This is a genomic window from Flavobacterium panacagri (genome assembly GCF_030378165.1).
GTDB classification, from domain to species: Bacteria; Bacteroidota; Bacteroidia; order Flavobacteriales; family Flavobacteriaceae; genus Flavobacterium; species Flavobacterium panacagri.
Genome location: NZ_CP119766.1, coordinates 3,806,320 through 3,921,662 on the forward strand (window position 1 = coordinate 3,806,320; position 115,343 = coordinate 3,921,662).

Sequence of the window (115,343 nt, forward strand, 5' to 3'; positions counted from 1 at the left end):
TTAGAGACTACGATGTATATGTAAACAAAATGATGGAATTCAAAGTGGTAAAAATTAACCACGAATTCAAAAACGTAGTTGTATCTCATAAAGCGCTTATCGAGGCTGATATTGAAGTACAGAAAAAAGAAATCATCGGTCAATTACAAAAAGGACAAGTATTAGAAGGTGTTGTTAAAAACATTACTTCTTATGGTGTGTTCATTGACTTAGGTGGTGTTGACGGATTAATTCACATTACTGACCTTTCTTGGAGTAGAATCAACCACCCAAGTGAAGTTCTTGAATTAGACCAAAAATTAAACGTTGTAATCCTTGATTTCGATGATGAGAAAACAAGAATTCAATTAGGATTGAAACAATTAAACGCTCACCCATGGGATGCTTTAGATGCTAACTTAACTGTTGGTGACAAAGTAAAAGGTAAAGTAGTTGTAATCGCTGATTACGGTGCATTTATCGAAGTTGCTGAAGGTGTTGAAGGTTTAATCCACGTTTCTGAAATGTCATGGTCAACTCACTTACGTTCTGCTCAGGACTTCGTGAAAGTTGGAGATGTTGTTGAAGCAGTTATCTTAACTCTTGACAGAGAAGATCGTAAGATGTCATTAGGTATCAAACAATTGACTCAAGATCCATGGACTGACATTACTTCTAAATACCCAGTAGGTTCTAAACATACAGGTATCGTTAGAAACTTCACAAACTTTGGTATTTTCGTAGAATTAGAAGAAGGAATTGATGGATTAATCTACATTTCTGACCTTTCTTGGACTAAGAAAATCAAACACCCATCTGAGTTTGTAAACGTTGGTGAAAAACTTGATGTTGTAGTATTAGAATTAGATGTTGAAGGACGTAAATTATCTTTAGGTCACAAACAAACTACTGCTAATCCTTGGGATCAATACGAAGATTCTTTCGCTGTAGGAACTATCCACAACGGTGAGATTTCTGAAATCGTTGACAAAGGAGCTACTGTAGAATTCGGAGATGATATCGTTGCTTTCATTCCTACTCGTCACCTTGAAAAAGAAGACGGAAAGAAATTGAAAAAAGGTGATACAGCTGATTTCAAAGTAATTGAATTCAACAAAGAATTCAAAAGAGTAGTTGCTTCTCACACTGCTATCTTCAGAGAAGAAGAAGAGAAAAACGTGAAAGCTGCTGCTGAAACTACTGCATCTGCATCTACAAACGCACCAGCTGCGACTTTAGGTGACAACAATGATGTATTAGCTGCTTTAAAAGCTAAAATGGAAAAAACTGAGAAAAAATAATTCTTAGCTTTTTTATAAATAGAAAGCCCTACAGTAATGTAGGGCTTTTTTTATGCTTTTTTGTTTCAGGTTTTCTTGGTTTCAAGTTTCAAGTTTGTCAGTTCGAGCGGAACCTATTTGAAGAAAAGGATTTCCTTTATTTTAAAGCAAGTAATTTATTTTCTTCTGGAGTAAATTCTGGTACTATAGCATAAGTATCAATTTTAACAATAGCCATTTCGTCGAGAATATCAACTAAATTTTTAAAATTAGAATTTTTACTTGGTTTAATAATTACAATTGGACCATTTTTTGGTTTACCCATCGATGTGGAATATTCTAAAATTACTCTTTTTTTGACGAATAATTCTTTTCGAATTCCATTCTGACCATAAATAATTTCTTTTGGATTGACTGAAGAATCTTCAAGTAAGCCTGAATAAGTAACTATTCTGTCTTTATCATCTAAAAGTATTGTGTAAATTCTATTAGGATCAACACAAGCAATTGGCCCACATATAATATCACCATTGTCAGGTAAACTTAAATCTATAACTTTTGGTTTCGATAATTCACCAACAACCATAAAAAATATAATCAACAAAAAAGAAACGCTGACCATAGCAGTTAAATCAACTCTTGAACTTAGTTTTTTACTTCTGACTTTTTGAGGTAGATTTTTCATAAGGTTTAGTTATTAATTTGACGCTAATAATTTTGATTCTTCTGGAGTAAATTCGGGAACAATCACGTAAGAATCTATATTTGTAATTTCCATTTCATCCAAAATATCTACTAAATTACCATAATTTGATTTTTTACTTGGCTTAATAATAACTGTAATTCCACGTCCTGGTTTTCCTCTTTGAGCAGAATATTGCAAGACTTTTTTATTTCTTTCTAATAATTCTTTCCTAATTCCGCTTTTCCCATATTGCACTTTTTTTGGACCTTCAATTGGATAAAATAATAACCCTGAATAAGTGATTATTTGGTTGTCATTATCAAGTAAAAGTGTTAGAGTACGATTTTCATCATGAAGCACGCAACCCATAAAGCGCTCTTCATTGTCATAATTAGGTAGACTAAAATCCATAGTTTTTGGCTTCGACAATTCCCCAACAACCATAAAGAATATAATCAGCAGAAAAGAAACGCTGACCATTGCGGTTAAATCGACTCGTGAACTAAGTTTTTTACTTCTTACTTTTTGTGGGAGGTTTTTCATAAACAAGTTAATTTATTAATTAGAAGCTAATAATTGTGTCTCTTCTGGAGTAAATTCATTTACAATTGTATAAGTATCAATTTTTCCAATAGCCATTTCATCTAAAATATCGACTAAGTTCTTAAAATTGCTTTTTTTGCTTGGTTTTATAATTACGATGGGACCATATTTTGGTCTTCCCATTGCTGCTGAATATTCTCGAATTAAATTACTTCTTTCAAATAATATTTTACGAATTCCATTATTGCCATAACCTACTTTTGTTGGTTCTTTTATAGGACTAAAGAAAAGACCTGAATACGTAATTATTTTATTATTATCGTCTAGTAAAACAGTTACAATCCGATTTGGATCAATATGACCGCATGTGATAACATCCCTCCATATTTCATCATCATATTTTTGAGGTAAACTCAAATCGATAATTTTGGGTTTAGCCAACTCTCCAACAACCATAAAAAATATTATCAGTAAAAAAGAAACGCTGACCATTGCTGTTAAATCGACTTTTGAACTAAGTTTTTTGCTTCGTACTTTTTGAGGTAGGTTTTTCATGATGTTAGGTTTTAGGTTAGAAGTTGATAATAAAAATAATAATTTTTTTAAGTGTTTTTATAATTTTAATAAAAAATATTATAATCTTTTAAAGCTTGAATTTACTGGTGATTTAAGAATTTTGAAGTCATTTTTAATTTTAAATTTCTGTTTGCTTAAAACCAAAACAAGTATAAGAGCGTAAATGACTTTATAACTTAAAAAATTAATTATGAAAACTACAAAAATTTTAGCTACAGTAATTTTAGCTTTAGCATTCGGATTTGCATCATTCGCTCAAAAAACAGTAATGGTGGGTGGAGCAGCCATGTATCCAAACAAAAATATTATTGAAAATGCAGTTAACTCAAAAGATCATACAACATTAGTAGCGGCAGTAAAAGCAGCGGATTTAGTGGAAACGTTAAAAGGAAAAGGCCCTTTTACAGTTTTTGCTCCAACAAACGAAGCTTTTGATAAATTACCGAAAGGAACAGTTGAAACACTGCTAAAACCTGAAAACAAAAAAATGCTTCAGAATATTTTAACTTATCACGTAGTTGCTGGTAAATGGAGCGCAGCGGATATTGCAAAAGCTATAAAAGCTGGAAAAGGTAAAACAACTATAAAAGCTGTAAATGGCGGTACTTTAACAGCTTGGATGGAAGGCAAGAATTTGTATATCACAGATGAAAAAGGTGGAAAATCAAAAGTAACAATTGCCGATGTAAATCAGTCAAATGGTGTCATTCATGTAGTAGATGCTGTGTTATTGCCTAAGAAATAAATTATATCAAAAACAAAGCTAACATTTGTAAAAGCTCAGAAAAAATTCTGAGCTTTTATCTTTTAGCCGTCAAAGTACTTCCTGTAGATGCAATTACTACACAAACTACAGCCAAAATCTCGTAAATATTTAGTTTTTCTTGTAGAAATATAAAAGCACAAATAGAAGCAGCAGCAGGTTCTAAGCTCATCAAAATACTAAAAGTTCGTGGAGGAAGCTGTCCTAAAGCTTTCATTTCTAAAGTAAATGGAATTGCACTGGATAAAAGTGCCAAAGCGATTCCCATTCCGAAAAACTTAGGAGTTAGATTCGCCAATCCGTTTTCGAGAAAGCCAAATGGCAGAATTAATATTGCAGCAAACAGCATTCCAGTTGAAACCGCTTGACCTCCGTTCATAATTTTTGATATTTTACCTCCTAAAACTATATACGCTGTCCAAAAGCCTCCAGCTAAAAGCGCAAACAAAATCCCTATAGAATCTAGGCGGTCATTTGTCCAGGGAGCAATCAATAATATTCCAATCGCGGCAAGAAGTACCCAGCAATAATCAATTAAGCGTTTGGAACCTGTGATTGCCAACAATAAAGGCCCAACAAATTCGAGTGTAACGGCCAATCCAATTGGAATTCTTTCGATGGCAAAATAAAATATCAAGTTCATTGCACCTAATGACAAACCATATGGAATCACAATTTTCCATTGTGCAGGAGTAATAGTTTTTAAATTTGGTCTATAAGCTAATAATAAAATTAAAGCTGAAATGCCAATACGAAGGGATGCTGTGCCCGCAGCTCCAATAGCTGGAAATAATGTTTTAGCAATTGCTGCACCACATTGAACACTAATAATTGCAAGTAATACTGCAGGAACGGGAGGGAGGTTTATTTCTCTATTTTTCATAAATCACTGGCAGGAAAGAAACGATTCCTGCTTAATAAACTAAAAGTATCTGTAATTAATTGCCTAACGCACGTTTGGTAACATAAGCGCGATATCCAATAATTGCCATCTGCCATTTTTTTGCTTTAGCAATGTCTAATCCTTGTTTGGTAAAACTAGGCAATAGTATTTTATTGAGCTTGGCTAAGAATTTATACATAGTAGATTTGTTTGGGCAAAGATATAAAAAAAGACTGTGTGTTTGAAACAAAGTCTTTTGAGGTATAAATGAGTGAAAATTTTAGATCTTAAGAATTAGGTTTTGATCACCTTCTGTTTCTCTATTAATAACATTTTTAGGAGCTTCCATCCAGCCGGTTTTGTTAATGACAAATTTGAAGAAATGCGTTTTGTCTTTTGCAAATTTTGATTTTGGAATTGTTAATTCAAAAGTATTTTTGTTTTTTCGAATCATTTGAAAATTTTCATCATTTGGATTCCAATTATCAAATGAACCTGCAACAGAAACGCTTTTGACTAAATCCGAATTCAATGTTTTGTCATGCACATAAGTAAAAACAACATTATCATCGATTATTTTATAACCATATATGCCAGATTGTTTTTTATTTTTACTTAATAAATCACTTGATAATCTGATAACGGCTTCTCCTAAAGCATTGGCTGTATTTTCATCACTTATATTTACTATAATAGAAAAGCCTAATTGTCTTTCAGGATAAACGACAAACATATTTTGTGTGCCAAAAGCACCTCCATGTTTCCAGCAGTTTTTTCCATTTTCATCAACCTGAATGTAATCCCAAAAATACCCATTCCATGTTGTTGGGCTGTTTAAAAGATTTTGCTGTGATTCTTGAACGATTTTATTTTTTGTATTCAATTCATAAGTAATAAATTTAGTAAGATCACTTAAATTAGATTTTAATCTTCCTGCTGCGCCCCAAAGACGGTCTGAAATGGAAGGCATTAAAACACCTTTTATATTATAACCATTTGCAACATTAATTTCTGGATTTAGATTTATTCCAGTTGATTTCATATCTAATTTGGAAAATATGTTTTCTTTTAAAAGTACTTCATAACTTTTCTGATATACATTTTCTAAAATGTGAGCTGTCAAATTAAGACTTCCGTTGCTGTATTTGAATTTTGTTCCAGGCAGGGTATCCAATTTCATTGTTTTAAGATCTTCAAAGAAATTTTCGCGCGTATATGATTCATCGATTTTTTTGAAAGCCAAGTAACTGCTGTCGTTTCTGTTTTTTCTTAATTCAGCAGTATCTGGAAGATCTTTTTCAAAACCTGTTCTAAAGGATACTAAATCTTTAATGGTTATTGGTATTCCTTTATATTCTAGATTAGGATAAGAACCTGTAATGTATTTTCTAATATCGTCATCTGGATTTAATTTTCCTTCCAATACGGCTTGAGCTGTAAGCAATCCTGTAAATAGTTTGGTAATTGAAGCTACTTCGAAGACAGTATTGTTTGTTGCTGGATTTTCTTTTCCCTTATCTATTTCGCCATAGTGGCGAGTGTAAGTTTTTCCATTTTTTACTACACCAATTGAAATAGAATTTGCCTTTGATTTATTCATTAAAAGCGAAGCTGTTTTGTCCATTGAAATGAAAATGTCTTTTGCAGCTTTATTTTGCTGTGCTAAAATTAAAAAGGTAAAAAATAGAAAAAGGATTGAAAGTTTTATTTTCATTTTCTACTATTTAGAGATTAAAAAAAAGTTTTTATATAGAAAAACCAGTGTTTAATAGCACTGGTTCTTATCAATTGTGAGTTAAGGATACTAAGCTTTTTTGTTTTCTTTTTCCCAAGCTTTCATGTCTTTTTCATGCTGTTTCATATCTTTTGCATGTTGTTTCATGTCTTTCTCGTGCTGCTTCATATCTTTTTCATGCTGTTTCATGTCAAGTTCATATTGTTTCATGTCTTGCTCATATTGCTTCATGTTATTTTGGTATTGCTGAGAATCATCTGTAAAGTTAAATTTGAAATTGTAATTGAATTTCTCCATTTTTTCATTGAATTTTTCCATTGCAATCTCATATTTTTCCATTTCTTTTTCGAAAATTGCTTCACGTTTAGACATAATATCACTAACAGCATCACCGTAAGCAGACATCGCATCTATGTTTGGCTGAAACTTTTCCATTTTCTTTCCAAATTCTTCCATTTCTTTTTCAAACTTCTGCATTGCTACTTTATCCATAGGGTTTTTTGGAGCAACAGGAGGCTTAGGCATTTTAGACATATCTACTGCTGGTGCTGCAGGCAGTGCTCCAGAAGGAAAAACTGGTGGCGTAGGCGGAGTAGGAGGTGTAACGTCTGAATCGCCAAAATTACGAACAATAACTCTTTCGTTTCTGATCATCATAGGCGCTTTGAAATTTTTATCAGTATTAATTACAATAGCTTTTGTTCCGTTTTCATCGGTTCCAATTGCAAGCTCACAGTCTTTAATAGCTTTGTTGCCATCAATTTTAATAGTTTGTTTTTTTCCAGAATCAGATTTTGTCTGGATTTGAATAGCAGTTAATTCTTTTTCAGAATTTCTTTTTATATCAGATACTTCAACATCAAGATTATGATCTGATTTTAATTTTGTTTTTAACGCTTGTAATTCCTGATCAGTAGTGTTTTTTGTAATTTTAATTACCTCTAGCGCGTCTTTAACGGTGTCTTTTTGAACAACAGCTAAATCTTGTTTTTTCTCTTGTGCAATCGTTTTTATCTGAAATAAAAGAATAAAGGCGCCAAGAGCAGGAACTACGGCATAATATTTCCAGTAATTCATTTTCTTTGATTGATTTTTGTTTAACATAACAATTCGTTTTTTGATTAATGATTGATAAAAATGATTGGTGATTGCAACACATGTTTCATGCGTTGTGATTTTTAAAAGGGTGTATTGATAGGCTTTTTTGTCCGATATTTTTTTGGAAGCTTCACTGTCAGCAATAAATTCTAGATTCTGTAGAATTGCTTTTTTATAAAGCCACACAATTGGATTAAACCAAAATAGGATACAGAAGATTCTCGAAATTAAAACATCTACAGTATGCTTTTGATCGCTATGTACTTTTTCGTGTTCCAAAATATTTTCTAATTCCGCCGAAGTGTAAAGTGATGAGTTGTACACTATATAATCGAAATAAGAAAACGGCGCTATGTTTTCATTTACATCTATAAATTTAAAATCTTCCTGCTGTTTGATTTTTTTTCCTTTTAAAACAGAGTTTAAGCTGTAAAAATCAAGTAGAAATTTTAGCATAAAAGCACTAAAACCAATACCATAAACAGCGATTAAAACCAAATTCCAATTGACTTCGAAACCTTTTTCTTCTTCCATTATAGTAGAAATAGATTGAGGTTCGTATGAAGTTACATCATGAGTACTAACAGGAATATTAACCGGAGTAGATTCAACAGCTGTTTTTGCAAAAACTGGCTCAGGAACAACTGGTGCTGGCTGAATCCAGACTACTTTTGTATAAACCACAAAAGGCAATACAATAGAAGTAATCAAACCAGCAATTAGAAACCATCGACTGCTGTTAAAAAAAGTTTCTTTGCGTAATAAAATGATGTAAGCGAAGTAAAACATTGTTAATAACCCGCTTGATTTTAGTATAAAAATGAAAAGTGCTTCCATAATATATTGATTATTTGCCTTCTTTTGGATTTTCGATCATATCTAAGATTTCGCGTAATTCGTCTGCAGAAATTTTCTCTTCTTTAGCAAAAAAAGAAACCATGCTTTTGTAAGAACTATTAAAATAGTTGTCAATTGCTGTACTCATGAAACCTTTTCGGTAATCTTCAATACTTACCGCTGGATAATATTGATGTGTGTTTCCAAAAGCATTGTGCGCAACATAACCTTTCTCTTCCAGATTACGAACTATGGTAGACAAAGTATTGTAATGCGGCTGGTCTTCTAGAATCTCTGCTTGAATTTCTTTTACAAAAGCTTTTTTAAGCTTCCATAAAATGTGCATGATTTCTTCTTCTTTATTGGTTAGTTTTTGCATTTTCAAGGTTTTAATATTAAAAAGGTTTATCTTTTACTTTCGATTTCTATAACTCCATTAGAACCTTTCTCTCCGTATCTGCTAATGGCGTTTTCTCCTTTATAAACATTAATTGTTTCAATATTTTTCGGATCGATTCCTTTTAGGTCATAATTAGCAGGCATTTCTTCTCCATCAATAATTACAAGTGGGGATCCTTCAGCTTTATTTTTTTTTGCAGAGTTTGAAAACGCAATATTACTTTTTTCTCCAACAATAGTTATTTTAGTACCTGTTTTATTGTCTGAATCTGTAGTTACAACAGTGCTAATATTTGTATTAGTATCAGTGTCAGTTTTTGTACTAGTAAAAGAATTAATGTTAACATTGGTATTGGTTTTAGAGTTTGGATTGTTAGTAATGATAATTTGTGAATCTGAAGATGATAAATTAGCATCATTTTTTTTATCAGCATTTACATTCACAGATGTGATGCCTTTACTTACGGCAACTTTTGATTCTTTATTATTTGAATCATTTATTGTTTGAATTCCGATTTTTTTATCTCCATTTTTATAAGTGATAACAAGAACTCCAAATTCATTTATAGCTTTATCTGAAGATTGTACCGATTTTGCGCGCTGTTTTCCTTTTTTAACATCCACTACAATTGACGTTAATTCATCAGAAGAATTTCTCCTAACATCAGAAGCTTCAAATTTTATATTATGATTCTTTTGTAAATTATTTTTGATTTCGTTCAATTCTGCATCTGTTGAGTTTTTACGAATTTTATAAACATCGACAGATTTGATGTTTGATTCATTTTCATTTACAATTTGTGGTCTCTCTTTAGCTATTACTTCGATTTGAAATAATAAAACAAAAGCAGCAAGTGCTGGAATTACAACATAATACTTCCATGAATTCCTCTTTTTTGATTGATTTTTGTTTAACATGACGATTCGTTTTTTGATTAATGATTGATAAAAATGATTGGTGATGGCAACACAATTTTCATGTGTTGTTATTTTTAAAAGTGTGTATTGATACACTTTTTTGTCTGCTAATTTTTTAGAAGCTTCTCTATCTGCTATAAATTCTAGATTTTGAGTAATTGCTTTTTTGAAAAGCCAAACAATAGGATTAAACCAAAAGATAATACTGAAAAACCTTGAAATTAATACATCTACAGTATGATTTTGATCGCTATGAACTTTTTCATGTTCAATAATATTCTCTAATTCAGTGGGTGTGTACAATGATGAGTTGTAAACAATATATTCGAAGTAGGAGAAAGGCGCAATGTTTTCTGCAGTATCTATGAATTTAAAATCTGCCTGCTGTTTTACTTTTTTTCCTTTTATGATAGAGTTTAAACTGTAAAAGTCAACTGCCAATTTTAAAAGAAAAATAAGAAAGCCAATTACGTATAGTCCTAAAATTATAAAACTCCAATTAATGTCTGAACTTTGCTTTTCCGGAGCTGATAGTAATGCTGATTGGATATTAGTATTTAAGTCAGGAATAGCCTCAATCCATATAACCTTTGTGTAACTCAATAATGGTAAAATTGATGAGATAATCAAACCAGACAGCAAGAACCATCTGTTGCTGTTAAAAAAAGTTTCTCTGCGCAACAGGAAAAAATAAACGCAATAAAACAAAAGCATTAAAACAGCTGATTTGGCGATATAAATGAAAACTGCTTCCATAGAAAATTATTTTTCTTTGTCCTTATTTTCGATCATTGATAAAATTTCACGCAATTCGTCGGCAGAAATTTTTTCTTCTTTAGCAAAAAATGAAACCATACTTTTATACGAGCTGTTAAAGTAATTATCAATTGCTGTTTTCATAAATCCTTTTCTGTAGTCTTCTATTTTTACAACAGGAAAGTATTGATGTGTATTTCCAAAGGCATTATGCGATACATATCCTTTTTCTTCCAAATTACGCACAATAGTAGATAATGTGTTGTAATGTGGCTGGTCTTCCGTTATCTCTGCTTGAATTTCTTTTACAAAAGCTTTTTTAAGCTTCCATAAAATCATCATAATTTCTTCTTCTTTGTTGGTTAACTTCTGCATCTTCTCTAATTTTAATTCAAACCTACAACTATTTTTTTAGTTACGCAACTACAAAAATAGTTATTTAACTAAAAATTAAGTTAAGGTTGAATTTAAGACGCTACAAATTGATTCAAATTTAAATGTAATAAATTGAATTCTAGTAGTTTAAAAAGTTAAAAATTGCTAAGAAGTTTTTTGGGTAATTAAAGTGTTCTTAATCCAAATACAACATCCAGTTGCTATGACACCAATGCAAGCCATAAATAACCAGTTGATTTGATAACCAAAACGAGTAATAATTTCAAAGCCTAATTTAGAACTAATAATATGAGCCAGACTGAAACTCATAGTATAAAGCGCCATATATCGGCCTTCTTGTCCGCGTGGCGCACGGCTGAGAGCAAAAGCATTCGAAAAGGGAAAGGTTAAAACTTCGCCAATAGAAATACAAACCATGCTCACAACTAATATTCCCGCCCAGAAATTAATTAATAATAAAAAGAAACTCAGTGCCATGATAAAAGAGCCCACAATAATAATTCTGATTTTCGGATAAGCTTTTCTTTCTAAAAAACCGACTGTAGGCATTTCTAGACTAAAAATTAAAAGACCGTTGAGCGTCATTAATAAACCTGTTTGGAATTCGCTTAAACCAAATTTCTCATTATGATACAAAGGTAAAGTGGTAAATAATTGAAAGAAAATCATAGCTGTTATGAAACTTACAAATAAGAAAACCCAAAAAATCTTGTCATGAAAAACCGATTTTATTTCAACTGCGCTTTCGATTTTATCGCCATGATCTGCTTTTTTCTTTTCCTTTACTAATAAAGCAAAGATGGATATGGAGATGATGCAAGAAGCTCCATCAACCCAAAAAAGACCAGAATACCCCATTCCCATAATAATCAAGCCTCCTAAAGCGGGTCCTGCGGCAAAACCTAAATTTACTGCAAGACGCACAAGTGTCAAAGCACGAGTTCTATTTTCTGGTTTGGCATAAGCACCTAAAGAAACGAACATGGCCGGCCTAAACATGTCTGCAATTGTCATCAAGACAAACATCGCAGCACATAATGCCCAGAATGTGGTAATATATTGAACAAAGAAAAGTGAAACCCCACTAGTAAAAAGGCTAAAAATCATGATTTTATAAAATCCAATTTTATCTGAAAGTTTACCGCCAAGCCAAGAACCCAGCATAGATCCAAATCCAAATGCAACCATAATCCATCCAACCTGATTGTATGTAAAATGAAGATCTTCTTTTAAATATTTGGATAAAAAAGGAAGTACCATTGTTCCTGCACGGTTGATGAATGTAATGGTAGCCAGAATCCAAACTTCTCTTGTAAATCCTCTAAAGTTGTTGATGTAATTGGTAAAAATGTTTTTAAGCATTGTGTGTGATAGATTATCGTCACAAAGTTAGTAAACTTTGTCTCGTTAAGTGGTTGTTGTTTTGTTACTTTTGAACTATTTTTGCATAAAATTTCTAAGATGAAAACTGTAAACGCCCTGCTTTTATTGTTGGTTTTTAATATTGGCTTTAGCCAACAAAAGTTCAGTAAAAGTGAAGCCGAAAAATTCCAGAAGAAACTAAATTCAGAATATGCTGATCCTAAGACTAGTCCGTTAATGGATGAAGATTTGAAAACTTTTAAGAGTTTGGATTTTTTTCCTATTTCTGCCACTTATTTTGTAAATGCCACTTTAGTAAAAGCAAAAGGCGGAAAAGTTTTTGAAATGAAGACTTCCGGAACTCGTACTCCAAAATATATAAAATACGGAACTCTAAATTTTAAAATAAACGGAAAATCTTTTCAGCTTGCCGTTTACCAAAGTTTGGATCTTATTGTACAGGAAAAATATAAAAATCATCTTTTTTTACCTTTTTCTGATTTAACGACTGGGAAACAAAGTTATATTGGCGGTCGTTATATTGATTTAGAAATTCCTAAAGGAAATACAATAGCTATCGACTTTAATCAGGCTTATAATCCGTATTGTGCTTACAATTATAAATATTCTTGTCCGCTTGTGCCTTTAGAAAATGATTTAAAAATCGAAATTAAAGCAGGCGTAAAGACATTTCATTAATGGAATACTTCAACTTTCATACGCATCAGTTTACCAATCAGCCTAATGTTTTAGAATTGGTGAATCAATATCCAAAAGATTTTGATGCTTCAATTCCATTTTATTCCATCGGAATTCATCCGTGGTATATTGATGAAAGCCGAATAAATGAAGATTTAAAAATTATCGAAGAAAAACTCCAAACTGAAAATTGTCTGGCAATAGGAGAATGCGGTTTAGATAAAAGAATTGAAGTATCGCTAGATTTGCAGATTTCTGTTTTCGAAAAGCAATTAGTTTTAGCTGAAAAATTCAAGAAACCTGTTGTTGTACATTGTGTAGCCGCTTTTCAAGAAGTGATTGAAATTAAGAAAAGATTGAAAATCTCAGTTCCCATGGTTATTCATGGTTATTCAAAGAATAAACAAGTCGCGTCGCAATTAATTACAGCTGGATTTTATATTTCTTTTGGAAAATATTTATTGAAGAATCCAGATCTAAAAACGGTTTTTCAAAGTATTCCAAACGAGCGATTCTTCTTAGAAACGGATACAATGGAAGAAACAATTCAACAGGTTTATGAGATTGCTTCACAATACAAAAAAATAAACAATAAAGAATTAGAAAGAATCATTTCAAATAATTATAAAAGTGTTTTTTAAGTTCATCAACCTGAAACTTGAAACCATTTTAAAACAAATTTAAAAAAAAAACAAAACAATACTATATGGCAGAATGGACAGAAAGAGCTGAGCTTTTATTTACAAAAGAAGGATTAGAAAAGTTGCAAAAATCTAATGTTTTGGTAGTAGGATTAGGCGGAGTTGGATCTTTTGCAGCAGAATTTTTAGCAAGAGCAGGAGTAGGAAATATGACAATTGTAGATGGAGACGTTGTAGATATCACTAATATCAACAGGCAATTACCTGCTTTACATTCAACAGTTGGACAGCCAAAAATTAAAATTGTCGGAGATCGTTTAATGGATATTAATCCAGAATTGAATCTAACAAGAGTTCAAGAATTTCTTTCACCAGAACGTGCTTTCGAAATTGTTTCTCCAGAATTTGATTATGTTTTAGACTGTATCGACAGTATCACGCCCAAATTAAATTTAATTATTGCTGCTAAACGCAAAAGAGTAAAAATTATCAGCAGTATGGGAGCTGGTGGAAAAATGCTGGCTTCAAAAGTAAAAGTAACGGACATTTCGAAAACAATCAACTGTTATTTTTCTAAAACAATCCGCAAGCGTTTAAAAGAAGCCAAAATCAATAAACTAAAAGTGGTTTTTTCTTCTGAAATCCAAGATGAAAAAAGCTTAAAATTAACCGACGGAAAAAACTTTAAAAAATCTTTCTACGGAACAAACAGTTATATGCCAGGGTTATTTGGCTTACACGCCGCAGAAACAGTGATTAGACATTTGCTTGCTAAATAAAGGCGCTAAGAGACTTAGTTTCTAAGAGTTTTACTTAGTATTTAGAATAACTTTTAAAAAGTCAAAGGAAAAAGAACTTAGAATCTTAGTATCTCAGAATCTCAGAAACTTAAAAAAAAATGATTAAAACAGTAATTTTTGATATGGATGGTGTTATTGTTGACACAGAACCCGTTCATCGTTATGCTTATTATTTACAATTTTCAGAATTAAATATAGAAGTACCTGAAGAAATGTACACTTCTTTTACTGGATTTTCTACCAGAAATACATTTCAGGCATTAAAAGACTATTTTCCTTCTGTAGAACAAGAAGTTGAAGATTTGATCCAAAGAAAACGAAGCATTTTCAATGACGCTTTTGACACCAAAGAAGATTTATATCTTTTGGATGGAGTAGAAGATCTGATAAAAGATTTATACCACAACGGAATACAACTAATTTTGGCCTCTTCAGCTTCAAAAGTAACTATCGATCGTGTTTTTACCAGATTTAATCTGCATCAATATTTTACGGATATTGTAAGCGGTGAAGATTTCCCTCAGTCAAAACCAAATCCAGCAATATTTAATCATGCAGCATCGTTATCTATTGCGCCAAAAGAAAATTGTATTATAATCGAAGACAGTACAAATGGAATAAAAGCAGCAAAAGCTGCTGGAATTTATTGTGTAGGTTACAGAAGCCAACATTCGAATCTACAAGATTACAGTGAAGCTGACTTAGTTATAGATCATTTTAATGAATTAAATGCGCAAAAAATATCACAGATCCAAGCCTGAATTATGTAAAATTTAACATTTGTTCGGTAATTGAATTTGTAAATTTGAATAAAATAAAAAACGTAAAAAGAATGAAAAAACTACTTATTGCTTTCGCACTGATCTTAGCGCCTTTTGCATCAGAAGCACAGGTAAAAACGCCGCAAGCGAGTCCAAAAGGATATATTAAACAAACTGTTGGTTTAACTGATGTTGAAGTTACCTATTCAAGACCAGGAGCAAGAGGAAGAGCTGTTTTTGGAAATTTAGTTCCTTTTGGAAAATTATGGAGAACAGGAGCTAATGAAAATACAATCATCAATTTTAGTGACGATGTTGTAATCGATGGAAAAACATTAAAGAAAGGAAAATACTCTATTTATACTGTGCCAAGAATTGAAAGCTGGGACGTTATTTTCTATCTTTCTACAGATAACTGGGGATTACCAGAAAACTGGAATGAAAATTATGTGATTTTAAAAACTACTGTAAAAGAAGATGCTTTGCCAACTCCAGTTGAGACATTTACAATAGGAATTAATGGTTTAGATCCAAATTTTGGTTATTTAGAAATGGCTTGGGAAAACTCTCATGTTGCTTTGAAATTTGAAGTTCCAACTGCAAAAATTGCTACAGCAAGTATTGATAAAGCTTTAGCTGGTCCAACTTGGAATGACTATTTTGCTGCATCACAATATTTATTTCAGGCTAACGGAAATATTGAAACAGCAAGAACTTATGTAGATAAAGCGCTTGATATGAGTTCAGATAAACCATATTATGTTTCTAGATTAAAATCTTTGATTCAAGCAAAACAAGGAGATAAAAAAGGAGCAATCGAAACTGCAAAAGCATCTTTGGCAGCAGCCGAAGCAGCAAACAATGCAGATTATGTAAAATTGAATAAAGACAGTATCGCTGAGTGGAGCAGATAATTGTTTTTAAATTTTCAATTGTAAAATTAAAAATTCCAAAGCTTTCGGGTTTTGGAATTTTTTTTGTTTTATCGCGAAGCTCGCAAAGGTTTTACGCAATAAGCTAAGATTTTCATTAAGAATGCTAAGAGCACAAAGCTTTGTGCAGATAAAGCTTTGTGAAGATTTCATTTTAATGAATCTCAAAAAAAAAAACAACCTTAGCGTACTTTGCGTAAAACCTTTGCGAGCTTTGCGTTAGAAAAAAAACTTTGTAACCTTAGTGTGCTTTGCGATAAGAAAAACACAAAGCATAAAACTTGAAACCTGAAACCTGAAACCTGAAACAAAAATCAGCCAAATAAAAAACCGCAACTCTTTATGGGAATTGCGGTTTCTAGGTATAAAAAATGGTTGGTTAATAGCGATATCTTTTTTTTACAATGATATATCTTTTATTTAAAACTAAAAAATATCCCTGTAACAGAAAGAAACTTTAATGTTAACTATTTAACATTACAGGCATTACTAACATAGTAACAGTTTCTCCTTCTTCTAAACCATCAACTGGCGTTAAAATACCAGCTCTGTTTGGCAATGACATTTCAAGCATAATCATGTCAGATTGTAAGTTTGTCAACATTTCAGTTAAGAAACGAGAGTTAAAACCAATTTGAAGATCATCTCCTTGATAATCACAAGTCAATCTTTCTTCTGCTTTGTTTGAGTAATCAATATCTTCTGCAGAAACGTTTAATTCAGCTCCGGCAATTTTCAAACGAATTTGGTGTGTAGTTTTATTAGAGAAAATCGCAACACGTTTAACAGAACTTAAAAATAAAGAACGGTCAATCATTAATTTGTTTGGATTTTCTTTTGGAATTACCGCTTCGTAATTTGGGTATTTTCCGTCGATTAAACGACACATTAAGATATAATTATCAAATGAGAAAGTCGCATTTGAATCGTTGTATTCAATTTTTACTTCAGCATCAGAAGAACCTAAAATACTTTTTAAAATATTTAAAGGTTTTTTAGGCATGATAAAATCAGCAACCTGAGAAGCTTTTACGTCTGTGCGTGAATATTTTACCAATTTATGAGCATCTGTAGCAACAAAAATTAATCCTTCTGGTGAGAACTGGAAGAAAACTCCAGACATTACCGGACGTAAATCGTCGTTACCTGCGGCAAAAATAGTTTTACTTACCGCTGTTGCTAAAACTTCAGCAGGAACTAAAGTTACAGATGGATCTTCAAGACTTACTGCTTTTGGAAATTCTTCCCCAGCTGCGTAAGCTAATGCGTATTTACCTGAGTTAGAGCTAATTTCTACGGTGTTGTTATCTTCAACAGTAAAAGTTAATGGCTGTTCAGGGAAAGTTTTTAAAATTTCAAGCAAAAGTTTCGCTGGTACAGCAACACTTCCTTTACTTGTAGAATCGATTGATAATGTAGCCGACATAGTCGTTTCAAGATCTGAAGCCGAAACTGTTAACTCATTATTGTTTAGTTCAAATAAAAAGTTGTCTAAAATTGGTAACGTATTGTTACTGTTAATTACACTACCTAAAACTTGTAATTGTTTTAATAAGTACGAACTCGATACTATAAATTTCATCTGTTTTATTTTATTTTTTGATGGATGCTTTAGCAAATAAAGGGCTAAATATACGGATTACAAATATATCTTAAACTATCCAAAGTATTACATTTTTTTATTAACATCTACTTGCTGTATCTTCTTTTTCTCAAAAAGGTAAAAACAAGTCCGAAAACCAATAAAATTAGAATTGGAACTCCGATAGTTATGAATTGGGTTATGCTGTAACTTTCATAAACTTTTTCTTTGTCTAATAAAGGCAGTTCGACATCTTTACTTCTAATGTTAATAAGTCCAGTGTCATCCAAGAGGTAATTAATACAATTCATAATAAAGTCCTTATTGTCATAAAGATTTCCTGTTCGTTGATCGTAACCTAATTCTACGGGCATTCTGTTTTTGTCCAATTGGTTTCTCGCAATATCCCCATCGGCAACAACAATCATTTTATTTGGTTTTCCTTTTGCGGTAAATGAATTGTCTTTAAAAGGTAAAACTCTATTCTCAAAAGCAGAGTGGAAGTTTCCTTCTAATAAAACAGCCAAATTCTGATTTCCTTTATTTAAATAATCCTGCGGTGTTGTTTTCTCCGTTACCATATTAAGGCTGATTTCAGCCGGAGAACCAATAGTTTTGGAATATTGAGAAGACTGTAATAAAACCGTTTTTTTGATTCCGTTTTTCAGCGTATCAATCGGATTGGCAAAATCAAATTTGATTCCGCCCAGATTTTTTACAATTGGATGCTGACTTGTTGGAAAAACCTGTGGCGCAAATTTCCATACAAAATCCTGATATTGTGTTGCACTTCCTTGTTCGCCGGTTGCCAGCTTTATTGGTGTTCCTTGTTCATCTTTTATCAAATCAGGATTAATTCTAAATCCGTATTTGAAGAACATATCATTTAGATTTAAATCTCTCGGATAAGCTAAAGTTGCGCCCGCATCATTGTACAAACTATCCATATCGGCAGCAACCTGATCAATTAACCAAAGTGTTTTTCCACCATTCATAATAAACTGATCCAGAACTTCTTTTTCTTCGTCTGAGAATTTTTCAGTTGGTTTTGCAACAATGGCTAAATCGTATTTCTTCAATTCACTTAAAGTAGCATTCGGATTTTTAGCAACGGAGTCTAATGTGAAAGGGCCAATTAGGTAACTTTCATGAATCTGTTTCAGCATTTGCGCAATGTGTCTTTCTCTTAGTTCGCCATTTCCTTTTATGATCGCAACCTTTTTCTGTTTGGTTTTAGTCACTTTGTTGATAGCATCTGCAATAGAATATTCTAAATGCTGAATAGAACCAATTACTTTTTGCGTAGTCGAAGCTCCCATTATATTTTTTAATAACGGAATATTCACTTCTTTGCCATTATAAACTGCAATTGCCCAAGGAAAAACCATTGCTTGTGATTGTTTTCCTTTGTCATCAACCGTAATGTTTACAGGAGTTAAGCCTTTTTGAAAAAGCGATTTTGTCAGTTCGTCGCTTTCTTCTTCGTTTTCTAAAGGATCAACAAATTCGAAAACTATATTTTTATTATAAGCCTGAAATTCTTCCAGTAATTGTTTGGTTTCCTGCTGTAAACGTCTAAAATCGGGAGGAAGTTCGCCAGCCATATAAATCTTGATAGATAACGGATTCTGAACTTGTTTGATAATTCCTAACGAAGTTGGAGATAATGTATAACGTTTGTCTTTCGTTAAATCAAAACGCTGAAAAAATAAAGTTCCAAGTACATTTAAAACCACTAAAATAAGTATAGTGATGCCTAATGTTTTTAAATTTTGCTTAGTAGATGCTTTCATTACGCTTTAAAAGATTTTAATTGATAAACAGTAAAAGATAGAAAAGCGATAGTAATGCTTAAAAAATAAATTACATCTCGTGTGTCAATAACACCACGGCTCATACTTTTAAAGTGATTTTGCATTCCTAAAATAGAGATCAAACTGTTTGAGTCAGAAAATAATGAAGCCAAACCTTCAAAGCCAAAATAAAGAAAGAAACACAAGAAAACAGCAAGGATAAAAGCTACAATCTGGTTTTCTGAAAGGGTAGAAGTAAAGATTCCGATTGCAGAGTACGAAGCAATTAAAAACAATAATCCGAAATAAGAGCCAATTGTGCTTCCCATATCGATATTTCCTTCTGGCGAACCTAAATCTGAAATTACTTTAACATAAATTAAAGTTGGAATAATCGCTAAAATAATCAGTAAAAATGAACCGAAGAATTTACCGTTTACAATTTCCCAGATTGACAAAGGTTTAGTTAGTAATAACTCTAAAGTTCCTTGTTTTTTTTCGTCAGAGAAACTTCTCATCGTTACGGCTGGAATCAAGAATATTAAAATCCAGGGTGCTAAAGTGAAAAATGGAGTTAAATCGGCGTAACCTGAGTTTAGTATGTTGTAATCTCCTTCAAATACCCATAAAAATAGTCCGTTGCTGATTAAGAAAATAGCAATGACCAAATAGCCGATTGGAGAACCAAAAAAGGATTTTATTTCTCGTAAAATGATTGATTTCATTTGTGTTTTTGTTTTTTTATTGTTTCAGGTTTCAAGTTTCATGTTCTTGAAATGACTTAAATAATTATTTACCGTGCGTGATTTTTATGATTTGTGAATTTCTAGCATCAATAATTATTAGAAACGTTCCGCCTAAATAATTTTCAGGTAAAGTTCCAGATATAACCCAATAATTTTCTAAGAGATAAATTTCATATGGTCTTTGTTTTTCTATATTTTCTTTTCCGTAAATATCATATAAAATTGGTTCTGCGATTTTGGTAGCAGTATTACTGTCTTTTATAATTATTTCTTTATTATTAATAACATTATGCTGTGTTTTTTTAGATAAAGCAATTTTTAATTCTTCTTTTGCATATTCCATTCCTAAAATTAAACGTTTATTTTGTGCACAACTGCTAAGAGTAACTAATAAAAGTGTTAAGAAAAAATACTTCATAAATTATTCTATTTTGTTTCAAGTTTTTTCTAACCGCAAAGAACGCAAAGTTTTGCGCAATGTTCGCAAAGTTTTTTTCCAAAGCTTTGCGAACTTAGCGTTTTTATAAAACTTCTTCGAAAAAAACTTGCGTTCTTTGCGGTTAAATCGGTTTAATTTAAGGTCACCAGTTTATCCACACTCCAAGCTTCTGGTTTAGCATTGAATAATTTCTTTGTAAAATCCCAAACAGTATTAAAAAGCTCAGAATTTCTGTAATTTTCCAAATCTTCTTCGGTTTCCCAATAACTGTAAGTAAAAAAGATGCATTTATCATTTTTATCCTGATACAATTCTAAAAAACGATTTCCTGCTGTATTTCGTATTTTATCTTTTACAGATTTAAAATTCTCTAGAAAATCAGGGATTTTTTCTTCGTGAAAACTCATTTTTACTATTCGGACAAACATCTTATTATTTTAGATTTTAGACTGTTGATTTTAGATTTTTTGATTGTCTAAAGTCTTACAGGTTCGCAAAAATACCAAATTTGATTGTTGTTTTAAGCAAAAAATGAAATATTATAAATGCCTATCTTTAAATTCCATTTTCACAATATTTTCAAATATAGCCCGTGGTTGAAACCACGGGCTATATTTACGATGAAAAAAATATAAATCTGCTTAATCGGCGAAATCTGCGAGCTAAAAATCTAAAATCTAAGAATTAGTTTAGGAGAATTTAATCGTTATAACATCACGATAATTCAGTCCAAGTAAACTATTCGCAGAACCTACTTTAGAAGGATTACTTCTAAAAATGGCAATTTCCAAAAAACCAGCTTCATTAAAAATAGCCAGTTTTTCTCCTTCATAAGTCTTAATCGGATATTTGTCTGAAGTTGCAATAGCCGAATAATTGGGCAAAATTGTCTTGATGCTTTTTGGTTTCATGACAATTTCATACGGACGACCGCGTGAAATTTCTAAGAATTGTTTTTTAGAAATATTAGTGACAACATTTCCAAAATGGTCGATGTAAATGATATTGCCTTTTACAGAATTTCCGTCATCTGCTACAACAGGTTGTAGTTCTGTAGCTTCTTTTATTGAAGTAATTTCCTTTCCAATGACATTCAATAATCCGCCTTTGGATAAATGAGAAGCAACCTGAATAAAAATATCCAAATCTGTAGACTCGATTGGAAAACGATCGTGAATATTGATAGCCACAATTTTTTGCGGAACGATTTTCTGCGTCAGCATACTTAAAATCCCATTATCAGCACAAATAAAATAGTGATCGTTCCATTGCATGGCGATATGCTGGTTTTCTTTATTGCGTTCAATATCGACACCAATAAGATGTACAGTTCCTTTTGGAAAGCTTAAATAAGAAGCTCCAATAATATAACTTGCCTCAGCAGTATTAAAGGGGTCAATGTCATGAGAAATGTCAATGATTTGAACCTCTGGATTTTCAGAAAGTATTTTACCCTTCAGCGACCCCACAAAGTGATCTTTTAAGCCGTAGTCTGTAGTTAGGGTAATTATTGACATATTTTTGTTTATAACTATTGATAGTATTTAAATCTTATTTTCATTAAATTTGAGAAATGCAAAGCTAATAATAGTAAACACAAATTGAAAGAAAGAAAAGACAAATTGTGTTTTAAAAATTAAGTTGCTGTAACACAAGTATAAGTTTTTCGTTTGGTTAAAACTGGAAACTATTACTTGTAAAAAAAGAACCCGACAACTCTTAAAAATAATAACTGAATTATTTAATTTAAAAAGAACTTCATTTGAACGAAAGAATAATCGAGCTAGTAGATATTGCTCCAAAAGAGTTTTGGGGTGCGCAGGACAGCCATTTAGAAATCATTAAAAAGTATTACCCAAAGCTTAAAATCGTAGCGCGAGGGACAACTTTAAAAGCATTTGGCGAAAAAGAAGTTTTAGACGAATTCGAAAAAAGATTTCAGAGATTAATGCTTCATTTTACTCGTTATAATAATATCGACGACAATGTAATTGAACGTGTTATTATGAGTGATGGCCAAGAAGAGAAAAGAACATACGATCATGACAAAATCTTAGTTCATGGTGTTGGCGGTAAGATTATCAAAGCGATGACGCCAAATCAGCAATTGCTTGTTGATACCATTAAGAAAAATGATATGGTCTTTGCGATTGGTCCTGCTGGAACCGGAAAAACATATACCGGTGTCGCTATGGCGGTTAAAATGTTAAAAGATAAAGAAGTAAAAAGGATCATCCTGACACGTCCTGCTGTTGAAGCTGGAGAAAACCTTGGATTTCTTCCTGGGGACATGAAGGAAAAATTGGATCCTTACATGCAGCCACTTTACGATGCGCTGCGTGACATGCTTCCAAACGAAAAACTCGAAGATTACATCTTAAAAGGAATTATTCAAATTGCTCCTCTGGCGTTTATGCGTGGACGAACGCTTGATAACGCCTTCGTAATCCTTGATGAAGCACAAAACACCACCCATTCACAAATGAAAATGTTTTTAACTCGTATGGGAAAAAACGCCAAATTTATGATTACGGGTGATCCTGGACAGGTCGATTTACCAAGAAGAACTATTTCTGGTCTTAAAGAAGCTATTTTGGTACTGAAAGACATTGAAGGCATCGGAATTATTTATCTGGATGATAAAGATATCGTCCGCCACAGATTGGTTAAAAAGGTAATTGACGCTTATAAACAAATTGAGAATCACGATTAATTATAAAATTTTAATGAAATGTTAAATGTAAATCGTGAATTGTGTTTTAACATTTAGTAATATTCGTTTTGTATGTTTTCTTTTGAAAAGTGCGAAACGAATATTTTTTTTATTATAATTGAAGAAATAATTAGTCGATTTAAGAATGGAAAGTAAAATGATATTTGTAATAGGTTTTCTGTTTTTCTTTGCTTTTAGGATTTATGCTCAAAAAAATGAAAAGGGAAAATCAGATAATTACATAAAGAAATTATCAGGAAAAGAAATTGTTTCGAAACTAAATAGATTAAATTTTTTCAATCTCACAGACAAAAAAGATTTAAAAATTTCAAAAGAAGATTTTGAGAAATCTTATAATGAATTAAGCTTTTTTGAAGGTTATATGAGAGACGATTTAAGTTTTACTGATAATAGGTTTTATGTTATTGATTCAGAAACTTTGTTTGAAGGTGGAGGATTGACAGAATATTTAGAAATTGTAAAAAAATCATTTGATAAATTAAATTTGAAACTTTTGATTTCTGATGAATTTGAATCTCAATCGGATAAACATTTACTTCATAAGATAAAATTAAACGGAAAAGAATATATTGCTTTCGATAATGATTTTGGAAATTATGATTGGACGATAGCGTATTTGAATTTCATTGAAATGCTCAATGATCAGCTTAAAATACAAGGAAGTGATGAGCAATTTTATCCGATTAGTTCAGGAAATGACGGCAAGATTGTATTATTGACTAAAGAACAATTTGAATTTGTAAAAGAGAATTACCCAAATGATTACAATCATCCAAAAGAAATTGTTGATTGGAAGGATGGGTTTGATTTTAAAAATTAGATTTTAACGAAATAGTTAAATAAATAATAAACTTCCCTCAATTTCAGCTTTCAAGGCCGCTAAACTTTGTCTAACCCAGCTTAAAACCTTAAATTTGCCTATCATCGAATTTGATAATTAAATATGACAAAACTTAAAAATATAAAAGTTGTAGTAAGTGACCTTGACGGAACTTTACTCAACCCACAACACAGAATTTCAGATTATACTAAATCAATTTTTCAAGAGCTTCATAATCAAGGTTATTTGATTGTTGTAGCTACAGGGCGTCATCATCTTGATGCAATGGCCATTATCGAAACACTTGAAGTGCCAGTTTATTTGGTAAGTTCTAACGGAGGAAGAATTCATTCGCCAAACAAAGAAGAACTTTTTGCTTTTAATTTAGACAGCGATGTGGTTAAAGCGGCTTTGAATATTGAAATCGATCCAGATGTTACGGTTGTCTTATTTAAAGAAAATGTTTGGCAGACGAATAAATGGAACGAAAGATTAAATTCGTTTCAAGCTGAATTAAAATACCGTCCAGAATTAGTAGATTATAAAACTATTGAAGACTTCAAGGCAATTAAAATCTTCTTTTCATGCGATAATCACGAAAAATTGTTGAAAGTGAGAGATGCAGTTTTAGCCAATTCTTCAGAGCATTTGCATCATGCTTTTAGCTTACCAACTTGCTTGGAATTTATGGATAAGTCTGTGGATAAAGCAGTAGCAATTGCAAAAGTTTTAGAAAAAGAAGGATTCAGCATGGATCAAGCAGTTTCGTTTGGAGATGGTTTTAATGATTTACAAATGTTGTCAGCAACTGGGAGAGGATTAATTATGGGCAATGCTCCTTCAATCTTAAAAGATGCTTTGCCTGATTTAGAAGTAATTAAAACTAATGCTGAAGATGGTGTAGCAAGATATATTGCATCTAAAATTTTAGATAAAGAACTAGCACCTAACTAACATTAAATCAAAAAAAGTTAGAGATTTAAGAACTCTCTCAATATTTGATTTTCTACAAAAAATAGAATCCTTGGAGATATTTCTTCAAGGATTTTTTGTTCAATATGTATTTATGTAAACATTTTCTCAGAGAAAATGCCAAAACATTTTTTTAGAAGTTTTCAGAGTGTATTTTTGTTTTCTCAAAAAAACATTCAGTATGACAAAGAACATTTTTACCGCCGTCTTTTTATTTCTTTCAGTTTTAGGAAATGCACAAGAATTGAAGTTAGAAGAAATAATGAAAGGGGAATCTTTTATTGGAAATCAACCCACAAACGGACGCTGGTCTTTAGATGGTAAAAAGGTCTATTTTGAATGGAACCCAAAAGATGAACTAGGCTCAAGTACCTATTTCTGGCAAAAAGGAATGTCAAAACCAGAAATTGTATCTCCAAAAGAAGCTGTTTTTTCGCAGCAGGATTTTAAAACAAAACCAGGGTCAGATTTGGTTTATTATTTGGACAACGGAAGTTTATTTTCGTATTCGATCCAATCTAAAACAGCAAAAAAGTTAATTCAGCAATCTTCGGGAATATCTAATTTACAGTTAGGTACTCAAGCTGGAGTATTGTTTTATGAGCAAAATGATAATATTTTTAAATACGATACCAAAGCAGGTACAATTTTACAAATTACTAATTTCAGTAAAGGAATTAAAAAGGATGTAAAACCAGATGCTGAATCTTTTTTAGCTGTACAGCAAAAAGAATTATTCCAGTTTATAAGAGATAAAGAAGCAAAAAAACAATGGAATCTTGATAAAAGTAAAGCTGTCAAATCTGATTTTGCAAAGCAGTATTTTTATGGAAATGATCAGTTTGCAGGAGTTCAGGTAAATCCAAATGGAAATTATGCTACTTTTATTTTGGTTGAAGAACCAGAAATTAAGAGGGAAAAAATGGAAGTTTTTATAACGGCAGATGGTTATAATCAGAGCCCAGAAACAAAAGAAAAAGTTTCGATAAAGAATTTCGTAAAGACTAAATTCGGGATCTATTCTGTAGCTAAAGATTCTGTTTATTATGTGAATTTTTCAACTTTAAGTCATATTCAGGATACTCCTAAATATTTTGAATTATATGATAATTTAAAAAATAAAGCCAAAGAAGATAAGTTAGTAATTCCTCAAGCACCGATTTATAATGAGAATGGAACGCTGGCAATAGTAGAGATCAGAAGTCAAGATAATAAAGACAGATGGCTGGTAAATTTAAATTTAGATAAAGGTACTTTTGAAGAAATCGAATATCAGCATGATGATGCTTGGATTGGTGGCCCAGGAATTCCTTCTTATTCGTTTTCTTCTGGAAATTTAGGTTTTTTAGCTGATAATGAAACTATTTATTTTCAGTCAGAGGAGACAGGTTATTCACATTTGTACACTTTAAATCTAAAAACTAAAAAGAAAACACAGCTCACTAAAGGAAATTGGGAAGTTCGTGATTTGATTTTAGCAAAAGCTAAAAATACATTTTACTTAACAACAAATACTACTCATCCTGGAAATAGAGAGTTTTATAAGCTTGCATTGGCTGATGGAATTTTACAGCCAATTTTAACTAAAAATGGGGCACATGAAGTAGTTTTGTCGCCTGATGAGAAATCACTTTTAGTCCGTTATTCCTATAAAAATATTCCTTGGGATTTTTATGTTTCAGACAATAAAAAGGACGCAGTTTTACAGCAGATTTCTTCTTCAGTTTCAGAAGATTTCAAAAAATACAAATGGAGAGAACCAGAAGTCATTACATTTAAAGCACAGGATGGAACTCCTGTAAATGCAAGATTGTACGCGCCAAAGTCTGAAAATGCCAATAAAGCGGCAGTAATTTTTGTGCATGGTGCTGGTTATCTTCAAAACGCACATAATTTCTGGAGCAATTACTACAGAGAATACATGTTTCATAATTTGCTGACCGATTTAGGATATACAGTTTTAGACATTGATTATAGAGGAAGCGATGGTTATGGACGTGATTTTAGAACGGGAATTTATCGTTTTATGGGAGGAAAAGATTTATCTGATCATCTTGATGGTAAAAAATATTTGGTAGAAAAATATGGAATTGATGCCAATAGAATAGGAATTTATGGAGGATCATATGGAGGTTTTATTACTTTGATGGGAATGCTGACAACTCCAGGCGAATTTAAGTCGGGTGCAGCTTTGCGTTCGGTAACAGATTGGGCACATTATAATCATGGATATACAGGAAACATTTTAAATTTCCCTGAAACTGATCCCGAAGCATACAAAAAAAGTTCGCCTATTTATTTTGCTGATAATTTAAAAGGAAACCTTGTAATGCTGCACGGAATGGTTGACGACAATGTTGAATATAAAGATATTGTGCGTTTGTCACAGCGTTTTATCGAGCTGCAAAAAAAGAATTGGACTTTGGCATCGTTTCCGGTTGAATCTCATGGTTTCAAAGAAACATACTCTTGGATAGATGAATACAGCAGAATTTTAAATTTATTTAATTCGACGCTTTTGAAATAATATTCTGAATAGAACTTTGTCAAAGTTTTAAACTTTGACAAAGTTTTTTTGTTTTAGGAAAACTACAATTTAAAACTATAAATTAAAATTTCATTTTCGTGACAAATAATCTAAATTTGCATTCATTAAAAACAACACAACAAAATAATGAGTAATACAATCACAACTACAAATTTTAATTTTCCGAATCAGAAATCGGTTTACCGCGGAAAAGTTAGAGAAGTTTATAATATCAACGACGAACTTTTGGTAATGGTAGCAACCGACAGACTTTCTGCTTTTGATGTAGTTTTACCAAAAGGAATTCCATATAAAGGACAAATCTTAAATCAGATTGCGACTAAATTTATGGAATTGACTCAGGATATTGTTCCGAATTGGTTGATTGCAACTCCAGATCCAAACGTTGCGGTTGGACACTTATGTGAGCCTTTTAAAGTAGAAATGGTAATTCGTGGTTATTTGTCAGGACATGCAGCACGTGAATATGCTGCAGGAAGAAAACAAATCTGCGGTGTTGCTATGGCTGAAGGTTTAAAAGAAAATGATAAATTTCCAGAACCAATTATTACGCCAACTACAAAGGCTGATAACGGTTCTCATGATGAAGATATTTCTCGTGAAGACATTTTAGCTAAAGGAATTGTTTCTGAAGAAGATTATTTAGTTTTAGAAAAATATACTCGTGCTTTATTTCAAAGAGGAACTGAAATTGCGGCTGAAAGAGGTTTAATTTTAGTGGATACGAAATATGAATTCGGAAAAACAAAAGATGGTGTTATTGTTTTAATTGACGAAATTCACACACCAGATTCTTCTCGTTATTTTTATGCGGAAGGATATGCTGAAAGACAAGAAAAAGGAGAAGAGCAAAAACAATTATCAAAGGAGTTTGTTCGCCGCTGGTTGATCGAAAATGGTTTCCAAGGACAAGAGGGACAACAAATTCCTAATATGACAGACGAATATATTGAGTCTGTTTCTGAAAGATATATCGAATTATATGAGAATATTTTAGGAGAAAAATTTGTAAAAGCAGATATAGACAATATTGATCAACGTATTGAAAAAAATGTATTAGATTATCTGAAAAGTATCTAATGATGCTTACTAAGAAAAAAGGTTGCATCATTATTCTTGTCGCATTTATTTTGTTTTTTGTAATGATGTGTTCGACAGGTATTGCCATGTTTAAGTTTGCCTTAAAAGAAGGTGGAGAACAAAATAAAAGGGATTCAATAAGAAAAGTTGAAGAAGTTAGATTTGAAAACCTACCCGTCATAAAGGCTGTAATCCTAGATACAAATAATGTTGAAACGCCTTTTTCCAAAAAAAATGTTGGAGTTTGTTTTGTGAATTTTGGGATTACAACTTTGCATTATAGAAGCAGAAGAGGTAAACGTGATATTTCTGATAGAAGATATTATACTACAGAATATGCGACAAAAAGTACTTTATATAGCAGACAGAAAGTACGATTGTTAATAAACGGAAAAGAATACGTTCTTAATTCAAAAAAAATTATTTTAACTGATCTCAACTACGATAAAGAAAAAAAGGGGGTAGGTTTTTTTGGGGAGGATTTCTCAAATAATAATGATTTAGATAAACTTATTTTTCTGAAAGGACATGAGCATTATAGAGAAGAGAAAAAAATAACAAAAAAACAAGAGAAAGAATATTTAGAAAATCTGAAAGTATTTTGTTCATTTAGAGATGAATATGATATGATTAATTGTTTTTATTTTTCAAGATTTGATCCAAATAATACACCAAAAAATTGTGATCTTTATATTGAAAATTATCATCTAAGGGAAATTCTTTTTAATAAGGGAGACACCATTTCATTTAAAGGCAAGATTTTAAACAATGAAGTAGTTCCAATTTATTGATATTTTTTTTTGACAATATCAATCAACGTATTGATAAAAACGTATTAGATTACCTTTCTTCTAAATAGTAATTTTCGGGTTTAAATCTAACTATTTAAACCATGAAATTTATAACGAATAAAAATGCCCTTCTATTTGTATGTCTTACAGCAGGGCATTTTCTTTTTGCCCAGCTTGATAAAAAGGCAACAAAAGAAACTAAAAACCTTTATCGAAATTTAAAAACAATTTCCAAAAAACATATCCTTTTTGGGCATCAGCATGCTTTGGAGTATGGACATGGATGGAGTAACGAACCAAATCGTTCTGATGTAAAATCGGTGACGGGATCACATCCTGCAGTTGTTGGAATCGATTTCAGTGATTTTTCAGGACGTTCTGATGAGCAATTTCAAAAGACAAAGGAAATATTAAGAAAAAATGTAATCAACACTTATGAAAGAGGAGGAGTAACTACAGTTTCATGGCATTTTAATAATCCAGCTTCTGAGGGCGGTTTTTACTGGAAAGATGGAATTTCAACTGCCTCTATGGCTTTGATAAAACCAGGTGGCTCTCATCACGAAAAGTACAAAGAAATTTTAAAAAGAATCGCTGATTTTGCACATTCTGTCAAAGCAAAAAATGGAACGCTTGCTCCAATGATTTTCAGGCCTTATCATGAGTTTGATGGTGACTGGTTTTGGTGGGGAAAATCACATACTTCTAAAGAAGATTTTATTGCAGTCTGGCAGTTTACGGTTTCGTATTTGAGAGATATTTTGGGAGTACATAATTTTATTTATGCTTTCTCTCCAGATAATCAATTTAATTCAGAATCAGAATATTTGGAACGTTATCCAGGTGATAATTATGTTGATATGCTTGGTATGGATGACTATGGAGATTTTGGACGTGATGGTAAATATGATTTAGAAGCAGGTTTGAAAAAGCTCAAGATTTTCTCCGATTTAGCTATTAAAAAGAAAAAGTTAGCTGCTTTTACAGAAACAGGCTTAGAGTCTATTCCGAATGAAAAATGGTGGACAGAAGTTTTGTTGAAAACATTAAAATCAGACAATCTTCAATTGGCTTACGTTTTAGTATGGAGAAATGACATAACAAGTCCAACACATTATTATGCCCCTTTTCCTGGACAGGTTAGTGAAAAAGATTTTGTAAAATTCTATGAAGATCCTTTCACTTTATTTGAAAAAGATTTGAAAAATCTATATACTAAAAAGCTTAGTTTGAAATAATATGAGTTTAATTAAGATAACAAGCGCGCTTCAATTATTTGAATCGCGCTTTTTTATTGATTATTGATTATTAGTGATTTAGTTAATTTTTGTTTTTTTTTTCATTTTAATGCAACGTTTTATCGATTACATACGTCTTATAATAAATCATCACAATCATCAATCAATTAAAAAAACAATCAATCATGAAAAAAACGGTAATTATTTTAGGAACGGCTTTGGTCGTATTTACAAATTTTGCAATGGCTTCTAATCAAAAGCCAGCAATTAAAAATCAAATCGAAACTTCTAGCAATTCATCATCTGCTTTACACAAAGCTGTATGTAAAGGAGATCTCGAAGGTGTAAAAAAAATTATTGAATATGGAACAAATGTCAATAAAATTATAAGAAACATGACGCCTTTAATGCTGGCAGCTCGCTACAATCATGTCGAAATCGTAAAAGTTTTATTGGCTAATGGAGCAAATCCTTACATCGAAAATGATCACGGATTTAGAGCTTTGGATTATGCGAAATACGCAAATGCGGAAGGCTCTGCAGCTATTTTAAAAGATTTGAAGTAAATTCGTTTTGTATTTATAGAAAAGCATCATTTTCAATCAAATGGTGCTTTTCTTTTTTAATTATTTAAAATTTATTCCATTTTATCTTTTAAGTTTTCAAGACCTCTCTGTAAATCATTACCAATCATTTGATCCATTTTTAACATAGGAAGCATAATGTTTGTGGGATATGGAATTACACCGCTGATTCCCCATTTAACTTTTGTCTGATTTCCTGACGCAGGTTCAGTAGACATGAATGCAACAGCAGTATCTTCCATTGGTTTTTTAAATCGGAGAGCAAAATCGATACGCCTGTTTTTGGTTATTTTAGTGATTTCCTGCTCGCCAACACCTACTTCTTTTACATTACTTTGCCAAGAAGATATTGAACCAACGGAGCCATCAACTCCTTTATAACTTACTTTCATTTTGGGATCCATATTAGCCCAAACACTAAATTGATTTTGATTCTTAAGTGATTTTACATAATTGAAAACGCTGTCTGTAGGTTTGTTTATTACAATTTCTCGTTCTACAGCATATTCTTTCGGCATAAAATGAGCTGTAATTAATACAATTGAAATAATCAAAATTAATATGATAAGTATTCTTTTGATAATAATCATGGTCGATTTTTTTAAGGTTGATTCTGCTTATTTTCAGTTAGTTAATTGTAAAGTTAAATAATTCTGATATGTATTTTACATTCAGTTTTAGATGGCTTTAAAAATAATTTCACTTTTTTCTGTCATTTATTGTAACATTTTATATTTTCCTGCGTCTATTATATTGAAATCATGAAAATGGTAACGTTCTAGTCTCTAAATTGTGTATTTATTAAGTAGATGTTAAGAATTAGTTAAAACATAGTACTTTGTTATGCATAATACAAATTAATAAGTTACTTTTACATAGAAATTAAAAATCATCATCAATCAATTTAACAAACAATTAATCATTATGAAAAAATCAGTTATTTATTTAGGACTTGCCTTAGTTACATTTGGAAATGTTGCAATGGCTTCAAATGGAGTTTCAACTTTGAAAAATCCAATCGAACGTACAGGTTACACATCAAATCCTTTAAACGTTGCTATTAGTAAAGGGGATTTGGAAACTGTTAAGAAATTTATCGAGTATGGAGCAGATGTAAATCTAATCTCTGAAGATTTAACTCCTTTAATGACAGCCGCCCGTTACAACAAACATGAAATTATCAAAGTTTTATTAGCAAATGGTGCACGTCCTGAAAGAAAAAATGATAAAGGTTATACTGCATTAAAATATGCTGAATTATCAAATGCTTCAGAAGCAATAGCTCTTTTGAAAGATTTAAAATAAATAGAATAACAGTACAATAAGTTTTGAGTTAAGTAGATAAAATGACCTTTCTGAGCAAAAGGTCATTTTTTTTTGTTTTTATTTTTAAAACAAAAAAAGCACCATTACAATGAATGATGCTTTTCTCTTTTTAAATCCAACAAATTGATTTAAACTAAAAACTATTAAAAATTATTATTCAATTGGTACATGTTTTTTTCTGTTAAATACCCAGAACAAAATAGGGAATACCAATAAGGTCAAAACGGTTGCCGTCATAAGTCCGCCGATAATTACAATTGCTAGAGGTTTTTGGGATTCAGAACCAATTCCTGTCGAAATTGCAGCTGGCAATAATCCTATTGAAGCCATCAATGCAGTCATGACTACTGCTCTTGTTCGAGCTTTAACTCCCATAAAAATAGACTCTTCGAGTGTGAATTTTGCTTTTAAATTATGATGAAACTCTGATATTAGGATTACTCCATTCTGAATACAAATTCCTAAAAGAGCAATAAACCCAACTCCAGCTGAGATTCCAAAATTCATTCCTGTAATATGGAGTGCAATAATTCCTCCTATAATTGCGAAAGGTACATTTGCTAAAACAAGTAGAGAATCTTTGAAGTTTCCAAACAAGATAAATAACAGTACAAAAATTCCAATTAAACTGATTGGCACAACTTGAGCCAAACGAGCACTCGCACGAACTTGATTTTCGAATTCTCCTGTCCATCCTGTAGTATAACCTGCAGGAAGTTTTAATTTATTCACTTTTGACTGTGCTTCTGCAATTGTACTTCCCAAATCTCGATCGCGTACAGAGAATTTTACACCAATGAAACGTTTGGTATTATCTCTGTAAATAAATGCCGGACCAGTAATGGTTTTAATGTCGCAGATTTCTTTTAGAGGAATTTTGATGCCGCTTATTGTCGGAACTTTAATTTCTTCTAAATCTTTTTCATCTTTTCTATATTCTTTTGAAAAACGAACACGAACATCAAATTTCTTTTCGTCTTCATATTTTTCAGTAGCAGTTTTTCCTCCAAATGCTAATTCTAAAACAGCTTGTGCATCACTTAATGTTACTCCATAAGCCGCCATTTTTTCTCGGTCAAGGATTACACTAATTTCTGGCTGTCCAACATTTCTTAGAATTCCAGCATCTTTAATTCCAGGAATATCCTTAATTTGAGCTAGAACTTCGTTAGCAAGCTGATCTAGTTTGTTTAAATCATCTCCATAAATTTTTACTGCATTAGAAGCCTTAAATCCAGCAACAGACTCAGCAACGTTGTCAATTACAGGCTGCGAATAATTATAGGTAATTCCTTGATGAACTTTTAATTTATTATCCATTTCATTAATCAGATCATCCATAGAAATTTTACGTTTCCAGTCGGCTTTTGGTTTTAAATCAACTTGAAGCTGGATAAACCCAAATCCATTTGGATCCGTTCCGTCATTGCTTCGCCCAGTTTGTGATAAAACATTTTTAACTTCTGGAAAACTTTCAAGGTCTTTTCTAATCATTGCCGCCGTTTTAACACTTTCAGGCAATGAAGTACTCATTGGCAATTCTGCTGTAACCCATAAGGCACCTTCATTTAATTGTGGTAAAAATTCAGTTCCTAAGAAACCAGCAGAAAAGAAAACCGCTGCCAATAATCCAATTGATGCAATTAAGGTTTGTACTTTGTGTTTAAATGTCCAGGCAAAACCTTTAGAAACAATTCTGTCCCAAAAGTTCACAAACGGGTTATGTTTTTCTTTTACATTTTTGTTTAATAATATATGCGACAGAACAGGAACCAAAGTCAGAGTGAAAATTAATGCTCCTAATAAGGCAAAACCTAATGTAAAGGCAAGGGGAGAGAACATTTTTCCTTCTACTTTCTGAAACGAGAAAATTGGAAGTAAAGCTGTAATGATAATCAATTTTGAAAAGAAAATAGCTTTACCCATTTCTGTTCCCGTTTTCTTGATTAAGCTTCCTTTTGCAATTTTATTGAACTTATCCATTCCTAACTGATGCGCTCGATGATCGAGAACTACAAATAATCCTTCGACCATTACCACAGCACCATCAATAATAATCCCGAAATCGACCGCACCTAAACTTAATAAGTTGGCGCTCATTCCCATCATTTTCAAACATAAGAATGCAAATAAAAGCGAGAGCGGAATTACAATAGAAACGGTAAAAGTAGTTCGCCAGTCGGCCATGAAAAGGAATACGACAACAGTAACCAGAATAATACCTTCAAATAAGTTATGCATTACGGTTTCGGTTGTGAAATTCATTAAATTATCACGATCATAAAAAGTCTCTATTTTAATGTCTTTAGGAAGAACATTATCATTTAGGTCTTTGATTTTTGCTTTTATCAAGGCAAGTGTTTCCTGTGGATTCTCGCCTTTTCGCATTACTACAATTCCTTCTACAGCATCGTCATTATTTCCAATACCAGTTTGTCCCACTCTTGGCATCGAACTTTCGTAAACGTCAGCCAGATTTTTGACTAAAATAGGGTTTCCTGCTGCGTCATCAACAATAATATTTCCGATGTCTTCTTTTGATTTTAATAATCCAACACCACGAACTACAAAAGCTTGTCCATTTTTCTCGATTACATCACCACCAACGTTTAAGTTTCCTGCATTAACAGCATTGTAAACTTGTAAAGGCGTAATGTTATATTTGGCCAATTTGATTGGATCAACACCAACTTCATACGTTTTGGTTTGACCTCCAAAAACATTTAAGTCGGCTACTCCAGGAAGAGAACGAAGCTGTTTATCAATTACCCAGTTTTGGTAAGTCAATAATTCACGACTATCTCTGCTGTCGCTTTTTACAATATATCTGAAGATTTCACCCGTTGGGCCATAAGGCGGTTGAACGTCTGGTTCTACATCATCAGGAAGCGAAACATTTTTTAGTAAATTATTGACTTGGAAACGAGCAAAAGTATCGTCTACACCATCATCAAAAATGATTTTGATAACCGATAATCCAAACATGGTAATACTTCGAACACTTGTTTTTTTCTGAACGGAGTTCATTGAGATTTCAATAGGTGACGTTACAAAACGTTCTACTTCCTCAGCACTTTTTCCATTCCACTGCGTAATAATTATAATCTGTGTATTGGTAACATCAGGGAAAGCATCGATAGGCATGTTTTTGAAAGAGATAAATCCAGCAACAGCCAATAATCCAACCCAAAAGAAGGTAAATGCTTTATTCTTTAAAGAAAAAGCAATAATATTTTTTATGAATTTGTTCATGTCTTAGTTGTTTAAAGCACCATAAATAAATAGCTGATTGTTTGTGATTACTTTTTCATTTTCTTTCAAACCACTTGAAAGATAAGTAGTATCTCCAACAACTCTGTACACTTCAACTTGTCTTGTTTCTATATTATTACGGTCTTTAAATACCACGACAAAGTTTTTGCTTTTATCAAATACAATCGCTTTACTAGGTACAGCTATCATAGATTGATTTTCATTGAAAGACAATTTGATATTAGCATTCATATCTGGTTTAAGCATATAGTCAGGATTGTTTAATTTGATTCTGGCCTGCATTGCTTTAGTTTCGGGATCAATAACATTGTAGATCTTGTCTACTTTTCCGTGAAACGTTTTATCCGGATAACTTAAGGTTGTAACAGAAGCACTTGTTCCTAATTTTACTTTATTAATATCTATTTCATTGATATTTGCCATTGCCCATACCTCGCTGATTTCTGCAATATCAAAAATATTTTCAGAACGGTCGTTACGCAAAAGCATATCCTGATTAATACTTTTTTGAATGATAAAACCGCTGATTGGAGCAGTTACTTCATAAATAGACCCTGCTTTAATATTGTAGATCTTATAAGTCTCCTGAATTTTGCTTAATTGTGACTGTGCTTTATTGACTTCAGATTTTGCTTGAAGCACATCACTTTCAGAATTCAATTTTCCATCAAACAATTCTTGAGCTACTTTTAAATTGTTTTTGGCAACTAATAAATCACTTTTAGCATCAATTGACTGCTTTTCAAAATCCGCTACATCGGTACTTTTTATAGTAGCGAGAACTTGTCCTTTCTTAACGTAATCGCCAAGTTCTACGTTTACTTTCATCACATTTCCTCCAACTAAAGGATAAACGTCAATCATTTTATTATTATCAGCAGTAATTTTTCCGTAAAAACTAAGCTCATTTTTTAACGGTTGTGTCTGAGCATCGGCTGTAGTTGTAGTTTTTAGCATAGCATCACTTAAAACAAAAGAAGTATTTGTTTCTGGATTTTCTATTTCTTTTTTGCAGCTTGCTAGAGATAGACTTATAATTGCGATTCCTATGAATAATGTATGTTTCATTTTTATGTCTTTTTAAAATAAATCTTTGTTGATGGTACTATTTAATTCTTCACCTGCTATTACAACTTTTTTCTTCAATTCGTTTAACTGAATTATTGCTTGATTGTAGCTTTCCATAAAGTCAGTAAATTCTAAAAGACTTACATTTCGTTTCTGAAAATTGGTAAGCATACCATTGTAAACAGCTTCAAAGTCTGCATTTACAGTTGGTTTAATAACAACATAATTTTGACGAGATTCATCCCATTTCGTCCAAGCCGAAGTGATTTCTGTTTTTAGCTGTAGTTCAAAGTTTTGTTTCTCAATTTTAGATTGCTCCAAAACTGTTTTTGCATACTTAATGTTTCCTTTATTCTGATTCCAAAGTGGTAAAGGAATACCAACAGTCAGATTCGCTTCATTATTAAAAGCACCGCTTCGCTGGTCATAATTTGCACCAAGAGTAATATCTGGAATTGAAAGTGATTTTTGCAGTTTTACATTCAACTCATTAGCATCAATTTCTTTTTGTTTCGCTAAATAATCTGGACGATTTGCAATAGCCTGCTCTTCAAAGCTTTTAAGATCAAAGTCAATTACTTTTAAATATTTATTAGAATCGTCTTTGCTTACAACAGGAATTACATTTTCAGTTTCATTTAAAAGCAATTTTAAATTCGCTTGCTCCTCTATGTTGTTGTTGATTACTTCTAATCTTTCATTTTTGAAATTCAGATATAATGATTGTAAACGAACAACATCTTTTAAAGGAATATTTCCTTTTTGAGCCTGAATAGAATAAGAATTAATTAAGTTTTCAATATGAACTAATTGCTTATCTGTATTTTCAAGATTCTTAGTGTTGTAGTATACAGTGTAAAAGCTTTTGCGCAATTGCAATTTTAAGGTACGTAGTAAATCATTAAACTGAAGTTCAGCCAGTTTTTCATTGGTTTGCGCCAATTTTACTTCGTTACGTTTTTTACCTCCCAGATAAATAAGTTGCTCAATGGCAAAAACTTTCTGACCTTCTTTTCCGATATCAAAAAATTTATCTCGTTCGGGGTTATACGCATTCAATTCAGCTGAAAGAGTTGGATTATCCCAAATTCGAGCCTGAATAGTCAGTGCTTTTGATGCATCTATATTATATTGAGATGCCAGTAAAAAAAGATTCTTTTTTAAGAATTGACTTTCACAGTCCTGAAGTGTGACTGATTTCTGAGCTATTGCAGCTTGATTGAGAAGTGCAAATAACAGCAATGCAAATAACTTTTTCATTGTATCATTTTTAATTATACAAATATGCTATCAACAGGCTTTAAGAGACCTTAAAATCTACCTTAAAAATAGCTTAAAATTATTTATAAATTAAAAAACAACTGAAATAAATTCGTATTAATTTCTGGCGTTGAGTAAGTTATGTTTGCCTTATGTAATGTTGAAATTCTTTGAACGATTCTTAAACCAAGTCCAAAACCTGAGGTTCCTTTAGCATTTTTGCCACGCATAAAGGGTTGAAAAAGATTTTTTTGTTCTTCTTCGCTTAATGTATCTCCGGTATTCGAAACGGATACTATAAGATGATAATGATCTGTACTTATTTTTACTTTAGCTTGCTTATTATCAGAGTAAACACAGGCGTTTTTTAGAATATTGCCTAGAGCTATTTCTAAAAGATTTTTGTTTCCTTTAATTTCTAAGGCAGTATCTAGATCATCGCTTTCCTCCATTTCAAAAAGAATGACAAAGTCTGGAAAAGACTTATTTATTTTTTCAATCGAAGAAAATAAGATTTCATCTATTCGCTGTACTTCATTATGTTCAGTTTCTTTATTGTCAATTTTGGAAAGTATTAATAAAGAATTAATTAATTCGCCTAAATGATTTACATCAGTTAATATAGCGTTTAAAAAAGATTTATTCTTAGGTTTTGCATCAGGATCAGTAATAGCATTTTCGATCTGAGAAGTCATTCTTGAAAGTGGAGTCCTTAATTCGTGAGAAGCATGTGCAGTAAACTCTTTTTGTCTTTGATACGAAAGCTCAATTCGATCCATCATAAAATTAAACTCATGTGCAATTAAGTCAATTTCATCCTTACTGCTTTTAGATTCAATTCTGGTATCAAGATTATTCTCGTTGATTTTTTTTATTTTCTGATGAAAGGCATTAAGAGGATTCATTGCTTTTTTTATAGTAAAAGAAGTAATGACCCAACACAAACAACTAAAGAAAATATAGGATATAATTAAAGTATAACGTAAAAACAGTAATTTCTTTTTACCATAATCATCTGTTGCAGAAATCAATGCATAGAAATCTTTGTCGTTGGTGTCATAAAAAACGCCATAAACCTCATAATCTCCCTGTTGTTTAAAAAAGGTTTTATTCTTTTTCAGATACTTTAAATCATCAATAGACCAATTAATTTTCGCATCGTCAATACTACTGTAAATCAATTTAAAATTAGAATCGAAAACCAATGTTTTTTCATCATATAATTTATTAATTGAGTTTTGATCAATAATTTTTAAAAGCTGATTATCAATTTGTTTAACGTTAACTAAAAGTTTTATATTAGATAAAGCCTTAATTTCTAATCGATCGCGAAATTCTTCTTTTCGATAATTAGAATACAAAATGAATATCACTGTAGAAGCCAATCCAAAAAGGATAGTAAACAGTAAACTGACTAACAATGATATTCGATTTTTTAATGTCATTCCTGATCGCTTAGATAATAGCCGTAACCAACTTTTGTGCGGATTAATTTAGTGTCATGATCTTTATCAATTTTTTTTCTTAGAAAATTAATATAAACTTCAATTGTATTTTGATTGGTTTCGATATGATAATCCCAAAGTTTCTCGGCAATAAATTGTTTAGACAAAACTTTTCCTTTTGCATGGGCTAAGATTAAAATCAGTTTAAACTCTTTTGGAGTAAGTTTAATTTCTTCTCCAGATCTGAAAACCTGCATTTCATCTTCAAGAATTTCCAGATTATTGATGATGATTTTATTTTCGACTACTTGAGGAACATCTTTTCTTCTTAATAGAGATTGCACTCTGGCATATAATTCGTCAAAATGAAAAGGTTTTACCAAATAATCATCTGCACCGCTGTCAAAAGAAGATAATTTATCTTCTATTTCGCTAAAAGCAGTCAGCATAATTATAGGTGTTTTTTTATCGCTTCCCCTAATACCTTTGCAAACTTCAATTCCGTTTATTCCCGGAACATTAATATCAAGAACAATTAAATCATATTCGTATGGAAAGTATTTTTTAAGCAATAAAGAACCATCATAATATGGAATACACTCGAAACCCTTTGATGTAAAGAATGTTGAAATTTCTTTAGATAAAGTAAAATCGTCTTCGAGCAGTAATATTTTCATTTCGGTGTGTAATTAGTAAATCTGACTGAAAAATTCTATTCAGTCAGATTTACATTAAAGATAGGATTTATTTGAAATAAGAGAAAGTCTCGTTATTTTCAATCTTTAGCAAAGATTCATAAATTAAATTGATAACGTTTTCTACATCATCTCTATGAACCATTTCAACAGTTGTATGCATATAACGCAGAGGAAGCGAAATCAAAGCAGACGGAACACCACCATTGCTGTAAGCAAAAGCATCTGTATCTGTTCCGGTAGCACGTGAAGTTGCGTGTCTTTGAAAAGGAATATTCTTCTCAGCAGCAGTATCAACAATTAAATCACGTAGTTTATTCTGGATGGCAGGAGAGTAACCAATAACAGGACCTTTACCCATTTTAAGATCACCTTCTACTTTTTTGTCTATCATTGGAGTAGTAGTGTCATGACAGACATCTGTTACAATAGCGACATTTGGTTTTATTCTGTGCGCAATCATTTCTGCGCCACGAAGACCAATTTCTTCCTGAACAGAGTTTACAATATATAAACCAAAAGGAAGTTTCTTTTTATTTTCATGTAACAAACGAGCAACTTCAGCAATCATAAAACCGCCCATTCTATTATCAATAGCACGACAAACAAATTTGTTTTCGTTTAGAATCATGAATTCATCAGGATAAGTAATCACACATCCAACATGAACACCTAAAGCCTCAACTTGTTCCTTGTTTTCACAACCTAAATCAATAAAAATATTACTTAATTTAGGAATTTCTTCTTTATCGCGCAAGCGAGTATGAATTGCCGGCCATCCAAAAACCCCTTTAACAATGCCGTTTTTTGTGTGAATATTGACTCTTTTAGATGGAGCAATTTGGTGATCTGAACCACCGTTTCTAATTACATATATAAGACCGTCTTCGGTGATATAGTTCACATACCATGAAATCTCATCAGCATGTCCTTCAATAACGACTTTATAAGGAGCATCAGGATTGATTACACCTACAGCAGTTCCGTAAGTATCCGTTATAAAGGTATCAACATAAGGTTTTAAATAATTCATCCAAAGTTTTTGCCCTTCACTTTCGTATCCAGTAGGAGAGGCGTTATTTAGGTAGCTTTCCAGGAATGCTATTGAAGTATCTTTTAAGATAGATTTTGTACTCATAAAAATATTTTTTTGCTAAAATAGAAATTTGGTATCAGAGTTGTGTATAAATATATAATTTTACATTTAAATTATGATTCAATGAGATTAACCACCTTTATTTTATTTATACTATTAGTTTCCTTTTCATGTCAGGCTCAAGTTGCTCCAAAGGAGAATCAGCAAATGGGTTATATATTAACAGAACAAGACTCTATTTTAAATGATACTATTCAATTGCCAGAGATAATTATTTCAAAAGGTGAGAAGATGAATCCTGAAGAAATGAAGCAATTTCAAATTCTTCAAAATAGAGTATATAAAGTTTACCCTTATGCGAGATTAGCTTCGGATAGATTGACCGCATTAAATAATGGAATGGCGCGTTTGAAAACAAGTCGTGAAAAGAAAAAGTATTTCAAAATTGTAGAAGATTACTTAAATAACGAATTTGAAGAAAGGCTTAAAAAGCTTTCTAGAAAACAAGGTCAGATACTAGTAAAATTGATTCATCGTCAAACAGGTATTACGACTTATGAATTAATAAAAACATTAAAAAGTGGATTCAAGGCTTTTGTCTCAAATACAACAGCCAATTTATTTGATATAAGTTTGAAAACAGAGTACAAGCCCTATGATGTAAATGAAGACTATTTAATAGAAACTATTTTAGTTCGTGCATTCGAATCAGGAAGATTATCAAATCAAAAACCGGCTAACCCAGTAGATTATGATGACTTATCGACTAAATGGCAGGAAAGAGCAAAAGAGTTAAATAAAAAATAGTTAATGTTATAGTTATATATATAAGACTACCCAACCCGACAGGTTTACAAAACCTGTCGGGTTTGTTTTTTTGTACATATATAATAGTATGATTTAGGTATTATGATTTTTTCAGGAGCTTAATCCCGCTATCCGTTCCAATCTTTTGTGCCGAACCCCGGCACAAAAGGATTTCCACTTCTATCGGGGCTATGACACCTGTTTTTAGAAGAAAAAATTGGCATCTCATTGTCTTTGTGAGATTAAAATTGTCAGAAAGGAAAACTTCAGACTTTGATTTCTCTTCAGGAAACTGCCTTTAAGGCTGAAAACTCCTCAAAAACATATAGACAAACAGGCTGAAAATGGATAAAAACGAAAGGAAAGCAGAAAAAACTTATAGATCGTCAAAAAACTTTTCCATGTAAATCAGCTGTTATGAGTGAGTTAAGAAAAAGATTGTAAAAAGAACAAAAAAAGGCGGATAAAAAGCTTGCAGAAGCGGAAAAAGGTTCTACTTTTGCACCCGCAGAAGCGAAGACGTTCACAGCAATACCGGCAGGAGACTGATCAGAAAGAGAAAAGAGATTTTCGAAAAAAAAGATTAAAAAAGTCTTGCAGGATTGGGAAAAGCGTTTTACATTTGCACCCCGCAAATACGGGAAGTTCACTGAAAGATTGGAAGGGAATGCTGAAGAAATGAAACGAAAAAAAAGTTTCAAAAATTTTCAAATTTTCCTTGCAGGAAACAAAAAGAATTTTTAGTTTTGCACCCGCTTTGAGATACAGGCGGAGATAGAAAGAAATACACGTTCGTAGACATATTGAATTGACAGCCGTTCTGAAAGAGATTTCAGAACAGAAAAGAATAAGAGTAATAGAATCGTAAGATTCGGAAAGAACCGGTAGATAAGGCATCGCATAAATAATATAAAAATATACGATGAAGAGTTTGATCCTGGCTCAGGATGAACGCTAGCGGCAGGCTTAACACATGCAAGTCGAGGGGTATGCATCTTCGGGTGCAGAGACCGGCGCACGGGTGCGTAACGCGTATGCAATCTGCCTTTCACAGAGGGATAGCCCAGAGAAATTTGGATTAATACCTCATAGTATAGTGAGTTGGCATCAACACACTATTAAAGTCACAACGGTGAAAGATGAGCATGCGTCCCATTAGCTAGTTGGTAAGGTAACGGCTTACCAAGGCAACGATGGGTAGGGGTCCTGAGAGGGAGATCCCCCACACTGGTACTGAGACACGGACCAGACTCCTACGGGAGGCAGCAGTGAGGAATATTGGTCAATGGGCGCAAGCCTGAACCAGCCATGCCGCGTGCAGGATGACGGTCCTATGGATTGTAAACTGCTTTTGTACGAGAAGAAACACCTCTACGTGTAGAGGCTTGACGGTATCGTAAGAATAAGGATCGGCTAACTCCGTGCCAGCAGCCGCGGTAATACGGAGGATCCAAGCGTTATCCGGAATCATTGGGTTTAAAGGGTCCGTAGGCGGTCCTGTAAGTCAGTGGTGAAAGCCCATCGCTCAACGATGGAACGGCCATTGATACTGCAGGACTTGAATTATCAGGAAGTAACTAGAATATGTAGTGTAGCGGTGAAATGCTTAGAGATTACATGGAATACCAATTGCGAAGGCAGGTTACTACTGATGGATTGACGCTGATGGACGAAAGCGTGGGTAGCGAACAGGATTAGATACCCTGGTAGTCCACGCCGTAAACGATGGATACTAGCTGTTGGGGGCAACTTCAGTGGCTAAGCGAAAGTGATAAGTATCCCACCTGGGGAGTACGAACGCAAGTTTGAAACTCAAAGGAATTGACGGGGGCCCGCACAAGCGGTGGAGCATGTGGTTTAATTCGATGATACGCGAGGAACCTTACCAAGGCTTAAATGCAGACTGACCGTTTTGGAAACAGAACTTTCGCAAGACAGTCTACAAGGTGCTGCATGGTTGTCGTCAGCTCGTGCCGTGAGGTGTCAGGTTAAGTCCTATAACGAGCGCAACCCCTGTTGTTAGTTGCCAGCGAGTCAAGTCGGGAACTCTAACAAGACTGCCAGTGCAAACTGTGAGGAAGGTGGGGATGACGTCAAATCATCACGGCCCTTACGCCTTGGGCTACACACGTGCTACAATGGCCGGTACAGAGAGCAGCCACTGGGCGACCAGGAGCGAATCTATAAAGCCGGTCACAGTTCGGATCGGAGTCTGCAACTCGACTCCGTGAAGCTGGAATCGCTAGTAATCGGATATCAGCCATGATCCGGTGAATACGTTCCCGGGCCTTGTACACACCGCCCGTCAAGCCATGGAAGCTGGGGGTGCCTGAAGTCGGTGACCGCAAGGAGCTGCCTAGGGTAAAACTGGTAACTAGGGCTAAGTCGTAACAAGGTAGCCGTACCGGAAGGTGCGGCTGGAACACCTCCTTTCTAGAGCCCTGACCGTTAGCATTGATGCACGTCAGGGAAATAAGATGCCTTAAATAAGGTTTTGGATTTAAGATTGTATTACTCTTGCTGTTAATTTAAAAAAATGATAAAACTTAAGTAAAACAGAGTCTCGTAGCTCAGCTGGTTAGAGTACTACACTGATAATGTAGGGGTCGGCAGTTCGAGTCTGCCCGGGACTACTATTTGGCTTAGGAAAAGGAAATTTTAGAGGTTGAGTTGCACTTTTAGTGAACCGTTTTGAACTGTTAACTGAAAACTGTTAACTGCATACTGAAAAAACGGGGGATTAGCTCAGCTGGCTAGAGCGCCTGCCTTGCACGCAGGAGGCCAACGGTTCGACTCCGTTATTCTCCACGAATTTACTCAGAGAAGTAAATAAAAGTTCATTGACATATTGAGATAAGAAAATAATAAGAAAGTAGAAAGCGTTTTTATTAGCAATAATAAAAACAAAAAAAACGGTCCTGTTTTAATTAACAGGATTGGTACAATAAGCAAAATAAGGGCGCATGGGGGATGCCTAGGCTCTCAGAGGCGATGAAGGACGTGATAAGCTGCGAAAAGCTGCGGGGACTGGCACACACAGACTGATCCGCAGATATCCGAATGGGGCAACCCGCTATATTGAAGATATAGCACACCGATAGGTGGGCAAACCCGCTGAACTGAAACATCTAAGTAGGCGGAGGAGAAGAAAACAAAAGTGATTCCGTAAGTAGTGGCGAGCGAACGCGGATTAGCCCAAACCATCCATGTTACGGCATGGGTGGGGTTGTAGGACTGCGCTACTTCATGCACAAGGAACCGGAAGTTTCTGGAAAGGAACGCCGTAGAGGGTGACAGCCCCGTATGGGCAACAAGTGTAATGGACAGCAGTATCCTGAGTAGGGCGGGGCACGTGAAACCCTGTCTGAATTCGGCGGGACCATCCGCTAAGGCTAAATACTCCTGAGAGACCGATAGTGAACCAGTACCGTGAGGGAAAGGTGAAAAGAACCGTGAATAACGGAGTGAAATAGATCCTGAAACCATGCGCTTACAAGCGGTCGGAGCCCTTAAGTGGGGTGACGGCGTGCCTTTTGCATAATGAGCCTACGAGTTAACGTTGCCGGCAAGGATAAGTACTTCAGGTATGGATCCGCAGCGAAAGCGAGTCTGAATAGGGCGCTTTAGTCGGCAGTGTTAGACGCGAAACCGTGTGATCTACCCATGGGCAGGTTGAAGCTGTGGTAACACACAGTGGAGGACCGAACCGGTTGACGTTGAAAAGTCTTCGGATGACCTGTGGGTAGGGGTGAAAGGCCAATCAAACTCGGAAATAGCTCGTACTCCCCGAAATGCATTTAGGTGCAGCGCTGGACATAGTTATACAGAGGTAGAGCTACTGATTGGATGCGGGGGCTTCACCGCCTACCAATTCCTGACAAACTCCGAATGCTGTATAATGTTTGCCAGCAGTGAGGGCTTGGGTGCTAAGGTCCAAGTCCGAGAGGGAAAGAACCCAGACCATCAGCTAAGGTCCCCAAATATATGTTAAGTTGAAAGAACGAGGTTTGTCTGCCCAGACAGCTAGGATGTTGGCTTGGAAGCAGCCATTCATTTAAAGAGTGCGTAACAGCTCACTAGTCGAGCGGACGAGCATGGATAATAATCGGGCATAAACATATTACCGAAGCTATGGATTTGCAGTTTACTGCAAGTGGTAGGGGAGCATTCTGACAGGGCAGAAGGTGTGCCGTAAGGTATGCTGGACCGGTCAGAAAAGAAAATGTAGGCATAAGTAACGATAATGCGGGCGAGAAACCCGCACACCGAAAAACTAAGGTTTCCACAGCTATGCTAATCAGCTGTGGGTTAGTCTGGACCTAAGGCGAACCCGAAAGGGACAGTCGATGGCCGACGGGTTAATATTCCCGTACTACTAATTACTGTGATGGGGTGACGGAGTGATGAAAGCGCCGCGGACTGACGGAATAGTTCGTTGAAGTACCTAGCTATAAGACCTGTAGGCAAATCCGCAGGTTTTGGTGAAATACGATAGTACTCGGAGTCTTCGGACAAAGAGATAGTGCGCCTAAGGGCTTCCAAGAAAAACCTCTAAACTTCAGGTAATTAGTACCAGTACCGTAAACCGACACAGGTAGTTGAGGAGAGAATCCTAAGGTGCTCGAGAGATTCATGGCTAAGGAATTAGGCAAAATAGACCTGTAACTTCGGGAGAAAGGTCGCCACGCTCAGGCGTGGCCGCAGTGAAGAGGTCCAGGCGACTGTTTATCAAAAACACAGGGCTCTGCAAAATCGTAAGATGAAGTATAGGGCCTGACACCTGCCCGGTGCTGGAAGGTTAAGAGGAGATGTTATCTTCGGAGAAGCATTGAATTGAAGCCCCAGTAAACGGCGGCCGTAACTATAACGGTCCTAAGGTAGCGAAATTCCTTGTCGGGTAAGTTCCGACCTGCACGAATGGTGTAACGATCTGGACACTGTCTCAGCCATGAGCTCGGTGAAATTGTAGTAACGGTGAAGATGCCGTTTACCCGCAGTGGGACGAAAAGACCCTGTGCACCTTTACTATAGCTTAGTATTGACCTTGGATAAATGATGTGTAGGATAGGTTGGAGACTTTGAAGGGGCGTCGCCAGGCGCTCTGGAGTCATTGTTGAAATACAACCCTTTGTTTATCTGAGGCCTAACCCCGAGTATCGGGGGACATTGCTTGGTGGGTAGTTTGACTGGGGTGGTCGCCTCCAAAAGAGTAACGGAGGCTTCTAAAGGTTCCCTCAGTACGCTTGGTAACCGTGCGTAGAGTGCAATGGCATAAGGGAGCTTGACTGAGAGACATACAGGTCGATCAGGTACGAAAGTAGAGCATAGTGATCCGGTGGTTCCGCATGGAAGGGCCATCGCTCAAAGGATAAAAGGTACGCCGGGGATAACAGGCTGATCTCCCCCAAGAGCTCATATCGACGGGGGGGTTTGGCACCTCGATGTCGGCTCGTCACATCCTGGGGCTGGAGAAGGTCCCAAGGGTTGGGCTGTTCGCCCATTAAAGTGGCACGCGAGCTGGGTTCAGAACGTCGTGAGACAGTTCGGTCTCTATCTACTGCGGGCGTTAGAAATTTGAGTGGATCTGATTCTAGTACGAGAGGACCGAATTGGACAAACCGCTGGTGTATCTGTTGTCCCGCCAGGGGCACCGCAGAGTAGCTACGTTTGGAAGGGATAAGCGCTGAAAGCATATAAGCGCGAAACCCACCACAAGATGAGATTTCTTTTAAGGATCGTGGAAGATGACCACGTTGATAGGCTATAGATGTAAAGGCAGTAATGTCATAGTCGAGTAGTACTAATAATCCGTAAGCTTATGTACATAATTTTTCTCTCCCGTCCCAGACGGGAGAGAAGGAACTTTCTTAAAAAACTTATGTTTCTTTATCTCAGTATGTTAAAATATTGTCCGCACGCGGAAGGTAATTAGATATTAATTACTGAAAACCTTAAGGTGGTTATTGCGGCGGGGCTCACCTCTTCCCATCCCGAACAGAGAAGTTAAGCCCGCCTGCGCAGATGGTACTGCATCATTGTGGGAGAGTATGTCGTCGCCTTTCTTTTGAAAACCCTGTTTCTTACGAAACGGGGTTTTTTGTTTTATATCATTTTTTTATTTCTTGCGCAGAGAATGCGGGGAGTTATCTTTATGCTGTACGGTTATAAAGAACACAGAAGCTGTCTGTGTTAATTTCCGGGGTTTAAATGTAGATTTTTATATGCGGGAAATATGGAAAGTCCTTGTAATGCTGATGCTCCTGGGATGGGAGCGGCATCTCCAGATTTGGAAAAACAGGGCTTTTTCAGCCGCAGTTTCTGTTAATCGGGGATACAGCGGACAAGACTGCCCGCAGGAGAGGCTGTGATGATTAAATTAAAAGGAGCGCTAAAAACTTATAGCATTATTTCTCCCAGTTTTATTTCCCAAACGGTTTTACTTTTTGTTCCAAAGTATTTTTCAGTAGAATTAAAATATATTTTTTGATTTATTGAAAAATTATATTCAATAATACCATTAGTTACTGAAAGATGATATTGGTTAACCCAGTTATCTGATTCTGATTCTATTGAATTAAAAGGTGATTTTAGAATAAATCGATAAGATTTGTTTTCAATTTTATTAAATAAAGTACTGATGTTTATGAGTTTTTTTTCAGAAGAAAGGAAATCATAAACTTTTATGTTTTGATCTGAAAATAATAAAAATATATTTTCTTTGAGTTGTCTTTTTAATTCATCGTCTGATGATCTGTCAGAAAAAAGGGTTAGATATTGGTATAATTCAGATATTTTATCCATTGAATTTTCCTGATAGGCTATAATGCTTTTTTCAGAAAAAACTGCTCGAATTCCGGTTGGTTTTATATTTGCAGATTGCGCTATGGCATTTCTGCACAATAAAAACAATATAATAATTGTCAAATATCTTGTTTTCATAGCTGTCTGATTCTTATAAAAGTTATTTGTTTTTGATTGGTTTCCAAATTAATAATTTTCATTTTTCTTGTTTCATTAGTAGGCACAATCAGTTTTTGTTTAAATTCTTTTTTATTTAGGTATTCTGCTCCCAAATCGTCTTTAAACAAAATGATAACTTCTAAATTATCTGAAAGGATTCTTTCTAAGGTTTCTTTTCTGGTTTCCCAATCTTTAATGTCTGATTCTATAAATGTTTTTAGTACTAAAGCATAGTCATCGGGCTTTACTAAAATTTCATTAGCGGTTTGCGAAATATCTACTTCCTGTTTTTTAAAATAAGGGCTTTCAATAACTAATTTTTCATCTTTTTCATGAACTTCAATTTTTGAGTCATTAACGCTAATAGGGCTTTTTTTTCCTTCTTTTATACTATAAACTGTAAAATCTTCCGTTTTAAGTGGTTTTTTCGTGTATTGATTTTTAATTTCAATTGTCTTAACCTTTTTATCTATCATTGAAACATATAAGACAATTCCAAAGATTAATATTAATGCAGTTATTGATAGAATAGTGCTAGTCTTTTTTGACTTTTTTTTATTGTCTGCTATTATAGTTTTGGATTGATTTTGATGTTTAAATAGAAATTCTTCCCAGTCCGTGTACCCTATAAATTTTGAAAAAATATCCAACATATCTTTTCTCGGAAGTTTTTCGCTGGCTTCGGGTTTTAGATGAGTATAGATCCATTTTTCGCTAACACGCTCGTTTTGGTTCGTTTCAATAAGATCTATAAGCTGGCGAATATCTTTACTACTAAAGCTTTTCCAGCTACCCTGAAAAAAAGGATAGTGTTTTTTATATTCTTTTAAGATCTGATTTTTTAGTTCCTGAAACAATTTTGAGCTGTTTATTTATTATGCAAATATAGTCATATAGAAAAAATGACTTACTGTAAAAGTACTGTAAATGGTTGAATGAACTTTACAGTAAGTAGAAAATGATTGTACAGTACTTGTTTTTGATAAGTATTTTAATATTGCCTCGAATTTTAAATGTAATAAACTATGAAAACAAAAATCGCAATTATTGCAATGTTATTGGTAAATGTATGTTTTGGACAGTATGGAGTTTCTACAGGTTCTTATTCAATGGTTAAAAGTAACAGAATGAATTCTCGTAATGAAAGCGGTGCTTTTAGTGAACGTATGATTATTGTAGAGGATTTTGTGAATTATCATAAGCACAAAATAAGCATTCCTAAAAAGGAAGAAACTGAATTGAGTATTGATTATGATAATGATTTATTGGAAAATAAAAATAGTTTTGTTTTGCAAGTAGGATTGGCAACAGCAATTAAAGAAAACCTAACTAAGACATCGAAAGAGGTAAATATTTCATTGGTTGTTGATAATAGTGGCTCAATGGCTGGTAATGATAAGTTAACTTATGTAAAAAGTGCCATCAAAACGTTTGTTAGGAAGCTGGAAAATGGTATGTCTTTATCTCTTATTACTTTTAGTACAGATGCAAGAGTTGTAATCAAGACTGAAAAATTAGAATCTAATCGTGAGAAAATTTATCAAATAATTGACAATATTCAGCCCGAAGGTTCTACAAATATTTATGCAGGAATGATGCTTGGGTATGAAGAAATTGCTAAAACACATAATGACGATAAAAATTCCCGTCTTATTCTGCTTACCGATGGAATGGTTAATACAGGAGAGACTAGTTTAGAAAAAATCCTTATTGCATCTAAACGATATAATGATATGGGAATTGAAACCTCTACAATTGGTGTTGGAAGTGATCTGGATTTTGATTTGTTGAGAAGTTTGGCAGAAAATGGAAAAGGTTCTAATCATTTTATTGGAGATTCAGAAATTGATATCCAGAAAGTATTCGTAACAGAATTGGAAAGTTTGTTGTATAATATTGGTAAAAATCCTAAAATAACTATAGAATTGCCTAAAGATTATGTTGTGCAGAAAATTTATGGTTATAAGCCTAATTATATTTCAGAGAATAAAGTGTCTATTGAATTAGAAAATCTAAATTCTGGAATTACACAAGTTGTTTTATGTGATATAGAGAAATTAAAGTCAATTTCAAGTTCTGAGATTAAGGTTTCTTTAGAATATGAAAAAAACAAAAAGGTAATTAGTTCCTATTCAACTTTAAATTATAGATTAGGCACAGAATCAACTAATGATGAGATTGCTAAAAACTATTCGATCGCAGTAATGGCAGATGCTCTTAAACAGTATGCAATAGAATATACAAAAGGAAAGATTCCAGCAAGAACAAACTTGGACAAAGCATTAAAGTTTACCGATAAACACACTGATGCTAGCGATATTGATGTGAAACGTACTTATGATATACTTAAAAAAATATAGGTACATATTGATTTTATAGTATAATAGAATTGAAATTATTTAGTTTAGAGGAACATAAAAAATATATAATAAAATGAACAAATAATTCTAAATCATTGATTTAGAATTATTTGTTTATGTCTAGTGTAAAAAAGGCAAAATGATTTTAGTTATTATCTAATCAGGCTTTATTAGTTGGTTTTATTTTAGATAAAGTATTTATATAACTCTTGTAAAAGCAGGGTTTCTGATATCCAATACAAAACTATCTTTTGCATTTCCTATTGTATCATCAACCCGTTGTTGATAAGAATGTTTTGGAGCATCTTTTAACAACTCCACTAAATCAATAAATTTGATACTCCAAACCCCATCTAAAAAATCTACTTCTTTAATTGTATTGCCCATTACAAATTTTACAGAATGCCATTCTATCCAAAAATATATTATTATTTCTTTGTAATGTTTCCAATATCTGATAGCATCTTTACGATTAAATACAACTGCATAGGTCGGGTCTATCTTATATAAATCTTCAGCTTTAAAAAAAGGAGTATTTTGGGTTTTTAGGTCTGCGATTAAGCTGTTGTCTTTTAATAAGTCTGGAGCGTAAGGATTTGAAGTTTTTTCTGGATTAATAATTAACCCAAGTTCAGTTCCAAATTTATTTACAAAAGCCTGTTCAATTCGTTCCCCGTCCTTACACCAAAGAGTTTTATTTTGTAAATCTTGTGGAGTAATTTCGATACCATCTTTATTATATTGTTGATAAGACATATTTAGGATTTAATAGGTTGATTATTAGAGTAGATGCAATCACAATTTTTATCAATAATAGAGCCTACAAAACTTTGGAAATCTTCTTCCGAAATATCTTTTGCACCAGTTAAATCTATTAATTTTTCCCAATAAAAAGTATTATTCTGTGTAGATTTTCTTCTAGACCATTTTTTTATTTCTGTACCATTACGGACTTTACTAGACGAACTATTCTCTGAGTTATCACTATTTTTTATTTGTAATAATTCTCCTTTAGAATTGCAAAAATCAACTGCATCTATTGAACTTCCCCAGCAACAAACCCAATTGTAATCGTAAAGTTTTATTGATAAGTATTCTTCTAATAAATCTCCAACAATGGTTTCGATTGACATCAGTAAACGGTGTCCTTTCATTATTTTTTTTAGTTCAGCCTCAGAGGTACCTTTAATACGCAAAAAAAAAAATTAATTCTACAACTGGATCAGAATGTGTTTTAGAAGGTTTGCCAGTCCTTACAGAAGGTCTATTTTTGTATCCCTTTTGATATTTTTCAACAAGTTTAATTACATATTCTTTTAAAGGAATAGGTTGTTCTTCTTTATTTTTTTTTGGATATCCTAGTTTAGGGAGATTTCTAACATCACTAAAGGCACATTTTAAGACAATTTCCAAATCACTGTTATAGGTTTCTTTGCAGTGTTCTTTTGCATAAGTTATTATATTATCTAAATTAAAAGATTCAGTAAATTTTGTTTCTAGTTTCATTAGTATTTTTTACCAATTATATGAATTATTTTACAAAATCTATTAAATAAAATGTAACTATTTTCGACTAAAACATCTTTTTATATTTTCTTGAAAAAGAAATGAAATGTAATTATTGCCCTTATGCTTAGATCATTTCAAAAAATTAATTTATATTAAATCGTGTGCTGTACAAACATCTCACTGGTTTTCCATCTATTGTGGCTGGTTTCCAATGAGGAGCCAATTTTAGAACCCGCAATAATTCTTTTGCAGAGTTGTATCCGGGATCGTATAGGACTTTAATTTCAGATAAAGTTCCATCTTTTTCAATGACAAAATTGGTATAAATGCGCAGTTTCTTGATATTATTTTTTATTACATATTCAGGTACGATGTAATTTGTTTTAAAAAAATCATATAATTTTTCAATTCCTCCTGGATATTCAGGCCGTACATCAACCGCTGCAATATTGTAAATTTGATTTTCTGTTTCTTTCAATGCTTTTTCAGCGGGCTGAATAGGTAGGTTGATTCTCGTATTTCCGTATTTTTTATGAAGATCAATAACATCAAAAGCCTGATCCCATTTGCGGTCAAAGACTTTTCCTAGAAATCGATAGGAAATTTTATCTGAAATTTTTACCAGCCAGAATCCTTCGGTATTTTTAAACAGATAAAAATCTGAACCAGGTTCGGGATCTAAACCGCAGCCTTTTCTATAGCCGGGAAAAATGGCTAACAGTTCAACTTCCTTGCTCTTAATTATTTTTATATTTTCATGATATAAATAATTTTTATCTGTAAGGAAATTATTGAAAACTCTGGCAGAATTTGGATCAACATCCTTTAATTTCTGTATTCCGCCTTTAAGATTATCAAGATAAAAAACTACATCTTTATCTCTGTAATACAGATGACTTTTATCTATTTGGGTAAATGTTTCCGCATCAAAATTAGTTTGTTTACCTCTATAATAAACATGATTATCCTTTTTATAAAAATTATAATCTATAACGATCTTATTAGAATCGTCGTTACTTAAAGCAGTTTTTGATTTTCTGCCTGGATTATTTTGAAGTATATTCAGAACTGCTTTATTTACTTCTGTTGTGTTTTTAAAAAATTTCGTTCCGGTTTTCCAACATAGATCTCTTTCTGGATTATCTGGGAGAACTGTAAAACCTGCAGTGTCAATTCTTACCTGTTTTCCTTTCACAAAAACTCCATTTTTATCAAATGCAAAACCTTCTCTTCCAGATGTTTTTATTGTGAAAGAAGTCACATCTGCATCAATAATCTTATGTGTAGAGCAGTCCTGATAGATTACATAGTCTTTGTTAATAATATAAGTAGGATATTCCAAAAAACTGCAGTCTCCATATCCGTTTTCAACTTTTAATGATGGATCGACTGCTGCAGGTTCAATGGAAATATATTGGCAGCTGACCACTAAATTAAAGCTAAAAAATAAAAAAAGTCTTTTGATCTTTATTAAATCAGTTTCTCTTAGGCTCATTGGTTAATTAAAGATTTGGATTTTAATAACGGAGAATAACTGTTAATGTATTCTTGAGCTAAAATAAATAATTTAGGATTTAATTGAATTAACAATGGAGATTAATTTTTTTGAGCATATTTTATTGTTGTAGAATGGGCGAGATGTTTTATTTAATCTATACTGCTGATGAAATTTATCATTAAGATACACAGATCATTATATCCAATTTGAAAATAAACTTTGATTTTTTTTATAGTAAAAATTATCAATTTAGATGAATTGTAATTATGTGTTTTTACGAAGGAACAAGAAGCTACTATGCAATTTAAAAAACTCATGAATCACGATAAATCTATTTTTTATATTTAAGATTACATTGTTTAATGTTTTTATTTAGTTCTAGAACTTATTACTTCTTGAATGATCTGATCTACTAGTTTAATTTCATCCTCAGTAAGGACTCTTGGATCTAAACTATTGTCTTTTAATAGATTTTGATTTTGAAGACGTTTTCCTATCTCCTTCATTTTTTTAGGATTTGTTTTTCTAATTCCCGTTAATTTATCTCTAACATTTTGCTCATTTTCACCGCGTTGAACTTCTTGTGTTACCTCGTCGCTTAAACCTTTGGATGCATTAACCCTTGTCTCGAACTGTTCTGTTATTATTTGGTTAACACTCTCCATATCAGGTACCATTTTTGATTTTATTAATTCATTCTTGACTTCTTTATCCATTGCTATATCCATATTCTCTATATCAGTATCTGCACCTTTTGGATCTAGCTGGCCACGATCTACTTTTTTTCCTTTTTTATTGATTAGATATTCAGAAATTGAGGGTGCATCCATATTAGCATCAACGTCAAAGTTAGAAGCTAGAAATCTTGTATTTTGTTTAGGTGGCCCTTTATAGCCTTTGGCAAGAGAACCTCCATAATAAATGCTCCATTTTTCATTTGCTACCTGTTTATTCCATTTCGCCCGATTAAGAGCTACTGGTTTAGACAAGAGTCCATAATTTTTTCTAGCCCGTACTTTTAGTTTTGTCTGCCATCTTCCCCAAAGATTTCCCAATGCATTGTCAATTGCTGTTTTAGTTTTTAGCCAATCTTTACGCCAAATTTCGGTTCCATTTATATCGAGATTTTTAGAACCACTTTTTTTTATATTTTGTGGCAATTCTTTGTAAGCTTCTTCTCTCATTACAATTAATTTTCTTGTTAGGACTTCCATGCCTAGAGTATATTTATCTCTTAACTTTTTTACTCTCTTAACTGATCGAAGGTCCCGCATATCAGTTTTATAGTTTTTAGCTAATTTTTTAGCTTCTGATTGAATTTCAATTAATTTTATGTTTATAGTTTCGGCACTTATTGATTGTCCTTGTTTGCTTTCAATAGGTGTATGTTTAAAAATAAGCATAATGTTATGCAATGAATGCGTTTCTATTCTGAATTTTTGTAGCAATGGTACATCATCAGGTCTAGTTTCGGCTATATTAATAGGAGTGATGTCTCTCTCTTCGCCATTAATTACTCTAAGATCATAACCTTCTCTGCCATATTCTCTTATCCCTGCTTTTCGCTCTTGTTTTTCGTGATATGCAATTGCTTTATCTTTGCTTTTGCTAGGTTTACTCTCAGCAACATCCACACGGATACCTCCCTCATGTTCACCAATTATATTGGGATCAATTTCTTTATTGGGCGGAAATTTTGTAAAAACATTTTCTTCTCCATTGATTACTTTTAGTTCATAACCTTCTCTACCATATTCTCTTATCCCTGCTTTTTGATCTTGTCTTTCCTGATAAGCAATTGCTTTTTCTTTTTTCTTATCTTTATTTTTACTTTTTAATTGCAAGGTTTTTTCATTAATGCTATTTAGAGATAAATTTGCAGTGTTTTGAATTTTAGTCATTTGTGATGCTTTTGCTCCCATAATATCGGCTTCCTTCTCCAAACTTTTATCATCATTTACATTTGTTTTGCCATTCATTTGCAGAGTAGGTTTTACGCGTCCTTGTTTTTGCTGGACTACGTGCCAAGCTTCATGTGCTAGATGTTTTTCCTGTCCATTTGCAATATGAATATCTGTTCCTTGTGCATAAGCATGAGCGTTTATCAGTGCAGGTTTATCAGAGTTATAATGAACTTTTACATCATCCATAGAATGACCAGAAAGATTTTCTATTCCAGATTTTAGATTGTCTGATAAACCGGTATCATTGCTTTTTCTTTGAATTGTAATGGAAGAGGATGCTGCCTTTTGACTTGTAGTTTTTTCAGCAAGTTTTTGTTGTATAATAGAGTGGCTCCGATTATCTTTTAACTCAACTGAAGAATTGCCGTGATTCACATTTGCGGCACTTACTTGTATCTTATTTTCTGATATTTTTTGGTGATCCTCTGTCATTTTTTCTTTTTTAGAATTATATAACTGCCAATTTTTAGAATATATTTAATCTGTAGTCGGAGTAACTTCTACTGGACCAATACCACCCAAATAGTTAATCGACGAACAAAAAGCTTGATTATGAATTATGGTTTTTATACTCTCAAGGTTCTGATCAAAATAGGGGAGAGTTACTTTTTTTCCTGTAATGAGTTTTACCAGATAATCATTTTCTAACGGATAACTTTTAAACAACGTTTTCCATGCTGGATAAAAAACACTCTCATCATCAGCAATAAAAGCGATTTTATCAGGTTTTTCTTTTATTTTTTGAGGATTGAATTTTAGTAAAAGAATAATTTGAGCCTCAATTTTTTTGATTATAACCTCTATCGTTTTTTCGTTAGTTTGAACGATCAAATAAAGATTTTGATTTGTAATTAAATAGCCGTTTATAAAAAAAGAATTGTTTTTAGTATAATGATTTAAAGCTATTGCAATTATGGTCTTCACATAATTCAAATCGAAATGTTTTTTCCAATCCCCAATTTTAAGCATCATTTTATGTTGATATAATTTGGGTTTAGTAATCGTAACTTGAATTATGTCTTGATCTTTTTTCATAATGTATCAATTTGTTTGAGTGACCATGAGTGTTTTATTCTCTTTTTTAAACTCACGTCTGATACCTTCCAATAAATCCTGCTGACTAACTACAGTTTCATTTTTCTGAATTGCAGCCAAAGCGCAAAAACGTAGAATATTAATAATAGCACCTCCAGCAAGTTCATAGTTTTCGGCAATGCTTTCGATATCAATATCTGGACTAAGTTTGCACTTTCCTGAGAATGCTTTTTCCCATAATTGAATTCTTTCTTCAGCGGTTGGCATTGTAAAATGAATCATTGATTGAAATCTTCTTGAGAAAGCTTCGTCCATATTTTCTTTTAAATTGGAAGCTAGAATAACAACTCCCGGAAAATCTTCAATTCTTTGAAGTAAATATCCCGTCTGCTGATTTGCATGCCGATCATTTGATGATGATGTAACAGTTCTTTTTCCGAAAAGTGCATCGGCTTCATCAAAAAACAGAATCCAGTCTTTGTGTTGTGCAATATCAAATATCTTAGAAAGATTCTTTTCGGTTTCACCGATATATTTAGAAACAACCATAGAAAGGTCTACTCTGTAAACTTCTCTTTTTGCGCTCTTTCCGAGTAAAGTTGCTGTAAGTGTTTTTCCAGTGCCTGGAGGGCCATAAAAAAGTGTTCTGTACCCAGGTTTTATTTTATTCTCCAAGCCCCATTCTGTCATAAGAGTTTCACCATGATTTAGCCATGCATTTATCTCCATAACTTGATTCATCACATGTTGTTCGAGAACTAAATCTTCCCAGTTTAGATTAGTCGAAATTTGCTGAGCTGGAAATGAAATACTATGCTCAAGTTTTGGTAGAGTACCAGTTATAAAATAATGTAGCCAACGCTCATTAATCGAAAGCATCTGATTCAAAATAGGCACATTAGATTCGCTTGTTTCTAAAACTAAAACCTGTTCTTTTGCAAGAATATTTGATGTACTCAGGATTTTCAGCAGTTCAGTTCTTAATTCAGGATTAACAGCGGTAATCAAAAAAGAAAGCGTTTGCCCAGTGGGCAAAAAACCACTGTGATTTTTATTTACAACACCGCCAAATTCAGTAAAACCTCGATCATACATAGCATTTTTACTAAAGAAAATATCAAGAATTTCAGGTTTGATTTGAGGCGCCAAAATTAAAGCAAGACAAAGCCGTTCATAGAGATTTAATTTCCATTCAATTATTTTTTTGTAATAAACGTTATTTTCGTTAGCTGCATCGGGTTCGGGCACTGGAATATCCTGCCATCGGTTTTCATGACCTTCCTGAAGCAGATAACTGCAAATAACCTGATCGATTACTTTTTGTAGCCAATCCATTTCATTATCTAAAACAATAATGTCAGCATTAGTTTCCATAAGTTCCAAATAGTTTTTCTACATCATCAAGATTAGCATCAGCCCATTTAAAATAGAGTAGCGCTGTATTAGGATTTAACTCATTGCACTGCAGCATATCCAAATATAAGCCTTGTACATTTTGCATAATCATTTGTGTATTGTAATCAATATCATTATGAAAATTCGAATCAAAGAAGGAATCTGTCCATTCGCTGGTATTATTTTCTTTAGCTATAAAATCACTTATAAAATAAGACAGTTTTTCATCTTGAACAATTAATTTTTTAGCTTTAAAATAAGCGGATTTTCTTTTGGTTTCTCTGTGGTAATATTCAATGTCTTTTGATTGAATTGTCTTGGTTTTAAGATGCCCAAAAATATCTGTTAAACCAAAGTTTTCTGCTTCACAGGCCAATTCCAATTCCGCATTTGTTTCGCCAGCAATAGCCAGTGTTGTGCTTTTGGCTGTAGCACTCTCTGTTACAAGATACAGCTCTCTGAAAGAATATAAGGTTTGTGTTAGTTTTATGATTAATTGCTGTTGGATTTCGTTCCAGTTATTGATTCTGATGGATTCAGGTTCTTCGGCTTTAAAAATAAAACTTCCTTTGTTGGCAAAAGCTAATATCTGTTTGCTAAATTCAAAGCTGCCTTCAAGTGAACCATTTGCCTGTGAACGCCCAGAGTAAGGTTTTGAAATACCATCGCTAAAATTCCAGTTTGCATCATTTAAAGCTAATATTTCGCTAATGTCTGTATCATGACGAGATATAATCCCGTTACGATAAATATTTCCAAGAAGTATTATTTCTCCATTTTTAATCTGGAAATAATCACCAGGGAAAAGACTTTTATTGAGCGGTTTCGTAGGAAGAAATCCTCCGGTTTTCAGATAAAACTGTCTGTAAAAATTCTTAGATGTCTGATCCATAACTAAAAAAAATAGGATTAAAGTCCACTGATACCCTATTGAAACAGTGGACATTTTAATTGATCTTATGAAGCATAAGCTGCAGCAGTTGCGGCAGCTAAACTTGCTTGAAGTGATTGAAGCTTGATCTGAGCTTTGTTTAAGTTAGCTGTGGCAATACTCAATTGTCTTCCTGTTTCGTCGTTTGCATTATTTGCCTTCTCATAAGCAATCTGAGCATTTTTATAAGCATTATACAGTAGTGCCCTGATCGAAGTATCAGAAACGGGCTTTACTGATAGTGGCGTGTCTAAAGATTTCTCATTTGTTAAGGTTAAATACAATTTAGTTGCTTGTTTGCTTTCTAGAGTGATCGCTGCTTCAGATTCAAGAACAGAAGCTTCTGCCGCTAATGTAGATTTTAAGGCAATTAAAGTTAGCGCAACAGCATTATTAGCATCTGTACCTGCAGTATTTATGCGGGAAATTAAGTCGTCAGAAATTAACGGATTAAGTGCTTTTTTGCGAATAACAAGATTAGAGAGTTTATTAATGATCTCTACAGAATAAATTAATTTACTGATTAAGTCACTAATGTTTTTGGTAACTCTTGTAGTGTCCTGAGTTGCAGATACGGTTTGGACAAAAGCGTTTCGTGAATTAAATGCTAAGTCATAAGCATTTTGAATAACCTGATCAATTAAGTTTTTATTGCTTAATGCATGCGAGCGGTTATTCTCTGAAACCAGCAAATACCCTTGATATCTAGTAGCTTTTTCATTCAGCGAGTTTACAATGGTTTGTTGTTGCTGCACAATCGCCGTTGCATCAATTACTTGATTCTTTAATAAATCTAGCTCAGCTTTTTTCTTCTCTGTGATGCCGTATTTCTGTAATCTTGGGCCTGGTGATAGTATAGTTTCCATATAGCTGCGGTATTAAATTGTTGATGATTTTAAATTTTCTTTTATAGAATAAGGTATTGGCGTTGTATTTTGCCAATCAGAAAGACTGTTAGTATATTTTGTCTTAGAATTTTCACTGCCTTTATAATAAGACAAAACAACTGGGATGTAGCTTTTGTCCTCAATCAGTGGATTTCCGAAATTATCAGTTGTTGTATTATCAATCTGAACGGTATACTCATGAAGAGAACCTGTTTTATGTGGTTTAGCGCTGGTAAAGTTTCCCGCAGGAATGTTCTCTGCCAAGTTTAAATTGAAAAAGAAAGCATTTGTGTTTTTAACTGGTTTAGGATATTTATCTTTAACTTCTTTCAGTTTTGCATTGAGATCTGCCAATTGATTTTTAGCAAGACGTAATTTTTCTTTTGCATCAGCCAAAGCATTTTTCAAACTAGCATTTTTCTGTTTTTCCTGATCAGAATCTTTAGCGTTTTTAGCACCTTCAGTATTTGACTGATTAGCAGATGCATTTAAAGTTTCTATATTTTCAGTAAAAAATTTAATTTCTGCATCAACCGTTTTAATTTCTTCTTCCAACTCGAGAGTTTCAATTTTAAACTCAAGAGTATCTAAATCCTCGTTTGTAGCGATATGATCAGGATAAGGCAAGAAGAAACATCTGTAGTCAATTTCATTTGGTTTTAATACCTCTTCCTTCTCAACATTAAAAGCAATTTTAGAGAGATCCTCAGAAGCAGATTCTCTTGAAATATTGATATCTGTGGCATTTTTTAAAGTATAGGTTAAGGAGAAAACTTCAGAAGGAGCAGACAGATATTCATCAAACGTATTAATCTCTTTTTTGTAGCTTTCCGTAAACACGATTAAAAGAAAAGCGACATAATTTTCTCCCAACACCAAAGGATCATTATCGGAATCCCTAAATTGCTTATAAGCTAGAGTCTCTTTGTATTTTCCTTTAGCGTCTGGAAGCTGTGAAGCAGGAATGCTTTTGCACTGACCTGAATTACCTACTAAATCTTCTGCTGTTGAAGCATTAAAGAAAGATTTCTTACTATCTTTTACTAAAATGATATTATAGCTTAATACTGGTTTTCTTAATCCTGTATTTAGTGTTGCGGCGTCTTTGTCTTCAGGAGTAAAAGGACTTTTATAGGCATCAAATGAAATGTTGAAAATACCTGTAGAAGGATCAAAACGGCTAGGTACTTCAACAACTAAGCTTTGATTAAATTGTTCATTATTAAATGTATATGCCTTTTTTGAAGCATCATATTCTACTTCGCTGCATTTTATAGCACCTTCTGCAGCTCTAGTAGCGATACTTGCCTTAGATTTTGTGTCGTTGTCTACTGTTAATATAGCAGTAATAGATGTTAGGTCGGAAGTTGCTGTCTGCAGTAAATTGTTCACAGAAGTATTGGTCAGCTTTGCGCCGTCAGCTACTGTAGAGGTTGCAACTTCAGAAATAGAGGCTGTTGCTTCCATCGCATATTGCGATGTTAATTCGGCAGTATAAGCGGTTTTATTAATTAGATTATACGCTTCAAGGGTCTGTTGATAAATTTGAGTTCCATAATCAGCTGCATTAACAATACTGTAAATACTGCCAATATCGCTGGCCAAACGTACAATCGAATTTGAAGCAATCTGTATGTTGGAAGCACATACGGCCATATTCGTAACGGCCTGTGTTACATAAGTTTTTTGCTGATTTGCAGATAGTAACAGGTTGTCAGCCATATTTTTATTCGTAACCACAACATTGTTTATATGTTGTTTTTCTTTGTACATTTTTGTTGTTGTATCCAGTTTTTCTTGTGCAACAATTTCGGCTCCTTCAGCATAATAAAGAGAAAACATTGAGGTATTTAATTGTGAACTCAATTGCTTTTTGGTCATTTCCTGACTTTCTAATGATGACAATACACTAGAATGCAGATTTTCATTGTAAGTGTTCATAATAGTCTTTTTAGTTGATTAATTTATATTTCAAGATTATATTCAATGGTTTTTTTGATGTGTTTTAATAGGGCCAAATCACATGCAAAGGCTTGTCTATCCAATGGTATTTAATAATAGAAAAAGCAAAAGGAGATTTATTGATTAATATATCATAAGCCCTTTTGTCTACTATAAGCTCCCATTTGTCTTCAAGTTCTACCAGAATTCCGTCACGTACCAGCCAGTTTCCTCGAAAGCCGTTAATAGAGCAATCTCCAATTGCTGGCCAATGAGAAATTACGGCTTGTATTAATCCATTTATCAATTGTTTTTCCTGATCTGCTATTTCAATAAAATCAGGTATTGTATTGCTCAATGGTAAACCGCATAAAACTTTGTTCAAAGGCAGATAAAACTCTTCAGTCTCTTGCATTCCTGTAATTACATATTGCAGATACTGCACAGCTCTAACCTGATGTTCATTACTTACAAATTTATTTTCTGAAGTAAGCTTCAATCTTTCAAAAAGCATTGGGATATAAGCGTTCAGCAGTACAATTCCCGCGTTTCTAATTGCTATACCTTGCTTAAGATTGTTTTTTGATTTTTCTGTACTTTTAATTTCTTTCATTTTTGATATTATTTCAGTTTGTTTTAAGATTGGGACAGTTTGATTTTCTGTTCTTATAATTTCTTTGAGGCCAAGCTGCAAAGCGGGCGGAAATTGATAGATATACTTTTCCAGATCTGCCACGAAGTTTTTTTTAGATATTCCTTTTTTTGTTATTACTTCCCAGATCAATTCGTTCCAGATTTTATCTATGGAAATTAGTTTCCAACTGTTACTGGCGTTGGCTCTTAACAGTTTTCTCAACAAGAGATACTGCATTTCTTTAGAGGTAAGACCTTTGATTGTGATTGCTCCCAATACATGATTAAATTTTTCCAGAATTCTTAGATACGATTCTCTGTTTCTATCTAATTGGCTTATGGCATTACATACATTATGAAAGCTAACATTGTGGGTAAGCCAATCTATTTGAGCTTCTGGAATAAATTCCTTTTTTATAATTTGGAAAAAAATCATGGGCTCTTTTATAATAACGGCATTTAGAACATCTTTCATTTCAATTGATTTAGAAAAGCTAAAACCTAAAGGAATTTGACGTTCCATCATAATTGAAAAAATCCATTTGTATTTTTCTTTCTCTGTTAATTTTTGAATTTCAAATAGTATTTCCGCACTTATAGATTCTGAAAATTCATTTGAAACGGTATAATAAGAATTCAGGTCGTCTTCAAAAATTGATGCAAATTCTATTTCTGAATTTGTAGATTCAATAGCATTTATTTTGTTTTGAGATCGATTTTTTTCTTTTGAAATAGTCTTTTTCAAATAAGATGTCAATTCTTTTTGAAGCAGTTTTTCAAATAAGATTTGATTGCCTTTGTAAGATGGATGTTTTAAAATTGCGCTCCAGAAAAGTTCATTTAATTCCCAGATAGTTTTAGTTTTTGAAACCGATTTTACGTTATTTATTATGAGATTAGATGTTTTCTGAATCCAGTTTTTTTTCAGAGAAACTCCATTTGTCAAGAAGTAACATAATAGGTTTTCACTTTCTTTTCGGTCTTGTTTTCGCAGTAAAACAAATCTAGAATCATTAAAATTGGCTGTCAGGAATTGTGCTAATTCCTGCTGGTCTTGAGGTGAGGTATTTTGAACAAGCTTTGCAAATTCAGCTATATCAATAAAATTTGTATTTTTTAATTGATTTAGGAAAGTCTTTTTGATTGTAACTCCAAAAGATTTAATTCTTTTTGAATGAATAAGTTTTACAATAAACTGATAATAATCATCACGTTTCGTATCAGTTACTTTTTTAGATAATTCAATAACAATAGTCTCCAGAAATAAAGAGGAATTATGTTCTGGATGAAACAATATTTCCTGCATTCCAAGCAATAACAAATTATCTGTCATTAATTCTTCAGGAAAATCATAATTATCCTTTTCGTTTAAAATTTCATAAACAAGCTGTATAGTCTGAACCAGCTTTGTTTTTTTGTAATTAGCATTTTTTACCAATAATTGCAGTATTTCGCGGTTCATAATGAGTGGAAGAATTTTCTTGAGAACTTCTTTATTTCCGTACGAAAGCATTGTATCAAAGGCCATTTTAGGGTGTAGTAAAATAGTTCTTGTAAGTGATCTTTGTAAATCAATAAAAAAGACATTTTTGATACTGTTCTTTTGCAGTTCAAGTTCCAGTCTAACAATAAGATTTTTAAAATGAATTGCAGGATAATTAGAATTGCTACTGTTTATTTCTCTGCAATAAATGCTATTAAGGTTAGTATATATAATTGCCGAATTATTGTTTTTGACTGTTAAAGGAATTTTTGCATTGGTAAACATCGCTAATAAATGTTCGTGTCTGAGGTTATTTTTTTTACCTAATTCTTTAATACAAAAAAGAAGAAATGCTGTATTATCGGCATTTTGATTTTTGATAAGAAAAAGCATTCCAATTTCCCATAAAACCTTACGATCAGTTTTTAGCTTAAAAGTTTGACTAAGTTTATTAAGATAAATTACAGACTCCATTTGAAGAAGCGATGGAGTAGTGTCCAATCTAGAAAACAGTACTTTTATTGAATCTTCTTTTAAATCTTTAAGCAGCAAAACAAGTAAACTTTCTTCTTTAAAAATAAGCTGAACAAGAGCATCAAATTTTGTTTTATTTTCAGTATTCAGTGCAACAATCAATTCATTTAGATTGTCCTTATCTGATTTAAATCTTCTGCTGTTTTTGTTTTTAAATAATTGTTCTAGTAAGTTCCAGTAATTTATAGCAGTTTCAGGCAGGTAATTTTCACTTTTTTGTTTTTCATATTCCTGAGTCAGTATTTTTAAGCAAGCAATAAAATGGTTATTCTGAGATGTTTTATTTGAAAGTTTTATTACTGTGTTTTCAATAAGAACAATAAGTTCGGCATAAGCAATATTATAGTGGTTGGCCATTTGCAGAATACTGCTTCTCATAAAAGCCAATTTATTGAAAAGTGTACCGCGCTCCAATAACAAGAAATTAAGAATAAAAAACCATAGATTCTTTTTAAAACTAGCAGTACTGGTTTGAATAATAGTTTCTTTTACCTGAATATTAACCATAATTGAGGTGAATTCTATAATAGAACTGCTATTATTAGGCTCAAGTGTTGCAATTATTTTAGTTATATTTTTTTCGTCAAACTGCCATGCAATTCTTTTTCTGACTTCCTCATGCGTCATCCCAGTTCCCTTAATAATGGCAATAACTTCAGTTAGATTATTTTGAAGCAATTCTGCCATAATCTGGTTTACGGAGCCTTCCTTAGTTTGATAATTCCAGGGTAAATAACCGTCTAACAAAAACACCATCAAATTCTCCAAAATTGATTTTTCTTTGTTATAAACTGCAATTCCGTTTTCTTTCTGATTGTTTTGATAGAGAATTAGTTCAGCAATTTTATCTCTCAATAAATTGCGTATTTTTCTGCTGAGGTCAAATTCTAGATCACTATAATCACAAGACCCGAGATCGAGTTCCAGTGATTCAATTCTCCAGCTTTGTTCCCGTGGACACAATTCATTAAAAATACTTGCGATTTCTCTAGGCAGCGAAATTCTGCTCCAGGTACTCAAGCGTTCCTGAAGTTTGTAACCTTCTCTTTTTTGGTCAAAAGTTGTTTCCCATTTTAGGCTCGATACAATATGGCTATTTATTTCTTCCATTTTTTGTTTCTAAAATTGAGGTTAGACTATTGATTAAATTTACTGCCGATTGCTCAGGATTTGAAATTGTTGTTTCCGAATTATCTTTTTGTTTAGTATACAAATCTTGGGTGTTTTTAAATAGCAGACTCTCATGCCATTCGATATAATTTGGTACTAAAAATTCTAATTCTTGAAGATTTAGAAACAGACATTCATATTGAATATTTATTGGAAGGCTTACAGATAAAAACTGTTTTAAGCGTCTCTTGAACTCAGCTGTTTGTAATTCTGGAATAAAATCTGGAAATATTAAGATTGCATTTTTCTTAAAAAGTTCATCATTAATGGTAATTCCGCTATTCCCAGATGAAACTGTAATGCGAAACAGATAATCTGATAAGACTGTTTTTATATAATCATTATTAATTTCAGTTTGTAAATCACTGGAAACAAAAGAGTATTTTTTATCTGAAAACTCTAAATAACCATTTTGAAGTTCCTTGTCCAAAACCGTTTGGTTCAAATAATTTAAGGCATAGTTTATATTAGCTATAGATTGAAAATCGATGTTTTGAATGCTGTAAAAACTTTTGCTATTTTGTTGTACAATCTCAAGATTATATTTCAACTGACTTAAAAGAATCGAGGTTTCGAGAAAAATACAGCCTTTTCTTTTTTCCTTAAACCAATATGCTTTTTGTATAACTTTATTGCTGTTTAATTGGTTTTCAATAGAATTCTGAGAAGTTTCAAATTCAGAGGTAATAAAATTGGTGTATATATTTTTTAAACCAAATAGTAAATTCAGTTTTAGTTCAAAACCAGAAAAATTATTGAAATCAGTTTTACTCAGTTTTTCCTTTTTATTGTGCTCATTTGATTTAAATGTAAAATCGGTAGTATTTTCATTTATATAATCATAATGTTTGGTTTTGATGTTGAACAAACCACCATCCTGACTTTGATTATTATTGTGAATTATTTTCGAAGCATTAAGAAAATTGTATCCTTTAAATCGATTATAAGACAATAAATCAAGGTTTTGCAAATACAGACTTTTTGTAATAATCTGATCTTTTTTCTTGTCTCCAGTATAGATTGTATTACTAATGATGCTATCAATAACTATAGGAGATTCGCCGTGTCTGGCAAGTAAATGATCCAGTATTTTGTTACGTCTTTTAAGGTTTACATCCTCTTCTTGCATGATTTTCATCATTCCAAAAATATATGCATTATAAGGATCTTGCTGATATTCAAGCCAGCTTTTTTCCTTCAGTTCCTTTTTTGTTTCTTCGCCAAAACTATATTCAAAAACACTATTGTTTTTTAATAGAGGTCTGATATGTGGGATATTATATAAAGACTGATAAAAATAACTTGGAGAAAACATTTTGTAGGGAACCGGATATTCTAAATGTTTTTGTTCAAATTTATCTTTTAACGCATAAAAAGTATCGTTGTCTGAAGGTGCTCCATAATCTGAATTAGTAAAAGAGAATAACTTTGAAACATTCGCCAATTGTGAAAACTGATTTGCAAGAACCTGATCAAACAAAGTTAAATATCCTTTTAACTGACGAGATTGCGCTACTTGAATTGGTGCAGAATTGTCTTCAATTTTATCATCTCCAATGCCATATTGCTGTGGAAATGTATTTTGAATAGAATAATAATTATTGATATCTCTAAAACTGCTTTTTGGCAGTTTTATGTTCGGTTTGTTATTTAAACTTGTTACTATTTCCTGATATTTCGTACTATTAATCTTCAAAGGACCAAAGGCATCAAATGACATATCTTTTCCGTTACAACTTAATGTCAGTTTTTTTTCTTTATAAGAAGCCAAAACATCTATAGATAAAATTTGACAGACAGTTGATTGCAGTACAGAAACAGTATTTCTATTTTGATAAAGCTGTAGCCCAGAAACCGAAACAATTCCCGTGACAGATTCTATTATTGGAATTAAATCAATAGCTTTTATGTTATTTTTTTTATCGAATAATGAGTCGTTTAAAATCCAGCCATTTTTAAGATAAGGTCCATCATATATTTCGGCAGTTTCGCATCCGTTTTCTTTTAAAACAGCGAAACTAACCTGATCTATTTTTGGAAATACATAACTGCGAATTTTATTTTGAAGTTCTAATAAAACGGAATGTTCATCAACTTCTTTTTGAAGTTCTATTTTACCGCCGATCCAACAGTTTTGAGGCTGAAGTACAATTGGCATATTAAAAAGTTCTCCAATATTACGGCTCTGATTGAGATAATAAAATGCCGACTTGCAGATAGTATCACATTCAAAGGAACCTGTAATCTCAGGATTTATATACAGGTAAACTTGATAAACTCTACTAAAAGGCAGACTATTATTGCTGTAAGCAGTTATTTCGGCGTTGTAAACATCTTCGATGCCATCAATGATATATTTTTTATAATCATTAATGGTGTAAGGAGAGGTTGTTAGTATTTTATACGGTAAATAAAACTGATTTTCCATTTCCATTTTTCCACTAGAATCAGTTAAAATATCGGGAATAGAAAAATCTGTGCAATAACCTAGTTCGGTAAGAGCATAACAAACCTGATCCAGAATTGTCATTCCAGGATCGCTTGGATTAAAGTTTGTCCACTCATTTCCAATATGACTTTGGATATAATCAATCGCTTGCTCCTTCAGGAAATTAAAATCCTGATATGGAGGAAGCTGAGTCTTTGATATGTGACTGATTTTATCCATTTATATCTGATATGAAATAGTATGGTTTGGTGCAGAAACTAAAAGTGTTGTTGGACCGTAAGGCATTAATGTTTTTTTATCGCTTTTTGAATTGACTTGCAGTCCTGTAACAGCATTAATGTAATAACTTGAAAAAGATACTTTTTCGACATTAAAAACACCTTCAATATTTTGAATAAATGTACTCACATTAGCATCAATCAGCGGTTTTCCAATTTCTATTTGAGGAGGGCAATTTGCAATCCAAGGTGATAAATATTCTTTTAATGCTAGATTTACTTTTTTTGTAATTGCTGCCATCTGATAGTTTTGATCGACTTGGATCGTAATGTTAACGCAGACATATTCCAGATTAAAGTTGGAGATTTTCAGGTTTATAAATGGAGAAGAATTGGCACTCAAAAAATTTTTTACCTGAATTTCAAGAGAGTTTGTTACCAATGGAATAAATGCGTTTGAATAATTAGCTGAGGCTATTTTTTTGACCAAGTAAACATTTGTACTGTTGTCACTTTTTTTAGTAACTACTTTAGAATAATAGACTGTATCAAATTTCTCGGCAATCAGAGTATAAAAATCAGCTGCAGTACTAGCTCTATTTTTGGTTTTGATACTATTGCTAACTCTTTTATTTCGGTCAGTTTTGTTCTCGGCGGCTTTTCCTCCAAAAGAAGCAAAAGGCTGTATAATGGTACCTATTTCTGGAATTTTGATTTCAGGTTTTGTAATAACATTGGCATCTATGTGAGGATTCTGTCTATCATTTAAAAAGCTAGTTCCAGTTCTTTGCACGCTAAATCCATTGGTTTGCATAAAAATGGTATTAGAAAATGATTCAAGGTTGCCAATTGCTGCAATAGAAATCCAGTTTTTAGTTCCAGGCATTATGGTATTGTTGTTATTGCAATCTGGTGGAATCGGAATTTCTACAATTCCTGAAGTTCTAAACTGACTGGTATGATCTGATAAAGGCTGTATGTTTTTCCAGCCTGAATCGTTCAAATAATAATACATAATGCGGTTATGATTGGTAAGGGAAGTTGAATTTCTCGCTAACTCAAAATAAAAATTTAAAGTACTGTCGCATATCAAGTTATCCAGTTCTATAAATAATGCCCCATTATGAGAGAAAGACGGATAAAGAGGAAAACCTTGTACAACACCGCTTTCGGAGTTTCCGATAATTTCTGTAGTGAACGCACTTGTATCACTTTTATCTGCTGTAGCACTGTCAAATGCACTATAATTTAAAAATGGTGCATAAATAAAATATTGCAGCGGATAATCACCAGCTGTACCATCAAGCTTGTAAGTTACGCTGGCTTTATAAATAGCAGAAAAAGTTTTTATTTTTGGGGTAAATGGAATATTGGGAGCAGCAATAAAATCTGTTACTTCTTTATCTTTTGCCATTGCAAGTTTATTGCCATTTTGCAAAGCAATACTAGCGACAACATTTGCGTACAATTCTGAACCAAAACCGTATTCTGGACTAGATAAAGTCATTTTTATAAATCCAGATGAACTTTCTTCTGTAAATTTTAAAGACTCTTTTTGAATATTTGGATCGGGCTGCCATGGCTTGACATCATTTTGTACTAGATTTGAATTTGAAACTGGTTTAGAATAGATATAATAGCTACTAGATGTACTGAGCATATTATTATTTGGGGTACCAACTAAAGAAGCAAATAAATATACTGGTTGTGGAATTTCATTAACTGGAATGAAAATTTTATCAATGTCACTGCTCTTAATTTTTGTCATTTTAAGGCCTTGCCATGATTTGTTTTGCATAATATTAAAATCAACTGTAAAACTGGTATTTGTAAATTCGCTTGGAAATGCAATATTTTGCTCTTTTGGCTGAAAAAGATTATAAGCGTTAAATAGGCTTGGAGTAGCTTCTTTTTTTGGTGGATTTAGATAATCATTGTATTGTTGGTAATAGATTTCGAAATCAGCAGGTCTTTTATCCCAATCTATTTCTACAATAAAGCTGTCAAGAGGTTTACTCAAAATTTCATTGTTTCCAATAATAAAATTGGCATTTACAAGCGGAATTGGACCAAACGGAGTATAAGGATTCTTAGCGCTTAATTCTCCAAAATCATTATACAATTGAAAGGTTTTAACTCCTGTTACTTTTAAAGCGATTGTTATGGAAGCAATTTTAGGTGGTTTCTGTGGATTAGGAACATTTTCAAATAAAATCTTCATCATCGGCCAGTCACTTTTTACCCCGTCTGGATTAACTAAAAAAGGTTCGATCGCAGCAGCAGTTGGATCAAGATTTATTTGGATTGTAAAAACAGTATTTTGTTTTTCAGTATCTGACGTAAAATTACTAGGACGTAAATCTAATTTTAGCCATTCTTTTTGTGTGCTCAAAAAATAGCGGGCTTCTTGCAGAATTTTTAAATCGATCTGATAATCAAATTCCAATGTAAGAGTTATTGTTCTTTCTCCTTCACGTAATAATAGCATGGGAGAGGCAAACGCAATTCCGATTAAAGAAGGATTTAGAGTGGCATCGCCTGATCCAAATGTTTCCCAGCTGATTGCCTTATTTTCCTGGTCCAATTGAATTTCAGTGGGTTTTACAATTGTTTGTAAATTGTAAGAAGCATTGTTTGTACCCTGATAAGAAAGCTTGTGTACACTTGCAATTGAAGCAGGGTTCAGGTTTACATTTTTTTGTGAAGCGAATAAAATTGGATTCTTTTGTAGATCAACTCCTGCATTAAATAATGTTCCTGCTGGTAAAGTATAAAGAGATGTTAGTTTTGTAAGCGTCGCGCACAAAAAAGTATGATCTGCAATGGCGGGTAATTTAGTTTGTTTTAGAATATCTTTATAATAAAAATCAAGATGTTTCTCTGAAAGCCCATTCAGTTGATTTTGTTGAACTTTTAAAAGATTTATAAAAGAACGTAAAAGTACAGTATCTGGAAATTGTCCTTTTTTCAGGTCCAACTTTTGAAATTCTTTTGCTGCATGATGAATGATTGTTTCTAAAAACTGAAATAATTTGTCTCCAATTTTTGTTAGAATCTCCAAACTAAAAGAGGTCATTGATGATGTTTCCTGTGAAATGGAATATTCTGTTTCGAAACCGAAAACTTGCCAGAAAGGCAATCTGTCTTTATTGGTGTACCAGATGTTTTTGTCAAAAGATTTAAATTTTTGAAGTGGCTCGGGAACAACAAAAACATCGTTCAGAGACAATTGGTACAAATACTCTCTAAAAGATTGAATAGCCCAAAAGTCGATGCTTAATCTTGTTTTTACTTCCTGTAAAACATAGGTTTTGAGATCGTAAATTTCGCTATTCTTTAGCATATAATGTGTCCAGCGTTCTATAATATTATAAACTGCGGTAATATGATCAAACAGATTGTTTAGAGCATTAGAATGTGGATTTCCACCGTTTTCTTTTTTTACTAATCGTTGAATTTCTGTACAGCTGTTTTTATAGTCGGCATATAGTTTTTTGTAGTTTGTTTTTGAAATGGATGCCATCAGAAAAACAGGATCTTTTAGTAAAAACGGATTCCAGTTTCCTTCGATAATATTGTTATCATTATAAAAATTGATCAATTTGCTAAATTCTGTCAAAAAGTACAGCCAGTCTTGCTCTGTTCTACTGTCTATTAAATACGGACTTGGAATGAGTGCTTCGTTAAGAGAATTTATGGCGCTATTTTGATCTATTAGAATCATTTTTTCTTGTCTAAGTTTGTTCCTTCTTTTAAATAAAATGGGAATACATAATTGTGTCTTGTATTGGTTTGCGAATAAACATAAGTAATCAGTATTTCTATTTTCCCGTTAAGAGTATCAGTAGATGTGACTTTAACGTCTTGCACCAATATTCTGGGTTCGTAACGCAGTAAGGCAAACTTGATCGTTTCTACAATTTCGCCTTTAAGTGCACTGTCAATTTTTCTAAACATAAATTGTTGAATTCCAGAACCAAAATTAGCTTCTAGAGTACGTTCGCCTTTACGGGTGTTTAGAATGATATTAATAGATTCATTAATGTTTGTTTCATTTGCAGATAAATTTAACTGATGATTATCGGCAGAGAAGGAAACAGGAAAGGCCCATCCTGAACCTAAAAAAGCGGTTTCATTATGTACGACATTATCCACCGATCATGACATTAAATGCTCCTAGAACAATTGATCCACCATGCGCAGTTGAATCTCCAATTCTTGCGGCAGGCATACCACAAATCATAACCGTTGCCGATCCTTTTATAATAGAATCTGGTGGGCCTACACAAACCAGCATGTCGCCAACTCTGGCAGCTGGTAATCCTGCTATTAAAACAGTTGGAGCTCCTGGGCCAATTATTGGTCCGCCTACATGAGGTATTGGTGGCAGACCAGGAGTAACCATTGGACATTGATGAAAGTCTGTAAGTCTTGCTGCTGGTGGCATAATTTTTCTGTTTAAGGTTAATTATTTTTTCGTTTTTTGTTCAATAAAGAGTGTCATTTCTTGCATCGTAACAAGCCATTAATTAATCATTACCATTGCGCCTTTAAGTGTTAATTGCATTCCGCCGGAGACTTGTGCCGTTTGTCCGCCTTGAGCGCTATATTGCATGTCTGCATTTTCTTTAATGTTGAGGCCTTTTAATGAAATGTCTCCGCCACTTGACTGTATGTCAACGCCTTGATTTCCTTTAATGCTTACTTTTTGATTAGCCGTGATATTGATGTTTTTCTGACTTGATAAATCAATACCGCTGCTTGACATTACAATGCTGTTTTCGTTCTCATCCTGAATCGTAATTTTTTTGTCTTTATCGCTAATTATGATGGTATTTTTATTGGGTGTTGCAACAGTCCATATTTTGTTTTCGTCATCAAATTTTACTGAGATTCCTGATTTAGAAACAATAGCCTTTACAGAATTCTTCTGATTTGGATCAAGACCAGTAAAGGGTTTTATATTTGTACTGCTATAAATACTTCCAAGTATGATAGGATAGCGAGGATCTTCGTTTATGAAACCCAAGATGACTTCGTCTCCAACTTCGGGCATAAAAAAAGCTCCAGCTCCGTTTGTTGAATAAAAATTAGTCAGCCTTGCCCAGATTCCCTGACCATTTGGATCTAATAGCGGAACATCAACTAAAATTCGGTATTGAGAATCTGGATCTTCATACATCTTTTTTACCGTTGCGTTAAAGAGCCCTTTTGCTCCAGGTACTAGACCAGAAGCGGGTGGTGCAACAACATCTGGTTCTTCAGTAAACCAAAATGGAGAAAGTCCAAGAGTAACTTCAGAAATCCAATTTCCCTGCGACAAATCGTGCACAACTCCGCCAATTATATAATCGCCATTAAAGCGATCTCCAAGACCAGCAAAAGTCATATATTTTCCAGGATCAACTAAATTTGTACCTTGAAATTTGGCTTCTCCCATTATTTTAGAATATTCACTTTTGATGATTTGTGCTTTTGACCAATTGGTTAAATCGGCAGTTTCTAAAGGAGCAGAAGTCTGTAATTGATAAGTAGGAAGCCCGATCACTTCAGATAGTTTTTTTGTAGTTAAATTTCCAGTTCCAGAAACATTTGGTGCAGCGTTACCACTTACAACACTTTGAGTTTTAAAATCCCAGCTGTTTGCCGCAACGTTTCCTAATTGTGTAAGAGCATTTAATTTGGCATTAAACTCAAGAAGATTATCACCATACGTTACTGTAAGTATTGAAGTCGTATTTTTGTCAGGAGGAAATACAGAGATTTTCCCGTTTAAAGTTGTTATGATTAATCCGTTTGCTTCGGCAAGAGCCAGTATATAATCCCAATCGGTTGTATAATATTGTACTTGCTCTGGCCAAGTTGTGCTTGTTGAGGTCACATCTGCGCTTAAGCCTGAATAGGTTCCTATTATAGACGATATGATATCGCTGTCTTTTTGTTTAGAAAAGGTAAGGCTTTTGCGTCCCACAATCATTTGTATTGCATTATCTCGACATTCAATTTCTAAAGCTGAACCTACCAAATTATCAATACGAATAGTCTGGCTCATGATTAAACCCGAAAAAAGAACAGTATTATTATTGTCATATCCTGCTTCAATGCTAACTGATGCGCCAGGAACAAAAACAGAAGAGGAGCTGGCATCAAACTTACCTGTGTTGGCTTCTCCGTCTAGAATTGTAATTTTTGCAGATGCAATTCGATTTACTTTCTTTTCAATATGAATAGACAGCACGCTTAGCTCATCGGCAATTGCAGTTCCATTAACTTTTACTGCAAATGTTGCGATTCCGCCACTTTTTATTTCAGTTGATGCGCTCATAAATTAGAAGGGATTATAGGTGGAAATATTAGTTTGTCGATACCATTAAGGTTTCTGAATTTGTTGAGTTTATTATGTTCTGCAACTTGTATATAAAATGAGTCATCATTCCATACTTTCTGGCATAGCTGAGGTAAAGACATTCCTTCAGAAACCGATACAATGTGAGTAAGGTCTGGAGATTCTGGAGCATCTGTTCTGGTTACTGTTTTGGGAGAAATGTATCGGCTGAAAGACAAAGATATCTTGGCTCTTAGCGGACTTCCGTCTGGTTTAAACAAAGTGTAAGAGATATCTATTGAATCAAGAACTCCGTTAAATGTGATGTTCTGTCCCCATTGCACTTTTACAAAATTGGGACGGTGTATTTTACCGTTATAAGTGTAAATAATCGTTTCTAAGGCAGTTATTTCTTTGGCCATATCAATACGTTTGGCATCTATGATTCCCGTACAGTCTATTACCATTTCAAAACTTAATTTATCGCTCGGCGTGCTTTTATACTTTTGTGAGGCTGAACTTGTTGCAGGAGCTTGCTGTTCGTTGTATTCAATACTTTTTTGTATTTTGATATTATCAGGATTAATCATGAAAGCATACGGATTTCCAGAGAATTTATTTTGAAATTCTTCGTCTGTATATCCCGTAATTTTCATTAATTCTAAACTTGCCATTGTTTTATTATTTTAAGTTTTTTAAAGCCTGTTAAGTTTGTCAGTGGAATATTTTCTCACGCAGATTTTTTAAATCATTTTAATTTGTGGTTAGCATTATTTCACGCAGTTTTTAAAATAGATTTAAACAGATTTATTGTGACTACTTTAAAGCTTAATCTGATTTAATTTGAGTGAGACAATGATTTTTTTAATCTGTGGCTTCAACGTTTATAACTATTCTCCTGATTTTTTTCTGCGATTAATCTTTTACATTCTTCCAGCAGCTGTTTTCTCAAAATCGATAGTTCTCTTTCTTTGGTCAGAGCCGAATTTTTTGCATTTGAGGTTACGATTTCTGTTTTGATAACAAGTTCTCTTATTTCGATTGGCATAATGATTTACATAAAAAGTTTATCAAATTTGGTATCTTTAGAAATGTCAAAATAGGTGTAAGCGAGCTCAATAGATTCTATCGCAATATTGCTTTCCTGAGAATTTAAGTCGGAAACCGAATACTTTACGGGATAGGCGTTATTAAAAGCCCATTGCATACAAACTACACCAGAGGCATTGAGGAGTTTTAAAATTACATTTTTAGGTTGTATAGGGTTTGATAATCCTTGGTCGATGCAGTTGGCACACCAATTGATCAACTGAGATCCTGCGGGTACCATTGCTCTTTTAAGCACTAAGTTCTGACTGTTAGAAATGGTTGGGAGGCGATATTTAAATCTATTTTCACCCCCGCAAACAATTTCTTCTACACTTAATTCTTTAGAAATTCCTGATACCTCTTTGAAAGCCGCATCTACACCTGCAAATGAAAGTGTAAAATAAAAGCTGACAGGATAATCGTTACTTACCGCCATTTTTAATGATTAGTTGTTCGTGTGCGATTTCTATAGTGTCTACAGCAACTTCATTGCCATCAGATTTTAAATCCGTGCTGGTAATTTTGGTTGGCCAGGCATTATTTAAAGTCCATTGCATAGTTACGTCGCCTTTTTCATCTAATAATTTTATTAGAACGGTTCTTCTTTTAATCGTATTCATTACGACTTGCTGATGCCAATCCCAAAAAGTATTGTCATTTACAAAGATGCCGCGCTTCATCGTGACATTTCCGTATTTAGTAATGCCAGGCATTTTTTCTACAGAAAAAAGCGGACTGTTACTTTTGCGGTATTCTATAATTTGATTTTCAACATCCATTCCAGTAACTTCCTGAAAAGCTACTTTTGTTAATTCTGTTCCAAGATCTACTTCGAATCTAAACTTTGGCATGGGCCATGTTGCGCCTTGTACGCTTCCGTCATCTGTTGCCATATTATTTTATTTTAAATTAAAATTTGCTTAATTGAGAGTATTTATTTGATTAACTAGAAGTTGCCATTTGCTGTTGAAATGTCAGAACGATAAATTCGGCAGGATGAACAACAGCAACTTTTACCGTTACATTCATGTGACCGTTTAAAAGATCATCTGCAGTCATTGTCGAACCCAATCCGCAGGCTACAGAAAAAGCTTCTGAAGCACTTGCTCCTTGCAAACCTCCTTGTTTCCAAATAGAACTAAGAAAACTACTGATCATAGAGATTACAGCTTCCCAAGTGTTTTTATCATTAGGCTGGAAAACATAGGCCTGAGCTGCAAGTTTACAAGACTGTTCTAAGAATATCATTGTTCTTCTCACTGGGATATATCTCCAGTCCTGACTATTTCCATCAAGTGTTCTTGATCCCCAGATTAATATGCCTAAACCGTTAAAAGTTCTAATCGCATTAATTGATTTCCCAGAAACAGCATCAACGTTTAAATTGGCCTGCTGGCTTTCTGAAAGAGAAATCGGTAACGATGCTGCTCCTACAATAGAAGTGTTTGCAGGTGCTTCCCACGGACCAACAGCATTGTCTACGGTCGTAATAACTCCAGCCATAGCGCCGCTTGGAGGAAGAATATTAGCATCGGCAACAATATGCTTGATCATTAGAGAGTAAGTCTGGCTCGCAATAAGTAGTGCGTTGTGATTTTGTGTAACAGTTAAAGTACTTGATGGACTTTGAATGTTTGCTATAATCGTGGCAACGGCTGGGTTAGGAGAACTTGGAGGATTAAGGATGGCTTCTAGCTGTTTTAGATCTCCGCCAAATAAATTAGTGTAATCAATATCAGAAGTTTGCATTATTGTAGTTCCTATAAAAGGATAATAAGCCATTCCGTAGTTTAACCCAACAGAGCCTGTGTTCATTCTGAAGTTTGTAATGTCCTCTGTATACAAAATAGGATCGGGAGCATCACCGCCAATAATGTCAAACAAGCACATTGCTGTCTGCATTTGTGTAGCCTGAAGAAGCATTGACTGCATAAGAGTTCCGTTGTTTTCTACACTTAATAAAGTGGCTTCTGGACAAATGTACATTGTTGGTTCTTGTTCATTTAGCAATAACGAAAGACCTTTAGTCAAATCATTGAGCTGTACATTTGGATTTACCACTGGAACGCCAGGTGTTCCCGGCTTTTGTGACTGAGGACCATAACTTCCGACAGAAACAATATAGGCATCTCCACCGCCATTTTCATAAAAAAGCCTTACGTTATTATATAAATAATAAACCGTATTAGGATCTGGAACTATTGAATAATAAGTTCCGGCAATCAGCATGTAATCTCCCTTTTGAGGCTGACTTTTTTCGGCTACCAGATAGTATTCAGGATTATATTGTTTAGACGGACTTGCTGGTGCAGGTGGATCCGGTAAACAGAAGAAAGCCTGAAAATCAGCAAAAGATGTGATTTTTACTGGCACATTCGTATACGATTTTCCTTCGTATGCGGCTTGTGGTGTGTACCCTATAAATGCTGGTATTGCTGTAGCAACTCCAACAACAGAATTGGGAAAAGCATTTAATTCTTGAATGTAAACACCAGGAGTTTGAATGGTAGATAAATTCATTGATTTTAGTTTTTAGTGTTCATTGATTTTAGTTTTTTATAAATAGATATACATTGGCGACGCAACTTTATTTTGGTCGTTATTCTCGATTATTCCTATTCGTGAAACATCTGGGCTGGGTAGCCCTTTTATAATTACTTTGGCTCTGGTATTGTCTTGATTTGATGCTGAAATGCTTATTAAATCAAATTTATATTTAGGTTTTTCACTAAGTGTGATATAAGTTTTGTTTGAAGTAAATAATAATGCCGATTCTCCAGTTTGAATAGTTACTTTTTGTGGTCCATCGAACTGTATGTTTTCTTTTTGAGTAATCGAAAGATTATCCAAGGGTACAGCATTTCTATTGATAAAATAATATTGCCATTGTGTGGCTCTTGCGGTAAAGTTTATTTCAAAGAATATAGTATCGGCAGTATTTCGATCTTTTAAAATATCATCAAAATAAATCTTTAAATGACCAAAATAATTTGATGCAGCTTTACTCTGCAAGGTTTGATTCAGTACTATTTTACCATCAGTATTGAGGTTTTTTGAATCCTGGGTCGAATAAGTAATGATTCCAATCCAATTGATAGGCAAATTGCTAAAAAGTATAAAATAAGGATTACTGCATCTAATATCAAATTCAAAATAATTTTGCTGCGTCGTTTTAAAGATATAATCTAATAAATCTGAGAGTGATGATTTTGTATTGGAATATAAATCAAACCCATTTGAAATAGGGTTGATTTTAAACCCAAATTTTTTCAATGTTCTATCAGTTTTATGATTTGGAGCAAAATGAAGACAATTGCATCTTCCATTATCAAAAAAAGTATGATATGCAGCAGTACGAAAAACTTTTATATAATTACTCTGTATCATTTGACAATATTATTACTGGTATTTTTTACAGACGGAATGATTTCCATAATTTCGTGTGCTTGAACTTTTATTAGTTTCATTTTGTAAATAATAGAAGGCTGATATTTTGCCCCCATTGCTGTCCACAAACTATGCATCTGATGGTAAGAGATCTTTTCGTATTCAAATTCTAATCTCGTCAAACCCTCTGGAATAGAAGAGGAGGAAGAAGCATCAATGTAATTATTAATTTGAAAGAAAAGAATTACGGCATCCAGAAATTTTAAAGATTCTATGTAATCTTCAAAATTGCTGCTAATGAGTAAATCTATATTGTATTTTTCTGTTGGATTGAAATTAGAATAATTCCCATTCTCTAATTTTTGATTTCTGATGTAAAAAGGCTGATTGGTTTCTTTTTCAATATTGATAAGAGATAATACGACTTTGTTCTGATTTGATTTTGGCAGCGCACTATTGGGTTCAATGAGATAATTCAAAGAAGTTTTTTCTTCCGTTAAGCTAAAACGGTGTTTCAAAAACTGTCCTAATAATTTATTCGTAAATTGAAGTGCCTGATTTATCATTGTATCTAACTCTTAAATTAATTTAAGTATGACCACTAGTGAATTAGCTATTACTAATTGTAAAAGTAACTGAGAATTAGTTTTGTACGAAAAATTCGCAATATACTTTTCGTAGACAAAATCAAAAACTATTATTTGTTTCTGTAGACAAAATGTAGACAGATTTTTTTTTGTCTATGCTTTGTTACAGATTGATTTTTTTAGGTTAAAATTTATTGTATAGCGTATAGAAAAATATCCTTAAAAATAGGAGTATAGTTAAAGTTTTGAAAAGAACTTCAAAAGATTTTACAAGCATTTTTTTGTTGCTTTAGAACACAACAAAGTATACGTTGTGATAGAAATGAGAAAATAAGGTTTAAGAAACGGTTCTTAGGTATGAAATGATATCGTCTTCCTTTTTAAGAGTTAATTTCTTTTTTAGACGATACTTATGGGTTCGAACACTTTCTTGATTGATGCCAAGAAGATTGGTAATGTCATTGTTGCTCATATTCATTTTAATGTAGCAGCAGTATTTTAAATCTCTAGAGCTTAACGAAGGATGTTTTTTGGCAAGAGCCAGAAGAAAATTTGGATTTGATTGTTCAAAATAGATTTTAAAATCATCCCAAAGTTTATTATCGTTGGCAACTGTTTTGATAGAATTTACAATCGACATCAATTCGATTCTTGTTGCGTCATCAACGTTGGGGTAGAGATAAGAAATTCGCTCTTTAATTTTTAAGAGAACCTCAACTTTTTGATCAAGTTCCATTACATAATGGCTGAGTTTATCGGGATCATTCTTTTGAAGAGCAACTTCTACAAATGATGATGTAAGTTTATTTTTAGATTCTGTTTTTTTTAGAAGAAAGATAGAACGTATTCTATAAATTAAAAAATCAGTATTCTTAATCTGATTAAAAGGATAGGTGAATACAATGTTTTGTTTTGACCAGCACAATGATTCACATTCATAGTTTTGAGTCAAATATAAAATTGGAGTATCCCTTTTGTTAGAAGGAAAATAGGTGTCATTTAAAACAAGCTGATTTTGTTTAAAACCTAATATTACTAAATCAGGGCTTAAAGAATTTATAGTATTTTTTAAATCAACTCCTCTGGAAACTGAAACTGTAGAAAATGTATAGTCAGATACTATAGATATTGCGTTTAATATCATAGTCAATATTGTGATATCATCACATCCGATTACTATAGATTTTTTTTCGAGCATTTTGGGGCTATTAGTTGCTTTTTTGCATGTGTATTAAGTTCTAACACTGCATAAGAAATGAAAAATAGATAATAACTTCTTTATATTATTATGGCTTGTAGATATTATCTGTAAATTTATTCAATATATAGGAATATTACTATAGGTAATAGTACCTATTTTTGAGGTAATAAGTTAAAAAAAGCTGTGAATATAATTATTCACAGCTTTTTTATCTTCATTTTATTATCCTTGATTGCACAATTCTTTAATTTGTAAAAGAACATAGTTTTATAGAGCTTCTTTACTGCATAGCAATTCTTAATTTCAATCCATAAGAAACCAATCTCATATCTTTTGATAGACCTGAATTAAAAACGCTGTTGTAATTAAAAACTACAGGTAATTCAGGATTGTATTGTACTAAATTTTTTGCGTCTTTGTCCTTATAAATATTATTCAGTCCATAATCAAAATAAACGCCAATGTATAGTGCATTATTTTTTCCAATAGATTGCTTTAAACCTGTTTCAAAAGTAGCAGAATAAGATACATCTGTTTTAAGATCCTGTTTTGGAGTCTGAACATTATTGACATTTTCAAAGCCGGCAAAAGCAGGACCAAATAATTCTACATTATACTGAGGATAATAGCCGCTTGTTGTGAGATTTCCCATTGTCGATTCAAAACTACCACTTGCTGCAAAACCAATTTTAGCACCAGCAGCAACATACAATTTTGAAGTCCCTTCGGTTTCAAACTGAATTCCGATAGGAATATTAATATAACCAAGCTTTTGTTCTTCTCTAAGATTGGTTACTTTATATCGAAACTCAAAAGACTCATTTTCTGCATCAACTGCATTATACTGACTCGCAATATTGCCAAATTTTGAACCAGAACTATACGTTTGATATTCTACGCCAATGCCAATACTAATACCTTCATTTAAGTAATAAGAATAACGCAGACCAGCGTTCAATCCGTTTCCCGGGACATACTCGCTGCCAGAAGATTTTATAAATGAAAATGGACCGCCCAGTGAAATCGAAAATTCTTGTTTCTTATCTTGGCCAAAGCTATTAAACCCAGTAGAAATAATTATCACAATTATAGCAAATGCTTTTATATATTTTTTCATTTGAAGATGTTATTATGCCGGTACTAGATAAAAAGTACCGGCAGGTTTTTTATTTTACAATTACTTTGAAAGATTTTTGAACATTTGGTGTTTCAAGAACTACAAGCAGCATGTTTCCTTCACTTGTTTCTGGTAATTGAATTTCAGTTTTTACAGAAGAAGACTGAACAGTTTTAATTAATTGTCCTGTTACAGAGTATAGTGTGATGTGCATTTTTTCTAATTCTTCTTTAGGAAGATCAGCTTCGACAGTAATTACTTTTCCTGTGTTAATTGGATTAGGATAAAGTTTAGCTTGGAATGAATTGGTTAACGTAATCTGAGCTGAACAAGTCTGTAAAACCTTTCCGTCTTTAGTAGTCAGTTTTGCCATATAATTCGCAGAAGGATCTAATAAGTTTCCTAATGCATCTCCAGCTGAATAGTATTGTCCAGTTCCAACCAATTGCCCATTTTTAAACCATTCGTAGGCAGTAAATTCGTAACCTCCATTTGTCTGCGGATTGTTATTGATAATTAAAGTATTATTGAATTTTACTTTTACGATATCAAAGAATGCAAATGGTTTTTGTACAGTAATAGTATAAACAGCAGAAGTGCTTCCATCTTCAGATGTAATATTTACATTTTGGTTATAAATTCCCGGTTTAGGAGTTTGAATTGTAAAATTAGCTGAAGGTGTTATAGTTGCATTTGACTGATTTACTATAGAAATGTTCGGATTAGTTTCTCCACACTCTAATATATGATTAATTACTTTTGCTGGGTTTTCAAATATTTTTTCTCCTATAGTAATTCTTTGAACATCAATGTTGTTATTCAATATTACTAGTAGTTGAGAAACATCTGGAGCAGGAAGAAAATTAGTATTTCCAACTTGATGAGCAGTAACTAAGATTTCGCCAGATCTCACCATTGTAACTTGGCCTGCCGCTGTAACAGTTGCTGCTGCTTGAGGTGAATCAAAAGTATAAGAATAGGTTACAGGTAAGTTTGAACTTGATGTAGCACTTAAATTGAAGATGTTATTAGCTCCAAGTGTTTTTACTGGAATTGCAGCAAAAGTAATCTGTTGTGCTGCTTTTTTGATAACAAGGTCAGCTGTAAGAACTATTGGAGTACAGTTTGGTGATGTTAGTGCTGGTGTTATAGTTGCTGTAACTGTATAAGTTCCCGCATTCACAGATCCATTATTTGATGAATAATTTACCGATGCTCCAGCAGGCAGATTAGCTACCTGAATAGAATGTGCGTTTCCGTTATAAGTAAATTCTGCGTTGTTGAATGTTATTGCATTAAGCGGAGACACTAATACTTTTACCGTTTGAAGCTGTGTTGTCGTATTCCCGTTTCCATCATCATATTTCCAATTAATTACATATGTACCAGGAGTACTATAGCTTAATGGATCAACTGTGGTTCCATTTATTGTTCCTGCACAATTATCAACAGCGGTTGGAATTGTAATTTGCGATGATAGTACAGAACAGTAATTGCTAATTTCAGGTAATACTGCCACGTTTGGTACTGGTGCAGTTACATCTAGAGTAGTTCCTATAGTTACTGTTTTTGTAAGGAAACATGAATTAGCGTCGGTAATTGTTACGGTATATGTTCCCGCTGCCAGACCTGTTGCTGTTGCCGCATTTCCTCCAGAAGGAGCCCAAGAATAAGTGTAAGTTCCAGTTCCTCCAGTTGCTGTTACTGTAGCAGTTCCGTCATTTGCACCATTACAAGAAACATCAGTTTGAGTTGTTGTTGCGTTAAGTACTGCTGGTTGTGTAATAGTAACAGCTGCAGTAGTAGTACATAAATTTGCATCTGTAATTGTTACAGTATAGGTCCCGGCAGCTAAACCTGTTGCTGTTGCAGCAGTTCCGCCAGAAGGAGACCAAGAATAAGCATAAGCACCAGTTCCACCTGTTACGACAACATTCGCAGAGCCATTTGTGCCTCCATTACAAGAAACATTAGTTTGAGATGTAGTAGCTGCAATTGCTGCTGGTTGTGTAATAGTAAAACTCTGAGTAGTCTGGCATAAATTAGCGTCTGTAACTGTTACAGTATATGTTCCAGCAGCGAGTCCTGTTGCTGTTGCTGCATTTCCTCCAGATGGAGCCCAAGAGTAAGTATACCCCCCAGTTCCACCTGTTACGACAACACTTGCAGATCCTGTTACTGCACCATTACATAATAGATTAGTCTGTGAAGGTGTAATACTAATATCAGTAGGTTGTGTGATTGTAAAGTTTTTTACAATAGAACATCCGTTAGAAGCTGTAATAGTTACGGAATAATTTCCGGCAGTTAAACCAGTTGCTGTATCGGTATTTCCTCCAAGAGGAGCCCATACATAAGTAAATGGGCCTGGAGCACCACTAGGAATTACAGTTGCAGTCGCAGTATTAGATCCATTACATAAAACATTAGATTGAGATGTTGCAGCAACTAAAGTATTGGTTGTATTAATAGTAAAGTTTTTAGTTATTGAACACCCGTTTGCATCGGTAATTATGACACTATAGTTTCCAGCATTTAAGGCTGTTGAAATTGGTGTTGTAACGCCATTTGACCATAAGTAAGTATACGGTGTAGTACCACCGCTAACATTTACTGCAGCCTGACCACCTGTTGAACAAGTTGCATTTATCTGGCTTGTTGTAGCTGCTAAAACTGATGGTTGCATGATAGTAAAAGTTTTAGTTAAGGTACATCCGTTATTATCTGTAATTAAACAGCTGTAGTTTCCAGCAGTAAGACCAGTAGCTGTAGCAGCTGTTCCTCCAGTTGGAGACCATAAGTATGTATAGTTTGTTGTTCCTCCAGAAGCAACTACGGTTGCTGTACCAGTTGCACCTCCGTTACAAAGAACATTAGTTTGTGATGTAGTGGCAGTTAAAGCACTTGGCTGGTCTATTGTTATATTCACAGTATAAACGCATGTATTAGCATCTTGGACAAGAACAGTGTAATTTCCGGCAGCTAATCCACTTGCTGTTGCAGCTGATCCTCCGGTTGGAGTCCATGTATAAGTATATGGTGAAGTTGCTCCTGTTGCAGTTATCGTTGCAGTACCATTGGTTCCTCCGTTGCAAGAAACATCTGTTTTTGTATATGTTGCAGAGAATGCCGCAGGTGATCCAATTGTTATGTTTTTAACCAGTGTACATCCGTTAGCATCTGTAATTGTACAAGTATAATTTCCTGCAGGTCTTCCGGTAATAGTTGCGCTAGTACCTCCAAGCGGCGCCCACGCATAAGTATAACTAGGTGTACCGCCTGATACTGTTACGCTAGCAGTACCATTGCTTCCTCCAAAACAACTTACACCTGTAGAAGCTGTGGTTGCTGCTAAAATTGTAGGTTGTGTAATAGTAAAACTCTGAGTAGTCTGGCATAAATTAGCATCTTTAACAGTTACCGTATAAGTTCCGGCAGTTAATCCAGATGCTGTGGCGGCAGTTCCACCAGAAGGCGCCCAAGAATAAGTATAAGCTCCGGTACCACCTGTAACTGAAACTGTTGCAGATCCTGTTGCACCACCATTACAAGCAATATTAGTTTGAGCAAGTGGTGAGGCAACTAATGCTGTTGGCTCCGTAATAGTAAAACTTTGCGTAGTCTGGCATGTATTTGCATCTGTAACTGTCACAGTATATGTTCCCGCAGTAAGTCCTGTTGCTGTTGCCGCAGTTCCTCCAGAAGGTGCCCATGAGTAGGTATAAGATCCAGTTCCTCCTGTAACACTAACAGTTGCAGATCCTGTTGGACTGCTATTACATAAAATATTGGTTTGCGCAGATGCCGTAGCAACTAAAGCTGCAGGCTGGCCAACAACAATACCGCTAATTGTTTTAGAACAAGCATTGGCATCAGTAATGGTAACACTATAAGTTCCCGCTGCAAGACCAGTGGCTGTAGCAGCAGTTCCTCCTGTTGGTGCCCAAGAATAGGTATAGTTAGGTGTTCCACCGCTTGCTACTACACTTGCAGTACCATTTGATCCTCCATTACATGAAACTGATGTTGTAGATGGTGTTCCATCTAAAACTGCTGGTTGTGTTATTATAATATTATTTACAGTTCTGGTACAAGTATTTGCATCAGTAACTGTTACGCTGTAAGTACCAGCTGTTAGGCCTGTTATGCTTTGTGTCGTAGCTCCGTTGCTCCATAAGTAAGTATACGGGCTGGTTCCTCCTGATGCAGTTACAGAAGCAGTACCATTAGCTCCTCCGTTACAGGAAACATTTGTTAAGGAAGGCGATGCATTTAATACAGGCGGTTGTGTTACCATAATATTGTTTATGGTTCTGCTGCATGCATTTGCATCGGTAATAGTTACGCTGTAAATGCCTGCAAGTAGGCCTGTTATGGTTTGTGTTGTACCTCCATTACTCCATAAGTAAGAATACGAGCTCGTTCCTCCTGTTGGAGTGATAGTAGCAGTACCATTTGCTCCCCCGTTACAGGAAACGTTTGTTGAAGAAGGAGTACCGTTAAGTACAGCGGCTGGCTGGCCAACAGCAATACCACTTACAGTAGCAGTACAACCTTTAGAATCAGTAATGGTAACACTGTAAGTTCCCGCTGTAAGACCAGTAGCTGTAGCAGCAGTTCCACCAGAAGGTGCCCAAGAATAGGTATAGCCAGATGTTCCGCCATTTGCTACTACAGTTGCAGTACCATTCGATCCCCCGTTGCACGAAACATTTGTAGAAGAAGCAGTTCCTGAAAGTGCAGCAGCAGGTCCTCCTACAACAATACCATTTATTGTTTGAGTACAAGCATTAGCATCAGTTATGGTAACACTGTAAGTTCCAGCAGTAAGACCCGTTGCTGTAGCAGCAGTTCCTCCAGAAGGTGCCCAAGAATAGGTATAGCTGGGTGTTCCACCACTTGCTACTACAGTTGCAGTACCATTTGAACCTCCAAAACAGGAAACAGGAGTAGAAGAAGTTGTTCCGCTTATTACACTTGTTGGTTGTGTTACTTGAATATTATTCACTGTTTTGGAACAAGAATTGGCATCTGTAACAGTTACACTATATGTTCCGGCTGTAAGGCCTGTTATTGCAGCTGTTGTTGCACCAGTATTCCATAAATAGCTGTAGCCTCCAGCACCTCCAGATGCTGATATCGCAGCAACACCATTTGCACCTCCATTACATGCTACGCTTGTAGTAGAAGGTGTAGCATTTAATACGCTTGGTTGCGTTATAGTGGCAGATCTTGTGATTTGTGTTCCTTCACCATCAGTGACGGTTACGGTATATACTCCAACAGCAAGACCAGTTGCGGTTGGATTTGTTCCTCCAGATGGTGCCCATGAATAAGCATAAGGGGTTGTGCCTCCGCTTACAGCAATTGTAGCGGTACCATTATTTCCTCCGTTACAACTTACATTTGTTTTAGCGATTGTTGCCGGAGCGCTTAATGCAGCTCCTGTAGTAAAATTAAGTTCAGTTCCATAACTGGTTCCGCCGGTATTGGTAGCATACGCCCTAAAATAAATAGTTGTTGCAGCAGGAAGTCCTGTTACAACACTACTAAATAACCCTGTTCCGGTTCCTATTTGAAATTTATTATTAGCAATAGTTGGGTTGATTGTTGTAGCCCATACAATTCCTCTTTCTATGGTTGCATCACCACCATCAGCAGTAACATTACCTCCAAGTGTTGCAGAAACAGATTTAATAGTTGTTGCCACAGTAGAAGTTACGGTTGGTGCCACAGCAAGCGTAATACTAGGTGCAGGATAGTTTGTTGGAATTGTTGGAGTAATACCTAAATCATTTGTATTATGATGCGCCCAGTTTGCAGGATTATTTATGCTGGCTAATATTTCAGCTTTTGAACCTGTTAAAGTACCAGTATATTTACTGTTAGGAATTTCTGGCCCTGGTGCAGGAAATAAAGAAATACAGTTTACACCATTTGTTAAGCCTGGAGGCAAACTGCTTTCGGCTCCTAATGCTGGTACAGTAGCTAAATTCCAAGTGGTTACCGGATCATAATTTGTTGCATTATAATCGCCATGTATACCAGCAATAAATGTTGGAGATGCCGGTTCAGGAAAACCTGTTGGAGATTGATAAGCAAGGATTTGGTCTCCAGCAAAAAGATTGAAGTTTGTACCCTGCGCAATTGTTACAGAGGCTTGAGTTGTACCTGTTACAGTAAAAATATCTGCAGCTGTTTCAACTATTGATATGATAGTTCCTACAGGTGTAAGTGTCGGTACATTCCACAATAAATGTGTTTCTGTACTGTTGGCCCAAACTCCGTTGCCCCATCCTTTTTCTGTAAAATATATAGCGGTTCCTGCTGGTATTTCTTTTAAAGTAATAAACGAGAAACCATCTCCGTTTGGTGATCCCGTTTGATATCCCACAAAGGCGATATCACCGGGCACTAAAGTTTGAGCTTTTGCATTTTGATGTACAAAGAATGTACACAAGAGCATAATAAATAAGAGTAGTTTTTTTTTCATAATACGAGATTTAGATTAGTGACATAGATAAGCATTGTGCCAGCCACTTTGATGATCAGGCTTTTTTAGTGAACTTAAAGCTTTAATAAAATGTCCGTCATTTACAAATGTTTCAATTTTTCTAAAGCTTATATTATTGAGAGAATTCACATTTAATTCATAGATGTAATGATTAAATGTTGTTCTGTTTGTATCCTTATCGAATTTTATAATTCCTCGTGGTCCTTCGATATGTAAATGATCTGTTTCTTCTATTAAAGACTTGACACTTAGGTTTTTTGCATTTAGCATGATGTTCTTTAGTATAAGTCCGTTTTCATATCCAAGAATTGCAAAATAAGTTGGATTTTCTGAATAGGAGTTTTGATACAGTTCGTTAAACTCTGAAGTATCTGTATCATTTTGCATCCAGCTGCTTACTACATAAAGATCGTTCTGGTTATTCTTGTACTCGTCTAAAATTTTGTCATTGATAAAAAAGGGAGTTACATAGAAAGGATATTGTTGTGCAATTTTATTTTGGCTTATAAAATCTGCATTTTCTTCAGCATATAAACCACTATAAAAAGCAAAAACAACTTCAGGCTTTTGTTCGTTAATAATTTTTGACATATAAAGTGCCTCATCTTCTCTGGGCTGAAAAGGCGTAATGTAATGTCCTGAAAAATTGTCTTGTTTGTTGAATGCATATTCTATTGCAGACAACAGGCCGTAACCTGAATCATAAAAAGAAGTTGAGGTTGCTATTTTTTCATATTTTTTACTTGTAAAATAACGGCCTAAATGATAACATGATTCAGCTAATCCAAAAGAATTAATATAAACTCCTTTATAAGCTGGTGTTTCATAAGGCAATGTTGCTCCAAGATCAGCAGCTAATAATAAAATATCATTTTTTGAAGTGTAGTTATAAACTTCTGACATATTTTTATGACCAAAAAAACCAATGATAATCGAGATGTCTTCCTGAAAATTCAGTTTTTGTATTTTGTCAATTATCATTTTTTCGTCTGCACCAATACCAATACTTTCTACAAAAAATTTTGCATTTAGATTATTAAGTTTTAACCCTCGCATAAAATCCTTGTCTATTGTGGGATACTGTTTTGACTTTGGAATTAAAACTCCTATTTTAATGTCGTTATCCATAAATTGAGATTAAAAAAATAGAGGCAGTAAATGCCTCTATTTTTATTGTTTTGTTAGTTGCGAGTAGGAAAAACTCCTTGTAATGAAATACACATGTTTACAGCAAGATATGGATTACGGATGCTGAATGGAATAGTGCTTCCTGCTATTGCGGTATTACCGCCTAGAACTGCAGTTGCACCAATTCCTCCAATTTTAGATACTCCAGTCCCTGGTTCACTATAGATGTTTGCCGTTTGGCCTCCAGAAGCAAGAGAATTATTTCCATTGTCAGTTTCATTAGAAACTGTTCCTCCTGTAATTGAATTTGCAGTTAACGTTACAGCTACAGTTCCACCTGTAAGAGCGTGAACGTGAGCAGGCATATTGCTTTGTAATAATGTAATGTTTTCAACACCAGCATTTTGTCCTATTACAACATTACTTAAACCAGGACCTTGTCCAAAGTGTATAGGACTGCGCCCTCTCAAGTCAGGAAGATTAAAAGTAGTTGTTCCATTTCCTCCATAAGTTGTTCCAAGCAAGGCAAATAAAGTTTGATTTTGAGTAATTCCCATAGCTTGACCGTTACAAAATGCCCAGCCGACAGGATTGAAATTGAATGCAAAAAGATGGATTTCTCCAATGTAAACTTCAATCATAATTATTTTAATTTTAAAGGTTAATGATAGTTTTAGTTTTATTATAAGACTTAAGAATACTTTTAAAAAAAATGACAAATAATCCTTTTCTTACGGTTTTGCTAAGGTATTACATGTAAGTGTTTTTAAATCAGGTATTTTTACGTGTTTTTTTATTTTGTCGGAAAAATTAGTATTTTGTCGATAAAAGAGGGATGAGACAAACTATTTTTTAAAAATGTTTATCAAGAACGATGAAAACAGTTTTATACGTTAAGAAATTAAAAACGATTAAAGTTAAGTTTTGACATTATCCACATTAAAAATTGTTTATAAATGCTGATATGGCAAGTAGGATAGAAGAATTTTAGCTATCTAAATCTATCAATAGAAAGATATTGTGTCTTTTTATAATAATAAGATTGATTCTCTTTTACTTTTGAATCAAACGTTTTCTTCTTAGATAATGCATTCAAAAGGATTAAGATATTATTCCTCATTATAACTGACGAAAGGACGACGTAGTGAACTATAATACAAATTGTAAATGAACAATTTAGTATCAAAAATTACGATAAAGTAAGAGAGGAAAAAAAATATCCAGAGGGATTTAGAACAATCTTTCAGTTTCGATTAAATTCCTGATAAAGAGACTTTTTAAATTTATTATTTCAAACAGATTATTTCTCGTGAAAAATTGAACAGTAAATCAGATTGTAAAAGTGTGATGAATGGATATTTATTCAGATAAAAAAAAAGAGATAACTACTTATTAGTTATCTCTTTAAAGAGTTATATTTAGAAAATTTAAAAAATTGTAAGTTCAAATTGTTATCAATAAATACAGAGATTATTTGTGGAATTATCTGCATCAAAATTTATTGATGATAAGTTTTGTGGTTAAATAGGATTAATTTCTCATCTAAGAAACTATTTGATAATCTTAACCTTTTCGCTGTATCGAATTGGCGCTTCAGGATTTTCATCTGGATGACCAAGAGCTACATTGATCGTAACTTCATATCCTTCTGGAATATTTAATAGTTTAAGAATGTCTTCATTTTCAGGAAGATTCAATACAGGCACCAGAGAACCAATAGGGCAGGTACCCAGATCAAGAGCATTGGCGCTGAGTAATATATTTTGTAATGCAAGACCTGCGTCAAGTTTGGTGTAGTTGCTTCCCTTTTCCCCTGCCATTACAATTAAGGTTGGGGCATGATGAAAAATACTGAAACCTTCTTCTCGGTAACGAGATGCACTTCCTTGAAGTTCTTTGCCTTGTGCAAATGCAAGAAATCTTTTATTGATTTCCTCCAGGATTTTTTGATTCTGAACTACACGAATTTCCCATGTCTGTTTGTTGAGCGCGCTTGGTGCATATATTGCACATTTCATTATTGTATCAAGCTGCTGCTGTGTAACCTGCTGGGTTGTATATTTTCTAATAGATCTCCGTTTTAAAATATTACTGACAATAGCTTCTCTTGAACTGCCCTGAAAAACGATACGTTCAATCTTGGGTTCACTGCATCCATAAAGCAGAACGGCCGCTATTGCGGACACAAATAATTTTTTCATGTTTTTACTCTTAAATTGCATTGTTAATTTTTTTTGAAAAGGAAAAGTTGAATTTAGTGATGAGGTATAATAGGTATAGGAAGACAACATATTGAATAAGTTCATAATAATAGAGGCTAAGAACTGCAAAGGTTGCTCCTAAAATTTTAATAGTAAGATTGAAAACTGGCTCAATTTTTTGTTTCCAGTCGGTGGGATCTCCCCATGCTGAAGGACGAAACTGTATGCTGATTTGATGTGAAAAAGCATTGAGAAGGAGAATAGAGTAGGACATATATTCGAACTCTACACCGCCTTTGATTAATATAAAAATTACCAGACCTGTCATCATGCCATAATACAGTTTGCCGTTTGGAGTTGCAGGGCTTGAAGGCATATCGGTTGCCATAAATATAGTGCCAAGTAGGATGCCTGCCACAGAATAACGAAGCTGTTCACCTCCGGGAAACCAGAGCAAAAGTGTAAAAACAGCAAGTAGTCCAAAAGGGATGTGCCAGCTAATCCTGTTACGTATTAACAAATAGAATCCGCCCAGAACTATAAAAAGAATCGAATATTCGCCCACTGCACCAGAAGTTTTGTAAAGTATTGTACTTAAATATTCTCCCATAACCGAATGATCCGTAATCTGAAAAAGCTGATCGGGTGTTGTTTTTACAAGCCCTTTGATTTTCCATATATCAGAAGATGTCATGACCGAAGAAAAAAAGACACTCATAAATTCTCTGCCAACCAATGCGGGATTAAAAGTGTTTTTGCCAAGACCTCCCCACAATATTTTCCCAAATAAAATAGCGGCTACAGCGCCGAAAGCTACAATATGCAATGGAACCAGCGGTGAGAGTGTAAGTACCAACAGTAACGCAGTAACCAAAGCGGAACCATCTAGTATAGTCTTGTATTTTTTTAAGAGAAAAGCTGAGAATAGAAATTCTGCAATAAACGCTGCTGTTATGGCAGTTATGAACTGCATCATTACCAAACTGCCATAAGCAAGACAAGCAATAACTACTAATGGCAGCAATGCCAGTACAACGTCAAGCATCACCATTTGGGTGCCATTGAATTTAGGTTTTATAAAAGGTGCTGTTTTCATTGTAGTGTTTTTTTTGCCGATGCTGACAATTTGATTTTACCTTCAAAAATATTTTCCATTAGTGCTACATTGCTTGGACATATATAAGCACACGCACCGCATTCAATACAATCCTGCAAGTTAAAAGTGCGAAGGGTTTTAAGATCATTGTCAATATTATGCCTTACGAATTCCAGAGGCATCAGCTTCTGTGGACAAACATCAATACAGAGACCACATTTAATACAGTTGTTTTCTGTTGATTTCAGTTTTTTCAGCAGCAGCAGACCGCCAGAACCTTTTTCTATTGGCTGTAAGGGCGAATCAATGCTTTTTCCCATCATGGCACCACCCATAACAACTGTCTGTTTTTCGGGATTCCATTGGTTGTTAGTCAGATTTAAAATATGGCCAACTGGAGTGCCTATTTTTACCCTGAAAATTCCAGTTTCGGATGTACTGTTTCCAGAAACGGTAACAATACGGTCTATCATAGGACGTGATTTGAAAACGGCGTTGTAAACCGCCCGTAATGTTCCGATGTTATTGACCAGAATACCATGCTGTGATGGAATAGTTCCTTTTCGGAGTTCTAGTTTTGTGATAGATTTAATAAGCTGCAATTCGCCTCCCTGTGGATAAGTATCAGGAAGAATCTTAACTCTTATGTCTAATTGTATTTTCTGCGCATTTTCTAAAAGATGAGATTTGAGGGATTTATTATGTTTTTCGATGCCAAAAACTATTTCAGCAGCACCAAGGACATGTTTCAAAACTTTAGCAGCCTGCAAAAGCTCAGAGGTTTCATATTTCATCAGTGCAGTATCGCTGCTTAAATAAGGTTCACATTCGGCACCATTAAAAATCAGGGTATTGATTTTTTCTCTGGCTACATTATATTTTAAATGTGTAGGGAATTGTGATCCTCCAGCTCCTTTAATACCACAATTTAGCAGTATTTCCTGCAATACTTCGAGATTTATTTCTGATGGATCAAAATGAGGAGCAGGAAGTGTCGTTTCTTTAAAATCGTTTATCAGATGTACAACGGCTTTGTTTCTAATAAAAGTAAAAGCATTAATGATTCCTGAAACAGGCGCGTGTATTTTTGCGCCGGCAGTATTAGAGGCTGTTGCAAGTACCTGATATTTTTTTACAGTTTCTCCAATTTTTACAACAGGTTCCATCGAGCCTTTGTAACCTGACAACGGTATATAAAAATCGATCGGATCTGCAATAGAGGAGATTTGTTTCTTCTTAGTCTCTTTCTTTAACGAAGGTATTGAAAGCATTCTGTCAGTGTTTTTTTATTGTCGTTGTCTATTATAAAATAATCAAAATCGAAATGTTTTTTCAATTCGGCAGTAACCTCATCAAGCATTGCAGCGGGAACTGTAAAAAGCGCAGTAGAAAGGATGTCTCCTAAAAAGGCATTTTTTGTGAGAACTCCCGTTTGTGCGGTTTCAGCAGGATATCCAGTTATGCAATTCAGAATGTGACCATATTTTTTTCCGCCAATTATCAAATGATTATCTACGTTTCCCGAAAGACTGAAAGTCTGAGAATTAATTTCTAACCCAGTTTTAAATTCATCTTTATTAAAAGCATCTGGAACGTTAATTTTCCAAGACGGATGATCAGCATCATTCAATGCTGAAATAGTACTGCCTCCCGCATTTATTATGGCATCTGTAATTCCTTGTTTTTTAAGAAATTCAATAGTTTTGTCAACTGCAAAAGCTTTTATAAAAGAACCAGTAATAATTTCCTGATTCGTATTTATTTTAACGTTCAGGCCGTCCGTAAGGATTGTTCTAAAATTAACTTTTTCAAGCGCAGATTTTAGTTCATTACTTTTCGGGAGCTTATGACTATTTTCTTTATAAAATCCCCAGAGTTTCAGCAGAGGCATACAGGTAATATCATAATGCCCTTTGGTAATAACCGAAACCTTATGAATTGTCCTGATCATCTCAATACAATCTTGATCAACAGTAACCCAGCTTCCTCTCTTCTCATTAATGATGCTGAAATAGGAACCAGATACATACGAATTATACTTTCGGTCTATTTCTTCAAGGATTTCAAAGGATTTCTCCAAAAGCTGTTCACCAAATGCTATTGGAATTTTAATCTTACAATTGCAATGAAAAATTCTTCGTGTCTGAGCCAAATATTGTTTAGGAACTTTCTGAAGCATTTTCGTCATCGTTTGTTTCCACTACAGTTTTGGTTTTATTTTTCAGAGCCTTAAAATTGATACTGCCAGTATATATAGTCTGAAAATATAATGCATTATTTTTCCATACACGTTTAACAGAATCATATTCCAGTTTCTGAACTTCGAATTTTTGAGAAAAAGCTTCTTGTGCTTCTTTTCGTAATTTTAGAGCTTCTTTTTTGTCTTCTGCTTCCTTTAAAAGGCTTTCCCAGAAACTGCGTTGCCCGAAAAGCAACAATAGAATTCCCAGAACATAAAGTGCAATATATTTCGTTTTTATTTTAATCATTTTTATGGAAAAGTTACAATAATAGGGGCTTTTCAAAAATAAAACTCCTCTATTGAAAAGAAGTAAAATCAATGTTTCATTGAATTTATCAATGATGAATTGAATTGGTCATCGATCTATTGGTGCAGACTTTAAGTTTTATTAAGAAATAAACAGTATTAAATAAAATATTTTATTTGATGTGGCAGTAAAAAGTTCTTTTATCTAATATATTTTACTTTCTCATTGTTATCGTATTGGAGCTTCGGGATTTTCGTCCGGATATCCTAACGCAAGTGTTATTGCTATTTCATACTCCGAAGGAATATGGAATAAACTAATTAAATTAGCGTTGCTATTATGGTTTAGAAAAGGTACAATTCTTCCCGGAGGGCAGGTGCCAAGATTATGAGCATGTGCTACGAGTATAATATTCTGTAATAAAAAACCACATTCTAGTAAAGTAGGTAATGTTCCGGTGCTATTTAGCGCTCTTGTAATAAGAATCAAAACAGAAAGCTAAGTTAAAATCTATTTAAGCTAGCTGAAATAGATTTTAACTTAGCTTTCTGTAACATTTTTAAAGGTAACTCCATTTTTTTTAGTACTCTGTACAACTCCAAATTCATCATTACTTAAGTTCTTTAAAGAATAATTATCTGTTTTTTTAATTATAACATTACGTAACAGATTAATTATCTTTAAAAACGAATGTAAAAAGAATAATTATCTGATTTTTTTTGTAAATAAAAATTATTCATCTTTTATTTTGAAATTTGCAAGGTAAAAAAACTAAAAACCCTCATCAAATGAAAGCGAACTTACAAGAAGATTTAAGATTAAACGAAAAGCAGGATATTGAAAACCCTCAGTATACAGTCCAAAATGATTTTGCATTCACACTAAAGAGCACTTGTTTAGATGAAAACTATTACCCCTCAAGTAAAACGCGTTTGACAACTAATTTTGCAAACTTGGCTCGAGGAGCTAGTCGCCAACAAAACTTGCGCAATGCCTTAAATATGATTAACAATCGATTCAATGCATTGGCTCATCTGGATAATCCAAAAGGGGATCGTTACCTTGTAGAACTTGAAATCCTCACAGTAACAATGAGTATTGATGATAAGAATGGTAGTAACGATCTGCCGATGATTGAAGTTTTAAAAACAAATATTATTGATCGTAAGACTGACCAGCAAATCGAAGGGGTTGCCGGAAATAATTATTCTTCTTATGTTCGGGATTATGATTTCAGTATTTTATTGATCGAGCACAATAAAAATAAAGCTAACTTCTCTATTCCTGAAAATTTTGGTGATTTGCATGGAAAACTTTATAAGTGCTTTGTGAGTTCAGACACTTATAAAGAAAACTTTAAGATGTCACCAATCATTTGTCTAAGTGTATCGAGTAACAAAACCTATACTCGCACGGAGTATCAGCATTCGGTTCTGGGTTTTGAGTATCTGCAGAATGAGTATTCTCTCACTGATGAATATTTTTCTAAAATGGGCTTAAAAGTTCGTTTTTTCATGCCTCCGAATAGTGCGGCACCGATGGCTTTTTATCATTCTGGAGATCTGCTTGCTGATTATACTGATCTTGGATTAATCAGCTCAATTAGCACGATGGAGACTTTTCAGAAGATTTATCGCCCCGAAATTTACAATGCAAATTCAGTGGCTGGGAAAATTTATCAACCTAGTCTTAAACACGAAGATTATTCACTGACTCGCGTGGATTATGACCGCGAAGAGCGCAGCCGACTGGCTGTTGAACAAGGTAAATATGCAGAAGAGCATTTCATTAAGCCTTACAAAAGGCTCTTGGAACAATGGTCAGCCAATTTCGCTCTTTAATTAATTACAACAACACATTAAAATTATTTTATTATGAAGAAATTATTATTGCCCACCTCAATTGTTGGAAGTTTACCCAAACCAGCTTGGCTTGCACCACCTGAAAAACTTTGGTCACCTTGGAAATTAGAAGGAGATCAGTTGCTTGAAGGGAAACAAGATGCTTTACGCATTTCTTTGCATGAACAACAATTGGCAGGGGTTGATATAATTTGTGATGGCGAGCAAACACGCCAGCATTTTGTAACTACTTTTATCGAGCATTTAAGCGGTGTAGATTTTGAAAATCGTAAAATTGTAAAAATTCGTGACCGTTATGATGCAAGTGTTCCTGTTGTTGTAGATGAAGTTGCGCGTCAAAAAGCGGTTTTTGTTGACGATGCTAAATTTTTACGCAAACAGACTAATAAACCTATAAAATGGGCTTTGCCAGGTCCGATGACAATGGTAGATACCTTATACGATGATCATTACAAAAGCAGAGAAAAACTGGCGTGGGAATTTGCAAAAGCGCTCAATGAAGAAGCAAGAGAACTTCAAGATGCAGGGGTGGATATTATCCAATTTGATGAACCTGCTTTTAATGTATTCTTTAATGATGTAAACGATTGGGGAATGGCAGTACTGGAAAGAGCTATTGAAGGCTTAAACTGCGAAACTGCAGTACATATTTGTTACGGTTATGGAATACAAGCAAACACTGATTGGAAAAAAACATTAGGTTCTGAGTGGCGTCAATATGAAGAAATTTTTCCAAAAATTCAAAAGTCTAATATTGATATTGTGTCATTAGAATGTCATAACTCCCATGTACCCTTTGATTTAATGGAACTTGTACGTGGTAAAAAAGTAATGGTCGGCGCAATTGACGTAGCAACCAATACTATCGAAACACCCGATGAAGTAGCTGCTACACTGCGTAAAGCTCTTGAGTTTGTAGATGCCGAAAATCTTTACCCTTCTACAAACTGCGGTATGGCTCCATTATCTCGAAACGTAGCTAGAGGCAAATTAAGTGCTTTAAGTGCAGGAGCAGAAATTATACGCAAAGAACTTGGGATTTAGTCACAATGCATTAATTTGAATAAGGTTTCCTTGTTTGAAGCTTGCTGTCCGTAGAATTTAACAGAGCCTACGGACAGTCTAATGAATCTACATAATCCACGTTTATCTGCGCTAAGATATTTTGTAATCTTGACTCTACGGAGGAATAATATTAAAAACAGATTGAATAAATTATTAGAAGTATTAAAAAAAGCAGGTTTCGACGGTTTCCTGTTAATGATAGCCACCATGATTTTGCTGGCTTATTTTTTCCCTAAACCAGGTATGGTAAAAGAACCCATTTCGCTAGAGGAAATTGCCAATACTGGCGTTTCGTTGATTTTCTTGTTTTATGGCTTGCGGCTAAGTGTTGAGAAACTAAAAGCCGGACTTTCCAACTGGAAAATGCACATTATCGTCCAGTTGACAACCTTTTTGTTTTTTCCTCTGATTGTTTTAGCATTTCGCCCCTTGTTTGTCAATAACGGTTTCGAGCTGCTTTGGCTGGGTGTCTTTTTTCTGGCAGCTTTACCATCAACAGTATCCTCTTCTGTGGTCATGGTTTCCATCGCGAAGGGAAACATTCCCGCAGCCATTTTCAATGCGAGTATTTCCAGTTTGATTGGAGTAGTGGTTACGCCGCTCTGGGTTGGGCTGTTTATAGCTTCTGCAACAGGTGATTTTGATGTTACTCATATTGCCATAAAGTTGATTGTACAAGTCTTACTGCCTGTCATTATTGGCATAAGCCTCAATTCCCGTTTCGGTGCCATTGCTGAAAAATACAAGAAACAGCTCAAATATTTCGATCAGGCAGTTATTCTAACGATTATTTACACGTCGTTTTGCAAATCATTTTCCGAACATCTTTTTGAAGGCTTTACCGCCCTTGAACTTGCTGGGCTAGCCACAGGAATGATGGTCTTGTTTTTTGCCGTATTCCTCTGTGTTGGACTACTCAGTCGCCTGTTTGGTTTTTCAGATGAAGACCGTATTACGGTCTTATTTTGCGGATCTAAAAAGTCATTGGTACACGGCACCGTCATGTCAAAAGTACTCTTTCAGCATAGTACTATCACCGGTATCGTATTACTGCCACTGATGCTTTATCATGCCTTACAATTGATTGCAGCGAGTATCATCGCTCAAGGCATGGCTCGACGAAAAGAAGTATAATTTTTGTTTTATGAAATTAAGTGCAGGTTATTATGTTTTTATTTGGTGTAAAATAGGGTTTTTGTGTTGTTTTTAGTTGTATTTAAAGAATTTTATTCTAATTTAGAAATAAATTAAACCTATTTAAAGTAAAAAATTCAATGGAACAGATAGATGATATTGATCTTCAGTTATTAAATATACTTCACGATAATTCTAAATACACAGTAAAAGAACTAGCAAAGATGGTAAATCTTTCGGCATCGCCTGTTTTTGAGCGAATTAAAAGATTGGAGAACAATGGTTATATTAAGAAGTATATAGCCTTGCTGGATGCAGAAAAACTAAATAGGGGATTCATCGTTTTCTGTAATATCAAATTGAAACAGCACGATCGTAATATTGGAAATCAGTTTGTTAGTGATATTATGAAAATAGAAGAAATTGTAGAATGTTATAATATTTCAGGAGATTACGATTTTTTAATGAAAGTTTCTGCCAAAGACATGAAGCATTATCAGGATTTTGTTTTTAATAAATTAGGCTCAGTTGAAAGTATTGGCAGTACCCAAAGTACCTTTGTTATGTCGGAGATAAAAAACATGTATGGATAGTTGTAGTGTCTGACTTTTATTGGCTTTTGTGACCTCTACGATACAAATTCACACAAATTCACACAAATTTTATGCATGATTTAAAGAAATTAGCTTACTTTCAAGTGAATTTGTAAGATAATTTTTAAATTGTTATTTGTAAATGGTTTGGCTGTCCTGAAGAGGTTAAATGTGAAAAACGTTAATTAAACATGATTTCGAATTTTACAATAATAATTTGAAGTAAAATTGTTGATCGTAAATTTATAAACTAAAACTAAAAATAAGCAGATCAAAATTTAGTGATAATAATTAACGGAACTAAGTGAAATTTAATTTTACGATAAAGCGCTAATGAAAGAATTTAAGTATCTACAATTTCAGTTTTATAAAAAAGAGCTTTTAAATACTAATATTTAAAAGCTCTTTTTTATAAATGCGCAATCAAATTCTTTATGCTTATTAGAGAGGCTAGTTGTATTTATAATTATTTAGATAAGTTCAAATCCTCCTCCGACATGTAAGACCGTTCCATGAACATAGCTGGCTTCATCTGAACTTAAAAAAAGACTTCCCTGTGCTACCTCTTTCACATCACCCAATCTTCCAACTAAACTCATTTTTGGAATGATATCTTCTTCGGTAAGATTTTGACTCTCTAAAGCTGCAGTCAGCATAGGAGTTTTTATTGCACCGGGGGCTAAAGAATTAATTCTGATTCCTTTTACGCCATATTCAAATGCTGCAGCTTTTGTTAATCCTTCCACACCATGTTTGAAAGCTTGGTAAGAGGGATTTCCAACTGTAGGTTTAAATGCATTTATAGAAGATATATTTACAATCGATCCGCCATTTCCCTGCGTCATAAATTGGCGAAGTTCGTATTTCATGCAAAGTGCTGTTCCTTTTAAATCAACAGCTTGAAGACGGTCATAATATTCTTCATCCAAATCATGAAATGGATTGTTATCCGGCTTAAGAGCAGCATTGTTTACTGCACAATCTAGCCTCCCATAGGTATCAACCGTAAATTTTATCATTGCTTCAACCTGTTTTGTGTCTGAGATATCTACTTTACAAAAAGCTGCTTCACCACCCATTGTTCTAATTTGTTCAACAACTTTATTGCCTTGTTCTTCATTAAAATCAGCAACAATTACTTTTGCACCTTCCTGTGCAAACAATTCAGCAGTTGCTTTACCCATTCCCATTGCTGCACCAGTTATCAGTGCAACTTTATTTGAAAGTCTATTCATTATATATGTATTAATAGTTTATTATTTTTGACTTAAAATATAGCCGCTGTTTCTTTCTGACTGCAAGTTTCTCTTTCGCATCAAAAAGTGGCATCTTATCTTTAAGATCATTTATAAGTAAAGATAAAGTCAAAAAAAAGCCTATTTTTGATAAAAAGATATATTTTTTTGATAAAAAAACATGATTTAATATGAGTAAGAGCATTCCCTTATTAGCAATCGATGATATCACACAAGGAGAAAGCGTAGCTTGGAATACTCATGATTATTATGTTACAGAAGGCCGGGTTGATAACTTTATACGATACTTTCCATTACGCCAGAATTGTTACATGATATCAATATGCACCTCAGGTTTTTTAAAAATCAGAATAAATGGTGAAGAAGCTGTTTTAGAGGTTAGCACTTTAGCCACATTTACTCCTGCAACAATAATTGAAGTAATAGAGATGTCAAAGGACTACAGATGTCATTTGGTGATATTCATTAAAAGCTTTCTGACTGAGACTCTCAGCAATATATATTTTCTGGAAAGATTTTATTTTCTAAATAACATTGGCTTATTTAATTTTAAATTAGAGAATAAAATGTATTCTAATCTTTTATCAGAGATAAATGGGATAATAGATAGACAAAAAGAAAAAACACATCCTTTCAGGAGAGATATTATTAGAAATCTAATTATCATTTTGCTATATGAAACAGAGAACATATTGCAACAACAGAGTTTAGGCCAAAATTTAGAAAATAGCTATGGTAAGGAGAAAGTCTTTTCAGATTTTAAAGAACTGCTGCACAAGAAATTTTATATGGAAAGGAAAGTTGCCTATTATTCTAATAAGCTCAATGTAACAACACAAGTACTGACAAAAATAGTGACGGAATATACAGGACGGGGAGCAAAGGAACATATTGAGGAGATGGTGCTTTCGCAGGCAAAAGTATTTTTAAAATCGGGGAATTATAATGTTTCGGAAACGGCTTCGATGCTTTACTATAGTAATCTGGAAGAGTTTAGCCGATTCTTTAAAAAAAAGACGGGTCTTACACCTCTGAAGTTTTCAAAAAAATAAACAAAAAGTAGTTTTTATGTATTCAGTTAATTTAGGAACCAATGATGACCGATTATTAAATTTAAATGTGAAGAGGATCTTTTAGTATTAAGTAAAAAAATCAGGTTAATCCATATGAATCGTTAAAATGGATAAGTCTTTCAGACTTATGGATAAGCCGCCTGGATAATAGCAGTCTACATTTGTATTAATAATATTAATAACAAAAAAGACATGGCAAAAACAGTTTTTATAACCGGCGCATCCCGCGGTTTTGGTAAATTATGGACAGAAGCTCTATTACAAAAAGGATACAATGTAGCTGCAACGGCTAGAAATATCAGTTCACTGGATGAATTGGCAGATAAATACAACGGTAAGATTCTGCCTCTTGAATTGGATGTGACAGACCGCAACAGTGTTTTTAAAACAGTTGAGAGAGTTAAAGAGCATTTTGGAAGCATAGACATTTTGATTAACAATGCGGGATATGGTCTATTTGGCACTTTAGAAGAAAATACGGAAGAAGAGGTTCGCCAGCAGATGGAGACCAATTTTTTCGGACTGGTATGGGTTACACAGGCTGTAGTGCCTATTATGCGCGAACAGGGCAGGGGACATATTATTCAGCTGTCAAGTGCTTTAGGGCTCATTTCTTTTCCTACTTTAGGGGTTTACAGCGCTTCTAAATTTGCGGTGGAAGGACTAAGCGAAAGTCTGGCGGCAGAGGTTAAAGGTTTTGGCATCAAAGTAACTATCGTGGAGCCAAATGAATTTTCAACTGAGTGGGGTGGAGCTTCAGCAAAATCATCTTCGGCACTGCCGGTTTATGAAAATGTAAGAACTGAATTTTTTGCACTTTTATCGGATGATTTAGTCGGAATACCTGAAGCTACAGTGCCTGCGGTGTTGAAGCTTATAGAAAGCAAAAATCCACCGCTGCGCCTATTTCTTGGAAAAGCTGGTTTTCCTATGGTGAAATATGCCTATGAGAACCGTTTTTCAGAATGGGAATCCTGGTCCGAAATAGCCAATGCGGCTCATGGGAAGTAACATCAAATTAATTTAATCAAACTGCGCCCTTATCGGCGCGGTTTTCAATATTTAAGAAGACATGGAACATTTTAAGCATCTGGCTGATATGCACCGCTCTATAGGACTTCCGCTGCCGGAAGATCCTCTGTTTAGTCTGGTGCACTGCAATACCGCCTGTACAATGGCAGCAAATGAGTTTACTACAGATTTTTACATGATAGGTTTTAAAAAACTTAAAAATGGAGAGATTATTTATGGACGCACAAAGTACGATCATGATACCGGCAGTATGATGTTTCTAAAACCCAGGCAGATTATTCAGTTCAATCAGGTAGAGCATGAAGAAGATGCCTTTCTGCTTTTTATTCATGAAGATTATTTTCTGGGGCATCATCTTCATCAGCAAATAAACAAATATTCCTATTTTGATTACAAAACAAATGAAGCGCTGTTTCTTTCTCCGAAAGAAGAAAGCGTTGTCTGGGATATTTTTCATAAAATTAAAATGGAATACTACGATAATATCGATGACTATAGTAAAGATATTATTCTGACTTATATCGAATCGATGCTGCAGTATGCCCAAAGGTTTTATAAGAGGCAGTTTATAAATCGAAAGGAAATTTCTGGAAAAACAGTTTCTAGATTCAATGAAACATTGAAATCTTTTAATAAGAATGATATTAAAAAAAAAGGAATCCCTACAGTCAGTGCCGTTTCTTCTCTTTTGAATTTATCGCCCCGCTACATGAGCGACCTGCTAAAACAGGAGACGGGCAAGACGGCAATGGAGCTTATCCATATCTATCTGATTAATGAAGCTAAAAATCAGTTAAAAGCCAATAATGATCTTACTGTTTCAGAGGTGGCTTATGATTTGGGCTTTGAAAGCCTGCCTTCTTTTTCAAGATTATTCAAGAAAGAAACAGGACTCAGTCCCAATGAATTTAAAAAGAGTTTTTTAAACTGAAAAACTGGTTCTGAATATTTCCTGAACAAATAATTTTTTTCTCGCTTTTAGAATCTGATTTTCTGAATTGTTAAGTTATCCTCAATGGTGTCATAGGCATTAATTTTCCAATAGTCCCAAACAAGGACATAGGCTTGGTCTTAATAAGGAAGGACTGCTATTTCCAAAGGTTGTAAAGAGCTGGCTTTAAATATTGCCAGAAAATAAAAATTTAATTTTAGGGCAAAATTTTTAACATTGAAACTTGGCTGTTAAAACTGTACTGATCTGTAAAAGCATAAAATTAAAATGCATATTTTTATTTAAAAACGAGAAAGTCTTGTCAAATTGTTAGGTTTTTTGTTTTGGGTTCGTTATTATATTGAAAAAAGGTAAAATGATGGAGAAAAATTTATAAGTTCTGTTTTTGAATTTAGAATGGATTGATCTTGTTTTAAACCTTGAATTATAAAAACAAACTTTAAAACTGCACAATGAATTACATTAAAACTTCAGTATTTATTACTCTGCTTTTTCTGGCAGCTGTTGAAAGCTATGGACAAAACAAATTTAAAAAGATTGACAAATTAAGCCAGAAGCAGGTAATGGCCCAGATGGATTCTTTACTGAATACAAAATCTGCCAAGGATACAGCATCAGTAAAAACATTATTATCTTCCCTAAAAGAGCATAAAGAGGAGCGTTATGTAAAGATCGCAAGAATGTATTATATAAAAATAGGCGATAAACAAACAGCAGATTTAATATATAATAATCTGGTTTTGAAATTCCCTAAAGGATCTACGGCAAGACAGGTTGCAGCTGATAACATATTTAAGCTTGAAACGGGCTTGGAAAAAGAAAATGCGTACAGAAGATGGATTAAAGATTTTCCATTGGACAGATTTCCGGATGAACGTCTGACAAATGATTATGTCGCATCAAGCACTGCCGGCACATATGCTAAGGAAGGAAATTACCAGAAAGCATTTGAGTTCTGCGGCAAACTGCAGGAAACTTTCTGGAAAAGCAGCGGTCTTTCAGGCGTAATCAGTACTTTATACGCTAAGGAGCATTATTCTGAAGCTCTTGTGTTAATGGAAGAGTCAGTAAGATGCAGCAAAATTTATATCGATAATCCTGACGACAAATCCAATGAGGCAGGATTTGCCAGATTAGGATATTATTCGCTGCTTCCAATGTATGCCGATTTATTATTAAAAAATAATAAAAAGAACCAGGCAATGCTTGTTTTAGATGAATATGATAAGAATGCAAAAAAGAAATCTGATTCAGGCACTTTTACATATGCCAAAATTCTGGTATCTCTTCAAAATGAAGATAAAGCTTTTGAAGTACTGCAAACGGCTATTACATCTGGGAAAGCAAGCAAAGATATTGAGGCTTTATTTCATACTTTATACTTAAAGAATAAAGGTGACGAGACGGCTTATTCGAATTATATGAAGGATGTTAGCAGTGCACAGTCTAAATTTTTAAAAGAAAAACTAGCTTCTGAGATAATTAAGGAAAAAGCGCCCGCATTCACGCTTCGTGATGTTGACGGTAATACTGTAAGTTTGAGTGATTACAGCGGCAAAGTTGTTATTCTTGATTTTTGGGCTACCTGGTGCGGTCCATGTAAAAAATCTTTTCCAGCTATGCAGATGGCCATAAATAAATATGCCAGCGATAAAACGGTAGAATTTCTTTTTATCCATACTTGGGAAAAGACAAAAAATGATCCAGCTGTAGAAGCGAAAGATTACATTACTGCTAATAAGTACAGTTTTAAAGTGCTGATGGATTTAAAAAACCCAAAAACAGGAGACAATAAAGTAGTTTCTGCTTATGGAGCGCAAGGTATACCTGCTAAGTTTATTGTGGACGGCAATGGTTTTATCCGGTTTAAGCTGACAGGTTTTACAGGTTCCAATGAAGCTGCAGTAGAAGAATTAAGCACAATAGTAGATCTGGTTAAAAAGAATCAGTAATTGACAAAGCATCTGTCTGCTTGGCTCATGCTTCAAATTTAGGAAACTAGGATTTCTAATTTTCAACGTATTCAAAAAGAGAGATGTAAGCAAAAAAGTGAAGATGAGCATTAATGTTTGTCTTTTTATTTAATATTTTTTCATTGAATATCTCTTACCATGGTGCTATTCTTTCTATTTTGATACGATCCATAATAGAAAAAACTCACAAACATCTTTAAAATTCACTTAGCTTTTAATAGGTGATAAAGTATCAAATTTCATTTTGGAAAAGTGGTTATTAAAATTGATTAGCCAATAAGCTGTTTGCATATTATTTAAAGCTTCAGAGTATATCTGAAGCTTTATTTTTTACAAAGGATCAAAATATGTTTCAGTATAAACAGCTGTTATTGTTTTTTTTTGTAAGAATGGCATTCAGGCAGATGAGTAGGAAGCTAAAATTATTTTGGAATTATTATATTTAGTATCAAAAATTAAAGAAATTGACCAATTTTTACCTCTCTCGCTAGCGAGAGCTTCTAGCTCGTTAACACTTATTTGTAAAGTTTCACACTAAAATATATTGGGAAGTTTGTGGGGAAGTTTTGAAAAAATTATTTCATCACAGATAGTTCAATTAGCAAATAATTAGACATAAAAAAAATCCCATTTCGTTAGAAATGGGATTTTTGTGACCTCGACTGGAAACAAACATACGGTGTAAAGTGTTGTAAATCAATGTTCGTATTCATGTATTGGGAAATTTATGGGAACTTACTTTTTAATTTTGTTTTGTATGGTAGTTTTTTTTACTGGTGTAGTTTTAGGTTTTTTAGCTTTGTTTTGAATTGCATCATCATCTACTTCTTCTGCAATTTTTTTACGATAAACTGCACTTGGCCAAATTTTATCCATTTCTGTTTCTAAAACTTCAGTTAATTGTAAGCATTGTTCATATGACATTAAAAAATATTGGAGGTCAACCGGTAAATATTGACCACTTTTAACTCTTGCTAGAATTCCAGCTTTTGTCATATAAATATCATTTGCAATTCCGAGATTATGGATGTGTATGTCTCTAGTAGCTTTAATTTCGATATACTTATGAAATACAGGATTTTCAAGTAAATTAACACCGGTATATTTTTCAAATTCAACTGCATAATCTCTTGGAGATTTATAAGCAATTTCATTTAGTATAGTATCTACAATTTGAATTTTTGCTTCTTCAATTGATTTAGATAATAGGATACAATTAATATCTACCTTTTTGCTAGATGGTATTTTGTTTGGGTATTCAATAAGAATCATTCGTAGAATATCATTTAGGAAAGATTCAATTAGGGTAACTAACTGAAAAATGGTATTTAGAGGTAAGCTTACATAGCTTAATTGTGAATATTTATTGATAAGTACCTCCTTTTTGTATTCGCGTGCATTGCTCATCAATGGAGTATGGTCATCATTAAAACCAATAGGGAATGAGACAGAAACTGTATTACTGTCTTCTAATTCATTTAGCCACTGTATATTTTGTTCAAAAGACATTAACGTTAGTTGTGCCATTTCTGCCTGATTAAATAACAATGAAACTGTGTTCCCTCTTACAGTGTTTAATTTATCTCCAAAAGATTCCATAAAATTTAAATTTTGTTAGTTTCGATTTTTTTTCATTACATTTTTTAGATAACTCAATGATTTTTTCGACATGTAACAGACATTCTCTACAACGTGTTATAAATCAGTATTGAAAATTTTGTACTGGGAAGTTTGTAGGAAGTAATGAGTTTTAAAAAAAATATTAATCTTCAGATTCTTTTTCTTTTTCAATCTCTTGAGATAGTCTAAATCCTATACGAGGGCGATTAGGATCAATTCTTTTTACAGCCATTAGCAATACACTAATTTGATTTACATGTTGAATTAATTGGACATTATTGCCATTTAAATCTTTACCGTAAAATATTATAAGACGAGGATTTTTATAACCAATATCTTCAATATGTATTAAAATTGACTCTCCAAAAGTTGCTAATTTAGCCCCCACTTCTTCGTTCTCATTTAGAACCTTTTCAAAGTCAACAATAGAATCTACAAGTTTTTCATAATATGCAGATGCATAATATGGGGCATTTTTATCAATAAATTCTAGTCTTGGATAGCTCATATTAATATTTTTAGGAATATTGGACATAATTTTGGAGATAGCAGATAAACTGTGTGGATCACTCATGATTTAAAATTTACTTTAATTATTAAATATATCAGTCTCTTAGTTAGTTCGCTGTCATTATCGGAAGCCCGTATCGTGATATCATTTTTTTTAATTTCCTCTTTTCTAGGATTCTCTTTTTGACAAAACTTCATTTATAATTTCAATTAGTTTTTCTTTAGTAGTGTTTTTTTCCAAGTACTTCAAAAATGCTACGTAGCCATGATCCATTTTCTCATAAAATGTTTCATTTTCATTGACAGAATCGTCAGTATCAAATTCCATTTTTCCTTTTCCAGTTAAGATCCAATTCACGTTTGCATTTGGTATAGCTCCCAATATTTTTTTTAAGACATTCATCCCTAAAGGCTTGTTTTGGGAAATAATTGGGTGCAATGTGGTATATAATATATCATTTTTCAGACAAAATTGTCTAAGGTTAATCTCTTTACTTTCAATCAAATAGAGTAATCTTTCTCCTTCTGTCTGCATTTGTTTTAAAAATTTTATATTAAAAATAATATATTATATGAAAAATAATATATATTTGCCGTAGTTATGACGTAGTAACAACGTAGTAAAAATACAATAATTATATCATTTCAAAATAGTACTTATCTATGATCACCGTTGGACAACGAAACAAAATGAAGAAAGTCTTTAAAAATGGGTATTCTAAAGACGTTCAAGCACTTCTAAACTTAAAAGGAGTAGTTAGTAGAAAGGGAAAACCTTTCAGTGAATCTTACATAAACCATGTTTTTAATGGTAGAAATTCTAATAATGATATCGAAAATGCATTAATAGAATTATATGAAAAAAAAGATATTGAGCTAAAAAGAATACAATATCTGCGAAGAGAGATTTTCAACAACAAAAAAAAACCCGAAGCTGGAACTTCGGGTAAGATTTAAGTAAAACCTAATAAAAGATTAAACTAATGGAAGGCAAATCTACAATTAAAAATGAAATTCACCAAATACCAGCGGGTATGGCTCTGGGTGATAAAAGAACCGAAATTTTTGCAGATAGGAAATCAAAGCAGACTTTTTTCATTTCTGATGGCAAAACGTATCGATTTAGAGAACTGGCACCCGAAAAGAAAGCGCAGATTTTTAAGCAAATGATGTCAGACGATATCGCTTTTGAAGATCTGAAACACCTAAGTCCAGAAGAAGCTATTGAAAAGTACTCGTTTTGCATTTTTGGCGCTGCTGATCATGTGGCAGACTTTCACGAAAATGGAAAGCTAAACAAAGGAGATAATTTTTTATGCTCACACAACTGTAATTGTCTAAAATGGAAAACAAAATCTATTACTATCGATGGCAATCCGTTAACTGCTCGAGAAATTCAGATTGTAACGCTAATGGCTTCTGATTTAGCAGATAAACAAATTGCTCAAAAATTAAAGATTTCTGATAGTACTTTAAGCACTCACAAACAAAACCTTTTTGAAAAGGCGAACGTGAAATCAAAGTCGGGATTAGTAACAAAAGCTATAAATCAAAAAATTATCCAATAAGATGAGTCTATCAAATTTTACATATACGGGAGTTGAAGCATTGGAAATGATAAAAACGACATTTCCTAAAACTTGGCAGAGCGAAATTTTAGAAGGTATGAAATTTATAAAGTCTTTAATGAGATTGTATTCATTATCTGCGACTGAAGCTTTTAATAAATATTTAAAAACAAACGGATCTCCCGCAAATGGAATCGCCACTTTAGCGTCATTACATTACTTACTAGAGCAATGTAAAACTTCGCCAGAGATCAAAAAACTACAAAACGACCAACAGGATTATGGGAAACAACTTATCGCACTTGAAGAAGCAAAATACATATCATTTACAGACAAAAAAACACTACGCTCATTCTATCTGTCAAAGCAGAATGAACTACAAGAACGTATTAATCTCCTTATTCTGCAATTACCCGATATCGGTACTGAAACAATTACAGTTAAAACAACTCTTTTTGATTAACGATCAAAACCTAAATGTTACTCAATATTATAATCTCATTTTACTATAGTTTATGTATACCGAAAAATCAATTGACCTTGTAAGAAATGCTGATATAGTTCAAATAGTTGGACATTTCTGCGAATTGAAAAAAGCAGGATCGAGATGGACATGTGAATCTCCTTTTAACTTTAGTAAAGACTCTTTTTTTGTTACCCCCTCCTTAAATATGTACAAATGTTTCTCTACAGGGAAGGGAGGTGACGGAATTTCATTTGTTCAAACTTATAAGGGTGTAAAATTTGACGAAGCTATAGAGATTATTGCAGGTATCTGTCACATCGATTTGGAAGAAGTGGCATTGTCTGAAGAAGAAAAACGTAAAAGGAGCTACAAACAGGAACTTTACGATATTCAGTCGATTGCAGCGACAAAGTTCGAAATGAATCTTCACAATCAATATGACGATTCATGGGTAAAAAAGTTGCTTGTTTCGAAAGATATCAAACCTGAAACCGTTGAAAAGTTTAGAATTGGTTACGCCGATAAAGATTATAAATCACTAAGCGACCCATTAATTGAAAAAGGTAAATTATCTGAAGGTATTGCAGTAGGTTTGATTGTTTCAAAAGAGGGGAAGAACTATGATTTTTTTAGGGATAAGCTAATTTTTCCAATTCGTAATGTTCGCGGAAACGTTGTTGCATTTGGCGGCCGAAAATCTGATGATGCGGATGGCCCCAAATACATAAATACATCAAAAACGGATATTTACGAAAAAAGTCATGAGTTGTATGGTTTGTATGAAAACAAAGATTTTATTTCAAAGCAAAAAACGGCCATTTTAGTAGAAGGTTATACTGATGTTACAGGATTATCACAAAATGGCTGTCAATTAGCAGTAGGTACTGGAGGAACTGCTCTTAGCGATATCCAATGTAAATTGATACATCGCTATGCTGACCATGTGATCATTTGCCGTGATAATGATGGTTTAGATGATAAGGGGAATGAGCAAAAAGGAACTTTAGCTGCACTTCGTGATATCAATATTCTTTTAGCAGAGGGGTTTAAAGTTTCGATAGTTATTCTTCCCGAAAATGAAGATCCGGATAGTTATGCAAGAAAAACACAACATGTCGAAAAAATGTTGTTGGGAAATGCTGAAGATGCAGTTAATTGGAAAACAATTAAGCTTAAAAATAAAGCCTCTAACGATCCTAACCAATTATCAAATGCAGTCGCGGAAATTGCTTTGATGCTTTCTACTATTAAAGATGATATCGTAAGGGAAGCTTACTTAAAACAATGTTCTAAAATTATCAAACAACCTGCAAAAGTGATCAAAGATAAAATTGATAGCTTTTTTAAGGTTGCTGAAATTAAAGCTGCACAATTCGACAAACCACAAACAGAATCTATAGAAAAACTTGGTTTGCCAAGCGGAGCTGATTACAAGATGTTTTTAGATAAAGGTTTTGTAATACATGAAAAAAACGTGTATTTCCGTGGAAAAGATAGTTTTTACAAAGGCACAAACTTTAAAATAACACCGCTTTTTCATGTTTATGGTAAACAGGAAAACAAAAGACTATGTGAAGTTATTTCTGAAAGTGGTATTAAAAGACTTATTGATTTTGATACTGCTGATTTTTCTCAAATGACCAAATTTGAAACAAGGCTACTAGATGAAGCAAATTTCACATTTACTCCTCAAGTAACTGCCAACCAGTTTAAGCTATTAAGAAATGATATTTTAGGTCATTTCATAACCGCTCATGAGTTGAAAACTTTGGGATGGCAGGGTTCAGGTTTTTTTGCCTATGCAAATTTGGTTTATCATGATGGAGTAAAAAAAGTACCAAATGATTATGGAATTGTACAACTTGATACTGGTGTTGAGATAGAAAGTGAATATATCGAAGATGTCAAACATTTCTATTCTCCTTCAGCTTCAGTTATGTATAAGAATTCACGTGAAGGCGATGATCCTTATGAGAATGATCGCTATTTAGTTTATAAAGATGCTCCTATTGCTTTTCATATGTGGATGCGACAGCTGCATAAAGTTTATGGCAAGAAAGCAGTAACTGGAATTGCATGTGCGTTTTTTACTCTCTTCAGAGACCTTTTTGTAAAGACTTTCCAAGTATCTCCAATTCTATTTTTGGCAGGTGAGAAAGGTTCGGGTAAATCGAAATTTGCAGAAAGTTTGGCAGCAATGTTTAGCTATAAACAACCTGCTTTTGATTTGAATGCTGGAACGATATCGGCATTTTCAAGAAGAATAAGCAGAACCACTAATACGATGGCTCTCTTAGAGGAGTTTAACGATTTGACAACTGATATAAAGATCAAACAATCAATTAAAGGATCGTATGATAATCGTGGGCGTGAAATTGGTCAGAATACGGGAGATAACAAAACAAAGGTTACAAAAGTAAACTCTTTTATCGTTATGCTTTCGCAGTATTTATCAAGTTGGGATGACAACTCTATTACATCTCGAAGTGTAATTGAACATGTTATTAAACCTTCTGAAAACTATACAGATCAGGAAGTGTCAGATTACAATATGTTACAATCTTGGGAGGAGGAAGGATTAACAAGTTTTATTTTAGAAATTGTCCAGTATCGAAAAGTGGTTGAAGAAAATTATCGCCAGGTGTATTCTGAAATCATTAAACAACTTAAAAAAGAATTACGGGGTTCAGATTATCAGGAGCGTATGCTTCAGAACTACACTGTTATTTTAACGCCAATTAAGATCCTCTTTGACAAATTTACTTTTCCATTTACTTATGAGGAAATGTACAATCAGTTTAAAGAATCAATAGTAGATACCTCTGATTTAATTGTGGAAAGTGAAGGACTTGCAGAGTTCTGGAAGACTCTCGAATATTTACGTGATAGAAAACCTTTCCCACTTTTAATTCCAGATGTTCATTTTATGATTGATACACCAACCTCGTTAAAGTTACAAGGTCGAAAAGATCAAGATTCTCATGTTTGGAATAATAAAGAAAGAACTCAAGTATTATATCTGAGGTTAAATGCAGTTCATCAATTGTATCATAAGGAAGTTTCTACCCGGGATGGGGTAGATGTAATACATGAGAACACTCTTAGGAATTATTTTAAATCTAAAAAATATTTCATTGGTGCCGTAAAATCACAGCGATTTAATGATACATCAACGTCGGCTTATGTTTTCGATTACAGTATGATGCATGAAAATGGAGTTCTGAATTTATTGAGAACAGAAACGGCAAAAAAAACTGATGAAGATGTCAAACCGACTCAAGAAGATGTCAAACCGACTCAAGAAGATACTGAAAATCTACCTGAATGGTTAAAAGATTAAAACTATGCATTCAAAAGCTGTCATTTTAAATTTAAGAGTTGCTAGAAAAGGGGATTTTTCAGATGAACTCGATCGGAAAAAATTTGGCTGTATGTATTTTCAACAGTCGTTTGATGGTTCATTTTGTAACCAACCGTATTTCTTTCATGAAGAAACAAATATGGAAGTGTTTAGAGAATTGTACGCTTCAAAACAAATTTGGGTTTTGGCAGGAATGTTTGACGAAGTTGAATTTGTAAATAAAAGAACACCAATAGCCACCAAGAAGTCAAAAAGAGAAAATAAAACTCGTAAAAAAAATAGGCCGTGTACATGCGTAAAGCGAGTAGTAATTAGGAAAAAGTAATCGTTTAAAAATTTTCATATGAAAAACCAATTAGAAAAAGCTCCAACGAGCAAACAAAAGCAATTCTCGGTAATTGTAGAAAAAGTAGAAGTTTTAAATACTTCTGAAATTA

General features: G+C 33.5%; 96 protein-coding genes, 2 tRNA genes and 3 rRNA genes (2 of these 101 only partly in view). 37 read left to right on the forward strand and 64 right to left on the reverse strand.

Annotation, left to right across the window (positions count from 1 at the left end; genetic code table 11):
- A protein-coding gene (gene rpsA, locus P2W65_RS16680) for a 30S ribosomal protein S1 (protein ID WP_012024823.1) crosses the window boundary here: on the forward strand, positions 1-1,280 show its 3' portion. Its footprint begins 496 nt before the window's first position; 1,280 of the gene's 1,776 nt are visible here — the last part of the coding sequence; its start codon lies off the left edge, out of view; the stop codon is at positions 1,278-1,280.
- A 136-nt stretch (positions 1,281-1,416) separates the two neighbouring features.
- On the opposite strand, the gene P2W65_RS16685 is transcribed toward rpsA, so the two are convergent.
- Genes P2W65_RS16685 through P2W65_RS16695 form a run of 3 tightly spaced genes read right to left on the reverse strand, consistent with a single transcriptional unit; the run spans position 1,417 to position 3,042 of the window.
- Positions 1,417-1,944, reverse strand: coding sequence for an ExbD/TolR family protein (locus P2W65_RS16685; protein ID WP_289659275.1), 528 nt, complete (start codon positions 1,942-1,944; stop codon positions 1,417-1,419).
- A gap of 12 nt (positions 1,945-1,956) precedes the next feature.
- Entirely contained in the window at positions 1,957-2,487 is a 531-nt protein-coding gene (locus tag P2W65_RS16690; RefSeq protein ID WP_289659277.1) for an ExbD/TolR family protein, read from the reverse strand.
- A 15-nt stretch (positions 2,488-2,502) separates the two neighbouring features.
- Entirely contained in the window at positions 2,503-3,042 is a 540-nt protein-coding gene (locus tag P2W65_RS16695; protein ID WP_289659279.1) for an ExbD/TolR family protein, read from the reverse strand.
- A gap of 211 nt (positions 3,043-3,253) precedes the next feature.
- Here P2W65_RS16695 and P2W65_RS16700 point away from each other — a divergent pair, with 211 nt between their 5' ends.
- Positions 3,254-3,808, forward strand: a complete 555-nt coding sequence (locus tag P2W65_RS16700; RefSeq protein WP_289659281.1) for a fasciclin domain-containing protein — start codon at positions 3,254-3,256, stop codon at positions 3,806-3,808.
- 55 nt (positions 3,809-3,863) lie between these two features.
- Here the strand turns inward: P2W65_RS16700 and P2W65_RS16705 are convergent, their stop codons facing one another.
- The 8 genes from P2W65_RS16705 to P2W65_RS16740 form a co-directional block, all read right to left on the reverse strand.
- Positions 3,864-4,709 (reverse strand): EamA family transporter, encoded by an 846-nt coding sequence (locus P2W65_RS16705; RefSeq protein WP_289659283.1) that lies wholly within the window; start codon positions 4,707-4,709, stop codon positions 3,864-3,866.
- Between the two features lie 55 nt (positions 4,710-4,764).
- A complete protein-coding gene (locus tag P2W65_RS16710) occupies positions 4,765-4,908 on the reverse strand; it encodes an SsrA-binding protein (protein WP_289659285.1) in 144 nt (47 codons plus the stop codon).
- A gap of 81 nt (positions 4,909-4,989) precedes the next feature.
- Positions 4,990-6,423 carry a serine hydrolase gene (locus P2W65_RS16715; RefSeq protein ID WP_289659287.1) on the reverse strand — a complete coding sequence of 478 codons (1,434 nt, stop codon included), beginning with the start codon at positions 6,421-6,423 and terminating at the stop codon, positions 4,990-4,992.
- A gap of 90 nt (positions 6,424-6,513) precedes the next feature.
- The gene (locus P2W65_RS16720) at positions 6,514-8,379 is read right to left on the reverse strand and encodes a M56 family metallopeptidase (protein ID WP_289659289.1); all 1,866 of its coding nucleotides are present in this window, start codon (positions 8,377-8,379) and stop codon (positions 6,514-6,516) included.
- Positions 8,380-8,389: 10 nt separating this feature from the next.
- The gene (locus tag P2W65_RS16725; RefSeq protein WP_008468912.1) at positions 8,390-8,758 is read right to left on the reverse strand and encodes a BlaI/MecI/CopY family transcriptional regulator; all 369 of its coding nucleotides are present in this window, start codon (positions 8,756-8,758) and stop codon (positions 8,390-8,392) included.
- Between the two features lie 26 nt (positions 8,759-8,784).
- Complete coding sequence (locus P2W65_RS16730; protein ID WP_289659301.1) at positions 8,785-10,452, reverse strand: M56 family metallopeptidase; 1,668 nt, start codon at positions 10,450-10,452, stop codon at positions 8,785-8,787.
- 6 nt (positions 10,453-10,458) lie between these two features.
- The gene (locus P2W65_RS16735; RefSeq protein WP_091498878.1) at positions 10,459-10,827 is read right to left on the reverse strand and encodes a BlaI/MecI/CopY family transcriptional regulator; all 369 of its coding nucleotides are present in this window, start codon (positions 10,825-10,827) and stop codon (positions 10,459-10,461) included.
- 165 nt (positions 10,828-10,992) lie between these two features.
- Positions 10,993-12,210, reverse strand: coding sequence for an MDR family MFS transporter (locus P2W65_RS16740; RefSeq protein ID WP_289659305.1), 1,218 nt, complete (start codon positions 12,208-12,210; stop codon positions 10,993-10,995).
- 99 nt (positions 12,211-12,309) lie between these two features.
- Between P2W65_RS16740 and P2W65_RS16745 the strand changes: the two genes are divergently transcribed.
- From P2W65_RS16745 to P2W65_RS16765, 5 genes are all read left to right on the forward strand, one after another.
- A complete protein-coding gene (locus P2W65_RS16745) occupies positions 12,310-12,909 on the forward strand; it encodes a DUF1684 domain-containing protein (protein ID WP_289659307.1) in 600 nt (199 codons plus the stop codon).
- Positions 12,909-13,550 (forward strand): TatD family hydrolase, encoded by a 642-nt coding sequence (locus tag P2W65_RS16750; RefSeq protein ID WP_289659309.1) that lies wholly within the window; start codon positions 12,909-12,911, stop codon positions 13,548-13,550. The genes P2W65_RS16745 and P2W65_RS16750 overlap by 1 nt, the downstream gene beginning before the upstream one ends.
- A gap of 65 nt (positions 13,551-13,615) precedes the next feature.
- Positions 13,616-14,329 carry a tRNA threonylcarbamoyladenosine dehydratase gene (locus P2W65_RS16755; protein WP_289659311.1) on the forward strand — a complete coding sequence of 238 codons (714 nt, stop codon included), beginning with the start codon at positions 13,616-13,618 and terminating at the stop codon, positions 14,327-14,329.
- Between the two features lie 119 nt (positions 14,330-14,448).
- Entirely contained in the window at positions 14,449-15,111 is a 663-nt protein-coding gene (locus P2W65_RS16760) for an HAD family hydrolase (protein WP_289659313.1), read from the forward strand.
- Positions 15,112-15,182: 71 nt separating this feature from the next.
- Positions 15,183-16,025, forward strand: a complete 843-nt coding sequence (locus P2W65_RS16765) for a DUF2911 domain-containing protein (RefSeq protein ID WP_289659315.1) — start codon at positions 15,183-15,185, stop codon at positions 16,023-16,025.
- Between the two features lie 481 nt (positions 16,026-16,506).
- Here the strand turns inward: P2W65_RS16765 and dnaN are convergent, their stop codons facing one another.
- From dnaN to P2W65_RS16795, 6 genes are all read right to left on the reverse strand, one after another.
- Positions 16,507-17,625, reverse strand: a complete 1,119-nt coding sequence (dnaN, locus tag P2W65_RS16770) for a DNA polymerase III subunit beta (RefSeq protein ID WP_091498742.1) — start codon at positions 17,623-17,625, stop codon at positions 16,507-16,509.
- A gap of 107 nt (positions 17,626-17,732) precedes the next feature.
- Positions 17,733-19,418: a gliding motility-associated ABC transporter substrate-binding protein GldG gene (gene gldG / locus P2W65_RS16775; protein ID WP_289659318.1), complete on the reverse strand. Its 1,686-nt coding sequence runs from the start codon at positions 19,416-19,418 to the stop codon at positions 17,733-17,735.
- Positions 19,418-20,143 carry a gliding motility-associated ABC transporter permease subunit GldF gene (gene gldF, locus P2W65_RS16780; protein WP_179006252.1) on the reverse strand — a complete coding sequence of 242 codons (726 nt, stop codon included), beginning with the start codon at positions 20,141-20,143 and terminating at the stop codon, positions 19,418-19,420. Before gldF ends, gldG begins: the two co-directional genes overlap by 1 nt.
- Before the next feature lie 64 nt (positions 20,144-20,207).
- A complete protein-coding gene (locus P2W65_RS16785) occupies positions 20,208-20,582 on the reverse strand; it encodes an NTF2 fold immunity protein (protein ID WP_289659322.1) in 375 nt (124 codons plus the stop codon).
- A 152-nt stretch (positions 20,583-20,734) separates the two neighbouring features.
- A complete protein-coding gene (locus P2W65_RS16790; RefSeq protein WP_289659324.1) occupies positions 20,735-21,031 on the reverse strand; it encodes a putative quinol monooxygenase in 297 nt (98 codons plus the stop codon).
- A 261-nt stretch (positions 21,032-21,292) separates the two neighbouring features.
- The gene (locus P2W65_RS16795; protein WP_289659326.1) at positions 21,293-22,120 is read right to left on the reverse strand and encodes an SAM hydrolase/SAM-dependent halogenase family protein; all 828 of its coding nucleotides are present in this window, start codon (positions 22,118-22,120) and stop codon (positions 21,293-21,295) included.
- 245 nt (positions 22,121-22,365) lie between these two features.
- Here P2W65_RS16795 and P2W65_RS16800 point away from each other — a divergent pair, with 245 nt between their 5' ends.
- The 8 genes from P2W65_RS16800 (at position 22,366) to P2W65_RS16835 (ending at position 31,352) form a co-directional block, all read left to right on the forward strand.
- Complete coding sequence (locus tag P2W65_RS16800; protein ID WP_289659329.1) at positions 22,366-23,316, forward strand: PhoH family protein; 951 nt, start codon at positions 22,366-22,368, stop codon at positions 23,314-23,316.
- Between the two features lie 157 nt (positions 23,317-23,473).
- Positions 23,474-24,157 (forward strand): hypothetical protein, encoded by a 684-nt coding sequence (locus P2W65_RS16805; protein WP_289659330.1) that lies wholly within the window; start codon positions 23,474-23,476, stop codon positions 24,155-24,157.
- A 123-nt stretch (positions 24,158-24,280) separates the two neighbouring features.
- Entirely contained in the window at positions 24,281-25,111 is an 831-nt protein-coding gene (locus P2W65_RS16810; RefSeq protein ID WP_289659333.1) for a Cof-type HAD-IIB family hydrolase, read from the forward strand.
- 199 nt (positions 25,112-25,310) lie between these two features.
- Positions 25,311-27,656, forward strand: coding sequence for a S9 family peptidase (locus tag P2W65_RS16815; protein ID WP_289659334.1), 2,346 nt, complete (start codon positions 25,311-25,313; stop codon positions 27,654-27,656).
- A 147-nt stretch (positions 27,657-27,803) separates the two neighbouring features.
- Positions 27,804-28,757, forward strand: coding sequence for a phosphoribosylaminoimidazolesuccinocarboxamide synthase (locus tag P2W65_RS16820; protein WP_289659336.1), 954 nt, complete (start codon positions 27,804-27,806; stop codon positions 28,755-28,757).
- Positions 28,757-29,548, forward strand: a complete 792-nt coding sequence (locus tag P2W65_RS16825; RefSeq protein WP_289659338.1) for a hypothetical protein — start codon at positions 28,757-28,759, stop codon at positions 29,546-29,548. Before P2W65_RS16820 ends, P2W65_RS16825 begins: the two co-directional genes overlap by 1 nt.
- 101 nt (positions 29,549-29,649) lie before the next feature.
- Positions 29,650-30,786: a glycoside hydrolase family 26 protein gene (locus P2W65_RS16830; RefSeq protein WP_289659340.1), complete on the forward strand. Its 1,137-nt coding sequence runs from the start codon at positions 29,650-29,652 to the stop codon at positions 30,784-30,786.
- 185 nt (positions 30,787-30,971) lie between these two features.
- The gene (locus tag P2W65_RS16835) at positions 30,972-31,352 is read left to right on the forward strand and encodes an ankyrin repeat domain-containing protein (RefSeq protein WP_289659342.1); all 381 of its coding nucleotides are present in this window, start codon (positions 30,972-30,974) and stop codon (positions 31,350-31,352) included.
- Positions 31,353-31,423: 71 nt separating this feature from the next.
- Here the strand turns inward: P2W65_RS16835 and P2W65_RS16840 are convergent, their stop codons facing one another.
- Positions 31,424-31,960, reverse strand: coding sequence for an SRPBCC family protein (locus tag P2W65_RS16840; RefSeq protein WP_289659344.1), 537 nt, complete (start codon positions 31,958-31,960; stop codon positions 31,424-31,426).
- 334 nt (positions 31,961-32,294) lie between these two features.
- Here P2W65_RS16840 and P2W65_RS16845 point away from each other — a divergent pair, with 334 nt between their 5' ends.
- On the forward strand, positions 32,295-32,675 hold the full coding sequence (locus P2W65_RS16845) for an ankyrin repeat domain-containing protein (RefSeq protein WP_289659346.1): 381 nt from the start codon (positions 32,295-32,297) through the stop codon (positions 32,673-32,675).
- Positions 32,676-32,849: 174 nt separating this feature from the next.
- Here P2W65_RS16845 and P2W65_RS16850 read toward each other — a convergent pair whose 3' ends face one another.
- The 6 genes from P2W65_RS16850 to P2W65_RS16875 form a co-directional block, all read right to left on the reverse strand.
- Positions 32,850-35,948 (reverse strand): efflux RND transporter permease subunit, encoded by a 3,099-nt coding sequence (locus tag P2W65_RS16850; protein WP_289659348.1) that lies wholly within the window; start codon positions 35,946-35,948, stop codon positions 32,850-32,852.
- Between the two features lie 3 nt (positions 35,949-35,951).
- Positions 35,952-37,037 (reverse strand): efflux RND transporter periplasmic adaptor subunit, encoded by a 1,086-nt coding sequence (locus P2W65_RS16855; protein ID WP_289659350.1) that lies wholly within the window; start codon positions 37,035-37,037, stop codon positions 35,952-35,954.
- 12 nt (positions 37,038-37,049) lie between these two features.
- Complete coding sequence (locus tag P2W65_RS16860; RefSeq protein WP_289659352.1) at positions 37,050-38,297, reverse strand: TolC family protein; 1,248 nt, start codon at positions 38,295-38,297, stop codon at positions 37,050-37,052.
- A gap of 83 nt (positions 38,298-38,380) precedes the next feature.
- Positions 38,381-39,742 (reverse strand): HAMP domain-containing sensor histidine kinase, encoded by a 1,362-nt coding sequence (locus tag P2W65_RS16865; RefSeq protein ID WP_289659354.1) that lies wholly within the window; start codon positions 39,740-39,742, stop codon positions 38,381-38,383.
- A complete protein-coding gene (locus P2W65_RS16870; RefSeq protein ID WP_289659356.1) occupies positions 39,739-40,419 on the reverse strand; it encodes a response regulator transcription factor in 681 nt (226 codons plus the stop codon). The genes P2W65_RS16865 and P2W65_RS16870 overlap by 4 nt, the downstream gene beginning before the upstream one ends.
- A gap of 67 nt (positions 40,420-40,486) precedes the next feature.
- Positions 40,487-41,575, reverse strand: coding sequence for a M42 family metallopeptidase (locus P2W65_RS16875; RefSeq protein WP_289659358.1), 1,089 nt, complete (start codon positions 41,573-41,575; stop codon positions 40,487-40,489).
- 81 nt (positions 41,576-41,656) lie between these two features.
- Between P2W65_RS16875 and P2W65_RS16880 the strand changes: the two genes are divergently transcribed.
- The 6 genes from P2W65_RS16880 (at position 41,657) to rrf (ending at position 48,402) form a co-directional block, all read left to right on the forward strand.
- Positions 41,657-42,340 (forward strand): DUF4294 domain-containing protein, encoded by a 684-nt coding sequence (locus P2W65_RS16880; protein WP_289659360.1) that lies wholly within the window; start codon positions 41,657-41,659, stop codon positions 42,338-42,340.
- 919 nt (positions 42,341-43,259) lie between these two features.
- Positions 43,260-44,773 (forward strand): 16S ribosomal RNA (locus tag P2W65_RS16885).
- A gap of 126 nt (positions 44,774-44,899) precedes the next feature.
- Positions 44,900-44,973: transfer RNA gene (locus P2W65_RS16890), tRNA-Ile, on the forward strand.
- 101 nt (positions 44,974-45,074) lie between these two features.
- Positions 45,075-45,148: transfer RNA gene (locus P2W65_RS16895), tRNA-Ala, on the forward strand.
- Positions 45,149-45,282: 134 nt separating this feature from the next.
- Positions 45,283-48,164, forward strand: a 23S ribosomal RNA gene (locus P2W65_RS16900).
- A 128-nt stretch (positions 48,165-48,292) separates the two neighbouring features.
- A 5S ribosomal RNA gene (rrf, locus tag P2W65_RS16905) occupies positions 48,293-48,402 on the forward strand.
- The 16S, 23S and 5S rRNA genes sit together here with 2 tRNA genes alongside, the layout of an rRNA operon.
- Positions 48,403-48,736: 334 nt before the next feature.
- Here rrf and P2W65_RS16910 read toward each other — a convergent pair.
- Together P2W65_RS16910 and P2W65_RS16915 are read right to left on the reverse strand one after the other, a co-directional pair.
- Positions 48,737-49,279: a hypothetical protein gene (locus tag P2W65_RS16910; RefSeq protein ID WP_289659362.1), complete on the reverse strand. Its 543-nt coding sequence runs from the start codon at positions 49,277-49,279 to the stop codon at positions 48,737-48,739.
- Complete coding sequence (locus tag P2W65_RS16915) at positions 49,276-50,157, reverse strand: hypothetical protein (protein ID WP_289659364.1); 882 nt, start codon at positions 50,155-50,157, stop codon at positions 49,276-49,278. Before P2W65_RS16915 ends, P2W65_RS16910 begins: the two co-directional genes overlap by 4 nt.
- 168 nt (positions 50,158-50,325) lie before the next feature.
- On the opposite strand from P2W65_RS16915, the gene P2W65_RS16920 reads away from it, so the two are divergent.
- Positions 50,326-51,660, forward strand: a complete 1,335-nt coding sequence (locus tag P2W65_RS16920) for a vWA domain-containing protein (protein WP_289659366.1) — start codon at positions 50,326-50,328, stop codon at positions 51,658-51,660.
- Between the two features lie 198 nt (positions 51,661-51,858).
- Here P2W65_RS16920 and P2W65_RS16925 read toward each other — a convergent pair whose 3' ends face one another.
- The 34 genes from P2W65_RS16925 to P2W65_RS25415 form a co-directional block, all read right to left on the reverse strand.
- Positions 51,859-52,416, reverse strand: coding sequence for a hypothetical protein (locus tag P2W65_RS16925; protein WP_289659368.1), 558 nt, complete (start codon positions 52,414-52,416; stop codon positions 51,859-51,861).
- 2 nt (positions 52,417-52,418) lie between these two features.
- Positions 52,419-52,856 carry a SinI family restriction endonuclease gene (locus P2W65_RS16930; protein ID WP_289659370.1) on the reverse strand — a complete coding sequence of 146 codons (438 nt, stop codon included), beginning with the start codon at positions 52,854-52,856 and terminating at the stop codon, positions 52,419-52,421.
- On the reverse strand, positions 52,846-53,166 hold the full coding sequence (locus tag P2W65_RS16935; RefSeq protein WP_289659372.1) for a hypothetical protein: 321 nt from the start codon (positions 53,164-53,166) through the stop codon (positions 52,846-52,848). The genes P2W65_RS16930 and P2W65_RS16935 overlap by 11 nt, the downstream gene beginning before the upstream one ends.
- Positions 53,167-53,311: 145 nt before the next feature.
- On the reverse strand, positions 53,312-54,664 hold the full coding sequence (locus P2W65_RS16940) for a DKNYY domain-containing protein (RefSeq protein WP_289659374.1): 1,353 nt from the start codon (positions 54,662-54,664) through the stop codon (positions 53,312-53,314).
- Positions 54,665-55,035: 371 nt separating this feature from the next.
- Complete coding sequence (locus P2W65_RS16945) at positions 55,036-57,063, reverse strand: eCIS core domain-containing protein (protein WP_289659376.1); 2,028 nt, start codon at positions 57,061-57,063, stop codon at positions 55,036-55,038.
- Positions 57,064-57,108: 45 nt separating this feature from the next.
- Entirely contained in the window at positions 57,109-57,666 is a 558-nt protein-coding gene (locus P2W65_RS16950; RefSeq protein ID WP_289659379.1) for a hypothetical protein, read from the reverse strand.
- Between the two features lie 6 nt (positions 57,667-57,672).
- Entirely contained in the window at positions 57,673-59,040 is a 1,368-nt protein-coding gene (locus P2W65_RS16955; protein WP_289659381.1) for an ATP-binding protein, read from the reverse strand.
- Complete coding sequence (locus tag P2W65_RS16960; RefSeq protein ID WP_289659383.1) at positions 59,030-59,953, reverse strand: hypothetical protein; 924 nt, start codon at positions 59,951-59,953, stop codon at positions 59,030-59,032. Before P2W65_RS16960 ends, P2W65_RS16955 begins: the two co-directional genes overlap by 11 nt.
- 65 nt (positions 59,954-60,018) lie before the next feature.
- Positions 60,019-60,858, reverse strand: coding sequence for a hypothetical protein (locus P2W65_RS16965; RefSeq protein ID WP_289659385.1), 840 nt, complete (start codon positions 60,856-60,858; stop codon positions 60,019-60,021).
- 12 nt (positions 60,859-60,870) lie between these two features.
- The gene (locus P2W65_RS16970; RefSeq protein WP_289659387.1) at positions 60,871-62,820 is read right to left on the reverse strand and encodes a hypothetical protein; all 1,950 of its coding nucleotides are present in this window, start codon (positions 62,818-62,820) and stop codon (positions 60,871-60,873) included.
- Between the two features lie 64 nt (positions 62,821-62,884).
- A complete protein-coding gene (locus P2W65_RS16975; RefSeq protein ID WP_289659389.1) occupies positions 62,885-66,580 on the reverse strand; it encodes a contractile injection system tape measure protein in 3,696 nt (1,231 codons plus the stop codon).
- Positions 66,564-69,308: a baseplate wedge protein gene (locus P2W65_RS16980; RefSeq protein WP_289659391.1), complete on the reverse strand. Its 2,745-nt coding sequence runs from the start codon at positions 69,306-69,308 to the stop codon at positions 66,564-66,566. Before P2W65_RS16980 ends, P2W65_RS16975 begins: the two co-directional genes overlap by 17 nt.
- A complete protein-coding gene (locus P2W65_RS16985) occupies positions 69,309-73,031 on the reverse strand; it encodes a baseplate J/gp47 family protein (protein ID WP_289659393.1) in 3,723 nt (1,240 codons plus the stop codon).
- Entirely contained in the window at positions 73,028-73,462 is a 435-nt protein-coding gene (locus P2W65_RS16990; RefSeq protein ID WP_289659395.1) for a GPW/gp25 family protein, read from the reverse strand. Before P2W65_RS16990 ends, P2W65_RS16985 begins: the two co-directional genes overlap by 4 nt.
- On the reverse strand, positions 73,455-73,754 hold the full coding sequence (locus P2W65_RS16995) for a PAAR domain-containing protein (protein ID WP_289659396.1): 300 nt from the start codon (positions 73,752-73,754) through the stop codon (positions 73,455-73,457). The genes P2W65_RS16990 and P2W65_RS16995 overlap by 8 nt, the downstream gene beginning before the upstream one ends.
- Positions 73,755-73,832: 78 nt before the next feature.
- The gene (gene vgrG / locus P2W65_RS17000) at positions 73,833-75,632 is read right to left on the reverse strand and encodes a type VI secretion system tip protein VgrG (protein WP_289659398.1); all 1,800 of its coding nucleotides are present in this window, start codon (positions 75,630-75,632) and stop codon (positions 73,833-73,835) included.
- Positions 75,629-76,306, reverse strand: coding sequence for a CIS tube protein (locus P2W65_RS17005; protein WP_289659400.1), 678 nt, complete (start codon positions 76,304-76,306; stop codon positions 75,629-75,631). Before P2W65_RS17005 ends, vgrG begins: the two co-directional genes overlap by 4 nt.
- Before the next feature lie 203 nt (positions 76,307-76,509).
- Positions 76,510-76,680, reverse strand: coding sequence for a DUF5908 family protein (locus tag P2W65_RS17010; RefSeq protein ID WP_289659402.1), 171 nt, complete (start codon positions 76,678-76,680; stop codon positions 76,510-76,512).
- Positions 76,681-76,686: 6 nt separating this feature from the next.
- Positions 76,687-77,157 (reverse strand): phage tail protein, encoded by a 471-nt coding sequence (locus P2W65_RS17015; protein WP_289659404.1) that lies wholly within the window; start codon positions 77,155-77,157, stop codon positions 76,687-76,689.
- Entirely contained in the window at positions 77,144-77,614 is a 471-nt protein-coding gene (locus P2W65_RS17020; protein ID WP_289659406.1) for a phage tail protein, read from the reverse strand. Before P2W65_RS17020 ends, P2W65_RS17015 begins: the two co-directional genes overlap by 14 nt.
- Before the next feature lie 49 nt (positions 77,615-77,663).
- Complete coding sequence (locus tag P2W65_RS17025) at positions 77,664-79,241, reverse strand: phage tail sheath family protein (protein ID WP_289659408.1); 1,578 nt, start codon at positions 79,239-79,241, stop codon at positions 77,664-77,666.
- 36 nt (positions 79,242-79,277) lie between these two features.
- On the reverse strand, positions 79,278-80,108 hold the full coding sequence (locus tag P2W65_RS17030) for a hypothetical protein (RefSeq protein WP_289659410.1): 831 nt from the start codon (positions 80,106-80,108) through the stop codon (positions 79,278-79,280).
- Positions 80,105-80,674, reverse strand: a complete 570-nt coding sequence (locus tag P2W65_RS17035) for a Pvc16 family protein (protein WP_289659412.1) — start codon at positions 80,672-80,674, stop codon at positions 80,105-80,107. Before P2W65_RS17035 ends, P2W65_RS17030 begins: the two co-directional genes overlap by 4 nt.
- Positions 80,675-81,032: 358 nt before the next feature.
- Complete coding sequence (locus tag P2W65_RS17040; protein ID WP_289659414.1) at positions 81,033-81,893, reverse strand: helix-turn-helix transcriptional regulator; 861 nt, start codon at positions 81,891-81,893, stop codon at positions 81,033-81,035.
- A gap of 283 nt (positions 81,894-82,176) precedes the next feature.
- Complete coding sequence (locus tag P2W65_RS17045) at positions 82,177-83,013, reverse strand: hypothetical protein (protein WP_289659416.1); 837 nt, start codon at positions 83,011-83,013, stop codon at positions 82,177-82,179.
- Between the two features lie 49 nt (positions 83,014-83,062).
- On the reverse strand, positions 83,063-89,506 hold the full coding sequence (locus P2W65_RS17050; RefSeq protein WP_289659418.1) for a T9SS type A sorting domain-containing protein: 6,444 nt from the start codon (positions 89,504-89,506) through the stop codon (positions 83,063-83,065).
- 15 nt (positions 89,507-89,521) lie between these two features.
- A complete protein-coding gene (locus P2W65_RS17055) occupies positions 89,522-90,655 on the reverse strand; it encodes an ABC transporter substrate-binding protein (protein ID WP_289659420.1) in 1,134 nt (377 codons plus the stop codon).
- Positions 90,656-90,708: 53 nt separating this feature from the next.
- Complete coding sequence (locus P2W65_RS17060; RefSeq protein WP_289659422.1) at positions 90,709-91,296, reverse strand: phage tail protein; 588 nt, start codon at positions 91,294-91,296, stop codon at positions 90,709-90,711.
- A gap of 909 nt (positions 91,297-92,205) precedes the next feature.
- On the reverse strand, positions 92,206-92,841 hold the full coding sequence (locus P2W65_RS17065; RefSeq protein ID WP_289659424.1) for a nitroreductase family protein: 636 nt from the start codon (positions 92,839-92,841) through the stop codon (positions 92,206-92,208).
- A gap of 25 nt (positions 92,842-92,866) precedes the next feature.
- The gene (locus P2W65_RS17070; protein WP_289659426.1) at positions 92,867-93,952 is read right to left on the reverse strand and encodes an RnfABCDGE type electron transport complex subunit D; all 1,086 of its coding nucleotides are present in this window, start codon (positions 93,950-93,952) and stop codon (positions 92,867-92,869) included.
- Positions 93,949-95,223, reverse strand: a complete 1,275-nt coding sequence (gene rsxC / locus P2W65_RS17075; RefSeq protein WP_289659428.1) for an electron transport complex subunit RsxC — start codon at positions 95,221-95,223, stop codon at positions 93,949-93,951. Before rsxC ends, P2W65_RS17070 begins: the two co-directional genes overlap by 4 nt.
- Positions 95,202-96,131, reverse strand: coding sequence for an FAD:protein FMN transferase (locus tag P2W65_RS17080; protein ID WP_289659430.1), 930 nt, complete (start codon positions 96,129-96,131; stop codon positions 95,202-95,204). The genes rsxC and P2W65_RS17080 overlap by 22 nt, the downstream gene beginning before the upstream one ends.
- The gene (locus tag P2W65_RS17085) at positions 96,112-96,441 is read right to left on the reverse strand and encodes a hypothetical protein (RefSeq protein WP_289659432.1); all 330 of its coding nucleotides are present in this window, start codon (positions 96,439-96,441) and stop codon (positions 96,112-96,114) included. Before P2W65_RS17085 ends, P2W65_RS17080 begins: the two co-directional genes overlap by 20 nt.
- Positions 96,442-96,669: 228 nt before the next feature.
- Complete coding sequence (locus P2W65_RS25415) at positions 96,670-96,930, reverse strand: nitroreductase family protein (protein WP_353511543.1); 261 nt, start codon at positions 96,928-96,930, stop codon at positions 96,670-96,672.
- A 299-nt stretch (positions 96,931-97,229) separates the two neighbouring features.
- Here P2W65_RS25415 and P2W65_RS17090 point away from each other — a divergent pair, with 299 nt between their 5' ends.
- From P2W65_RS17090 to P2W65_RS17105, 4 genes are all read left to right on the forward strand, one after another.
- Positions 97,230-98,282: a DUF1852 domain-containing protein gene (locus P2W65_RS17090; RefSeq protein WP_289659433.1), complete on the forward strand. Its 1,053-nt coding sequence runs from the start codon at positions 97,230-97,232 to the stop codon at positions 98,280-98,282.
- 33 nt (positions 98,283-98,315) lie between these two features.
- Positions 98,316-99,347: a methionine synthase gene (locus tag P2W65_RS17095; RefSeq protein ID WP_289659435.1), complete on the forward strand. Its 1,032-nt coding sequence runs from the start codon at positions 98,316-98,318 to the stop codon at positions 99,345-99,347.
- A gap of 162 nt (positions 99,348-99,509) precedes the next feature.
- Positions 99,510-100,502 (forward strand): bile acid:sodium symporter family protein, encoded by a 993-nt coding sequence (locus tag P2W65_RS17100; protein WP_289659437.1) that lies wholly within the window; start codon positions 99,510-99,512, stop codon positions 100,500-100,502.
- Between the two features lie 140 nt (positions 100,503-100,642).
- Positions 100,643-101,095: an Lrp/AsnC family transcriptional regulator gene (locus tag P2W65_RS17105; protein WP_289659439.1), complete on the forward strand. Its 453-nt coding sequence runs from the start codon at positions 100,643-100,645 to the stop codon at positions 101,093-101,095.
- Between the two features lie 470 nt (positions 101,096-101,565).
- Here the strand turns inward: P2W65_RS17105 and P2W65_RS17110 are convergent, their stop codons facing one another.
- Positions 101,566-102,330 carry an SDR family NAD(P)-dependent oxidoreductase gene (locus P2W65_RS17110; protein ID WP_289659441.1) on the reverse strand — a complete coding sequence of 255 codons (765 nt, stop codon included), beginning with the start codon at positions 102,328-102,330 and terminating at the stop codon, positions 101,566-101,568.
- A gap of 191 nt (positions 102,331-102,521) precedes the next feature.
- Here P2W65_RS17110 and P2W65_RS17115 point away from each other — a divergent pair, with 191 nt between their 5' ends.
- The 4 genes from P2W65_RS17115 (at position 102,522) to P2W65_RS17130 (ending at position 107,360) form a co-directional block, all read left to right on the forward strand.
- A complete protein-coding gene (locus P2W65_RS17115; RefSeq protein ID WP_289659443.1) occupies positions 102,522-103,403 on the forward strand; it encodes a helix-turn-helix domain-containing protein in 882 nt (293 codons plus the stop codon).
- 213 nt (positions 103,404-103,616) lie between these two features.
- Positions 103,617-104,435, forward strand: a complete 819-nt coding sequence (locus P2W65_RS17120; RefSeq protein ID WP_289659445.1) for an SDR family NAD(P)-dependent oxidoreductase — start codon at positions 103,617-103,619, stop codon at positions 104,433-104,435.
- A gap of 61 nt (positions 104,436-104,496) precedes the next feature.
- Positions 104,497-105,387 carry a helix-turn-helix domain-containing protein gene (locus tag P2W65_RS17125; RefSeq protein WP_289659447.1) on the forward strand — a complete coding sequence of 297 codons (891 nt, stop codon included), beginning with the start codon at positions 104,497-104,499 and terminating at the stop codon, positions 105,385-105,387.
- Between the two features lie 473 nt (positions 105,388-105,860).
- Positions 105,861-107,360: a TlpA disulfide reductase family protein gene (locus P2W65_RS17130; protein ID WP_289659449.1), complete on the forward strand. Its 1,500-nt coding sequence runs from the start codon at positions 105,861-105,863 to the stop codon at positions 107,358-107,360.
- A gap of 756 nt (positions 107,361-108,116) precedes the next feature.
- On the opposite strand, the gene P2W65_RS17135 is transcribed toward P2W65_RS17130, so the two are convergent.
- The 3 genes from P2W65_RS17135 to P2W65_RS17145 all read right to left on the reverse strand — a co-directional run bounded on the left by P2W65_RS17135 (position 108,117) and on the right by P2W65_RS17145 (position 110,046).
- A complete protein-coding gene (locus P2W65_RS17135; protein WP_289659451.1) occupies positions 108,117-108,980 on the reverse strand; it encodes a hypothetical protein in 864 nt (287 codons plus the stop codon).
- A 163-nt stretch (positions 108,981-109,143) separates the two neighbouring features.
- The gene (locus P2W65_RS17140) at positions 109,144-109,575 is read right to left on the reverse strand and encodes a DUF6173 family protein (RefSeq protein ID WP_289659453.1); all 432 of its coding nucleotides are present in this window, start codon (positions 109,573-109,575) and stop codon (positions 109,144-109,146) included.
- 105 nt (positions 109,576-109,680) lie between these two features.
- Positions 109,681-110,046, reverse strand: coding sequence for a hypothetical protein (locus P2W65_RS17145; protein WP_289659455.1), 366 nt, complete (start codon positions 110,044-110,046; stop codon positions 109,681-109,683).
- 155 nt (positions 110,047-110,201) lie between these two features.
- On the opposite strand from P2W65_RS17145, the gene P2W65_RS17150 reads away from it, so the two are divergent.
- The 6 genes in view from P2W65_RS17150 to P2W65_RS17175 are tightly spaced (at most 52 nt apart) and all read left to right on the forward strand, a layout consistent with a single transcriptional unit that may run on beyond the window.
- Positions 110,202-110,468: a hypothetical protein gene (locus tag P2W65_RS17150; protein ID WP_289659457.1), complete on the forward strand. Its 267-nt coding sequence runs from the start codon at positions 110,202-110,204 to the stop codon at positions 110,466-110,468.
- A gap of 26 nt (positions 110,469-110,494) precedes the next feature.
- Positions 110,495-111,079 (forward strand): response regulator transcription factor, encoded by a 585-nt coding sequence (locus P2W65_RS17155; protein ID WP_289659459.1) that lies wholly within the window; start codon positions 110,495-110,497, stop codon positions 111,077-111,079.
- A gap of 1 nt (position 111,080) precedes the next feature.
- Positions 111,081-111,542, forward strand: coding sequence for a hypothetical protein (locus P2W65_RS17160; protein ID WP_289659461.1), 462 nt, complete (start codon positions 111,081-111,083; stop codon positions 111,540-111,542).
- Positions 111,543-111,594: 52 nt separating this feature from the next.
- A complete protein-coding gene (gene dnaG / locus P2W65_RS17165) occupies positions 111,595-114,885 on the forward strand; it encodes a DNA primase (protein WP_289659463.1) in 3,291 nt (1,096 codons plus the stop codon).
- Between the two features lie 4 nt (positions 114,886-114,889).
- Complete coding sequence (locus tag P2W65_RS17170; protein WP_289659465.1) at positions 114,890-115,231, forward strand: hypothetical protein; 342 nt, start codon at positions 114,890-114,892, stop codon at positions 115,229-115,231.
- Between the two features lie 18 nt (positions 115,232-115,249).
- Positions 115,250-115,343, forward strand: the start of a protein-coding gene (locus P2W65_RS17175) for a hypothetical protein (protein ID WP_289659467.1). Its footprint extends 191 nt past the window's final position; the window shows 94 of its 285 coding nt (coding positions 1-94); the start codon lies at positions 115,250-115,252; its stop codon lies off the right edge, out of view.

Excerpts from the sequence above, each read along its gene's own strand:
- P2W65_RS16685 (WP_289659275.1), bottom strand. The coding sequence starts at position 1,944 with ATGAAAAATCTACCTCAAAAAGTCAGAAGTAAAAAACTAAGTTCAAGA.
- P2W65_RS16690 (WP_289659277.1), bottom strand. The coding sequence starts at position 2,487 with ATGAAAAACCTCCCACAAAAAGTAAGAAGTAAAAAACTTAGTTCACGA.
- P2W65_RS16695 (WP_289659279.1), bottom strand. The coding sequence starts at position 3,042 with ATGAAAAACCTACCTCAAAAAGTACGAAGCAAAAAACTTAGTTCAAAA.
- P2W65_RS16700 (WP_289659281.1), top strand. The coding sequence starts at position 3,254 with ATGAAAACTACAAAAATTTTAGCTACAGTAATTTTAGCTTTAGCATTC.
- P2W65_RS16705 (WP_289659283.1), bottom strand. The coding sequence starts at position 4,709 with ATGAAAAATAGAGAAATAAACCTCCCTCCCGTTCCTGCAGTATTACTT.
- P2W65_RS16710 (WP_289659285.1), bottom strand. The coding sequence starts at position 4,908 with ATGTATAAATTCTTAGCCAAGCTCAATAAAATACTATTGCCTAGTTTT.
- P2W65_RS16715 (WP_289659287.1), bottom strand. The coding sequence starts at position 6,423 with ATGAAAATAAAACTTTCAATCCTTTTTCTATTTTTTACCTTTTTAATT.
- P2W65_RS16720 (WP_289659289.1), bottom strand. The coding sequence starts at position 8,379 with ATGGAAGCACTTTTCATTTTTATACTAAAATCAAGCGGGTTATTAACA.
- P2W65_RS16725 (WP_008468912.1), bottom strand. The coding sequence starts at position 8,758 with ATGCAAAAACTAACCAATAAAGAAGAAGAAATCATGCACATTTTATGG.
- P2W65_RS16730 (WP_289659301.1), bottom strand. The coding sequence starts at position 10,452 with ATGGAAGCAGTTTTCATTTATATCGCCAAATCAGCTGTTTTAATGCTT.
- P2W65_RS16735 (WP_091498878.1), bottom strand. The coding sequence starts at position 10,827 with ATGCAGAAGTTAACCAACAAAGAAGAAGAAATTATGATGATTTTATGG.
- P2W65_RS16740 (WP_289659305.1), bottom strand. The coding sequence starts at position 12,210 with ATGCTTAAAAACATTTTTACCAATTACATCAACAACTTTAGAGGATTT.
- P2W65_RS16745 (WP_289659307.1), top strand. The coding sequence starts at position 12,310 with ATGAAAACTGTAAACGCCCTGCTTTTATTGTTGGTTTTTAATATTGGC.
- P2W65_RS16750 (WP_289659309.1), top strand. The coding sequence starts at position 12,909 with ATGGAATACTTCAACTTTCATACGCATCAGTTTACCAATCAGCCTAAT.
- P2W65_RS16755 (WP_289659311.1), top strand. The coding sequence starts at position 13,616 with ATGGCAGAATGGACAGAAAGAGCTGAGCTTTTATTTACAAAAGAAGGA.
- P2W65_RS16760 (WP_289659313.1), top strand. The coding sequence starts at position 14,449 with ATGATTAAAACAGTAATTTTTGATATGGATGGTGTTATTGTTGACACA.
- P2W65_RS16765 (WP_289659315.1), top strand. The coding sequence starts at position 15,183 with ATGAAAAAACTACTTATTGCTTTCGCACTGATCTTAGCGCCTTTTGCA.
- dnaN (WP_091498742.1), bottom strand. The coding sequence starts at position 17,625 with ATGAAATTTATAGTATCGAGTTCGTACTTATTAAAACAATTACAAGTT.
- gldG (WP_289659318.1), bottom strand. The coding sequence starts at position 19,418 with ATGAAAGCATCTACTAAGCAAAATTTAAAAACATTAGGCATCACTATA.
- gldF (WP_179006252.1), bottom strand. The coding sequence starts at position 20,143 with ATGAAATCAATCATTTTACGAGAAATAAAATCCTTTTTTGGTTCTCCA.
- P2W65_RS16785 (WP_289659322.1), bottom strand. The coding sequence starts at position 20,582 with ATGAAGTATTTTTTCTTAACACTTTTATTAGTTACTCTTAGCAGTTGT.
- P2W65_RS16790 (WP_289659324.1), bottom strand. The coding sequence starts at position 21,031 with ATGTTTGTCCGAATAGTAAAAATGAGTTTTCACGAAGAAAAAATCCCT.
- P2W65_RS16795 (WP_289659326.1), bottom strand. The coding sequence starts at position 22,120 with ATGTCAATAATTACCCTAACTACAGACTACGGCTTAAAAGATCACTTT.
- P2W65_RS16805 (WP_289659330.1), top strand. The coding sequence starts at position 23,474 with ATGATATTTGTAATAGGTTTTCTGTTTTTCTTTGCTTTTAGGATTTAT.
- P2W65_RS16810 (WP_289659333.1), top strand. The coding sequence starts at position 24,281 with ATGACAAAACTTAAAAATATAAAAGTTGTAGTAAGTGACCTTGACGGA.
- P2W65_RS16815 (WP_289659334.1), top strand. The coding sequence starts at position 25,311 with ATGACAAAGAACATTTTTACCGCCGTCTTTTTATTTCTTTCAGTTTTA.
- P2W65_RS16820 (WP_289659336.1), top strand. The coding sequence starts at position 27,804 with ATGAGTAATACAATCACAACTACAAATTTTAATTTTCCGAATCAGAAA.
- P2W65_RS16825 (WP_289659338.1), top strand. The coding sequence starts at position 28,757 with ATGATGCTTACTAAGAAAAAAGGTTGCATCATTATTCTTGTCGCATTT.
- P2W65_RS16830 (WP_289659340.1), top strand. The coding sequence starts at position 29,650 with ATGAAATTTATAACGAATAAAAATGCCCTTCTATTTGTATGTCTTACA.
- P2W65_RS16835 (WP_289659342.1), top strand. The coding sequence starts at position 30,972 with ATGAAAAAAACGGTAATTATTTTAGGAACGGCTTTGGTCGTATTTACA.
- P2W65_RS16840 (WP_289659344.1), bottom strand. The coding sequence starts at position 31,960 with ATGATTATTATCAAAAGAATACTTATCATATTAATTTTGATTATTTCA.
- P2W65_RS16845 (WP_289659346.1), top strand. The coding sequence starts at position 32,295 with ATGAAAAAATCAGTTATTTATTTAGGACTTGCCTTAGTTACATTTGGA.
- P2W65_RS16850 (WP_289659348.1), bottom strand. The coding sequence starts at position 35,948 with ATGAACAAATTCATAAAAAATATTATTGCTTTTTCTTTAAAGAATAAA.
- P2W65_RS16855 (WP_289659350.1), bottom strand. The coding sequence starts at position 37,037 with ATGAAACATACATTATTCATAGGAATCGCAATTATAAGTCTATCTCTA.
- P2W65_RS16860 (WP_289659352.1), bottom strand. The coding sequence starts at position 38,297 with ATGAAAAAGTTATTTGCATTGCTGTTATTTGCACTTCTCAATCAAGCT.
- P2W65_RS16865 (WP_289659354.1), bottom strand. The coding sequence starts at position 39,742 with ATGACATTAAAAAATCGAATATCATTGTTAGTCAGTTTACTGTTTACT.
- P2W65_RS16870 (WP_289659356.1), bottom strand. The coding sequence starts at position 40,419 with ATGAAAATATTACTGCTCGAAGACGATTTTACTTTATCTAAAGAAATT.
- P2W65_RS16875 (WP_289659358.1), bottom strand. The coding sequence starts at position 41,575 with ATGAGTACAAAATCTATCTTAAAAGATACTTCAATAGCATTCCTGGAA.
- P2W65_RS16880 (WP_289659360.1), top strand. The coding sequence starts at position 41,657 with ATGAGATTAACCACCTTTATTTTATTTATACTATTAGTTTCCTTTTCA.
- P2W65_RS16910 (WP_289659362.1), bottom strand. The coding sequence starts at position 49,279 with ATGAAAACAAGATATTTGACAATTATTATATTGTTTTTATTGTGCAGA.
- P2W65_RS16920 (WP_289659366.1), top strand. The coding sequence starts at position 50,326 with ATGAAAACAAAAATCGCAATTATTGCAATGTTATTGGTAAATGTATGT.
- P2W65_RS16925 (WP_289659368.1), bottom strand. The coding sequence starts at position 52,416 with ATGTCTTATCAACAATATAATAAAGATGGTATCGAAATTACTCCACAA.
- P2W65_RS16935 (WP_289659372.1), bottom strand. The coding sequence starts at position 53,166 with ATGAAACTAGAAACAAAATTTACTGAATCTTTTAATTTAGATAATATA.
- P2W65_RS16940 (WP_289659374.1), bottom strand. The coding sequence starts at position 54,664 with ATGAGCCTAAGAGAAACTGATTTAATAAAGATCAAAAGACTTTTTTTA.
- P2W65_RS16945 (WP_289659376.1), bottom strand. The coding sequence starts at position 57,063 with ATGACAGAGGATCACCAAAAAATATCAGAAAATAAGATACAAGTAAGT.
- P2W65_RS16950 (WP_289659379.1), bottom strand. The coding sequence starts at position 57,666 with ATGAAAAAAGATCAAGACATAATTCAAGTTACGATTACTAAACCCAAA.
- P2W65_RS16955 (WP_289659381.1), bottom strand. The coding sequence starts at position 59,040 with ATGGAAACTAATGCTGACATTATTGTTTTAGATAATGAAATGGATTGG.
- P2W65_RS16960 (WP_289659383.1), bottom strand. The coding sequence starts at position 59,953 with ATGGATCAGACATCTAAGAATTTTTACAGACAGTTTTATCTGAAAACC.
- P2W65_RS16965 (WP_289659385.1), bottom strand. The coding sequence starts at position 60,858 with ATGGAAACTATACTATCACCAGGCCCAAGATTACAGAAATACGGCATC.
- P2W65_RS16970 (WP_289659387.1), bottom strand. The coding sequence starts at position 62,820 with ATGAACACTTACAATGAAAATCTGCATTCTAGTGTATTGTCATCATTA.
- P2W65_RS16975 (WP_289659389.1), bottom strand. The coding sequence starts at position 66,580 with ATGGAAGAAATAAATAGCCATATTGTATCGAGCCTAAAATGGGAAACA.
- P2W65_RS16980 (WP_289659391.1), bottom strand. The coding sequence starts at position 69,308 with ATGGATAAAATCAGTCACATATCAAAGACTCAGCTTCCTCCATATCAG.
- P2W65_RS16985 (WP_289659393.1), bottom strand. The coding sequence starts at position 73,031 with ATGATTCTAATAGATCAAAATAGCGCCATAAATTCTCTTAACGAAGCA.
- P2W65_RS16995 (WP_289659396.1), bottom strand. The coding sequence starts at position 73,754 with ATGCCACCAGCAGCAAGACTTACAGACTTTCATCAATGTCCAATGGTT.
- vgrG (WP_289659398.1), bottom strand. The coding sequence starts at position 75,632 with ATGAGCGCATCAACTGAAATAAAAAGTGGCGGAATCGCAACATTTGCA.
- P2W65_RS17005 (WP_289659400.1), bottom strand. The coding sequence starts at position 76,306 with ATGGCAAGTTTAGAATTAATGAAAATTACGGGATATACAGACGAAGAA.
- P2W65_RS17010 (WP_289659402.1), bottom strand. The coding sequence starts at position 76,680 with ATGCCAATCGAAATAAGAGAACTTGTTATCAAAACAGAAATCGTAACC.
- P2W65_RS17015 (WP_289659404.1), bottom strand. The coding sequence starts at position 77,157 with ATGGCGGTAAGTAACGATTATCCTGTCAGCTTTTATTTTACACTTTCA.
- P2W65_RS17020 (WP_289659406.1), bottom strand. The coding sequence starts at position 77,614 with ATGGCAACAGATGACGGAAGCGTACAAGGCGCAACATGGCCCATGCCA.
- P2W65_RS17025 (WP_289659408.1), bottom strand. The coding sequence starts at position 79,241 with ATGAATTTATCTACCATTCAAACTCCTGGTGTTTACATTCAAGAATTA.
- P2W65_RS17030 (WP_289659410.1), bottom strand. The coding sequence starts at position 80,108 with ATGATACAGAGTAATTATATAAAAGTTTTTCGTACTGCTGCATATCAT.
- P2W65_RS17035 (WP_289659412.1), bottom strand. The coding sequence starts at position 80,674 with ATGATAAATCAGGCACTTCAATTTACGAATAAATTATTAGGACAGTTT.
- P2W65_RS17040 (WP_289659414.1), bottom strand. The coding sequence starts at position 81,893 with ATGCTCGAAAAAAAATCTATAGTAATCGGATGTGATGATATCACAATA.
- P2W65_RS17045 (WP_289659416.1), bottom strand. The coding sequence starts at position 83,013 with ATGAAAAAATATATAAAAGCATTTGCTATAATTGTGATAATTATTTCT.
- P2W65_RS17050 (WP_289659418.1), bottom strand. The coding sequence starts at position 89,506 with ATGAAAAAAAAACTACTCTTATTTATTATGCTCTTGTGTACATTCTTT.
- P2W65_RS17055 (WP_289659420.1), bottom strand. The coding sequence starts at position 90,655 with ATGGATAACGACATTAAAATAGGAGTTTTAATTCCAAAGTCAAAACAG.
- P2W65_RS17060 (WP_289659422.1), bottom strand. The coding sequence starts at position 91,296 with ATGATTGAAGTTTACATTGGAGAAATCCATCTTTTTGCATTCAATTTC.
- P2W65_RS17070 (WP_289659426.1), bottom strand. The coding sequence starts at position 93,952 with ATGAAAACAGCACCTTTTATAAAACCTAAATTCAATGGCACCCAAATG.
- rsxC (WP_289659428.1), bottom strand. The coding sequence starts at position 95,223 with ATGCTTTCAATACCTTCGTTAAAGAAAGAGACTAAGAAGAAACAAATC.
- P2W65_RS17080 (WP_289659430.1), bottom strand. The coding sequence starts at position 96,131 with ATGCTTCAGAAAGTTCCTAAACAATATTTGGCTCAGACACGAAGAATT.
- P2W65_RS17085 (WP_289659432.1), bottom strand. The coding sequence starts at position 96,441 with ATGATTAAAATAAAAACGAAATATATTGCACTTTATGTTCTGGGAATT.
- P2W65_RS17090 (WP_289659433.1), top strand. The coding sequence starts at position 97,230 with ATGAAAGCGAACTTACAAGAAGATTTAAGATTAAACGAAAAGCAGGAT.
- P2W65_RS17095 (WP_289659435.1), top strand. The coding sequence starts at position 98,316 with ATGAAGAAATTATTATTGCCCACCTCAATTGTTGGAAGTTTACCCAAA.
- P2W65_RS17105 (WP_289659439.1), top strand. The coding sequence starts at position 100,643 with ATGGAACAGATAGATGATATTGATCTTCAGTTATTAAATATACTTCAC.
- P2W65_RS17110 (WP_289659441.1), bottom strand. The coding sequence starts at position 102,330 with ATGAATAGACTTTCAAATAAAGTTGCACTGATAACTGGTGCAGCAATG.
- P2W65_RS17115 (WP_289659443.1), top strand. The coding sequence starts at position 102,522 with ATGAGTAAGAGCATTCCCTTATTAGCAATCGATGATATCACACAAGGA.
- P2W65_RS17120 (WP_289659445.1), top strand. The coding sequence starts at position 103,617 with ATGGCAAAAACAGTTTTTATAACCGGCGCATCCCGCGGTTTTGGTAAA.
- P2W65_RS17125 (WP_289659447.1), top strand. The coding sequence starts at position 104,497 with ATGGAACATTTTAAGCATCTGGCTGATATGCACCGCTCTATAGGACTT.
- P2W65_RS17130 (WP_289659449.1), top strand. The coding sequence starts at position 105,861 with ATGAATTACATTAAAACTTCAGTATTTATTACTCTGCTTTTTCTGGCA.
- P2W65_RS17135 (WP_289659451.1), bottom strand. The coding sequence starts at position 108,980 with ATGGAATCTTTTGGAGATAAATTAAACACTGTAAGAGGGAACACAGTT.
- P2W65_RS17140 (WP_289659453.1), bottom strand. The coding sequence starts at position 109,575 with ATGAGTGATCCACACAGTTTATCTGCTATCTCCAAAATTATGTCCAAT.
- P2W65_RS17145 (WP_289659455.1), bottom strand. The coding sequence starts at position 110,046 with ATGCAGACAGAAGGAGAAAGATTACTCTATTTGATTGAAAGTAAAGAG.
- P2W65_RS17150 (WP_289659457.1), top strand. The coding sequence starts at position 110,202 with ATGAAGAAAGTCTTTAAAAATGGGTATTCTAAAGACGTTCAAGCACTT.
- P2W65_RS17155 (WP_289659459.1), top strand. The coding sequence starts at position 110,495 with ATGGAAGGCAAATCTACAATTAAAAATGAAATTCACCAAATACCAGCG.
- P2W65_RS17160 (WP_289659461.1), top strand. The coding sequence starts at position 111,081 with ATGAGTCTATCAAATTTTACATATACGGGAGTTGAAGCATTGGAAATG.
- dnaG (WP_289659463.1), top strand. The coding sequence starts at position 111,595 with ATGTATACCGAAAAATCAATTGACCTTGTAAGAAATGCTGATATAGTT.
- P2W65_RS17170 (WP_289659465.1), top strand. The coding sequence starts at position 114,890 with ATGCATTCAAAAGCTGTCATTTTAAATTTAAGAGTTGCTAGAAAAGGG.